91 protein-coding genes, 1 other RNA gene and 1 pseudogene (2 of these 93 cut by a window edge) are annotated in these 115,343 nt (G+C 75.0%); 49 read left to right on the forward strand and 44 right to left on the reverse strand.

From position 1 onward, the window contains the following. A protein-coding gene (locus AC067J_RS02045; protein WP_478296014.1) for an alpha/beta hydrolase crosses the window boundary here: on the reverse strand, positions 1-1,079 show its 5' portion. Its footprint begins 43 nt before the window's first position; the window shows 1,079 of its 1,122 coding nt (coding positions 1-1,079); it begins with the start codon at positions 1,077-1,079; its stop codon lies beyond the left edge, outside the window. Positions 1,080-1,529: 450 nt separating this feature from the next. Between AC067J_RS02045 and AC067J_RS02050 the strand changes: the two genes are divergently transcribed. Further along, positions 1,530-2,378, forward strand: coding sequence for an SDR family oxidoreductase (locus AC067J_RS02050; protein WP_478296015.1), 849 nt, complete (start codon positions 1,530-1,532; stop codon positions 2,376-2,378). Between the two features lie 173 nt (positions 2,379-2,551). Here AC067J_RS02050 and AC067J_RS02055 read toward each other — a convergent pair whose 3' ends face one another. Then, entirely contained in the window at positions 2,552-4,291 is a 1,740-nt protein-coding gene (locus AC067J_RS02055) for a carbohydrate-binding module family 20 domain-containing protein (RefSeq protein WP_478296016.1), read from the reverse strand. A gap of 330 nt (positions 4,292-4,621) precedes the next feature. Here AC067J_RS02055 and AC067J_RS02060 point away from each other — a divergent pair, with 330 nt between their 5' ends. Further along, complete coding sequence (locus AC067J_RS02060) at positions 4,622-5,143, forward strand: SigE family RNA polymerase sigma factor (RefSeq protein WP_478296017.1); 522 nt, start codon at positions 4,622-4,624, stop codon at positions 5,141-5,143. A 95-nt stretch (positions 5,144-5,238) separates the two neighbouring features. Then, a complete protein-coding gene (locus tag AC067J_RS02065) occupies positions 5,239-6,048 on the forward strand; it encodes a hypothetical protein (protein WP_478296018.1) in 810 nt (269 codons plus the stop codon). Positions 6,049-6,189: 141 nt separating this feature from the next. On the opposite strand, the gene AC067J_RS02070 is transcribed toward AC067J_RS02065, so the two are convergent. From AC067J_RS02070 to pulA, 4 genes are all read right to left on the reverse strand, one after another. Continuing rightward, positions 6,190-6,528: a P-II family nitrogen regulator gene (locus AC067J_RS02070; protein ID WP_327676485.1), complete on the reverse strand. Its 339-nt coding sequence runs from the start codon at positions 6,526-6,528 to the stop codon at positions 6,190-6,192. Next, on the reverse strand, positions 6,525-7,973 hold the full coding sequence (locus AC067J_RS02075) for an ammonium transporter (protein ID WP_478296019.1): 1,449 nt from the start codon (positions 7,971-7,973) through the stop codon (positions 6,525-6,527). The genes AC067J_RS02070 and AC067J_RS02075 overlap by 4 nt, the downstream gene beginning before the upstream one ends. A gap of 264 nt (positions 7,974-8,237) precedes the next feature. Further along, entirely contained in the window at positions 8,238-10,574 is a 2,337-nt protein-coding gene (locus AC067J_RS02080; protein WP_478296020.1) for a M4 family metallopeptidase, read from the reverse strand. A 544-nt stretch (positions 10,575-11,118) separates the two neighbouring features. Then, complete coding sequence (gene pulA / locus AC067J_RS02085; RefSeq protein ID WP_478296021.1) at positions 11,119-16,623, reverse strand: pullulanase-type alpha-1,6-glucosidase; 5,505 nt, start codon at positions 16,621-16,623, stop codon at positions 11,119-11,121. Between the two features lie 319 nt (positions 16,624-16,942). Between pulA and AC067J_RS02090 the strand changes: the two genes are divergently transcribed. Further along, complete coding sequence (locus AC067J_RS02090) at positions 16,943-17,854, forward strand: phosphatase PAP2 family protein (protein WP_478296022.1); 912 nt, start codon at positions 16,943-16,945, stop codon at positions 17,852-17,854. 107 nt (positions 17,855-17,961) lie between these two features. Here the strand turns inward: AC067J_RS02090 and AC067J_RS02095 are convergent, their stop codons facing one another. Further along, positions 17,962-20,991 (reverse strand): bifunctional [glutamine synthetase] adenylyltransferase/[glutamine synthetase]-adenylyl-L-tyrosine phosphorylase, encoded by a 3,030-nt coding sequence (locus AC067J_RS02095; protein WP_478296023.1) that lies wholly within the window; start codon positions 20,989-20,991, stop codon positions 17,962-17,964. A gap of 451 nt (positions 20,992-21,442) precedes the next feature. Between AC067J_RS02095 and AC067J_RS02100 the strand changes: the two genes are divergently transcribed. Beyond that, positions 21,443-22,612 carry an acyltransferase family protein gene (locus tag AC067J_RS02100; protein WP_478296024.1) on the forward strand — a complete coding sequence of 390 codons (1,170 nt, stop codon included), beginning with the start codon at positions 21,443-21,445 and terminating at the stop codon, positions 22,610-22,612. On the opposite strand, the gene AC067J_RS02105 is transcribed toward AC067J_RS02100, so the two are convergent. Then, a complete protein-coding gene (locus tag AC067J_RS02105; RefSeq protein WP_478296025.1) occupies positions 22,579-23,790 on the reverse strand; it encodes a hypothetical protein in 1,212 nt (403 codons plus the stop codon). The genes AC067J_RS02100 and AC067J_RS02105 overlap by 34 nt on opposite strands. Positions 23,791-23,958: 168 nt before the next feature. After that, positions 23,959-25,320, reverse strand: a complete 1,362-nt coding sequence (locus AC067J_RS02110; protein ID WP_478296026.1) for a glutamine synthetase family protein — start codon at positions 25,318-25,320, stop codon at positions 23,959-23,961. Between the two features lie 150 nt (positions 25,321-25,470). Between AC067J_RS02110 and AC067J_RS02115 the strand changes: the two genes are divergently transcribed. Further along, positions 25,471-27,228, forward strand: a complete 1,758-nt coding sequence (locus tag AC067J_RS02115; protein WP_478296027.1) for an NAD+ synthase — start codon at positions 25,471-25,473, stop codon at positions 27,226-27,228. 51 nt (positions 27,229-27,279) lie between these two features. Here the strand turns inward: AC067J_RS02115 and AC067J_RS02120 are convergent, their stop codons facing one another. From AC067J_RS02120 to AC067J_RS02130, 3 genes are all read right to left on the reverse strand, one after another. Beyond that, positions 27,280-28,329 (reverse strand): endonuclease/exonuclease/phosphatase family protein, encoded by a 1,050-nt coding sequence (locus tag AC067J_RS02120; protein WP_478296028.1) that lies wholly within the window; start codon positions 28,327-28,329, stop codon positions 27,280-27,282. A 344-nt stretch (positions 28,330-28,673) separates the two neighbouring features. Beyond that, a complete protein-coding gene (locus AC067J_RS02125; RefSeq protein WP_478296029.1) occupies positions 28,674-29,315 on the reverse strand; it encodes a TetR/AcrR family transcriptional regulator in 642 nt (213 codons plus the stop codon). Positions 29,316-29,500: 185 nt separating this feature from the next. Next, on the reverse strand, positions 29,501-31,165 hold the full coding sequence (locus AC067J_RS02130) for an MFS transporter (protein WP_478296030.1): 1,665 nt from the start codon (positions 31,163-31,165) through the stop codon (positions 29,501-29,503). Positions 31,166-31,452: 287 nt separating this feature from the next. Here AC067J_RS02130 and panB point away from each other — a divergent pair, with 287 nt between their 5' ends. From panB to AC067J_RS02145, 3 genes are all read left to right on the forward strand, one after another. After that, positions 31,453-32,322: a 3-methyl-2-oxobutanoate hydroxymethyltransferase gene (panB, locus tag AC067J_RS02135; RefSeq protein ID WP_478296031.1), complete on the forward strand. Its 870-nt coding sequence runs from the start codon at positions 31,453-31,455 to the stop codon at positions 32,320-32,322. A gap of 186 nt (positions 32,323-32,508) precedes the next feature. Next, positions 32,509-33,543: an ATP-binding cassette domain-containing protein gene (locus tag AC067J_RS02140; protein WP_478296032.1), complete on the forward strand. Its 1,035-nt coding sequence runs from the start codon at positions 32,509-32,511 to the stop codon at positions 33,541-33,543. Further along, on the forward strand, positions 33,540-34,370 hold the full coding sequence (locus AC067J_RS02145) for an ABC transporter permease (protein WP_478296033.1): 831 nt from the start codon (positions 33,540-33,542) through the stop codon (positions 34,368-34,370). The genes AC067J_RS02140 and AC067J_RS02145 overlap by 4 nt, the downstream gene beginning before the upstream one ends. Positions 34,371-34,532: 162 nt before the next feature. Here AC067J_RS02145 and AC067J_RS02150 read toward each other — a convergent pair whose 3' ends face one another. Next, positions 34,533-37,928, reverse strand: a complete 3,396-nt coding sequence (locus AC067J_RS02150) for an AfsR/SARP family transcriptional regulator (RefSeq protein ID WP_478296034.1) — start codon at positions 37,926-37,928, stop codon at positions 34,533-34,535. Positions 37,929-38,145: 217 nt separating this feature from the next. On the opposite strand from AC067J_RS02150, the gene AC067J_RS02155 reads away from it, so the two are divergent. After that, positions 38,146-38,961, forward strand: a complete 816-nt coding sequence (locus AC067J_RS02155; protein WP_478296035.1) for a site-2 protease family protein — start codon at positions 38,146-38,148, stop codon at positions 38,959-38,961. Positions 38,962-39,083: 122 nt separating this feature from the next. Here the strand turns inward: AC067J_RS02155 and AC067J_RS02160 are convergent, their stop codons facing one another. Both AC067J_RS02160 and npdG read right to left on the reverse strand, forming a co-directional pair. Beyond that, positions 39,084-39,287 carry a hypothetical protein gene (locus AC067J_RS02160; protein WP_478296036.1) on the reverse strand — a complete coding sequence of 68 codons (204 nt, stop codon included), beginning with the start codon at positions 39,285-39,287 and terminating at the stop codon, positions 39,084-39,086. Between the two features lie 157 nt (positions 39,288-39,444). Next, positions 39,445-40,137: an NADPH-dependent F420 reductase gene (npdG, locus tag AC067J_RS02165; RefSeq protein WP_478296037.1), complete on the reverse strand. Its 693-nt coding sequence runs from the start codon at positions 40,135-40,137 to the stop codon at positions 39,445-39,447. 46 nt (positions 40,138-40,183) lie between these two features. Here npdG and AC067J_RS02170 point away from each other — a divergent pair, with 46 nt between their 5' ends. Continuing rightward, complete coding sequence (locus AC067J_RS02170; protein WP_478296038.1) at positions 40,184-40,897, forward strand: hypothetical protein; 714 nt, start codon at positions 40,184-40,186, stop codon at positions 40,895-40,897. 155 nt (positions 40,898-41,052) lie between these two features. Beyond that, positions 41,053-42,435 carry an MFS transporter gene (locus AC067J_RS02175; RefSeq protein ID WP_478296039.1) on the forward strand — a complete coding sequence of 461 codons (1,383 nt, stop codon included), beginning with the start codon at positions 41,053-41,055 and terminating at the stop codon, positions 42,433-42,435. Positions 42,436-42,452: 17 nt separating this feature from the next. Here the strand turns inward: AC067J_RS02175 and AC067J_RS02180 are convergent, their stop codons facing one another. Further along, positions 42,453-42,686 (reverse strand): hypothetical protein, encoded by a 234-nt coding sequence (locus AC067J_RS02180; RefSeq protein ID WP_478296040.1) that lies wholly within the window; start codon positions 42,684-42,686, stop codon positions 42,453-42,455. Between the two features lie 99 nt (positions 42,687-42,785). Between AC067J_RS02180 and map the strand changes: the two genes are divergently transcribed. After that, positions 42,786-43,631, forward strand: a complete 846-nt coding sequence (map, locus tag AC067J_RS02185) for a type I methionyl aminopeptidase (protein ID WP_327676507.1) — start codon at positions 42,786-42,788, stop codon at positions 43,629-43,631. 67 nt (positions 43,632-43,698) lie between these two features. Here the strand turns inward: map and AC067J_RS02190 are convergent, their stop codons facing one another. Beyond that, a complete protein-coding gene (locus tag AC067J_RS02190) occupies positions 43,699-44,400 on the reverse strand; it encodes a bifunctional DNA primase/polymerase (RefSeq protein ID WP_478296041.1) in 702 nt (233 codons plus the stop codon). Between the two features lie 425 nt (positions 44,401-44,825). On the opposite strand from AC067J_RS02190, the gene AC067J_RS02195 reads away from it, so the two are divergent. Both AC067J_RS02195 and AC067J_RS02200 read left to right on the forward strand, forming a co-directional pair. Next, the gene (locus AC067J_RS02195) at positions 44,826-45,056 is read left to right on the forward strand and encodes a hypothetical protein (protein WP_478296042.1); all 231 of its coding nucleotides are present in this window, start codon (positions 44,826-44,828) and stop codon (positions 45,054-45,056) included. A gap of 28 nt (positions 45,057-45,084) precedes the next feature. After that, positions 45,085-45,282, forward strand: coding sequence for a hypothetical protein (locus AC067J_RS02200; protein ID WP_478296043.1), 198 nt, complete (start codon positions 45,085-45,087; stop codon positions 45,280-45,282). 158 nt (positions 45,283-45,440) lie between these two features. Here AC067J_RS02200 and AC067J_RS02205 read toward each other — a convergent pair whose 3' ends face one another. Next, a complete protein-coding gene (locus AC067J_RS02205) occupies positions 45,441-46,097 on the reverse strand; it encodes a PadR family transcriptional regulator (protein WP_478296044.1) in 657 nt (218 codons plus the stop codon). Between the two features lie 224 nt (positions 46,098-46,321). Here AC067J_RS02205 and AC067J_RS02210 point away from each other — a divergent pair, with 224 nt between their 5' ends. Both AC067J_RS02210 and AC067J_RS02215 read left to right on the forward strand, forming a co-directional pair. Continuing rightward, the gene (locus AC067J_RS02210) at positions 46,322-46,720 is read left to right on the forward strand and encodes an ACT domain-containing protein (RefSeq protein WP_478296045.1); all 399 of its coding nucleotides are present in this window, start codon (positions 46,322-46,324) and stop codon (positions 46,718-46,720) included. A gap of 155 nt (positions 46,721-46,875) precedes the next feature. Further along, on the forward strand, positions 46,876-47,136 hold the full coding sequence (locus tag AC067J_RS02215) for a Prokaryotic metallothionein (RefSeq protein ID WP_327676513.1): 261 nt from the start codon (positions 46,876-46,878) through the stop codon (positions 47,134-47,136). Between the two features lie 21 nt (positions 47,137-47,157). On the opposite strand, the gene AC067J_RS02220 is transcribed toward AC067J_RS02215, so the two are convergent. Continuing rightward, positions 47,158-48,114 (reverse strand): MBL fold metallo-hydrolase, encoded by a 957-nt coding sequence (locus AC067J_RS02220; protein WP_478296046.1) that lies wholly within the window; start codon positions 48,112-48,114, stop codon positions 47,158-47,160. Between the two features lie 196 nt (positions 48,115-48,310). Here AC067J_RS02220 and AC067J_RS02225 point away from each other — a divergent pair, with 196 nt between their 5' ends. Further along, the gene (locus tag AC067J_RS02225; protein WP_478296047.1) at positions 48,311-48,862 is read left to right on the forward strand and encodes a nuclear transport factor 2 family protein; all 552 of its coding nucleotides are present in this window, start codon (positions 48,311-48,313) and stop codon (positions 48,860-48,862) included. Between the two features lie 93 nt (positions 48,863-48,955). Here AC067J_RS02225 and AC067J_RS02230 read toward each other — a convergent pair whose 3' ends face one another. Continuing rightward, positions 48,956-50,689, reverse strand: a complete 1,734-nt coding sequence (locus tag AC067J_RS02230) for a dipeptide ABC transporter ATP-binding protein (RefSeq protein WP_478296048.1) — start codon at positions 50,687-50,689, stop codon at positions 48,956-48,958. A 357-nt stretch (positions 50,690-51,046) separates the two neighbouring features. On the opposite strand from AC067J_RS02230, the gene AC067J_RS02235 reads away from it, so the two are divergent. Continuing rightward, the gene (locus AC067J_RS02235; protein ID WP_478296049.1) at positions 51,047-51,832 is read left to right on the forward strand and encodes an SDR family NAD(P)-dependent oxidoreductase; all 786 of its coding nucleotides are present in this window, start codon (positions 51,047-51,049) and stop codon (positions 51,830-51,832) included. 161 nt (positions 51,833-51,993) lie between these two features. On the opposite strand, the gene AC067J_RS02240 is transcribed toward AC067J_RS02235, so the two are convergent. The 6 genes from AC067J_RS02240 to AC067J_RS02265 all read right to left on the reverse strand — a co-directional run bounded on the left by AC067J_RS02240 (position 51,994) and on the right by AC067J_RS02265 (position 59,807). Then, positions 51,994-53,187: a Glu/Leu/Phe/Val family dehydrogenase gene (locus tag AC067J_RS02240; protein ID WP_478296050.1), complete on the reverse strand. Its 1,194-nt coding sequence runs from the start codon at positions 53,185-53,187 to the stop codon at positions 51,994-51,996. Then, on the reverse strand, positions 53,184-54,245 hold the full coding sequence (locus AC067J_RS02245) for an LLM class flavin-dependent oxidoreductase (protein WP_478296051.1): 1,062 nt from the start codon (positions 54,243-54,245) through the stop codon (positions 53,184-53,186). Before AC067J_RS02245 ends, AC067J_RS02240 begins: the two co-directional genes overlap by 4 nt. A gap of 172 nt (positions 54,246-54,417) precedes the next feature. Then, positions 54,418-55,629, reverse strand: coding sequence for a ketosynthase chain-length factor (locus tag AC067J_RS02250; protein ID WP_478296052.1), 1,212 nt, complete (start codon positions 55,627-55,629; stop codon positions 54,418-54,420). Beyond that, positions 55,626-56,900 carry a beta-ketoacyl-[acyl-carrier-protein] synthase family protein gene (locus AC067J_RS02255; RefSeq protein ID WP_478296053.1) on the reverse strand — a complete coding sequence of 425 codons (1,275 nt, stop codon included), beginning with the start codon at positions 56,898-56,900 and terminating at the stop codon, positions 55,626-55,628. Before AC067J_RS02255 ends, AC067J_RS02250 begins: the two co-directional genes overlap by 4 nt. Before the next feature lie 95 nt (positions 56,901-56,995). Further along, positions 56,996-58,648 (reverse strand): FAD-binding oxidoreductase, encoded by a 1,653-nt coding sequence (locus tag AC067J_RS02260; RefSeq protein WP_478296054.1) that lies wholly within the window; start codon positions 58,646-58,648, stop codon positions 56,996-56,998. Positions 58,649-58,769: 121 nt separating this feature from the next. Beyond that, entirely contained in the window at positions 58,770-59,807 is a 1,038-nt protein-coding gene (locus tag AC067J_RS02265) for a ketoacyl-ACP synthase III family protein (RefSeq protein WP_478296055.1), read from the reverse strand. A gap of 163 nt (positions 59,808-59,970) precedes the next feature. Here AC067J_RS02265 and AC067J_RS02270 point away from each other — a divergent pair, with 163 nt between their 5' ends. The 7 genes from AC067J_RS02270 (at position 59,971) to AC067J_RS02300 (ending at position 66,372) form a co-directional block, all read left to right on the forward strand. Continuing rightward, entirely contained in the window at positions 59,971-61,035 is a 1,065-nt protein-coding gene (locus AC067J_RS02270) for an acyltransferase domain-containing protein (RefSeq protein ID WP_478296056.1), read from the forward strand. Positions 61,036-61,202: 167 nt separating this feature from the next. After that, the gene (locus tag AC067J_RS02275; RefSeq protein WP_478296057.1) at positions 61,203-61,457 is read left to right on the forward strand and encodes an acyl carrier protein; all 255 of its coding nucleotides are present in this window, start codon (positions 61,203-61,205) and stop codon (positions 61,455-61,457) included. 74 nt (positions 61,458-61,531) lie between these two features. Next, positions 61,532-62,047 (forward strand): MarR family transcriptional regulator, encoded by a 516-nt coding sequence (locus AC067J_RS02280; protein WP_478296058.1) that lies wholly within the window; start codon positions 61,532-61,534, stop codon positions 62,045-62,047. Beyond that, positions 62,044-63,687: an MFS transporter gene (locus AC067J_RS02285; protein WP_478296059.1), complete on the forward strand. Its 1,644-nt coding sequence runs from the start codon at positions 62,044-62,046 to the stop codon at positions 63,685-63,687. Before AC067J_RS02280 ends, AC067J_RS02285 begins: the two co-directional genes overlap by 4 nt. Positions 63,688-63,839: 152 nt before the next feature. Further along, complete coding sequence (locus AC067J_RS02290) at positions 63,840-64,925, forward strand: SRPBCC family protein (RefSeq protein WP_478296060.1); 1,086 nt, start codon at positions 63,840-63,842, stop codon at positions 64,923-64,925. Continuing rightward, a complete protein-coding gene (locus AC067J_RS02295) occupies positions 64,922-66,154 on the forward strand; it encodes a cytochrome P450 (protein WP_478296061.1) in 1,233 nt (410 codons plus the stop codon). Before AC067J_RS02290 ends, AC067J_RS02295 begins: the two co-directional genes overlap by 4 nt. Beyond that, complete coding sequence (locus AC067J_RS02300; RefSeq protein ID WP_478296062.1) at positions 66,151-66,372, forward strand: ferredoxin; 222 nt, start codon at positions 66,151-66,153, stop codon at positions 66,370-66,372. Before AC067J_RS02295 ends, AC067J_RS02300 begins: the two co-directional genes overlap by 4 nt. 152 nt (positions 66,373-66,524) lie before the next feature. Here AC067J_RS02300 and AC067J_RS02305 read toward each other — a convergent pair whose 3' ends face one another. After that, on the reverse strand, positions 66,525-67,808 hold the full coding sequence (locus AC067J_RS02305; RefSeq protein WP_478296063.1) for a transposase domain-containing protein: 1,284 nt from the start codon (positions 67,806-67,808) through the stop codon (positions 66,525-66,527). Between the two features lie 397 nt (positions 67,809-68,205). Here AC067J_RS02305 and AC067J_RS02310 point away from each other — a divergent pair, with 397 nt between their 5' ends. From AC067J_RS02310 to AC067J_RS02325, 4 genes are all read left to right on the forward strand, one after another. Continuing rightward, positions 68,206-69,858 carry an ABC transporter substrate-binding protein gene (locus AC067J_RS02310; RefSeq protein WP_478296064.1) on the forward strand — a complete coding sequence of 551 codons (1,653 nt, stop codon included), beginning with the start codon at positions 68,206-68,208 and terminating at the stop codon, positions 69,856-69,858. Positions 69,859-69,872: 14 nt separating this feature from the next. Next, on the forward strand, positions 69,873-70,853 hold the full coding sequence (locus tag AC067J_RS02315) for an ABC transporter permease (protein WP_478296065.1): 981 nt from the start codon (positions 69,873-69,875) through the stop codon (positions 70,851-70,853). Beyond that, the gene (locus AC067J_RS02320) at positions 70,829-71,869 is read left to right on the forward strand and encodes an ABC transporter permease (RefSeq protein ID WP_478296066.1); all 1,041 of its coding nucleotides are present in this window, start codon (positions 70,829-70,831) and stop codon (positions 71,867-71,869) included. Before AC067J_RS02315 ends, AC067J_RS02320 begins: the two co-directional genes overlap by 25 nt. Positions 71,870-71,999: 130 nt before the next feature. Further along, on the forward strand, positions 72,000-73,001 hold the full coding sequence (locus AC067J_RS02325) for a glutathione S-transferase C-terminal domain-containing protein (protein ID WP_478296067.1): 1,002 nt from the start codon (positions 72,000-72,002) through the stop codon (positions 72,999-73,001). A gap of 94 nt (positions 73,002-73,095) precedes the next feature. On the opposite strand, the gene AC067J_RS02330 is transcribed toward AC067J_RS02325, so the two are convergent. Together AC067J_RS02330 and AC067J_RS02335 are read right to left on the reverse strand one after the other, a co-directional pair. Continuing rightward, positions 73,096-73,935, reverse strand: coding sequence for an SDR family oxidoreductase (locus AC067J_RS02330; protein WP_478296068.1), 840 nt, complete (start codon positions 73,933-73,935; stop codon positions 73,096-73,098). 187 nt (positions 73,936-74,122) lie between these two features. Then, on the reverse strand, positions 74,123-74,965 hold the full coding sequence (locus AC067J_RS02335; protein WP_478296069.1) for an AfsR/SARP family transcriptional regulator: 843 nt from the start codon (positions 74,963-74,965) through the stop codon (positions 74,123-74,125). A 393-nt stretch (positions 74,966-75,358) separates the two neighbouring features. Here AC067J_RS02335 and AC067J_RS02340 point away from each other — a divergent pair, with 393 nt between their 5' ends. Both AC067J_RS02340 and AC067J_RS02345 read left to right on the forward strand, forming a co-directional pair. Then, positions 75,359-76,087 carry an SDR family NAD(P)-dependent oxidoreductase gene (locus AC067J_RS02340; RefSeq protein WP_478296070.1) on the forward strand — a complete coding sequence of 243 codons (729 nt, stop codon included), beginning with the start codon at positions 75,359-75,361 and terminating at the stop codon, positions 76,085-76,087. Positions 76,088-76,243: 156 nt separating this feature from the next. Further along, positions 76,244-77,206, forward strand: a complete 963-nt coding sequence (locus AC067J_RS02345) for an aromatase/cyclase (RefSeq protein WP_478296071.1) — start codon at positions 76,244-76,246, stop codon at positions 77,204-77,206. A gap of 216 nt (positions 77,207-77,422) precedes the next feature. Here AC067J_RS02345 and rnpB read toward each other — a convergent pair. The 3 genes from rnpB to AC067J_RS02360 all read right to left on the reverse strand — a co-directional run bounded on the left by rnpB (position 77,423) and on the right by AC067J_RS02360 (position 80,852). Then, positions 77,423-77,821: RNase P RNA component class A (gene rnpB / locus AC067J_RS02350), an RNA gene on the reverse strand. A 13-nt stretch (positions 77,822-77,834) separates the two neighbouring features. Continuing rightward, complete coding sequence (locus AC067J_RS02355) at positions 77,835-79,358, reverse strand: MFS transporter (RefSeq protein ID WP_478296072.1); 1,524 nt, start codon at positions 79,356-79,358, stop codon at positions 77,835-77,837. Positions 79,359-79,385: 27 nt separating this feature from the next. Continuing rightward, entirely contained in the window at positions 79,386-80,852 is a 1,467-nt protein-coding gene (locus tag AC067J_RS02360) for an RNB domain-containing ribonuclease (RefSeq protein WP_478296073.1), read from the reverse strand. Between the two features lie 190 nt (positions 80,853-81,042). Between AC067J_RS02360 and AC067J_RS02365 the strand changes: the two genes are divergently transcribed. Together AC067J_RS02365 and yaaA are read left to right on the forward strand one after the other, a co-directional pair. Continuing rightward, positions 81,043-81,507 carry a DUF3995 domain-containing protein gene (locus AC067J_RS02365; RefSeq protein WP_478296074.1) on the forward strand — a complete coding sequence of 155 codons (465 nt, stop codon included), beginning with the start codon at positions 81,043-81,045 and terminating at the stop codon, positions 81,505-81,507. A 41-nt stretch (positions 81,508-81,548) separates the two neighbouring features. Continuing rightward, a complete protein-coding gene (yaaA, locus tag AC067J_RS02370; RefSeq protein WP_478296075.1) occupies positions 81,549-82,334 on the forward strand; it encodes a peroxide stress protein YaaA in 786 nt (261 codons plus the stop codon). Between the two features lie 214 nt (positions 82,335-82,548). Here yaaA and AC067J_RS02375 read toward each other — a convergent pair whose 3' ends face one another. The 3 genes from AC067J_RS02375 to AC067J_RS02385 are packed head-to-tail and all read right to left on the reverse strand — an operon-like array spanning position 82,549 to position 85,308. Continuing rightward, positions 82,549-83,700, reverse strand: coding sequence for a bifunctional RNase H/acid phosphatase (locus tag AC067J_RS02375; protein WP_478296076.1), 1,152 nt, complete (start codon positions 83,698-83,700; stop codon positions 82,549-82,551). A 4-nt stretch (positions 83,701-83,704) separates the two neighbouring features. Continuing rightward, positions 83,705-84,448, reverse strand: coding sequence for a zinc ribbon domain-containing protein (locus AC067J_RS02380; protein ID WP_478296077.1), 744 nt, complete (start codon positions 84,446-84,448; stop codon positions 83,705-83,707). Positions 84,449-84,471: 23 nt separating this feature from the next. Continuing rightward, entirely contained in the window at positions 84,472-85,308 is an 837-nt protein-coding gene (locus AC067J_RS02385; RefSeq protein ID WP_478296078.1) for a Nif3-like dinuclear metal center hexameric protein, read from the reverse strand. Positions 85,309-85,820: 512 nt separating this feature from the next. Here AC067J_RS02385 and AC067J_RS02390 point away from each other — a divergent pair. From AC067J_RS02390 to AC067J_RS02405, 4 genes are all read left to right on the forward strand, one after another. After that, positions 85,821-89,129 (forward strand): class III lanthionine synthetase LanKC N-terminal domain-containing protein, encoded by a 3,309-nt coding sequence (locus tag AC067J_RS02390; protein WP_478296079.1) that lies wholly within the window; start codon positions 85,821-85,823, stop codon positions 89,127-89,129. After that, positions 89,126-91,132, forward strand: coding sequence for an alpha/beta hydrolase family protein (locus tag AC067J_RS02395; protein WP_478296080.1), 2,007 nt, complete (start codon positions 89,126-89,128; stop codon positions 91,130-91,132). The genes AC067J_RS02390 and AC067J_RS02395 overlap by 4 nt, the downstream gene beginning before the upstream one ends. 170 nt (positions 91,133-91,302) lie before the next feature. Further along, complete coding sequence (locus AC067J_RS02400) at positions 91,303-91,446, forward strand: VenA family class IV lanthipeptide (protein ID WP_218197992.1); 144 nt, start codon at positions 91,303-91,305, stop codon at positions 91,444-91,446. An 897-nt stretch (positions 91,447-92,343) separates the two neighbouring features. Next, positions 92,344-92,517 (forward strand): hypothetical protein, encoded by a 174-nt coding sequence (locus AC067J_RS02405; RefSeq protein ID WP_478296081.1) that lies wholly within the window; start codon positions 92,344-92,346, stop codon positions 92,515-92,517. A 209-nt stretch (positions 92,518-92,726) separates the two neighbouring features. Here the strand turns inward: AC067J_RS02405 and AC067J_RS02410 are convergent, their stop codons facing one another. Continuing rightward, positions 92,727-93,824, reverse strand: coding sequence for an alcohol dehydrogenase catalytic domain-containing protein (locus AC067J_RS02410; RefSeq protein ID WP_478296082.1), 1,098 nt, complete (start codon positions 93,822-93,824; stop codon positions 92,727-92,729). A 520-nt stretch (positions 93,825-94,344) separates the two neighbouring features. Here AC067J_RS02410 and AC067J_RS02415 point away from each other — a divergent pair. Then, positions 94,345-94,569: pseudogene (locus tag AC067J_RS02415) on the forward strand (IS5/IS1182 family transposase); the annotation flags it as partial. A gap of 32 nt (positions 94,570-94,601) precedes the next feature. Here the strand turns inward: AC067J_RS02415 and AC067J_RS02420 are convergent. Together AC067J_RS02420 and AC067J_RS02425 are read right to left on the reverse strand one after the other, a co-directional pair. Then, positions 94,602-94,682, reverse strand: coding sequence for a DUF6210 family protein (locus AC067J_RS02420; RefSeq protein ID WP_478296360.1), 81 nt, complete (start codon positions 94,680-94,682; stop codon positions 94,602-94,604). Between the two features lie 7 nt (positions 94,683-94,689). Further along, entirely contained in the window at positions 94,690-95,205 is a 516-nt protein-coding gene (locus AC067J_RS02425; RefSeq protein WP_478296083.1) for a hypothetical protein, read from the reverse strand. Between AC067J_RS02425 and AC067J_RS02430 the strand changes: the two genes are divergently transcribed. The 4 genes from AC067J_RS02430 to AC067J_RS02445 all read left to right on the forward strand — a co-directional run bounded on the left by AC067J_RS02430 (position 95,204) and on the right by AC067J_RS02445 (position 100,069). Continuing rightward, complete coding sequence (locus tag AC067J_RS02430) at positions 95,204-95,857, forward strand: class I SAM-dependent methyltransferase (protein WP_478296084.1); 654 nt, start codon at positions 95,204-95,206, stop codon at positions 95,855-95,857. The two genes, AC067J_RS02425 and AC067J_RS02430, sit on opposite strands and share 2 nt — an antisense overlap. Positions 95,858-96,183: 326 nt before the next feature. Further along, entirely contained in the window at positions 96,184-97,491 is a 1,308-nt protein-coding gene (locus tag AC067J_RS02435; protein ID WP_478296085.1) for a hypothetical protein, read from the forward strand. Positions 97,492-97,530: 39 nt separating this feature from the next. Continuing rightward, positions 97,531-98,718 carry an N-acetylmuramoyl-L-alanine amidase gene (locus tag AC067J_RS02440; RefSeq protein WP_478296086.1) on the forward strand — a complete coding sequence of 396 codons (1,188 nt, stop codon included), beginning with the start codon at positions 97,531-97,533 and terminating at the stop codon, positions 98,716-98,718. A gap of 391 nt (positions 98,719-99,109) precedes the next feature. Continuing rightward, positions 99,110-100,069 (forward strand): hypothetical protein, encoded by a 960-nt coding sequence (locus tag AC067J_RS02445; RefSeq protein WP_478296087.1) that lies wholly within the window; start codon positions 99,110-99,112, stop codon positions 100,067-100,069. Positions 100,070-100,393: 324 nt separating this feature from the next. Here AC067J_RS02445 and AC067J_RS02450 read toward each other — a convergent pair whose 3' ends face one another. From AC067J_RS02450 to AC067J_RS02460, 3 genes are all read right to left on the reverse strand, one after another. Further along, complete coding sequence (locus AC067J_RS02450) at positions 100,394-101,563, reverse strand: glucosidase family protein (RefSeq protein ID WP_478296088.1); 1,170 nt, start codon at positions 101,561-101,563, stop codon at positions 100,394-100,396. Further along, on the reverse strand, positions 101,560-102,396 hold the full coding sequence (locus AC067J_RS02455) for a class I SAM-dependent methyltransferase (RefSeq protein WP_478296089.1): 837 nt from the start codon (positions 102,394-102,396) through the stop codon (positions 101,560-101,562). Before AC067J_RS02455 ends, AC067J_RS02450 begins: the two co-directional genes overlap by 4 nt. 161 nt (positions 102,397-102,557) lie before the next feature. Then, positions 102,558-103,868, reverse strand: a complete 1,311-nt coding sequence (locus AC067J_RS02460) for a glycosyltransferase family 4 protein (protein ID WP_478296090.1) — start codon at positions 103,866-103,868, stop codon at positions 102,558-102,560. A 304-nt stretch (positions 103,869-104,172) separates the two neighbouring features. On the opposite strand from AC067J_RS02460, the gene AC067J_RS02465 reads away from it, so the two are divergent. The 6 genes from AC067J_RS02465 (at position 104,173) to AC067J_RS02490 (ending at position 111,609) form a co-directional block, all read left to right on the forward strand. After that, the gene (locus AC067J_RS02465) at positions 104,173-104,958 is read left to right on the forward strand and encodes a TetR family transcriptional regulator (protein WP_478296091.1); all 786 of its coding nucleotides are present in this window, start codon (positions 104,173-104,175) and stop codon (positions 104,956-104,958) included. Between the two features lie 404 nt (positions 104,959-105,362). After that, complete coding sequence (locus AC067J_RS02470; protein ID WP_478296092.1) at positions 105,363-106,637, forward strand: prenyltransferase/squalene oxidase repeat-containing protein; 1,275 nt, start codon at positions 105,363-105,365, stop codon at positions 106,635-106,637. Next, positions 106,634-107,560: an SCO2322 family protein gene (locus tag AC067J_RS02475; RefSeq protein WP_478296093.1), complete on the forward strand. Its 927-nt coding sequence runs from the start codon at positions 106,634-106,636 to the stop codon at positions 107,558-107,560. The genes AC067J_RS02470 and AC067J_RS02475 overlap by 4 nt, the downstream gene beginning before the upstream one ends. A gap of 298 nt (positions 107,561-107,858) precedes the next feature. Then, complete coding sequence (locus tag AC067J_RS02480; protein WP_478296094.1) at positions 107,859-109,082, forward strand: CbiQ family ECF transporter T component; 1,224 nt, start codon at positions 107,859-107,861, stop codon at positions 109,080-109,082. Next, the gene (locus AC067J_RS02485; RefSeq protein WP_478296095.1) at positions 109,079-110,734 is read left to right on the forward strand and encodes an ABC transporter ATP-binding protein; all 1,656 of its coding nucleotides are present in this window, start codon (positions 109,079-109,081) and stop codon (positions 110,732-110,734) included. The genes AC067J_RS02480 and AC067J_RS02485 overlap by 4 nt, the downstream gene beginning before the upstream one ends. Continuing rightward, positions 110,731-111,609, forward strand: a complete 879-nt coding sequence (locus AC067J_RS02490; protein WP_478296096.1) for an ECF transporter S component — start codon at positions 110,731-110,733, stop codon at positions 111,607-111,609. Before AC067J_RS02485 ends, AC067J_RS02490 begins: the two co-directional genes overlap by 4 nt. A gap of 80 nt (positions 111,610-111,689) precedes the next feature. Here the strand turns inward: AC067J_RS02490 and AC067J_RS02495 are convergent, their stop codons facing one another. From AC067J_RS02495 to AC067J_RS02505, 3 genes are all read right to left on the reverse strand, one after another. Then, a complete protein-coding gene (locus AC067J_RS02495) occupies positions 111,690-112,598 on the reverse strand; it encodes a helix-turn-helix domain-containing protein (RefSeq protein ID WP_478296097.1) in 909 nt (302 codons plus the stop codon). Positions 112,599-112,845: 247 nt separating this feature from the next. Continuing rightward, positions 112,846-113,940 (reverse strand): methyltransferase domain-containing protein, encoded by a 1,095-nt coding sequence (locus AC067J_RS02500; protein ID WP_478296098.1) that lies wholly within the window; start codon positions 113,938-113,940, stop codon positions 112,846-112,848. A gap of 711 nt (positions 113,941-114,651) precedes the next feature. Continuing rightward, on the reverse strand, positions 114,652-115,343 hold the 3' portion of the coding sequence (locus AC067J_RS02505) for a helix-turn-helix domain-containing protein (RefSeq protein WP_478296099.1). It continues 532 nt past the right edge of the window; only the last 692 of its 1,224 coding nucleotides appear in the window; the start codon falls outside the window, past its right edge — the gene reads right to left on this strand; its stop codon occupies positions 114,652-114,654.

Genomic DNA, 115,343 nt, shown 5'->3' on the forward strand with positions numbered 1-115,343 from the left:
AGGGTGTCCGGGATCATCTTCTTGAAGTCGCTGGTCAGGTGCTTGCCGCCGGGCTGCTCGTAGTACTCGACGGTGAGCGGCGCCGCGGCCTTGGCGACCCACGCCTTGACCAGCTTCATCTCGTACGCGTTGGCGCCGCCCGCGGTGGCGAGCATCCTCACGTCGGCCTTGCCCTGGCTGACCAGCAGCTCGGGGCTGTTGGCCTGCCGCTCCGCGTCGTGGCCCTTCCAGAGCGGCGAGTCCGGGACGAAGTAGCCGTCGATCGGAACGGCGGCCTTGAACTTGTCCGGGTGCTGGAGGGCCAGCTTGGCGCTGCAGAACGCGCCGGTGGAGGCTCCCATCAGGCCCCAGCCGTCGCGGCCCTTCACGGTGCGGAAGTTGGCGCGGACGAAGTCGGGGATGTCCTCGGCCATCCAGGTGCCCATCTTCGGCTGGCCCGGGATGTCGGCGCACTCCAGGGCCTTGGCCTCGTTGGAGTCGAGGTTCTGGACCGGCATCACCATGATGAAGGGGTGCGCCTTGCCCTGCCTGGACAGCTCGGCGTCGTACTCCTGGATCGGCAGCTGGTTGTCGGTCCAGGTGTTGTAGCCGGCGCTCTGGCCGCCCGCGTAGAGGGTGAGCACCGGGAAGCCCGTCCTGGCGTACTTCGGGTCGTTGTACTCCGGCGGCAGCCAGACCCAGACCTTGCCGGAGACGCCGGACTTGGGGCCGTTCAGCGTGGTCATCACGATCTGGCCCGCGGCGGTGTCCCGGGCCTTGGTGAAGACGGCGTTCGGGCCGGTGGGCATCAGCACCTTGCCGGCGGCGGCCTGGGTGGGCGTGGCCGGCGCGGCGGAGGTCGGGTCGGAGGTCGAGCCCGAGCCGGCCGTCGGGGATCCGGGGGCGGAGGAGGACGGGGCGCCCGAGGCCGCGGGGGCCGAGGACGAGGAGCCGCCCGCGCCCGTCGCGGAAGCGCCGCCCTTCACCGAGTCACCCTTGGCGCTGCCGTCCGTGCTGCCGCAGGCCGCCAGTGCGGCGGCCAGGGTGAAGGCGGTGGCGCCGGTCAGCACGGCGCGGAAACGGATGGACTGCGGCTGCACGGTGAGGACTCTCCGACCGGTGTCGCGCCCGCTCCTGGGGAGCACGGGCGGTGGCCCCGCGGTGGGGCCGGACAGGCCCGGGGCGCGGCTACCTGCGGGACCCCCGGGAGGCGGCGCGCCGCCCTGCGCGGTGGCGTGCCGTCCTGCGATCTTATGACGTGGGCCGGGGTGGACCGGTTGCGTGCGGACCACCGCCCGTCCAATGTTTGTCCCCGATCGGGTAAAGGCCGCCAAGCCTCCCGCCGACCGGCGGGGTCCGCTCCCCGCCGGTCGGCGGGGGCGCCGGCCGGGCACACGGACGGCCGAGCGCGCGGACGGACGGCGGGCGGGCGCACAGCCGTCCGGCCGTCGGGCGGGCCGGGTCTTGGACCCTCGTACCGGTGACGCCGGGCGCGGGATCGGGAACGATCGAGCCACCCGCCGCGACCGCCGTCACCCGAGGAGCCCGCCGTGTCCCAGCCGACCCCCGACCTCAGCACCGGCCCCACGGCCGGGCAGGGCACCGAGCAGGCCACCGGGCAGGGCACCGACCACTCCCCCGGCCGCCCCGCCGGCCGTACCGCCGTCGTGACCGGTGCCGGCAGTGGTGTGGGCCGCGCCGTCGCGGTGGAGCTGGCGGCCGGCGGCTGGCGGCTGGTGCTCGCCGGACGCCGGGGCGGCGCGTTGCAGGAGACGGCCCGGCTGTGCGGCGCCGGGGCGGACGACACGGCCGCGGTGCCGACCGACGTGACGGACCCGGCCGCCGTGGACGCGCTCTTCGCGGCCGCCGTCGCCCGGTTCGGCCGGGTCGACCTGCTGTTCAACAACGCGGGCACCTTCGGCACCGCGGCGCCGGTGGACGAGCTGGACGTCGCCGAGTGGCGGGCCGTGGTCGACCTCAACCTGACCGGCGCGTTCCTCTGCGCCCGCGCAGCCTTCCGGCAGATGCGGGCGCAGGACCCGCAGGGCGGCCGGATCATCAACAACGGCTCGATCTCCGCACACGTGCCGCGCCCGAATTCGGTCGCGTACACCGCGACCAAGCACGCGGTGACCGGGCTGACCAAGTCGCTGTCGCTGGACGGCCGTCCGTACCGGATCGCCTGCGGGCAGATCGACATCGGCAACGCCGCCACCGACATGACGGCGGCGATGAGCCTGGGCGTGCGGCAGGCGGACGGACGGATCGCGGTGGAGCCGACCATGGACGTCACCGACGTCGCCCGCACCGTGCGGCACATGGCGGAGCTGCCGCTGGAGGCCAACGTGCAGTTCGCGACCGTGCTGGCGACCGCCATGCCGTACATCGGCCGGGGCTAGGGCCACGGGCGGGCGGGCCTCCGGGCGGGCGGGCCGCCGGGGGTGGTACTCATTCACCGATGCTGCCGGTGTTCACCCGCTCCGCAGGTTTGAACGCCGAGAAGCCACCCGCCGAGGACCGGGCCCGACCGCCGAGAGCGGGCCGACCACCGAGTGGCGGCCCGCTCGGCGGCTCAGCCGCGCCAGGTGTCGTTCAGGCTCACCCGGCCCGAGGCCGGCACGGTGGCGGTCCGGTTGGCGCCGGACTCCCAGGTGACGTTCCCGGCGGCGTCCTTGCGGATGTACTTGTACGCGAAGGCCGTCCCGGCGGCCATCGCGACGTCGGCCTTCCACACCGGGTAGGCGGCCGAGGAGAGCGGCAGCGCCCGGCCGGTGTCCCAGCCGCCGAGCGCGGCGTTGTCGCCGACCACGTAGACGTTCTGCCCCCACGCGGTGGTGGCGTCGACCGCGAAGGACGCCCCGCCGGTCACCGCCGTGCCGGTCCCGGGCGCGCCGACGTACAGCGCGATCGCGTCGCCCGCTCCGACGGTGGCGGTGAACCGGCCGTCCGTGCCGACCGTGTAGGACGGGCCGGTGCAGCCCCCGGCCGCCGGGTCGCCGTGCTGGACGTCGCAGTAGCTGCCGGCCGGCAGCGAGGTCCGGAAGGTCTGGGTGACCGCTCCGCTCTCCCGGTTGACCGCGACGAAGCCCTTGCCGCCACGCCCGAAGGCGATCGCGTTGTTGCCGTTCGACCACCAGTCGGTCAGACCGGTGCCGGCCACCGCGTTGCGGAAGCCGACCATGTTGGCCACCTGCCGCCAGGCGTGGGTGCAGTTCCAGCCGTCCTGGTAGCAGGCGTTGACGGTGCCGCCGTTCGGCGGGCCGTCGTCGTGCCCGGTGAACGCGTAGCCGGAGTGGACGTTGGGCGCGCCGTACGGGTGGGCCAGCATGAAGACGTTGGCCAGGGTGTACGCGGAGCCGTTCTTGTAGGTGAGTGTGGAGCCGTTGCGCTCGGTGTCCCAGTTGTCGACGAAGGTGCGGGCCCTGTCGGTGGGGAGCAGGCCGGAGCCCCAGCCGGACAGGTCGGCGAGCCGGCCGCCCTGGAAGGCGCTCTTCAGCCAGGTTCCGGAGCGGAACTCGTCGACGTCGCCGGTGCCGGTGTACTCGGTGGGCAGGACCGGTTCGCCCGCACCGTAGATGACCTCCTGCACCCAGTACGCCTGGGGGTTGGCCGTCCTGGCCTTGATCGCGGCGAGGTCGGCGGCGGCGATGTGCTTGGCCGCGTCGATCCGGTAGCCGTCGACACCGAGCGAGGCGAGGTCGTCGAGGTAGCGGGCGATCGTCTGCTGGACGTAGGCGCTGCCGGTGTTCAGGTCGGAGAGGTTGACGAGCTCACAGTTCTGGACGTCGGAGCGGTCGTTGTAGTTGCCGATCGCGGTGCGGCAGGAGTGGAAGTCCTGGTCCTGGTAGAAGCCGGGGTAGGTGTACTTGCCGTACGCGGTGCCGCCGGTGCCGGTACCGGTGCCGGCCGACATGTGGTTGATCACCGAGTCGGCGATCACCTTGACGCCGGCCGCGTGGCAGGTGTCGATCATCTTCTTGAAGGCGGTCCGGTCGCCGAGGCGCCCGGCTATCCGGTAGCTGACCGGCTGGTAGGAGGTCCACCACTGGCTGCCCTGGATGTGTTCCTGGGGCGGCGAGACCTCGACGAAGCCGTAGCCCTTGGGGCCGAGGGTGTCGGTGCAGGCCTTGGCGACCGAGTCGAAGCGCCACTCGAAGAGCGTCGCCGTGACGTCCTTGCCGCCGCCGGGCGGGGTGGCCTGCGCGGCGGGGGCGGCGGCGAAGGCCGCGGTGAGCGAGAGCGCGAGGGCCGCCGAGGCGGCGAGTGCGCCGGCCGTCCGGACGGGCCGGCGGGCGGGGGCGGTGGTGACCACGTTGTCTCCTGGGGTGGCTGGGGTGGGGGCAGCCCGGGTACCGCATGTGAAAGCTTGCTGAAACTTTCTGGAAACTTGCAGCGCTGAACCTAGGGTCGCCGCCGTGGCCCGTCAAGAGCTTGGGAGGAACGTTTCGGCAGCTCCGAAAACTCGTGTGCGACTTTCCCGGCTCCCGCAGCGTGGATAGGAACGGCGGCCGAGCAGGAGCCCCGGAAGCACCGGGACCGGCACGGACGCCGGGCTCAGGCAGGCGCGGGCTCAGGCAGGCGCGGGCACAGGCGCCCAGGCGCGGGCACCACGGACACAGGCACCAGAGGCACGGGGGACGGCATGGACAGGGCGGGCGACTTCGAGGAGTTCGCGGCCAATCGGGCCGGTCGGCTCTTCCAGGTCGCCTACCTGATGTGCGGCGACTGGCACCAGGCCCAGGACCTCGTCCAGACCACCCTCGCCAAGCTCTACTCGGTCTGGGGCCGGCTCCGCCGCGGCGACGACGAGCCCTCGATCGACGCCTACGCCCGCAAGGTGCTGCTCCGCTGCTACCTCTCCCACCGGCGGCTGCGCCGCTCCGGCGAGATCGCCGTCGCCGAGCTGCCCGACGCCCCGGCCCGCCTCGACGACCGCCCCGCCGACGGCGCCGAGCTGCGGCTCACCCTGGTCGCCGCGCTGCGTACGCTGCCGCCGCGCAACCGTGCCGTGGTGGTCCTGCGCTACCTGGAGGACCATCCGATCGAGGCCGTGGCCGAGATGCTCGGCACCACCCCCGCCGCCGTCAAGGGGCTCTCCACCCGCTCGCTCGCCCGGCTGCGCGAGATCCTGGCGGACGACCGCGAACTGCTGTTCCGGCCCTGACGGCCACCCCGGCCGCTGCCACCCAAGCCACCCCCGGCCGACCGAGCGACATCAGGCCGACCCCGACCCGACCCACCGCCACCAGGAGCCCCGCCATGGCCCCCGACCCGGACCTAGAGCACGACCTGGGCAGGCTGCTCGCCGACAGCGTCCAGGACCTGCGCCCGCCGGTCGCCGTGATGCTCGCCGAGGCCACCCGGCGTGGCCGTGTGCTGCGCCGGCGCCGCCGGCTGGGCACGGCCGCCTCCGCGGCCACCGTGCTCGCGCTGGCCGTCACCTTCACGCTGACCGGCCTCCCCGGACGGACGGGGTCCGGCACCGGCCCGGCCGGACCCACCTCCGCCACGACCGCCACGACCGCCGCCGGCCCGGAGCTGCTGCGGGCGCGTCAGCGCACCGCGCTGCAGTCCGCGCTGGCCCGGCTGCTCGGCCCCGGCGCCCGGCTGGACCCCGAACCCGGCGCCGACCAGCTGACCCTCGACCCGGCGGCCGACGCCGTGCTCTGGACCAGGTACGACGACGGCCGGGGGGCGGCCACCGTCTCGGTCGAGGTGCACGGCCCGGCCTCGCAGGCCGCCGCACCCACCTGCGGGCTCCGCACCGATGCCGACCGGGACGCCGGCTACCGCTGCGGCACCGCCCCCGGGCCAGGACCGGACCCGCAGGTCGTCGAGGTGCTGGAGACCGCCGCCACCGGCTGGGTCACGTACCGGATCTGGACGCCCCTCCCGGACGGCACCCGGGTCGCGGTCGCCGTCCACAACGGCACCCTGCACGACACCGACGACCCGATCCTCCACCCGCGCCGCACCCGGGACACGCCGCCGCACGACCTGACGTGGTGGCAGCAGGCCGCCGCCGACGACGCCTGGCGGCGGATCCCGGGGCTCGGCGGACCGTCCTGACGACGGGCCCGGCCCGCCTCACGACAGGCCCGACCCGCCCGGGGACGGACCGGACCGACCCGGCGGCAGGCCGGATCGCCCCGGCGGCTGGCCGGACCGGGCCCCGCCGCCGGTCCGCCGTGCTGCTGTTCGGCGCCGGAACTACACCGCGTCCGGTCCGCGCTCCCCCGTGCGGACCCGGACGATCGTCTCCACCGGCACCGCCCAGACCTTGCCGTCGCCGATCTTGCCGGTCCGGGCGGCCCGGACGATCTCCTCGATCACCAGGTCGGCGTCCTCGTCCTCGACGACGACCTCGATCCGGACCTTCGGCACCAGGTCGATCCGGTACTCGGCGCCCCGGTAGACCTCGGTGTGACCGTGCTGACGGCCGTACCCGCTGGCCTCGCTGACGGTCAGTCCGTGCACGCCGACGGCCTGCAGCGCGCTCTTGACGTCGTCCAGTTTGAACGGCTTGACGATCGCGGTGATCAGCTTCATGCGGAGGGCGCCTTGTCGGACGGGTGCGCGAGCACGGTGGCGGCGGTGCGGTCGGGGCCGTGGGCGGCCGAGAACACGGCGGCCCCCTGCCCCAGCACGCCGTGGCCCAGGACGCCGTGATCGTACGCGGTCTCGGCGTGCACGGCGAGGTCCAGGCCGGTGAGTTCGTGCTCCTCGCTGGCGCGGAAGCCCATCACCCGCTCGATCGCCCGGCCGATCCCGTACGTGACCGCGAAGGAGTAGGCGGCGACGGCCAGGATCGCCACCAGCTGCTTGCCGAGCTGCCCGAAGCCGCCGCCGTGCAGGAGCCCGGCCGGGCCGCCGGTCATCGTGGCGGTGGCGAACAGGCCGATCAGGGCGGTGCCGATGACGCCGGCCACGAAGTGCACGCCCACCACGTCCAGCGAGTCGTCGAAGCCGAACCGGAACTTCCAGCTCACCGCGTACGAGCAGACCACGCCGGCCGCCAGCCCGATGAGGAGGGCGCCGGGCAGGTCGACGCTGCCGCAGGACGGCGTGACGGCGACCAGGCCGGCCACCGCGCCGGAGGCCGCGCCCAGCGTGGTGGCGTGGCCGTCCCGCCGCTTCTCCACCACCAGCCAGCCGAGCAGTCCGGTGCAGCCGGCCGCCTGGGTGTTGAGCAGCGCGGAGGCGGCCAGGCCGTTGGCGCCGAGCGCCGAACCGGCGTTGAAGCCGAACCAGCCGAACCAGAGCAGGCCCGCGCCGAGCAGCACCAACGGCAGGTTGTGCGGGCGCATGGCCTCCTTCCGGAAGCCGAGCCGCGGCCCGAGCAGCAGGGCCAGGGCCAGGCCGCTCGCCCCGCAGTTGACCTCGACGACGGTGCCGCCGGCGAAGTCCAGCGCGCCGAGCTTCGACAGGATCCAGCCACCGGGCGCGAACACCCAGTGCGCGACGGGGACGTAGACCAGCAGGGTCCAGACGGCGGTGAAGACCACCCAGGAGCCGAACCTGGCCCGGTCCGCGATGGCACCGCTGATCAGGGCGGCGGTGATGATCGCGAAGGTCAGCTGGAAGGTGGCGAACAGCACGGTGGGGACGCGGCCGGTGACCGAGGACGGCGTGATCCCGGCCATCCCCAGGTGGTCCGGGCCGCCGATCAGGCCCAGGCCGCCGGCGTCCGGGCCGAAGGCGAGCGAGTAGCCGGCCAGCAGCCAGACCACGGTGACGACGGCGATCGAGACGAAGCTCATCATGATCATGTTGAGCACGCTCTTGGTGCGGACCATGCCGCCGTAGAACAGTGCCAGGCCGGGCGTCATCAGCAGGACGAGGGCGGTGCTGGCGAGCAGCCAGGCGGTGTCGCCGGTGTCGATGCCGGGCGGCGCGGACGGGCCGTCGGCGGCCGGCAGGTCGGCCAGCCGGACGACCTGGTGGGCGGCCTGCTGAGCGGCCTGGTGGGCGGCCTGGTGGGCGGCCAGGAGCATGGGGTACCTCCGGGGGTCCTGCGGCGGGTCTCGCGGCGGCGTCCTGCGCCGGAGCGCGTGCCGGAAGTGTGGCGAGGCCGGATTTCCGGTCGCGGACGGCCGCGTTTCGCCCGTGTTTCGTGTTGCCCGCCGGTTGCCCCGGGGTGACCGGCGGGTTTCCGGGAACTCACGGCCCCGCCGGGGTACGCCACAGGGCCCGGCGGCTCGAAGCCGCCGGGCCCTGCCCCTGTCTCACCTGGCTTTGCCGGGGCTACCGGCGCCGGGTCAGCTCGTGGCGATCGCGGTGTCGTCGATCACGAAGCTGGTCTGCAGCGAGGAGTCCTCGGTGCCGGTGAACTTGAGGGTCACCGACTGGCCCGCGTAGGCCGAGAGGTCGAAGGTGCGCAGCTGGTAGCCGGCGGCCGCGTCCACGTTGGAGTAGGTCTTCAGCGCGGTGCCGTTGACGGTCACGGCCAGCTTGTCGTACTGGGTCGTGCCGGACTCGCCGGTGTCGATGTGCAGGTAGAAGCTGAGCGTGGCCTTGCAGCCCGCCGGGATGGTCACCGTCTGGGAGAGGGTGTCCGTGTGGGTGGAGCCGTAGCCGTTCAGCCACGCCTTCCAGGTGCCGCCGTGCGGGGCCTGCGAGGCGGACTTGTCGACGACGCCGCTGGAGGCGGTCCACGGCGCGGCGGTGCCCGTCTCGAAGCCCGCGTTGCCGAGCAGCTGCGCCGGGGTGCAGCTGGTGCTGGTGTCGGTGACCGTCCAGGTGAAGCTGGCGGTGCCGGTCTTGTTCGCCGAGTCCTTCGCGGTCACGGTGACGTTGGAGGTGCCGACGGCGGTCGGGGTGCCGGTGACCACGCCGGTGGAGGCGTTGATCGACAGGCCGGCCGGGAGGCCGGTGGCGGAGTAGGTGAGCGGGGCGGTGCCGCCGGTGGCCTTGATGGCCAGGTTGACGGCGGTGCCGACCTTGGTGCTCTGGTTGCCCGGGCTGGTGACGGTGACACCGCCCGGGTTCGGGGGCACGGTGCCGACGTTGACGCCGGCCCAGGCGGTGCCGACCGCGATCAGCTCGGCGCTGCCCGCGCCGTAGAGGTCGGTGGCCGCCTTCTCCGTCGCGGTGCGCGCCTGGGCGTAGTTGGTGGTGGAGGTCATGTACGAGGTCAGCGCCTTGTACCAGACCTGCAGCGCCTTGTCCCGGCCTATGCCGGTGACGGTCACGTTGTTGGCGGTCGGGCTGTTGTAGCTGACGCCGTTGATCACCTTGGCGCCGCTGCCCTCGGCCAGCAGGTAGAAGAAGTGGTTGGCGACACCGGACGAGTAGTGCACGTCCAGGTTGCCGACGCCCGAGTACCAGGAGTCGGCCGAGCGGCCGTCCTTGGAGGGCTTGTCCATGTAGCGCAGCGGCGTGCCGTTGCCGTTGATGTCGATGAGCTCGCCGACCAGGTAGTCCGGGTTGTCGGCGGCCAGGTTGGCGTAGAACTCGACGGCGTTGCCGAAGATGTCCGAGGTGGCCTCGTTGAGGCCGCCGGACTCGCCGGAGTAGTTGAGGTTGGCGGTGGCGGAGGTGACGCCGTGGCTCATCTCGTGGCCGGCCACGTCGAGCTCGGTCAGCGGGTGGGTGTCGCCCTCGCCGTCGCCGTAGGTCATGCAGAAGCAGTCGTCGTCCCAGAACGCGTTGACGTAGCCGCGGTCGTAGTGGACCCGGCTGAAGGCGCCGACGCCGTCGTTGCGGATGCCGCTGCGGCCGAAGGTGTTCTTGTAGAAGTCCCAGGTGGCGGCGGCGCCGTACTGGGCGTCGACGGCGGCGGACTCCTTGTTGGTGGCCTGCCCGTTGCCCCAGGTGTCGCTCGACTTGCTGAACAGCGTGCCGTTGCCGGTCGTGCCGTTGTTCATGTTGGTCGTGTACTGGCCGCCGCGGCTGCCGTCCTTGAGCTGGTACGTGGACCCGCTCTGGGTGGTGGTCAGCGGCACGTTGCCGACGAAGACGCCCTGGCCGGTGCCGGTCTTGATGGCCTCGTTCTTGCCGAGCACGGCGCCGGTGGTCGCGTCGGTGACCACGCGCAGGCGGCTCGGGGTGCCGTCCGACTCCTTGCCGGTGACGACGGTCTCCCAGGCGAGCTTCGCGGTGCCGTCGGCGGCCCAGACGACCAGGCGCGGGGCGGCGTCGAGGGAGGAGCCGGCCTCGGCGGCGAGCGCGGCCTCCTGGGCCTTCGGGGCGGCGAGCTTCGGGCTGGTGTTCACGCCGGAGAGCACGGCGTCGCTGGCCTTGGTCACGCCCTGGGTGGCGCCGGTGGCGTCCTGGTGGACGATCAGGTCGCCGCCGAGCACCGGGAGACCGGCGTAGGTGCGCTCGTAGCGCAGGTGGCGGGCGCCGTTGGCGTCCTGGACGACGTCCTTGGTGACCAGCTTCTCCTCGCCGGTCAGGCCGAGGGTCTGGGCGAGGCCGGCGGTCTGCTGGTTCGCGGAGGCGATCAGCTGGGCCCGGGTCGCCTGCTGCGCGGCGACGACCGCCGGCGCGTCAGGGGTGACCGCCTGCGCGATGACCGGGATGCCGGTCACCAGCAGCGCGGTGGTGGCGGCCATGACAACCGCTGCCTTCCGGGCGTGGGCGTAACGGGACATGCGGACTCCTTTTCCGACCGCCGCGGGGTTCGCGGACGGTGGAGAGAACCTGGCCGCGGGGTCGCGACTCAGTGGGGGCCCCCGCCGCCGGTGCGCGGCGCGGGTGCGGTAGCGGAGCTGATGTGCTGGCAGGGGGGATGCGCTGTACCTGAACCGGGACAGCTGCACCGGGGGGTGGGGCCCCCTCGTCTGCAGCCGGAGGAATCGTGGCAGCAAACGAGCCGTGAATGACAGATGCATGCCATGGATTGGCCGATTAGCTACCGGCCCGTACATCCGTCAGACCCCCGCCCGTGTTACGGCCGTGGGAACTACCGGAGATCGTTTTCATTGCCATCGGAAAGGTTCGATCACCGCCCGCGGGCACTGACCAGCGAATCCGGCCCGGAGCCGGGTCCGGATGCCGGACGGCGGCGCCCGACCGGCACGGCACCTCATCTTTCCGGCCGTGCCGGAGTCGGTTTTCGGCCAACTCCATTCCCTGAATGGAACCGGGCCCCGCACCGCCGTTCGGCGGTGCGGGGCCCGGTCGACGGCGGGCCCGTCAGCTCTGCACGAACACCGCCACCGTCCGGCCCGGCACGGTGAACGTGCCCGTGGCGGAGGCGAATCCGGCCTGCTTCACCACCGGGTCGGCGCCGCCGGCCTGGACCGGGTGGAGCGCCTGGACCGTCCCCGCCAGCCCGGCGACCGACTGGCTCTGCGCGGTGGGCGTGGCGTTGAACACCACCGTGACGCCCTTCTCCGCACCCGCGAGCCCGGCGCCGTCCAGGTGCAGGGTGATCACCCCGGGAGTCTCACCGGGCGTCCCGGACAGCGGGTACGACAGCCGCTGCTGGACGGCGGCCAGGGTGGGCAGCGAGAACAGCGGCGAGGACCGCTTGATCCGCAGGAACTCCTGGTACTGCGCGCTCGCCGACCGGATGTCGGCGGCGCCCACGGTCAGCCGCGGGTCGCCCAGCAGGGCGGCGGCGGCCGGCCACATCTCCCGGTTGTCCGCGGCCGGCGGCAGGCCCCGGCCCCAGCCGTTGCCCTGGGCGGCGTCCCAGTGGATGGCGTTGAACCAGTCACCGGAGTCGTAGGAGTTGGCGTCCAGCGACTTGGAGCGCAGCAGGTCGCTGCCGGCCTGGGCGAAACCGGAGCCCTGGGTGAGCGCGGTCAGCGAGAGCGCCAGCGCCTGCATCCGGGCCCGGTCGGCGGGCGCGGTGGCGGGCGGCAGCTTGTACGCCAGCGCGTCGAACAGGTCGGCGTTGTCGTGCGCGTCCACGTACCCGACCGCCTCGCCGGGCCGGGCCGCGTACCCGGTCGGGGCGCCGTTGTAGTCGACGTCCCGGCCGGTGACGGCCCGTCCGGAGCTGTCGGTGAAGGCGTAGCCGGCCAGGTTGCCGGTCAGCCCGACCTTCAGCTGGTCCATCTGCTTGAGCAGCCGGGCCTTCTGCTGCTCCGGCGTGCCGTTGGCGGGCGAGCCGTTCGGGTCGGTGAACAGGCCCGAGGCGAAGCCCTGTTGCGGGGCCGAGGAGAGCTGGAAGTTGCCGCCCCGGGCCGCGTCGCGGAACCGGTCGTCGAAGGTGGCGATACCGGTTCCGGCCATCGCGAGCTGGGTGGCCTGCTCGAACCGGGCGTTGTTCGCGACGACGCCGAAGTTCCAGCCCTCGCCGTAGAGGAGGACGTTCCTCCCGTCGACGCCGTCCGACTCCGGGGTCATCCGGCGCAGCGCGGCCTGCACGTCCAGCATGGTGGACTTCGGGTCCAGGCCCATCAGGTCGAAGCGGAAGCCGTCCACCTTGTACTCGCGGGCCCAGGTCGTCACCGAGTCGACCACCAGGCGGTTCATCATGGCGTGCTCGGGCGCGGTGTCGGCGCAGCAGCTGTCGGTGGTCACCTTCCCGTCGGCGTCCAGCCGCTGGTAGTAGCCGGGGACGACCTTGTCCAGCACCGAGTGCTCGGCCTGGCCGGCGGCCGCGGTGTGGTTGTAGACGACGTCGAGGACGACCCGGAGCCCGGCCGCGTGGATCGCCTGCACCATCCGCCGGAACTGCACGGTGCGCGCGGTCCCCCCGGGGTCGGTGGCGTACGAGCCCTCCGGCACGGTGTAGTGCAGCGGGTCGTAGCCCCAGTTGTAGGCGTCCTCGGCGGCGACGGCGGCCACGCACTCCTGCTGCTTCCCGCTGTCGGCGGCCAGGGCCGCGAGGTCGCAGGCGGGCAGCTTCTGCTCGGCCCGGTTCTCCCGGATGGTGGCGATGTCGAAGGTCGGCAGCAGGTGGACGGTGGTGACGCCGGCCCGGGCCAGCTCGCGCAGGTGCTTCATGCCGGCCGAGTCGGACTCGGTGAAGGCCAGGTAGGTGCCGCGCTCGGCGGCCGGGACGGTGGTGTCCGCCACCGAGAAGTCCCGGACGTGCAGCTCCTGGATCTGCTCCCGGGCGAGCGGGACGGCCGCCGGGACGGCGTGGTCCTCCCAGCCCGGCGGCTTGAGCCCCGCGGCGGCGAGGTCGGCGACCAGGCTGCGCTTCGAGTCGGTGGAGAGCGCGACCGAGTACGGGTCGGTGACGGTGTTGACCACCACCCGCTGGACCGACGGCGCCCAGACCTTGACCTGGTACAGGTAGTACTTGCCGTCCAGCTCGGCCTTGTCGCGGACGAGCTCCCAGACGCCGGTCTCGTCGTCGAGCTTCAGCGGCAGGGTCCTCGGGGTGCCGCCGGCCGGCGTGTCGAAGACCTGGACGGAGACCTCCTGCGCGGTCGGCGCCCAGAGGGACAGCGCGACCTTGCCGTTGTAGTACGCCGGGCCGAAGTCGACCCGGCCGGTGCGGCGGGCGTACAGGTCGTCGAGCACGCCGGGGGTCTGCACGCCGGTGGCGGCCAGGACGGCGCCGCTGGGCAGGTGCTCGGTGAAGAGCAGCTGGCCGCGCAGGGCGGCGGGAACCCGGGCGGCGTCGCGCGGGTCGACGGTGAAGGCCCGGTAGCCGGCGAGGTGCGGGTACGCGGCCTTCTGCGCGGCGGTGAGGCCGCCGGGGGCCGGCTCCAGCCGGATCCACCGCCCCGGCCCGGTCAGCGCGCCCTTGTCGGCGCGGATGCCGCCGGCCGGGTCGTACACCAGCTGGGCGCTGGTACCGGCGGCGAGCGCGGCGTCACCGGCCCCGTAGTTCGCCGGGACCACGACCGTCCTCGCGTCGATCCACTGCGCCTTGGCCGAGCCGAGGTCCAGCTGGGAGGAGGCGGCGGCGGTCTGCGGCAGCAGGTAGCCCTCGCGGCCGCCGAGGATCCAGACCTCGCGGCCGGTGCCGGCGAGGTCGAGGGACTGGTCGTTCGGCAGGTCCTTGTCGTTGCCCCGGTGCAGGATGTAGCCGAGGCTGGTCGCGCCGGGGGCGAGCGGCACCTCGAAGACGGCGCCGAAGGCGTCGCGGCGGACCGGCATCAGCGGGTTGCCCCAGTCGGTGGGGGTGGCGGCCCCGGTCCAGTCGTGCAGGCCCCAGCCGTCGTAGTCGCCGTCGGCCCGGTTGTAGTGGATCACCGCCGTGCCGGGCGGCTGGGTGTTCGCCGGCCCGGGGTTCGCGGTCAGGACGGCCGGGTCGCCCTCCTTGAGCCAGATCTCACCGGACGCGCCGACGTCGAGGTGGCGGTCGGCGTCGACGTCCTTGACCCCGTCCTTCTCCACGATGAAGCCGACGTCGGAGGCGCCGGGCTTCAGCTTCACGTAGGCGAAGGCGCCGTAGGCGTCCCGGCCGGTGAAGCCGTGCCCGGCCGGCCACGGGGTCGCCTCGCCGTCGGCGAGGTCGCCCCAGGCGTAGAGGTTCCAGCCGTCGTAGTCGCCGTTCTTGCGCTGGTAGTGGACGACGGCGTACGGGCGGGTGGTGGCGCTGGGCACCGGCGTGGGCGCGGGCGTGCCGGTGGTGAAGCCGCCGGTGGCGGCGCTCAGCCGGCCGGCCGCGTCCTGGACGACGGCCTTGTAGCGGACGGGCGTGCCGGGGGCGACGCCGGCGAGGTCCTGGGTGACGGCGTACCGGCCGGTGTCCGAGGTGCCGAGCACCTGCCAGGGCCGGTCGCCGACCTGGGCGGCGAAGGTGACCCGGCCGAAGCCGCCGCCGGGGACGTCCGCGCCGACGGTGACGGTGCCGGTGGAGCCGTCGGCGGGCGCGCGCAGGGTGATCGCGGGCGCGGCGGCGGCCGGGGCGGCCTTCTCGGCGGCCTTGAGGACGACCGAGGAGAGCGCCGGCACGGTGACGGTGACCTTGCGGTCGGCGCCGCTGGTGGTCCGCTCCCCCGCGGCCGGGTAGATCCGGTCGAAGCCCTGGCCGGCCGAGAAGGTGTCCAGGGTGACGGTCTTCGGTTCGGCGGCGTTGTTGACCGCGACCAGGTACTCGACCTGCTGCCCGGCGTCGATCCGGGAGAAGGCGTAGACGCCGGGCCCGTCGGCGGCGTACCGCTCGATCTGGGCGCCGTCGGCGAGCGCGGGGTGGTCGCGGCGCAGCTTCGCCAGTCCGGCGACGCCCCGGTACAGCTCGCCGTCCTGCCCGTAACGGTCGGCGGAGCCGGTGGCGCCGCCGAGCACCCGGTCGGTGTTGTAGGAGGCGGTCTGCGAGGCGAAGACGTCCTGCCGGGCGTCCTTGTCGCCGCCGGCGCCGGTGAAGCCCTGCTCGTCGCCGTAGTAGACGACGGGCTGGCCGCGGGTGAGGAACATCAGCTCGTTGCCGAGCCGGTCCTTGCGCAGCAGGGTGGCCTCGTCGGCGCCCGGGTTGTCGGCGAGCAGGAAGGACCCGAACCGGCCCATGTCGTGGTTGCCGAGGAAGGTCGGCAGCTCGTAGGCGTCGGTGTCGGCGGTGGTGTAGCGGTGGTCCTGGCCGTAGACCTCGGCGAGGCCGCGTGCCGAGCCGCCCTGGGAGACGTAGGAGCGGGCGGCGTTCTGGAACGGGAAGTCGAGGGTGGCCTGGAGCCGGCCCTTGGTGACGTACGGCGCGGTGACCGCCGGGTCGCCGGAGTAGACCTCGCCGAACATGAAGAACTTCTTGTTCCCCTGCTTGGCGGCGAACGCCTTGAGCGAGGGCGCCCACTGCTGCCAGAAGGCCATGTTGACGTGCTTCACGGTGTCGATCCGGAAGCCGTCGACGCCGGCCTCCTCGACCCACTGCTGGTAGACCTTCTCGAAGCCCTTGACCACCTTGGGGTTCTGGGTGTCGAGGTCGTCGAGGCCGGAGAAGTCGCCCTCGGTGGCGGACTCGCCGGCGAAGGTGGAGTCGCCCCGGTTGTGGTAGAGCGCGGGGTCGTTGAGCCAGGCCGGGGTCTTGGCGGTGGCGTCGGCCGGCTTGCGGAAGACCGGGCTGTAGGGGAAGGAGTCCCGGTTCAGTTTCGGCCAGGCGGCTCCCGCGTCGGCGAGCGCGGTCTCGTCGACCGGCCGGCCGTCGGCGTCCAGCACCGGGTGGGCGCCGGTGGTGCGGTAGCCGTACTGCTTCTGCTGGTAGTCGATGACGTCGGCGGTGTGGTTGGTGATGACGTCGAAGAAGACCTTGAGGCCCCGCTGGTGCGCCTTGGCTATCAGTTCCTTGAGCTGCTCGTTGGTGCCGAAGTGCGGGTCGACCTGGGTGAAGTCGGTGATCCAGTAGCCGTGGTAGCCGGCGCTCGCGCTGTCGCCCGCCCCCTGGACGGGCTTGTTCCGGAAGATCGGCGCCATCCAGATCGCGGTGGTGCCGAGGTCCTGGATGTAGTCGAGCCGCTGGATCAGGCCGGCCAGGTCGCCGCCGTGGTAGAAGCCCTTGTCGGCCGGGTCGAGGCCGTGGTCCAGCCGGGTGCCGGTGATGCCCCCGGTGTCGTTGCCGCGGTCGCCGTTGGCGAACCGGTCCGGCAGGACGAAGTAGAACTGCTCGCGGGTGAGGTCGTGGCGCCCGGCGGTGGCGGCGAGCGCGGCGTCCGAGGGCGGTCCGGGCGGGGCGGCGGCGAGCGCGGCCGGGCCGGCGGTGCCGAGGGTGGCGGCGGTCAGCGAGGCGGCGAGCAGCACCGCCGTCCGGCCGGGTCTGCGGGTGGTGCTCCGCCGGCGGCGGGGCGGGACATCGGCCACTGAGGGCTCCCTTGCGGGGGAAGGGGTGAGCGAGTTGCCAGGACGCTAGCGGCCTGCAATATGTTTCAGCAAGATGCAGAAAGGGTTTCGGGCGGGGAAAATACGCCCGCCGCACCGGTGCCCGACCCCCGAATGCGCCACCCGCTCCACCCGGCGTGACAATGGGACGTATGCCCGTCCCACCGGTTCGTACCAGACTCGCCCTCACCCCCTACCCCGGTGGGAGAAACCCCCTAGCCCTGAAGGGGGACATCCGGTGAAGAATCCACTTCCGGAGGATGAGCAGACGGCTACGGGACGTCTGGCAGACTTCTCGTCCATGGGGGAACCGACCGAGATCCAGCAGAACGGTGGCCGCATGCCCGACGGAGCCACCCGCGCGGCCCAGACCCGTACCGCCGCGCTGCGCAGCCGCGTCCGCGAGCAGCGCCGCTCCCCGGCCCGGCCGCGGATCTGGTTCGAGCTGGCACTGATCGGCCTCAGCTACTGGATCTACTCGCTGGTCCGCAACGCCGTCCCCGAGCAGGAGGCGATAGCGCAGAAGCACGCCACCTGGATCTGGGACTTCGAGCAGAGCCTCGGCGTCGCGATCGAGCGCTCGGTGAACCACGCGGTGGACGGCGTCGGCTGGCTCATCACGGGGATGAACTACTACTACGCGACCCTGCACTTCATCGTCACCATCGGCGTCCTGGTCTGGCTCTACCGCCGGCAGCCGGGCCGCTACGTCGCGGCGCGCACGGTGCTGTTCGTCACCACCGGCATCGCGCTGGTCGGCTTCTACTTCTTCCCGCTGGCCCCGCCCCGGCTGATGACCGACGGCGGCTTCATCGACACCGTGAAGACGCACGGCACCTGGGGCTCGATGGCCTCCGGACCGGCCACGCACGTCTCCAACCAGTTCGCGGCGATGCCCTCGATGCACATCGGCTGGTCGCTCTGGTGCGGACTGACCATCTTCTTCCTCGCCCGCGCCACCTGGGTCCGGGTGCTCGGCCTGCTCTATCCGGTGGCCACCCTGGTGGTGATCGTCTCCACCGCCAACCACTTCTGGATGGACGCGGTCGGCGGCATCGCCTGCCTGGCGGTCGGCTTCGCCGCGGCCCGGCTGATCTACCACGCCTGGCCCTACCGGCTGCCCAGGGTGCCCGCCCGGGAGACCGACCCGGAGAAGCCGGTCACGGTGCCCGAGCAGTGGAGCGAGCCCTCGGTGACCGCCGGGCGACGCTGACCCCCGTACGCGCCGAAGGGCCCCGCGATCGTTCGCGGGGCCCTTCGCCGTCCGCCCGAACGCCTCCCCGGGCGGCGAAGGGCCCGGGTCGCGCCGGGCCGCGCGGCTCAGCCGTAGAACAGCCGCTCCACCACCGCCCTGGCCCGCCGGGTGGTCCGCCGGTAGTCGTCCACCAGCTCCCCGCTGTGCCCGGCGCCGTACCCCAGGTAGCGGGCCACCCCGGCCAGCTCCCGGGCGTCCGCGGGGAACGAGTCCCCCGGCCGCCCGCGGACCAGCATCACCGCCGACCGCACCCGGGAGGCCAGCACCCAGGCCGTGTCCAGCACCTCCGCGTCCCCCTCCTCGACCAGCCCCGCCGCCACCGCCGCCGCCAGCGCCGCCCTGGTCCGGGTGGTCCGCAGCGCCGGCAGCTCGTGGCCGTGCCGGAGCTGGAGCAGCTGGACGGTCCACTCGACGTCGGCCAGCCCGCCCCGGCCGATCTTGGTGTGGGTGGTCGGGTCGGCACCGCGCGGCAGCCGCTCGGCCTCGATCCGGGCCTTGATCCGGCGGATCTCCACCAGGTCCCGCTCCGGCACCCCGGCGCCCGGGTAGCGCAGCGGGTCGACCAGCCGGCGGAACCGCTCCCCCAGCGACTCGTCCCCCGCCACCGGCTCGGCCCGCAGCAGCGCCTGGCTCTCCCAGACGTGCGACCAGCGCCGGTAGTACGCCTCGTACGAGGCGAGGGTGCGCACCAGCGGGCCGTTGCGCCCCTCCGGCCGCAGGTCGGCGTCGACCTCCAGCGGCGGCTCGGTGGACGGCGCGGCCAGCAGCGAGCGCAGCTCGTGGCAGACGGCCTGGGCGGCCCGGGCCGCGTCCTGCTCCAGCGACCCGAGCAGCGGCTCGTGGACGAAGAGCACGTCCGCGTCGGAGCCGTAGCCGAGTTCGCGCCCGCCGAACCGGCCCATCGCGATCACCGCGATCCTGGTCGGCAGGGCCCCGTTCCGGGCCTCCCAGCCGGCCACGCAGGCGCGCAGCGCACCCTGCAGGGTGGCGGCGTTCAGCGCGGTGAGCGCCTCCCCGGCCGTGTCCAGCGCCTCGGCCGGGTCCTCGCCGAGCCGCCCGAGCACGTCGGCGGCGGCGGTGCGGAACAGCTCCCGGCGGCGCACCGAGCGGACGGCGGCCACCGCAGCTGCGGTGGAGTCGGCCCGGCCCACGGCGGCCAGCACCTCCTGCTCCAGGGCGGCCCGCCCGCGCGGCACCAGCCCCTGCGGGTCGCCGAGCATGGCGACCGCCTCGGGGGCGCGCAGCAGCAGGTCGGGGGCGAGCCGGCCGGCCGACAGGACCCGGGCCAGCTGCTCGGCGGCGGCGCTCTCGTCGCGCAGCAGCCGCAGGTACCACGGGGTGCGGCCGAGCGCGTCGGAGACCTGCCGGAAGTTGAGCAGTCCGGCGTCCGGGTCGGCGGAGTCGGCGAACCAGCCGAGCAGCACCGGCAGCAGGGTCCGCTGGATGGCGGCCTTGCGGCTGACCCCGGAGGCGAGCGCCGAGAGGTGCCGCAGGGCGGCGGCCGGGTCCGCGTAGCCGAGCGCCTCCAGCCGGGCCCGGGCCGCGTCCGGGGTGAGGCCGGCCGCGCCGACCGGCAGCTCGGCGACGGCGTCCAGCAGCGGCCGGTAGAACAGCTTCTCGTGCAGCCGCCGCACCTCGACGGCGTGCCGCCTCCAGTCCCGCTGGAGGGCCGCGACCGGATCGGTCCGGGTGTCGCCGTTGATCAGCGCGGCCAGCGAGCGGGCCAGCCGGCGCAGGTCCTCCTCGCCGGTGGGCATCAGGTGGGTGCGGCGCAGCCGGTGCAGCTGGATCCGGTGCTCCAGTGAGCGCAGGAACCGGTACGCGGCGTCCAGCGAGGCGGCGTCGGCCCGGCCCACGTACCCGCCCCGGGAGAGCGCGGCCAGCGCCTCCAGGGTGTTGCCGCTGCGCAGGGCCGGGTCGGTGCGGCCGTGCACCAGCTGGAGCAGCTGGACGGAGAACTCGACGTCGCGCAGCCCACCCGGGCCGAGCTTCAGCTGGCGGTCCAGTTCGGGCGCGGGGATCGACTCGATCACCCGGCGGCGCATCTGCTGCACGTCGGTGACGAAGTTCTCCCGGGCGGCGGCCTGCCAGACCATCGGGGCCAGCGCCGCCACGTACGCCTCGCCGAGTTCGGCGTCCCCGGCCACCGGGCGGGCCTTGAGCAGCGCCTGGAACTCCCAGGTCTTGGCCCAGCGCTGGTAGTACGCGACGTGGCTGGCCAGGGTGCGGACCAGCGGGCCGTTGCGGCCCTCGGGGCGCAGGTTGGCGTCGACCGGCCAGATGGTGCCCTCGCCGGTGGTGTCCGCGCAGAGCCGGGTGAGCGCGGCGGCGAGCCGGGTGGCGGCCTTGACCGCCTCGTGCTCGTCGGCGCCCTCGCGCGGCTCGGCGACGTAGATGACGTCGACGTCGGAGACGTAGTTGAGTTCGCGCCCGCCGCACTTGCCCATGCCGATGACGGCGAGCCGGCAGGCCGCGGCGGCGTCCGGGTCCTGTTCGGCGGCGATGTCGAGGGCGGTCTGCAGGGTCGCGCCGGCCAGGTCGGCGAGTTCGGCGGCGGTCTGGGCGAGGTCGGTGGTGCCGGTGAGGTCGCGGGCGGCGATGGCCAGCAGGCAGCGGCGGTAGGCGATCCGCAGCGCGTCGGCCCGGCTGCGGCCGCCCGCGCCCTGCTCCCAGACGCCCTGGTGGAGCGCGCGGAGGAAGTCCTCCGGCCCGGGGTGCATGTCGCGCAGCTCGAAGGTGACCAGGACGTGCCAGTCGTGCGGGTGCCGGGCCAGGTGGTCGGCGAGGGCGGTGGACGCGCCGAGCACGCCGAGCAGCCGGTCGCGGAGCGGCTTGCTGGTGGTCAGGGTGTCGCGCAGGGTGTGCCGGTCGGGCTCGTCGGCGGCCTCCAGCAGCCGGGCCAGGCCCAGCAGGGCGAGGTCCGGGTCGGCGGTGGCGCCGAGCGCGTCCAGCAGCAGCGGGTCCGCGGCCAGGCCCTCCAGGGCGGGGTCGGCGAGCAGCCGCACCGCCCGTGCGGGGTCGGTGAACCCGCGCCGCACCAGTCTGATCTCCGGCCGGCTGACCCGGCTCCCGGCCCGCTGTTCCTCCACCGCCATCGCCCCTCCGGCTTCCGGCCCGTTTCCGGCCCGCCCGGCCACAGGGCGGGCCCGCCCCAGCAGCGTACGCGGCCGGGCCCGCCGGCGCGCCCGCCCGGCCGGGCCCGGCCGGGCGGCGCGCCGGCCGCCCGCCCGGCTGCCGGACGCCGACCGGCAGCCGCTCGCCCTCGGGCGCGTCCTGTGCCGACCCAGAGCTGCGCCCGCTCTTCCCGGACCGGCTCGGCGATCCCGCCCGGCAGTCGTACATCGGGGAGACGCTCGACCTCGTCGCCGTCCGCTTCGCCCTGGGCGAGGCCGACTTCAACCGCGGCGCCGGCCTGCTGTTCCGACGCCCGCCCCGAGGCTCCGCGGACCGGGGGACGCCGTCCCGGCGGCCGCCCCCGGGCGTGTCCCGGAGCGGCCCCGGCTCGTTGGACCGGGGCCGACCCCGTCCGCGACCTCCGGAGCCCCGATGCCCGCCCGCCTGCCCTCGCTCACCGGGCTCCGGTTCTGGGCCGCGCTGCTGGTCGTCGTCTACCACCTGGCCCGCAAGGTCGGCGAGCTGCCGGTGCTGGGCCCGCTCGGCTGGTACGGCCGGAGCGGGGTGACCTTCTTCTTCGTCCTCTCCGGCTTCGTCCTCGCCTGGACGTACGACGGCACGCCGACCGCCCTCCGGAGCTTCGCCCGCCGCCGGTTCGCCCGGATCTGGCCGCTGCACGCGCTCACCACCGCGCTCTCGCTCGGCGCCGGCGCCGCCCTCGGTGCGGCCCTCCCCCTCGCGGCGGCGCTCTGGTCGCTGCCGCTGCTGCACACCTGGGCCCCGGGAACGGTCTTCGGCGGCAACCCGGCCGCCTGGTCGCTGGGCGCCGAGGCCTGGTTCTACCTGCTCTTCCCCTTCCTGCTGCGGGCGCTGGCCGGTCGCCGCCGGCTCTGGGCACCGCTCGCCGCGCTCTGCGCGGCGGCCGGCCCGGCGCTCTGGCTGGCCGGTCCGCTGCTGCCGGCCGACCCTGCGGTCCGCGGCTGGCTGCTCGACTACCTGCCGCTCACCCGCACCCCGCAGTTCGTCCTCGGCGTGGTCGCCGGGCTGGCCGTCCGGCACGGGCTGCTCCCCCGCGTCCGGCTCGCCCCGGCCGCGGCGGCGGTGGCCGGCTGGCACCTGCTGCTGGTGCCGTGGCACGCCGCCGCGCCGGACTCCGCGTGGTGGGGCCCGTACAGCGCCGCGCAGCTCTTCCCGGCCCCGCTGTTCGCCGCCCTGCTGGCGGCCGCCGCTCAACGGGACCTCGGACCGTCCGGCGGGCCGCGGCTGCTGGCCGGGCGGGTGGCGGTCCGGCTCGGCGAGTGGTCGTACGCCTGGTACCTGGTCCACGAGATCGGCATCCGCTGCTGGCTGCACGCGGCCGGCCGGCCCGCGCCGGGGGCGACGGCCGCCACGGCCGCCGTCTGGCTGCTGCTGGCCGGCGCCTCGCTGCTCGCCGCGGGCGCGCTGTACCACGGGGTGGAGCGCCCCTGCGAGCGCCTGCTGCGGGGCGCGCCCCGCCGCGGCGGAACGCCGCTGCCGCACCACCCGGTGCGGGTGGTGCGGCAGCGGACCTCGCCGGTGACGCGGGATCAGCCCTCCAGCGAGCCGTCCAGGTTCACGTAGGCGTAGAAGACACCCAGGTCGTAGCCGTCCTTGTCGGTGTCGAACTTGATGGAGATGTCGGTGTCCCCGTTGCGCAGGTAGGGCGAGATGTCCCACCGGTTGGAGTCGTAGCCGAAGTTGTTGCGGTTGTACGGGTTCCGGGCGAACTGGTCGGCCGGGGCCAGCTCCTCGATGGTGGAGTTGAACGAGTCGTCGACCGGGTGGTTCACGTCCTGGAAGGGCGTCAGCGGACCGTTGGTGGACTTCATGGCGAGGGTGTCGCCGGTCCACTTCAGGTCGCCGTCGTAGACCACGAAGCCGAGCTTGCCCGCGACCGGCCCGGTGGCCGGGGTCTGCAGCCCGGTGAGGTCGAACTCGCGCGGCGGGCTGTCCGGCAGCTCCACCTGGAAGCCGTCCCACAGGTGGACGTGGCGCAGCGGCTTGCACGGGTTCTCGTACGCCACCACGATCGTCCAGCCGCCCCAGCTGTGCGGCTTGACCACGGAGTCCATGTTGGCCGCGGTGTAGGTGCCGTTGCCGTGCTGCTTGACCAGGTCGGTGATGTCGGCGGAGGCCTGGTAGCTGCTCTCCTCGCTGGTGGTGATGTAGCCGATGGAGGGCTGGTCGTTGGCGATGTTGGTGTACTGGCTGTCGCCCGGGAGCTTCAGGTAGATCTCGTCGATCTGGCTCTCCGGCAGCACCGTGTCACCGATGCCCCGGGTGCCGCCCCAGTACAGCCGGGCGTACTTGATCACGGAGCCCTCCAGCAGGCCGAGGTCGGCGGAGCTGGCGGAGTAGATCGGGTCGCCCAGCGGACCGATCGAACCGGGATCGATGTTGATGTACTTCATCTGGTAGTTGTTGTTGATCGGGCGGCTGCCCGCCCCGGTGCGGGCGTCCACGCAGGCGGGCTGCGCCGGGTCGACCGGGGGCTGGGACTCGTCACAGGTCATCAGCGAGTTGCTGATCCGGGTGACCGACCCGTGGAAGTTTCCCTCGAACCGGGTGGTGAAGGGCAGCGGGTTCGAGGCGATGGTGTCGGCGCGCAGCTGCGGCCCCTTCGGGCCCGAACCGCGGGCGTCGGCGACCGGGCCGGAGAGCAGCTGTCCCGCGACGGCGGCGACGGCCACCCCCGCGATCCCGATCCGACGGGCGAGCAGGCGGGAGGCAGCGGCGCGGCTGACGGTGGAGGAGGGCATGAGGTCCTCTTCAGGTGGGGAGGGGGGTGATCACGCTTATCGGATCACAACCCAACGTCACAATCCCCTCACATTCCGCCATCAGGGTTCACCGCAACCCGAACGGCGGGCCCGCCGTCATCCGTTCGAACGACAGCGGGCCCGGAGGTCCTTGACTCGGCGCCGGACTCACAGCACCTGGAGGTTCTTCCGCAGCTCGAAGGGGGTGACCTCGGAGCGGTACTCCTCCCACTCCTGGCGCTTGTTGCGCAGGAAGAAGTCGAACACGTGCTCGCCCAGGGTCTCGGCGACGAGCTCGCTGCGCTGCATCAGGTCGATGGCCTCGCCGAGGTTCTGCGGCATCGGCTGGATGCCGAGGGCGCGGCGCTCGGCGTCGGTGAGCGCCCAGACGTCGTCGTCGGCGCCGGGCGGGAGCTCGTAGCCCTCCTCGATGCCCTTGAGGCCGGCGGCCAGGGTGACCGCGTAGGCGAGGTACGGGTTGCAGCCGGTGTCCAGCGAGCGGACCTCGACCCGGGTGGAGCCCTGCTTGCCCGGCTTGTACATCGGGACGCGGATCAGCGCGGAGCGGTTGTTGTGGCCCCAGCAGATGTAGGACGGGGCCTCGCCGCCGGCGCCGGCGGTGCGCTGCGAGCCGCCCCAGATCCGCTTGTAGGAGTTCACCCACTGGTTGGTGACGGCGGCCGTCTCGGCGGCGTGCCGCAGCAGGCCGGCGATGAAGGAGCGGCCGACCTTGGAGAGCTGGTACTCCGCACCTGACTCGTGGAAGGCGTTGCGGTCGCCCTCGAACAGCGAGAGGTGGGTGTGCATGCCCGAGCCCGGGTGGTCGGAGAAGGGCTTCGGCATGAAGCTGGCGTGCACGCCCTGCTCCAGCGCGACCTCCTTCATCACCAGGCGGAAGGTCATGATGTTGTCGGCGGTGGAGAGCGCGTCGGCGTACCGCAGGTCGATCTCCTGCTGGCCGGGTGCGCCCTCGTGGTGCGAGAACTCCACCGAGATGCCCATCGACTCCAGCATGGTGATCGCCTGGCGGCGGAAGTCGTGGCCCACCCCGCGCGGGGTGTGGTCGAAGTAGCCGGACTGGTCGGCGGGGATCGGCGGGGTGCCGTCGCCGGGCAGGTTCTTCAGCAGGAAGAACTCGATCTCGGGGTGGGTGTAGAAGGTGAAGCCCTGGGCGGAGGCCTTCTCCAGGGTCCGCTTCAGCACGAACCGCGGGTCGGCGTAGGACGGCGAGCCGTCGGGCATCAGGATGTCGCAGAACATCCGGGCCGTGCCGGGCGTCTCCGAGCGCCACGGCAGGATCTGGAAGGTGGTCGGGTCCGGCTTGGCGATCATGTCCGACTCGTAGACCCGGGCGAAGCCCTCGATCGCCGAGCCGTCGAAGCCGATGCCCTCCTCGAACGCCTGCTCCAGTTCGGCCGGGGCCACCGCCACCGACTTCAGGAACCCCAGCACGTCGGTGAACCACAGCCGGACGAACCGGATGTCACGCTCTTCGAGCGTCCGAAGCACGAACTCCTGCTGCTTGCCCATGGGGACAGTCTCACCTCTGCTCTTTACGTTCGTGTTACGCCCGGAAACCACCCGACAGCGACTGCCCCCATCATGGCGGATCACCGTCTCCGAGGGCAGCGGCAACCCCGGCCGAGACATTGCGTCAGATCGACGATTACACTCGGGGGCATGCCCAATCTCCGTCTCGCCCTCTGCCAGACCGACCCGTGGGTCGGTGACATCGCACGCAACAGCGATGAGGTGGTGCACTGGACCAAGCAGGCCGTCGAGGCCGGTGCCCAACTGGTCGCGTTCCCCGAGATGGCCCTCACCGGGTACCCGGTCGAGGACCTCGCCCTGCGCCGTTCCTTCGTGGAGGCGTCCCGGTCCGGGCTGGTGGAGCTGGCCGGGCGGCTCGCCGGGGAGGGGCTCGGCGAGGTGCCGGTGGTGGTGGGGTACCTCGGGCGGTCCGACCAGGCCTCGCCCCGCTTCGGGCGGCCGGCCGGGTCGCCGCAGAACTGCGCGGCGGTGCTGCACCGGGGTGAGGTGGTCACCCGGTTCGCCAAGCACCACCTGCCGAACTACGGCGTGTTCGACGAGTACCGCTGGTTCGTCCCCGGTGACCAGCTGCCGGTGCTGCGGCTGCACGGGGTGGACGTCGCGCTGGCGATCTGCGAGGACATCTGGCAGGACGGCGGCCGGGTGACCGCCGCCCGCGAGGCCGAGGCCGGCCTGCTGCTGGTGGTCAACGGCTCGCCGTACGAGCGGAACAAGGACGACGTCCGGCTGGAGCTGGTGCGGCGCCGGGCCGCCGAGGCGGGGTGCGCGCTCGCGTACGTGAACATGGTCGGCGGCCAGGACGAGCTGGTCTTCGACGGCGACTCGATCGTGGTCGGCCCGGACGGCGGCGTACTGGCCCGCTCGCCGCAGTTCGAGGAGCACCTCCTGGTGCTGGACCTCGACCTGCCGGCCGCCAGCAGCGACCACACCGACGGGCTGCTGCTCGCCGACGGCCTGCACCTGGTCCGCACCGAGCTGGGCGGGGAGCCCGCGGCGGCGCCCGCGGCGGCGGCGCCCCCGGCGGAGGTCGCGCCCCGGCTGAGCGACGAGGCCGAGATCTGGTCGGCGCTGGTCTCCGGCACCCAGGCGTACGTGCGCAAGAACGGCTTCCGCTCGGTGCTGATCGGCCTGTCCGGCGGCATCGACTCGGCGCTGGTGGCGGCCATCGCGGTGGACGCGATCGGCGCGGAGAACGTGTACTGCGTCTCGATGCCGAGCCGCTACTCCTCGCAGCACTCCCGCGACGACGCGGCCGAACTGGCCCGCCGCACCGGGCTGAACTTCCGGACGGTCTCGATCGCCCCGATGTTCGACGCCTACCTGGCGGCCACCGAACTGACCGGGCTGGCCGAGGAGAACCTGCAGTCCCGGCTGCGCGGCACGCTGCTGATGGCGATCTCCAACCAGGAGGGGCACATCGTGCTCGCGCCCGGCAACAAGAGCGAGCTCGCGGTCGGCTACTCCACGCTCTACGGCGACTCGGTGGGCGCGTACGGCCCGATCAAGGACGTCTACAAGTCGCTGATCTTCCGGCTGGCCGGCTGGCGCAACGAGGAGGCCGCGCGGCGCGGGGAGGTGCCTCCGATCCCGGAGAACACCATCACCAAGCCGCCGTCCGCCGAGCTCCGGCCGGACCAGAAGGACACCGACTCGCTGCCCGACTACGACCTGCTGGACACCGTGCTCGACCTCTACGTGGAGGGCGACCAGGGGCGGGACGCGATCGTGGCGGCCGGCTTCGACCCGGCGGTGGTGGACCGGGTGGTCCGGCTGGTCGACACGGCCGAGTACAAGCGCCGGCAGTACCCGCCGGGCCCGAAGATCTCGGTCAAGGGCTTCGGCCGGGACCGCCGCCTGCCGATCACCAACCGGTGGCGGCGCGGCTGACCCGGGACCGGCCGGGGGCGGGCCGCCGAGCCGGCCCCCGGCCGCGGCCGGTCACTGGTACCGGTAGGTGGCGGCCACCGCCAGGTGGTCGCTGCCGTCCCGGTCCAGGGTCCGGGAGTCGGTGGGCTTCAGGCCGCCCTTGCTCATGATCTGGTCGATCCGGGCCATCGGGAAGGACGCCGGCCAGCTGAAGCCGAAGCCGTCGCCGGCCGCGCCCTGGGCCGAGCGCATCTGCGAGGTGATCGGGGCCAGGCTGCGGTCGTTCATGGTGCCGTTGAGGTCGCCGAGCAGCAGGACCTTCTTCAGCGGGTCCGCCTGGATGGCGTCGCCGAGGGCCTGGGCGCTGGCGTCCCGCTGGTTGACGGTGAAGCCGCCCTCGGCCCTGAGCCGGACCGACGGCAGGTGCGCGACGTACACCCCGACCGGGCCCTGCGGGGTGGTGACCTTCGCACGGAACGCCCTGGTCCAGCCCATCTTGATGTCGACCACCTCGACCTCGCTGATCGGGTACTTCGACCAGAGGCCGACGGTGCCCTCCACCGCGTGGTACGGGTAGGTGTCGGCGAGTCCGCTCTCGCTCGCGCGCCGGGCCCTGGCGTCCAGTTCCTGCAGGGCGACGATCTGCGCGCCGGACTCCTTCAGCAGCCGTACGGTGCCCGGCAGGTCGGTGTTGGCGGCGGCCACGTTGTGGCTGACCACCGTCCAGTCGCCGGCGCCGCCGCTCTTGTCGGTGAGCAGGCCGCCGAAGAGGTCGGCCCAGATCGCCACCGGCAGCAGCAGGGCGATCAGCGCGGTGGCGGAGCGGCGCAGCAGGGCGGGGACGAGCAGCACCGGCACGGCCAGGCCGAGCCAGGGCAGGAAGGTCTCCAGCAGGCTGCCGAGGTTGCCGACGCTGTTCGGCACCTCGGCGTGGAACGCCAGCAGGGCCGCGGTCAGCAGGGCCAGCACGGCGATCACCAGTCCGCGCCGCCAGGTGTTGCTGCCGCGGGCGTCCCGGCCCCAGCCGCGCAGGGCGAGGAAGCCGGGCGCCGGGCGCCGGGCGGACCCTTGGTCACCGGCCTCCGCCGCCGCCATGAGATCCGTCCTGTCCGCCTGCGCCATACCGTGGCTCCCGTCGTTCGCGCCGTCTGTCCGGTCCGATGCCGGCCGTCACCGGATGGCGGACGGCGTGCCGGACTGGTGCCGGTTTGGTCGGATTCCCGGCTCAGCCTATGCCGGGACAGACGTCCGGCCGGTGGACCGGGGTTCCGGCGTGGCCGGGTTTGGTGAGGCAGGCCACGTCGACCGGCGCGCACGGGTGCCGGGGCCCGCGCGGACCGCCCCCGGGCCCGCGCGGACCGCCCCCGGGCGCGGGCGGGCGGCGTCCGAGGGGCGGCACCGGCCGGGCGGTGCCGGCCAGGCCGGACGGGCGGGACGGGCTGGACGCACCGGACGGGCGGGACGGCTCAGGAGCCGCCGGCCCGGTATGCCGGTCCGCCGAGCCCCTCCAGCACGGCGTCGACCATCCGGGCGGCCAGCTCCGGGTCCTCCAGGTCGGAGTCGTCCCAGAGGATGCTGCGGGCGAGGATCGGGCCGAGCAGCATGTCGCCGAGCAGTTCCTCGTCGAGGTCGGCGCGGAGCATGCCCTCGGCGATGCCCCTCCGGACCACCTGCCGGGCCATCTCCCGGCGCGGGCCGATCACCCGTTCGCGGTACGCGGCGTGCAGTTCGGGCCAGCTCTGCATCTGGCCGAGCGCGACCTTCAGCACCCAGCGCGACCGCTTGGCCAGGCCGCGCATCCGCATGTAGTCGACCATCGCGACCAGGTCGTCGCGGGCGGAGCCGCCGGTCGGCCCGGGGACGGGCGCCTCCATCCGGTGGAGCATGTCGACCAGCAGGGCCTCCTTGTTGGGCCAGCGCCGGTAGATGGTGGCCTTGCCGACGCCGGCGGCGGTGGCGATGCCCTCGATGGTCAGCTCGGACAGGCTGGTGCCGGCCGCCATCAGCTCCTCGACCGCGGCGAAGATGGCCTGTTCGGCGGCCTCGCTGCGGGGCCGGCCGCGCCGCGGGCCGGCGAAGGTCGGCGCGGCCGTCGGGTCCGTCTTCATCCCGGTCTTCTCCCTGGCTCCTCGCGGACGCACGACGTCGTTCCACTCCCGATTCTCCCGCCCGCGGCCGGAACGGGGGCAGGCCCCGGCACGGACGGCGGCCCCGCCGCTCCGGACGGGCCGGAGCGGGCAGGGCCCCCATTGTCGCTCAGCGGTGTCGCAGGTCAGGCGTCCGCGTCGGCCGGTCAGGCGTCCGCGGCCGCGGCCTTCCGGTCCGGACCGCCCTGGCCGGGGAGCCGCTCGGCGTCGGCGGCCGCCGCGCCCGGACCGCCCCGGACGGCCGGACCGCCGGGCGCGCCGGGGCCGCCGGCCGGCACCCGGCCGGGCAGCAGGAGCCAGGCCAGCAGGGCTCCGACCGCGATGATCCCGGCGGAGAGCCCGGCCACCACGTGCATGGCGTGGATGAAGGCGTCGTCGGCCGGGCCGACCAGCGCCCGCCCCTGCTCGCCGAGCCGACCGGCGACGGCCAGGGTGGCCTCCAGCGACTCGCCCGCCTTCGCCCGCAGTTCCTCGGTGGGCAGCTGCGCCAGCTCGTCGGACATGCCGTCGCGGTAGACGGTGGAGAGCACCGCGCCGAGCACCGCGACCCCGAGCGAGCCGCCGACCTGGCGGAAGGTGTTGTTGACCGCCGAGCCGGCGCCGGCCTTCTCCCGCGGCAGCGAGCCCATGATCGCGACGGTGACCGGCGGCATGACGTGCGCCATGCCGGTGCCCATCAGCAGGCCGAGCACGATCAGCACCCAGATCGGGGTGGTGGCGTCCAGCAGCAGGTAGCCGAGGAAGCCGACCGCCATCAGGGCCATGCCGCCGGCGCAGGTGGCGCGGATGCCGAACCGGTCGACGACGAGCCGGGCCCGCGGGGCGAACAGCAGCTGGGCGACGGCCAGCGGCAGCATCAGCAGGCCGGCCTGCAGGGCGCTGTAGTCGCGCACGCTCTGGATGTAGAAGACGCCGAAGAACGAGACGCCCATCAGTGCGAAGAAGACCACGCCGACGACGACCACCGAGGCGCTGAAGACCTTGTCGCGGAACCAGGTGATGTCCAGTGCGGGGTGCGCGGTGCGGCTCTCGAAGACCACGAAGGCGGCCAGTGCCGCCACACCGACCAGGACCGGCCCCCAGGCCTCGACGGCGGTGAAGTCGGCCAGCTCGCCGCCCTTGATGATGCCGTAGATCAGCGCCACCAGACCGATGATCGAGAGCAGCACGCCGACCGGGTCGAGCCGGCCCGGGTTCGGGTCCTTGGACTCGGGGACCAGCACCACCATCGCGACGAGCGCGACGATCACGATCGGCACGTTGATCAGGAAGACCGAGCCCCACCAGAAGTGCTCGATCAGCAGGCCGCCGGTGATCGGGCCGATGGCTATGGCCAGGCCGACGGCGCCGGCCCAGATGCCGATCGCCTTGGGCTGCTCGGAGCGCTCGAAGACGTTCATGATGATGGCGAGCGTGGCGGGCATGGCCAGTGCGCCGCCGATGCCCATCACCGCGCGGTAGCCGATGAGTTCGCCCGGCGTACTGGCCAGCGCGGAGAGCAGCGAGGAGACCCCGAAGATCGCCATGCCGGCCAGCAGGGCCCGCTTCCGGCCGAAGCGGTCACCGAGCAGGCCGGAGGTGAACAGCAGCCCGGCGAAGACCAGGGTGTACGAGTTGATCGACCATTCGAGGTCGCTCTGGCTCGCGCCGATCCCGGTGGGCGCCGGCGACGCGATGGTCTTCATCGCGACGTTGAGGATCGAGTTGTCGAGCACGACGACGAGCAGGGCGAGCACCAGAGTGCCCAGGATCGCCCAGCGCCGGCGGTGGATGGCTTCCGGCACGCGGGGTGGCGCGGCTGCGGTGGTCATTGGTTTTCCCGTCCGTGGTACGGCGTGGCACTGGCGGGCATTTCCGAGCCGTAAGCGTCTCGTATCCCCCCTCGGTCAGCGTAGCGTCCTTTTCGATACGAGACGAATCCGTTTCGTAAAGACCGGGCAAAGCTCCGCCCGCGACCGCCCCGGCGGTCCGGTGTGTCCTGGATCGCACCGTGCGCGACGCGCGCCTCTTTGCGCCCGCGCCGGGGCGTGCAAGCATGGAGGGGATCCGGGGACGCCGCACGGCGCCACGAGACGACAACCCTTCAGGAGCCTGTTCGATGAACGCTTCTTCGCCTTCGCCTGCCCAGAACCAGGCGTCGACCGCCACCCTCTACGGTGGGGTCACCAACCGCCGCGTCACCGTCCGCGACCTCGCCACCGCCAAGCAGCGCGGCGAGAAGTGGTCGATGCTGACCGCCTACGACGCCCTCACCGCAGGTGTCTTCGACGAGGCCGGCACCCCCGTCCTGCTGGTCGGCGACTCCGCCGGCAACTGCCACCTCGGCTACGAGACCACCGTCCCGGTGACCATGGACCAGATCGTCATGCTGGCGGCCGCGGTCGTCCGCGGCACCAAGCGGGCCATGATCGTCGCCGACCTGCCGTTCGGCTCGTACCAGGAGTCCCCCGCGCAGGCCATGCACAACGCGGTCCGGCTGATGAAGGAGGCCGGGGTCGGCGCGGTCAAGCTGGAGGGCGGCGAGCGCAGCGCCCGCGCGATCGAGCTGCTGGTCGAGGCCGGCATCCCGGTGATGGCGCACATCGGCCTCACCCCGCAGTCCGTGCACGCGCTCGGCGGCTACCCGGTCCAGGGGCGCGGCGACGAGGCGGCCCACCAGCTGCTGCGCGACGCCAAGGCGGTGCAGCAGGCCGGCGCCTTCTCGGTGGTCCTGGAGGCGGTGCCCGCCGAGGTGGCCGCGCAGGTCACCGAACAGCTCGCCGTCCCGACCGTCGGCATCGGCGCGGGCCCGGACACCGACGCGCAGGTACTGGTCTGGACCGACATGGCCGGCATGACGGCGGGCCGGGTCCCCAAGTTCGTCAAGCAGTACGCCGACCTGCGGGCCGTCCTCGGCGAGGCCGCCCGCGAGTTCGCGACGGACGTGCGGGGCGGCACCTTCCCCGCCCCGGAGCACACCTTCCACTGACGCGCACCGCCGCCGTGGTCCGGCCGGCCGGACCACGGCGTGGGCGCCCCGGGCCGGCGACTCCGCGCGGGCCCGCCGGCCCGGCGACAGCGGCGTGACAGCGGGCCGACAGCGGGCCGCCGGCGCGACGGGGGGACGACCGGGTGCTGACAGCGGGCTGACAGCCGGGCCGGACAACCTGGTGGCATGACACGAATCGCCACCGCCCCGAACGACCGGGGGCCCGCCGCGGGGAATGCCGTCGAGGTCCGCGGCATCGTCAAGCACTTCGGCGCCACCAAGGCGCTCGACGGTGTCGACCTCACCGTCCGCGAGGGAACCGTGCTCGGCGTGCTCGGCCCCAACGGCGCCGGCAAGACCACGCTGGTCCGCGTCCTCTCGACCCTGATCAAGCCCGACGCCGGCACCGCCTTCGTCGGCGGCTACGACGTCCTGCGCCAGCCCAAGCAGCTGCGCCGCACCATCGGCCTCACCGGCCAGTACGCCTCGGTCGACGAGCTGCTCTCCGGCTACGAGAACCTCTACCTGATCGGCCGGCTGCTCGACCTCTCCCGCAAGGACGCCAAGTCCCGCGCCACCGAGCTGCTGGAGCGGTTCTCGCTCACCGAGGCCGCCAAGCGCGTCGCCAAGACCTACTCCGGCGGCATGCGCCGCCGCCTCGACCTGGCCGCCTCCATGATCGGCCGTCCCCGGGTGCTCTACCTGGACGAGCCCACCACCGGCCTGGACCCGCGCACCCGCAACGAGGTCTGGGACGAGGTGCAGCGGATGGTCACCGAGGGCGCCACCGTGCTGCTCACCACCCAGTACATGGAGGAGGCCGAGCAGCTCGCCCAGGAGCTGACCGTCATCGACCGCGGCCGGGTGATCGCCAGCGGCGGCGTGGCCGAGCTCAAGGCCAAGGTCGGCGGCCAGACCCTCCAGGTCCGCCCGACGCACCCGGCCGAACTCCCCGAGATGGCCCGCTGCCTGCACGAGAGCGGCATCGCCACGGCCACCTTCTCCGCCGACACCGGCCTGCTCTCGGTGCCCATCACCGCGGACGACCAGCTGACCGCCGTGGTCGGGGTGCTCGGCACCCGCAGCTTCGGCATAGCCGGCATCGACACCAAGGTGCCCAGCCTCGACGAGGTCTTCCTCACCATCACCGGCAAGCCCGCGGACACCGCGGGCCTCGCGGACACCGCCGCCCCCAGCCTCGTCAAGGAGCCCGTCGCATGACCACCGCCACGCTCACCCCGACGCCGGGCACCCGGAGGACGGCGGCCGAGGACGGCCGGATCGGCCCGCGTGCCAACCTCCGCCACGTCGGCGCGCTGACCCGCCGCAACCTGATGCGGATCAAGGCCGACCCGGAGTCGATGTTCGACGCGGTGCTGATGCCGATCATCTTCACCGTGCTGTTCGTCTACGTCTTCGGCGGCGCCGTCTCCGGCAACCAGGACGCCTACAAGCAGTACATGATCCCCGGTCTGATGGGCCAGACCGGCCTGACCCTGGCGATGGCCGTCGGCACCGGGCTGAACAGCGACTTCCAGACCGGTGTGATGGACCGGTTCCGCACCCTGCCGATCGGCCGGGCCTCCGTACTGCTCTCCAAGATCGGCGCGGAGACCTGCCGGGCGCTGCTCTCCTTCACGATCATGATCGTCTTCTCGCTCTGCATCGGCTTCGACCTGAACGGCGGTCTGCTGCCCACCCTGGCCGCGGTCGGACTCTCGCTGGTCTTCGGCATGTCGATCGTGTGGATCTCGATGCTGCTGGGCATGTCGCTGCGCAGCGCCCAGGCCGTCCAGGGGGTCTCCATGCTGGTGCTGATGCCGATGCAGTTCGGCAGCTCGATCTTCGCCCCGGTCGAGACCATGCCGGGCTGGCTCCAGTCCTTCACCAAGGTGAACCCGCTCTCGGCACTGGCCGACGCCTGCCGGGGCCTGATGAACGGCGAGGGCGCGGTGGCGCACCCGGTGCTCATCGTGCTGGCCTGGTCGGTCGGCATCACGGCGGTCTTCGCACCGCTCGCGGTGGCCCGGTTCCGCAAGCGGACCTGAGCGGCCACCGCCCGCCGCCGGCCCGGACATCCGAGGGGAGTGCCCGGGCCGGCACCACAGGACGGGCCGGCCGGCCCGGGGGTAGGGGACGGATCCCCCGGGCCGGCCGGTCGGATCAGCCGGTCGGCCCGGTCGGTCGGATCAGCCGACCGGGTCGGCCGGTCATGCGCCGCTCGCCAGGTCGAGCAGCGCGCCGACCTCCTTCACCGACAGCGCGCCGCCGTCGGCGAAGGCCGCCTCGAACGCCTCGTCACCGAGCAGCCCGCGCAGGCTCCGCTCGGTCCGCTCCCGCTCCACCCGGTCCAGGTGGCCGCCCTTCGGTCCGATCAGACCGGCGTGCGCACCGAGCAGCACCGCGGCCCGGCGGGCCCGTTCGCGGTCCCCGTCGCGCCGGGCGAACGAGTCCAGCACCCCGATCACCGGCGGCACCAGCATCACCGACATCTGCTCGACGAAGCCCTGCGCACGGTCCTGCACCGCCCTGAGCAGCCCGCGCCCCTCCCGGACCAGTTCCAGCCCGCGCTCCGGGTCCCCGGAGCGGGCGATGATCCAGCCCCGGCTGACCGTCAGCATCCCGCCCATCACGTCCGGGGCGAACATGCCGAGCCTGGTCCAGTTCAGCCGGTCCAGCTCGGCCAGCGCCTCCGGGTACTCGCCGCGGTGGGCGGCGAGGCCGCAGAGCATCAGCCGCCCGAAGAGCAGCGCACCGTTGGTCGCCTGGTTCTGCCCCGGCACGATCCCGTCCAGCGTCGACCGGATCATGTGCTCCCCCTCGACGAGGTCGCTGCCCAGCAGGGCGGAGCCCAGGTGCACCCGGAGCATCGGCACCTCCTGCGGCGCACCCAGCTCCTCGGCCAGCTCGATCGCCCGCCGGTACGCCTCGGCCGCCTCCTCCGAGCGGCCCTGGTTGGCCAGCGACTCGCCCCGCGCGGCCAGCGCCTGGGACATCCCCCACCGGTCGCCGGACTGGCGGAACAGCTCCAGCGACTCCTCGCCGTCCCGGACGCTCTGGTCGGCGCCGCCCGGCCAGTCGTTCATCATCTTGGCCCGGATCTGCAGGATGAACGCCAGGTCGCCGGCCGCGCCGTGCACCCGGCAGCCCTCGACGGCGTCGTCCAGCATCTCCTTCATCCGGCCGAGCTCGCCGACCAGGAAGGCCCCGAAGACCCGCATCAGCCCCGGGAAGCGGTAGGACTGCGGCAGGTCCGGGGTGTAGACCTCGATGATCCTCTGGGCGGTGGAGATCGCCTCCGGATCGGCCAGCACGTCCAGGTTCCCCTCGAACAGGCTGACCAACCGGTAGATGACGAGCGCCCGGCGGGCCTCCGCGAGGACCGCCTCGGGCATCGGCCGCGGGTACTCCAGCACCCGCAGCTCCAGCGCCACCGGCGCCGGGGTCTCCGGCGCGAACGGGTCGGGCCCGAGCGCCAGCACCGCGTCGTACCAGCCCCGGGCCTCCAGGCTGAAGCCGCGCAGCGACCAGTACCAGCTCATGCCCAGGGCGAGGACCAGTGCCTCGCCCTCGTCCCGCCGGTCGACGGCCCGGCGCAGCGCGGCCCGGATGTTGTCGTGCTCCCGCTCCAGCACGGTCAGCCAGTACGGCTGCTCCGGGCCGTGGATGCTCAGGTCGGCGTTCCGGACCAGCTCCCGGAAGTGGGCGACGTGGCGGCGCTCGGTCGCCTCCGCCTCCCCCGCCTCGGCGAGCCGCTCGACCGCGTACTCGTGGATGGTCTCCAGCATCCGGTAGCGCGGCGGGCCGTCCCCGCCGAGGTCGGCGACCAGCAGCGACTTGTCGACCAGCGACAGCAGCAGGTCGGCGAACTCCTCGTGCGGCACCTCGGTGTCGTCCGAGCAGACCGCCTCGGCGTCCTCCAGGGTCCAGCCGCCGGCGAACACCGCGAGCCGGCGCAGCACCGCGCGCTCGCGCTTGCCGAGCAGGTCCCAGCTCCAGTCGACCACCGCGCGCAGCGTCTGCTGGCGCGGCAGCAGGGTGCGGCTCCCCGCGGTGAGCAGCGCGAACCGGCCGTCCAGCCGGTCGGCGATCTGCCGGGCCGTCATCACCCGCAGCCGGGCGGCGGCCAGTTCGATGGCGAGCGGCAGACCGTCCAGGCGCCGGCAGATCTCGGCGCAGGCCTCCGGCTCGCTCTGCGGGTCGAAGCCGGGGCGGGCGGCGGCCGCCCGCTCGACCAGCAGCCGCAGCGCCACCGGGTCGGGCAGCGGCTCGACCGGCAGGACGGTCTCGCCGGGCACGCCGAGCGGCTCGCGGCTGGTGGCCAGCACGGTCAGGCCGGGGCACTCGGTGAGCAGGGTGTCGGCGAGGTCGGCGGCGGCCTGGATCAGGTGCTCGCAGTTGTCCAGGACGAGCAGCATCCGGCGGCGTCCGCAGTACTCGACGAGCCGGCGCACCGGGTCGTCGCCGCGGGGCTCGATCACGTCGGCGACCATGCTGCCGGTGGTGTGGAGGACGGTCTCGCGCAGGCCGAGCGCCGAGACCACCGCGCCCGGCACCGAGTCCGGGCGCTCCACCGGGGCGAGCTCGGCCAGCCAGACGCCGTCCGGCCAGTGCCCGGTGCTCTGCTCGCCCCGGCCGGCCTCGACCGAGAGGCGGGTCTTGCCGGAGCCGCCGGGCCCGGTCAGGGTGACCAGCCGGCTGGCCGCCAGCGCCGCGCGCAGGGCGGCGAGGTCGCTCTCCCGGCCGACGAAGCTGGTGAGGCGGCCGCGCAGGTTGCCGGCGCCGCGGGCGGGCGGTGCGGGTTCGGGCGCGGGGCCGGTCGGCGGGGTGGCGCCGGAGGCGGCCGCGGCCGCGGCTGCGGCGGACCCGCGGTCGGCCGGCCGACCGGGCTCCACGGGAGCCAGCAACTCGGCGTAGAGGGACTGCAGTTGGCGGCCCGGGTCGACACCGAGCTCGTCCGCCAGCAGGCGCCGGGTGCGTTCGTAGTGGCGAAGCGCCTCGGCGGTCCGGCCGCTCTCGTGCAGCGCCCGGACCATCAGGCACTGCACCGGCTCGTCCAGCGGCTGCTGCTCGGCGAGTTCGGCGAGCTCGGCGACCAGCTCGGCGGCCCGGCCGAGGCCGAGGTCGGCGGTGATCCGGTGCCGGCGGGCCTCGTCGCGCTGCGCCTCCAGCCTGGTGGCCGGGCCGCTGCGGTCGGGCAGGTCGGCGAGGGCCGGGCCGCGCCAGAGCGCCAGGGCGGCCCGCAGCCGTTCGGCGGCCGAGACGTGGTCGCCCTGCTCCAGGGCGCCACGGCCCTCGCCGGCCAGCCGCTGGAACTCGGCGAGGTCGGTGTCCGGGTCGGTCAGCCAGTACCCGGCCGGGCCGGAGCCGACCTGGTCACGGCCGATGGTCCGGCGCAGCCGGCCGACCAGGGTCTGCAACGCGGCCGAGGAGTCCTGCGGCGGCTCGGCGTCCCACACCTCGTCCACCAGCAGGTCGGCCGGGACCGGCCGGCCGTGCCGCAGCGCCAGCGCGGCGAGCAGCGCGCGCAGCCGTGCACCGCCGAGTGGAACCGGGGTGCCGTCGTCGTGGTGGGCGGTGGTGGTGCCGAGGATGCCGTAGTGCACCGCCCCATTCTGGTCGATCGGGGCCGTGCCCACGCACAATTGTCCGGGCCCGTTCCTCCCCCGCTCCTCTCCCGCTCCTCCGACCGGAACCCGGCGCGGGGCTCCGTACGTTCACCCGGAACGGCTTGTCCGGTGGCGGGCCCGCCCGGCATGATCGACCCTTGCCCGCAATCCGGACCCGCGCACCCCGTCCCCAGACTCCCGGAGCTCCCACGCCATGACCTTCGCCGCCACGCAGCGCTCACGCAGCGAGGACCGCCGGATCAGCCCGGTGTTCTGGGTGCTGCTCGCGATCCTCGTCACCTCCGGCTGGGCGGTCTCCCAGGGGTACGGCAACGCCCGGTTCGGCGTCTTCCTGTTCGTGGTGGCCGGCTGGATGGTCTCGCTCTGCCTCCACGAGTACGCGCACGCGCGGACCGCGCTGCACGGCGGCGACCTCACCGTCGGCGCCAAGGGCTACCTGACCCTCAACCCACTCAAGTACGCGAACGTGCTGCTCAGCTTCGTGCTGCCGATCGTCTTCGTGCTGCTCGGCGGCATCGGCCTGCCCGGCGGCGCGGTCTGGATCGAGCGGCACCGGATCAAGGGGCGGCTCAAGCACAGCCTGATCTCGGCGGCCGGGCCGCTGGTCAACCTGCTGGCGGCCGTGCTGCTCCTGGTCCCGGTGGGTGCCGGCTGGCTCGACGACCCCAAGGTGCACGCGGTCTGGAACGGCTACGAGCTGAACGTCTCGCCGCTGGCGCTGGCGCTGGGCTTCCTCGGCATGCTGCAGCTGAGCGCGACCCTGCTCAACCTGCTGCCGGTGCCGGGCCTGGACGGCTACGGGATCATCGAGCCCTGGTTGTCGCACAAGACGCGGCGGGCCATCGAGCCGTTCGCGCCGTACGGCATGCTGGCGGTCTTCGCGCTGCTCTGGCAGCCCGAGGTGAACCACTGGTTCTTCGAGGCCGTCTACGGCGTGATGGACCTGCTCGGCGTCGACCGGATCTACCCGCAGCTGGGCCACGAGCTGTTCATGTTCTGGAAGGACTGAGCCCCTGAGGCCCTGAGGCCTCGCGGTCCGGAGGCCCCACGGTGCGGGGGCCGGCGGTTCGGGGGCCCTGTGGTGCGGCCCTGTCGTGCGGGGGCCGGGGCTCCGGGAGCGGCCTGGCGCGGCTACGCGCCGGTGCTCTGCGCGGCCCGCTCGGCGGCGGCCCGGGCGATCCTCTCGCGGCGCAGGTTCATCCAGAGCACGTTGCTGGCCACACCCGCCATCGGGATCCAGATCACGCCGGGCCACCAGCCCTGCACCAGCGAGACCACGGCCGCGGCCAGCGACAGGACGACGACGATCGAGGCGAAGAGGGACGTGCGGGGCATGGCGGGAGGCTCCTAGCGCCGGTGGACGGACGGCCCCCATTGTCGCCGACCTCACCCCCGGACCGGGTCCAGGGGTGAGATCGCGTCCTCCGGGCCGACGGCCGGGGCTCCTCCCGGGCGGAATCCGGGGCGGAATCCGGCGGCCGGCCACCGCCGGTCAGACGTCGGTGATCCGCAGACCCGCGTGCGCCTTGTACCGGCGGTTCACCGAGATCAGGTTGGCGACCAGCGCCTCCACCTGGTGCGCGTTGCGCAGCCGGCCCGCGAAGATGCCGCGCATGCCGGGGATCCGCCCGGCCAGCGCCTGCACGATGTCGGTGGCGGCCCGCTCCTCGCCGAGCACCATCACGTCGGTGTCGATCCGCTCGACGGACTCGTCCTGCAGCAGCACCGCCGAGAGGTGGTGGAAGGCGGCGGTGACGCGGGAGTCCGGCAGCAGGGCGGCGGCCTGCTGGGCGGCGCTGCCCTCCTCCGGGACGAGCGCGTAGGCGCCCTGCTTGTCGAAGCCGAGCGGGTTGACGCAGTCCACCACGATCTTGCCGGCCAGGTCCGCGCGGAGCGCGGTGAGCGTGGCGGCGTGCCCGTCCCAGGGCACCGCGACGATCACGATGTCGCTCTCCCGGGCGGTGGTGGCGTTGTCGGCGCCGCGCACCCCGAGGCCGATGTCGGCCGCCGAGGCCTCCGCGCGGGCCGCGTCGCGCGAACCGATGATCACCTGCTGGCCGGCCTTGGCCAGCCGGAGGGCCAGCCCCCGCCCCTGGTCGCCGGTGCCGCCGAGGACACCGACCACCAGCTGCGAGACGTCCGGCAACTCGTGGGCCGGGTTTGTCGCTGAATCGAGGGAAGTCATGGGCCGATCCTGCCAAACCGGCGGCCCACCGGACATCCTGTCCGCCATGGACGCGGTGAGAGTTTCGGCACTCCGGGAACGGCTGGCCGGTACGGGCTGGCTGGAGGCGGTCGGCGGCTTCGCCGGCGAGTTGCGGCACGCGGTCTCCCGGCGCGGCGCGGACGGGCTGCTGCTGGTCGGGACCGAGGGCTACGAGCCCTGGCACCTGGCCGCCCACCTGGAGGACGAGGCCGCCTGGTCGGACGTCCCCCGGCTGGCCCCGACCCTGCTCCGGCACCGGGTGCCGGCCCAGGCGCCGGCGCACCTGGCGCACGGCCTGCGCCGGCTGACCGAGGCCGGGCGCGGGGCCACCGTCCTGGTGGTCGCCCCGACGGCGGCCGGCGCTCCGCTGCTGGAGCGGGTGCACGACGCCCGCCGGAACGGTGCGACGGTGCTGGCGCTGGACGGCGCCGCGCCCGTCCGGGCGGGCGGGCCGGGGGCGTCGCGCGGGCCCGGAGCCGCGGGCGAACCGGGTGGGCCGGGCGGGTTCGGCGGGCCGGGCGGGCCGGGCGGGCCGGGCGGCGGCGACGGCCTGGCCGACCTCGCCGGACTGGCGCACGGGCGGCTGGCCGTCGGGACCGCCGAGGAGGAGCCGTTCGACCTCGCCCAGCACCTGGTCAGCGCCGCCGCCGGACAGGCACCGGCCCGGCGCTCGACGCTCGACCGGCTCGCCGCCCTCGCCGGCCGGCTCACCGAGGGGCCCGCGATCAGCCGCTGGTGAGCGTCGCGGCCGCGGCGGGCGATCCGGATCGCCGCCGTCACGCCCGCGCGGAAGCCCCGGGGTGCGGCCCCCCGGGGTGCGGCCCCGGGGTGCGGCCCCGGCCGGGCCGAAAACCTGTTGCGGCCGGGCGCGGCACCCGCCGAGGATGGTCGCTCGTGAACGACTCCGACCATCCCCCGACCGGTCGGGTGCGCTCCCTGCTGCGCTCGGTCGCCCCCGACCTCACTCCCTGGCGTTCGTCCCGGGAGTTCCGCCTGCTCTGGTTCTCCGGCTGCGTGACCAGCCTGGGCAGCTTCCTGACGTACGTCGCCCTGCCGGTGCAGATCAAGGAGCTGACCGGCTCCTACGTCGCGGTCGGCCTGATCGGCGCCTTCGAGCTGGTCCCGCTGATCGTCTTCGGGCTCTGGGGCGGTGCCCTGGCCGACGCCCTGGACCGCCGCCGGCTGGTGCTCTTCGCCGAGGCCGGACTCGGCCTGCTCAGCGCCCTGCTGCTGCTCAACGCACTGCTGCCGACGCCGGTGCTGTGGCCGATCTACCTGGTGGCCGCGCTGGTCGCCGCCGCCGACGGCCTGCAGCGCCCGGCCCTCGACTCGCTCACCCCGAGGATCGTCCCGCACGACCAGCTGACCGCCGCCTTCGCGCTCAACTCCCTCTACCGAAACGTCGGTTCGGTGGCCGGACCGGCGCTGGCCGGGGTCATCGTGGCGTTCGCCGGCGTGCAGACCGCGTACGCGCTGGACGTGCTCACCTTCGGCGCCTCGCTGCTGCTGCTCGCCCGGATCCGGGCCGTGCCGCCGCCCACCGGCGCCGAGAAGCCGTCCGTCCGGGCGGTGCTCACCGGCGTGAAGTACGCCTGGAGCCGCAAGGACCTGCTGGGCACCTACGCCGTCGACCTGGTCGCCATGCTGTTCGCGTTCCCGGTGGCGATCTTCCCGTTCCTCGCCTCCGAGCTGTCCGCGGACTGGGCGCTCGGCCTGATGTACGGCGCCACGGCGGTCGGCGCCCTCGTCGTCTCGGTCACCAGCGGCTGGACGTCCCGGATCCACCGGCACGGCCGGATGCTGGTGCTGGCCGCCCTCGGCTGGGGCACGGCGATCACGCTGGCCGGGTTCTCCGGCTCGATCTGGCTGGTGCTGCTCTGCCTCGCCCTGGCCGGCGGCGCCGACCAGATCAGCGGCATCGCGCGCTCCACCATGTGGAACCAGTCCATCCCGGACGAGGTGCGCGGCCGGATGGCCGGGGTGGAGCTGCTCAGCTACTCGGTCGGTCCGCAGCTCGGCCAGGTCCGGGCCGGCGGCATGGCCGGCCTGGTCGGCGTCCGTGCCTCGGTCTGGGCCGGCGGCGTCGCCTGCGTGGTGGGCGTGGTCGCCCTCGCCACGGCCCTGCCCAGCCTGCTCGGTTACGACGACCGCACCGACCCGAACGCGGCCGCCGTCCGCGCCGAGCACGAGAAGGCCGCGGCCCTGCGCGAGGAGGCCGCGCGGGCCGAGGTCCTCCGCGAGGAGGCCGGGCGGGAGCGCGAGGACGCCGGGCGGTAGCGGGCGGGGGCCGGCGGCTACTCCTTGCCCTCGCCCTCCGGCCGGTCGGACCAGCGCGGGTCGTCCTTCCACTCCCGGTTGCGCAGCTCGGCGGTCTCCAGCGCGTGCGCCGCCTCCTCGCGGGTGGCGTACGGGCCGAGGCGGTCCTTGGCCGGGCACTCCGGCCCCTCCTCGACCTTGCCGTGCTTGATGCAGTAGAACCACTCACCGGGCTTGCCGGTCGGCCGGTTGCGGTGGAATCCCAAGGGCATGGCGGTCACTTCCCGTTCGACGGCTGCGTCGTCCCGATCATTCCCCGGCCGGACTCCATCCGCACACCCGGCGACAGGCGCTGCCATAGACTCGCGGCCATGGCTCTCGTACCCGGCATCCAGTCCCCCACCCGCAAGGTCCCGGCGAACATCGCGCGCCCCGAGTACGTCGGGAAGCCCGCCCCGACGCCGTACACCGGGCCCGAGGTGCAGACCGCCGAGACGATCGAGAAGATGCGGATCGCCGGCCGGATCGCCGCGCAGGCGATGGCCGAGGCCGCCAAGCTGATCGCGCCCGGCGTCACCACCGACGCGCTGGACGCCGTCGCCCACACGTACATGTGCGACCACGGGGCCTACCCGTCCGACCTCGGCTACCGGGGCTTCCCCAAGTCGATCTGCACCTCGATCAACGAGGTGATCTGCCACGGCATCCCGGACTCGACGGTCCTCCAGGACGGGGACATCGTCAACATCGACGCCACCGCGTACATCCACGGTGTGCACGGCGACCTCAACGCCACCTACCTCTGCGGCGACGTGGACGAGGAGTCGCGGCTGCTGGTCGAGCGGACCAGGGAGTCGCTCGACCGCGCGATCAAGGCGGTCAAGCCCGGCCGCCGGATCAACGTGATCGGCCGGGTCATCGAGTCCTACGCCAAGCGCTTCGACTACGGCGTGGTGCGGGACTTCACCGGCCACGGGATCAACACGTCGTTCCACTCCGGCCTGATCGTCCCGCACTACGACAGCGAGCGGGCCACCGAGCTGATCAAGCCGGGGATGACCTTCACCATCGAGCCGATGCTCACCCTGGGCACCTACGACTACGAGATCTGGCCGGACGGCTGGACCGTCGTCACCAAGGACCGCAAGCGGACCGCCCAGTTCGAGCACACCCTGGTCGTCACGGCGGACGGCGCGGAGGTCCTCACCCTGCCGTAGCGCGGACCCGTTCCGGCCCGGGCCGCGCCGACGGGGCGCGGCCGGGCAGGCGGGCGGCCCGGCGCGGCTAACCGATCAGCCACTGCTCCTCGGCGACCGCGCCCACCTCGGTGCAGGCGTCGGTCAGCACGTCCAGGACGCGCAGCGGGTCCGGCAGCGGCTGCTCGGGACCGCTCAGCCACCGCACCTCGGAGCCGTCCGGCAGCGCGGCCGGCGGCAGCAGGGTGTACGAGCCGCGGCAGTGCCAGCGCAGGCCGGGGTGCTCGGACATGGTGTCCGGCGTGGAGTCCAGGGCGCTCGGCCACCACTCGTCCTCGTCCACCGGGGTGCCCCGGGTGGCGGTGAAGAAGAGGTAGCGGTCCTCGCCGACGGCGGCCACCGGACCCTCGACGCCGAGCGCGGTGAGCCGCTCCAGGGCGAGCCGTCCGGCCTCGGCGGGCACGTCCAGGACGTCGTGCGCGCGGCCGGTGGCGGTGATGAAGTTGGCCTGCGGGTCCCGGGAGAGCCAGCGGGCGAGCTGCTCCGGGTCGGTGGTGGCCTGCGTCTGCCAGGCGAACGAGACGGGGTGCTGGGCCGGCGCCGGACAGGCGACCCGGTCACAGGAACATCGGTAGCCGGCCGGATGCGCGGCGGGGGCGAGCGGGAAGCCGGCGCGGACGGCGCCGAGCAGCTGGTCCAGTCTGGCGGCGGGACTGTCCGTGTCCGCCGCCCGGGCCCGCTCACGGTCACGCTTCTGCCACCAGGTCGTCCACCTGCTGCCGGATTCCATCGGGCCCCTTCCGCGCGTCGCCGTGCCTGGTGTGACACAGCGTTCGACGTACCACTCCGACGCAACGCACGGCGCCCCCCGCTGCTTCCCGGGTGGTGCTCGGCCCTGCAGTCCCGCGCCCTGCCGGCCGGAGCCGGGGTTGCCGGACGGCCGACGCCGGGGTCACGGTACGGAGTCAGGGCAGCACTACGGCTGCGGCTCGGCGGCCCGGCGGGCACGGTCAAGTGCGCCTCGCCCGGCCCGTACGGGCCCGCTGACCCGGGTGGACCCCGAGGGCGTAACAGGAAGGATAAGGGTGCGCGGGGCCTCCGGTTGACCGGGGGCGGTGCCTCTCCGGTCACACTCCCGGCACCCGGCCGTCACAGCACCTCCGCCCGACCCCCGTGCGCCGTCCGCCACCTGCGGCGGGATGAGACCCTGGTGGGGTGAAGAGTGCGGACACCGAATTCGTCGGCGGCCCCCTGGACGGCCGGATCCTCCCCATCCCGCTGGGGCCGATGTACGGCGTGCCCAAGAAGTACACCGTGCCGGTCCCCTCGCACGGGGACGGTCCGGCGCGCACACTGGTGTACGTCCGGGCCAAGCAGCAGCGGGGCACCCGCTGGTACTGGCGCTACGAGTACGACGAGGCGGCCACCGCCCGCGCTTCCGGGTGACGGCCGCCCCCCTGGCGGGAGGACGGCGATGGCGAGGACCGCACGGCACCCCAGGACCCGCGCCCAGTCGGTGGCGCTCCACAACCGGCAGGTGGCCGGCGTCACCGCCGGACTGCTGGTGCTGATCAGCGCCTACAGCGCGGTGCTCGGTTCCAACGGCTGGCTCTGGTTGGGCTGGACGGTGCTGCTGCTCGCCAGCGTGGCACTGTTCGCCATTCGGGCCTGAGCCCTCCTGCCGCCTCGTGCCCTCGCCGCCCCGCCACCCGTCCCGCCCTTCCGGCGTTCCGGCGTTCCGGCGTTCCGGGCCGCGAGCGGCCGCACCGTCCACCGTCCCCCGGCCGGGGCCGGTCGTCCGCGGTCGTCTCCCGCGGACGCCGGTCGCGGTCAGTCCTCCTCGGCCAGGATCAGGTACAGCTTCTTCCGGGCCTCGGTCAGCACCGCCAGACCCTTGGCCCGCTGCGCCTCCGTGCCGGTCGCCATGACCTGCCGGACGGCCTGCTCCACCGCGCCGAGCGCCTGGCCGACCTCCTGGACCGCGGCCCAGTCGACGTCCTGGCCGGCCTCGGCCCACGGCTCGTCCGGCCCGGCGTCGGCCTCGGCGCGGCCCGCCTCGGTGAGCGAGACCAGCCGCTTGCCGCCGACCTCCTCCGCCGTGATCAGGCCCTCCTCCTCCAGCAGCTGGAGGGTCGGGTAGACCGAACCCGGGCTGGGCCGCCAGGCCCCGCCCGACCGCTCGGCGATCTCGGCGATCATCTCGTAGCCGTGCATCGGCCGCTCCTTGAGCAACGCCAGCAGCGAGGCACGCACGTCCCCGCGCCGCGCCCGGCCGCGCCGGCCGCGCGGCCCGAAGCCGCCGGGCCCGCCGAAGCCGCGGGCCCACGGGGGCCCGGGCGGCCGGCCCGGTCCGCCGACGAACGGCGGCGGCCCGAACGGGCCGAACGCCTCGCGGCCCTCGAAACACTCGCCGGGCAGGCCGGCGAAGTCCGGACCCCGGCGGCGTCCGCCCCAGGGGCCCTCTTCACGGAATCGTCCTGGACGCATGGCACCCACCTCCCGTTTCCGGCCGCTGGAACGCGACCGTACAGACGATCGTTCGGGACAGTCGAGTTACTGTCTCGATAACTCGACGATATATCGCTGACTGTCGGCCGTCAACGCTTCCGATACGGTCGCCGACGGCCGACGGCATGCCGGGACGACGCACCGGGGCGACATGCCCCGGCGGTACGGCCGCGGCCTGCGGCGGAGCCACTACGGTGACGGGCATGGCCGGAGAACGAGACCTCGCGACACTGCTGCGCGGGATGCGCCCGCAGCTCAACCCGGGGCGGTACGTGTACTGCACGCTGCCCGCCAAGGTGCCCGCCGGCATGCGGCCGGTGGTCACGGTCGCCGAACCCGAAGGGGTGACGGTGGTGGTGGCCCAGGAGGAGGCCGACGCGCTGGGCCTGCGCTACGAGTACGTGGCCGCGTGGATCACCCTGCAGATCCACTCGGCGCTGGAGGCCGTCGGCCTCACCGCCGCGGTGGCCGGCCGGCTGGCCGAGGACGGGATCAGCTGCAACGTGGTGGCCGGCTTCCACCACGACCACCTCTTCGTCGCCGCCGACGACGCCGACCGCGCCGTCCGCGCCCTGGAGGAGCTCGCCGCCCGGCCCGCCTGACCGGGCCGGGCGCGCCTCGCGCGACGCGACCACCCGACCGCCGCGACCGCCTGACCGGGTGCGCCGGGTGGCCGCGCCCCGAGGGGGCTCCGAGACTGGGAGGGCCGGGCACCCGCCCGGCCGGTCAGCCCCGCTCCGGAAGGGAGTGCGCCACCATGGCCACCTGCGTCACCTGCGGCAACGACTACTGGCTCGCCTTCGAGATCAAGACCGTCACCGGCGACGTCTACACCTTCGACAGCTTCGAGTGCGCGATGGAGAAGCTGGCCCCGCGCTGCGAGCAGTGCCAGGTCCGGATCGTCGGCCACGGCGTCGAGGTGGCCGGCATGTTCTTCTGCTGCGCCAACTGCGCCCGCGTCAACGGCGGCCTCGGCACCCAGATCCGCGACGCCGTCGGGGCCCACCCCACGTCCTAGGGCGCCCGGAGGCCGGCCGGGTCAGGCGTGGCAGGCGGGCAGGCCGCCGAGGTGCTCGACCATCTCCCGGAACGACGCCAGCACGTCGATCGGGGCGCCCGGGGCCGCGCCCTCGCGCTCGGCGGCGGCCCGGTGCAGGTTGGAGACCAGCCGTTCGGCGTCCAGCAGGTCGGCGAACGGGCCGGACGCGGCGTCCCGGGCCGCCGCCAGTGCGGTCAGCCCCGCATCGGCCGCCTCCGCCGCCAGGCCCTGCACCCAGCGCAGGTAGGCGATGTTCCGCTCGATCAACTCCGGCCCGCCGACCGGCCCGTGGCCCGGCACCACCACCTCGGGCCGGAGCGCCGCCAGCCGCTCCAGCGCGGCCAGCGAGCCGGACACCGAGCCCATCAGCACGTACGGCGTGACCCCCGACATCACCAGGTCCCCGGCGAACAGCACCCGGCGCTCGGGGAGCCAGACCACCGTGTCGTTGGTGGTGTGCGCCGGCCCCGGGTGGAACAGCTCCACCCGGAGCCCGCCGACGTGCAGGGTGAGTGCGTCCCGGTAGGTGAGGGCGGGCAGCCGGACGCCCACCGCACCCCACTCGACCTGCGGGAAGAGGCCCTGGAGGCCGAGGCCGGCGAGCTCCGCCTGCACCCGGGTCTCCCGGTGCGCGACGACCACCGTGCGCGGGTCGAACAGCACGTTGCCGAAGGTGTGGTCGCTGTGGTGGTGGGTGTTGACCAGGAGGCCGGGCTCGCCGGGCGCGACCTCGGCGATCGAGGCGCGCAGCAGCCTGGTCCGGCGCTCGGTGGCGGCGGTGTCGACCACCAGGGTCTCGCCCTCGGAGACCACGATGCCCGCGTTGTTGAGGCACCAGCCGCCGTCCGGCTGGACGTGCGCGTAGACACCCGGGGCCAGCTCCGCCAGGACCGGGGCCGGGGTCGGCGGCTCGCGGCGGTCGGTACCGGTCGGGCGGGTGGACGGCGCGGCGGTCATGGTCGCTCCCGGTGCGGCGGCGGAGGGGCGGGCGGGGCAGCCCCGGTGGGGCCCGGTCAGCCTCGCAGGGCGTGGTGCAGCCGCCCTGGAGGTCCGGTCCAGGACGGTTGGACCGGGCCTCCAGAACGCTCTGCGACGGTCGGTGGCGACGGCGGACCGCGCCCGGCGGTACGCGGCACGGGACGGAGGAACCACCGTGGCACCCACCACGCACCCGCAGACCGAGGTCCGGACCGGATCCGGGGGCCGGACGGACACGGCCCTGCGGTACACCGAGATCCTGGAGCTCTACGCCCGCCAGGCCTGGCAGTTGGACGGCTTCGACGCGGACGGGTTCGCGGCGACGTTCACCGCGGACGCCTCGTTCACCCACGTGTCCAGCGGCGAGGTGCTGGTCGGACCGGCGGCGATCGCGGCGGCCGTCCGCCGGGTCGCCGAGCGGCGGGCCGGCGCCGTCCACCGGCACTGGTTCTCGCAGTTGCTGGTCGAACCGGCGGAGGACGGCGCCGCACCGGACGCCGAAGGGGGCGTGGCGGACGGCGAGGAGGGCGCGGCGGACGGCGAGGAGGGCGCGGCGGACGGCGGCGCGGTGCGGGCCCGGTACTACGCGATCGTCAGCGTCACCGGGAAGGACGGCGCGGTGGCCTGGGACCCGAGCTGCGTCGTCGAGGACGTGCTGGTGCGGCGGGGCGGGCGGTGGCTGACCGCCGAGCGGGTGGTCCGCCGGGACGACCTGCTGCTGCGCTGAGCGGGCCCACCCCTGCCCCGGCCCCGGCCCCGGCCCCGGCTCCGGGGTGGGCCCGGGGCCGGGGCCGCGCCCGGATCGGCGTCGGCGCCCGGCTCAGTGCCCGCGACCGCCCGGCACGGCGGCGAGCAGCTCGCGGGTGTACGGGTGCGCGGGCTCCTCGAAGACCCGCTCGGTCGGGCCGGTCTCCAGCAGGCGCCCGGACCGCATCACCGCGACCCGGTCGCACAACTGCCGGGCGACGGCCAGGTCGTGGGTGATGAACAGGTAGGCGATCCCCAGCTCGGCCCGCAGGCCGTCCAGCAGGTCGAGGATCTGCGCCTGCACCGAGACGTCGAGGGCCGACACCGGCTCGTCGCAGACCAGCAGTTCGGGCTGGAGGGCGAGGGCCCGGGCGATGGCGACCCGCTGCCGCTGGCCGCCGGACAGCTCGGCCGGGCGGCGCTCCAGGAAGTCCCGGGGCAGCGCCACGAGGTCGAGCAACTCGGCGGCCCGGGCGAGCCGTTCGGCCCGGCCGCCGACCCGGAAGGCCCGCAGCGGCTCCTCGACGATCCGGCGGACGGTGAACCGCGGGTCCAGCGAGGCGAAGGGGTTCTGCTGGACGGTCTGCAACCGGCGGCGCAGACGGCGCAGTTCGGCCCCGGGCAGCTCCGCGAGGTCGGCGCCGTCGAAGCGGACCCGGCCCGCGGTGGGCTTCTCCAGGCGCAGCACCAGCCGGGCCGTGGTGGACTTCCCCGAGCCGGACTCGCCGACCAGGGCGAGCGCCTCGCCGCGGTCCAGAGTGAACTCCACGCCGTCCACCGCGCGCAGGGTGCGGGCCGGGCCGGCACCCCTGGGCAGCTCGAAGTCCTTGACCAGGCCCGTGACTTCGAGGAGCGGCGGCGCACCCTCGGGCGACCGGGCGGCCCGGGCCGCAGCGGGGCGCCGGAGGACCTTCGCACGGCCGGGGACGGCCGCCGTCAGCTGCCGGGTGTAGGGGTGCTCGGGCTGCTCCAGGACCTGCCGGGCGGGGCCGGACTCGACGACCCGGCCGCCGGTCATCACGACCACCCGGTGGGCCCGGTCCGCGGCCACCCCGAGGTCGTGCGTGATCAGCAGCAGCGAGATGCCCAGCGTGCCGGTCAACTCCTCCAGGTGGTCGAGGACCTGGCGCTGCACGGTGACGTCGAGCGCGCTGGTCGGCTCGTCGGCGACGATCAGTTCGGGGCCGGCCACGAAGGCCATCGCGATCAGCACCCGCTGCCGCATGCCGCCGGACAGCTGGTGCGGGTACTGCCGTGCCCGCAGCCCGGCGTCCGGGAGGCCGGCCAGGGTGAGGGCCTCGACCGCCCGGTCCCAGGCCTCCTGCCCCTTGGCCAGGCCGTGGATCCGCAGCACCTCGGCGACCTGGTCGCCCACCCGTCGCAGCGGGTTGAGCGCGACCGCCGGGTCCTGCGGGACGAAGCCGATCGCCCGGCCGCGCAGGGTGCGCAGTTCGGACTCCCGGAGCGCCGCCAGGTCGCGTCCGGCGAAGCGGATCGCGCCGCCCTCGACGCGGGCGGCGGGGGGCAGCAGGCGGGTCACCGCGAGCGCGGTGGTGCTCTTGCCGGAGCCCGACTCCCCCACCACGGCGACGGTCTCGCCGCGCCGCACGTCGAGGTCGACGCCGTCCACGGCCGTGACCGGCCCGCGCCGGCCGCCCCGGTAGACCACCCGCAGGCCGCGGACGGAGAGCAGCTCGCCCGACTCCGCCCCGGGGGCGGCGGGCGACGCGCCGGCCGGGCCGGACGGGCGGCGCGGGCCGGGGGCGGGCGGGCCGCCGCGGTGCTGGTGGTCCGGGTAACTGTCCATGTTTCTCCTGCCCTTGGGCGTGCGGCCGGCCGGCTCCGGCGCGACCCTAGCAGCCGCCGGAGCGGCGACCGGCCGGCGTTCGTACAGCTGTCACACGGCCGTCACACTGCGACCGGCCGCAGTGCCTCCGGCGCCGGGCCGCGGGCCGCGGGCGGGGTTCGCGAGCGGGCACCGGACCGCGCGCAGGACGTGTGTCGGGCCGCGCGCGCCAGACAGACGCCGGACGGGTGTCGGGCCGCGCGCCGGAGCCGTTCTGGAGCGCCCCTCCAGTCGCGACTGCGAGCCTGCTCGACGCGGCGGCTCCCCCGATCCGGGGGCACCCGGCCGCCGGGACAACGAGCGGAAGGGACATCGGGGATGACGGTTCATCAGTCACGCAACGCCCTGGTCACCGGGGCCACCAGCGGCATCGGACTGGCCACGGCGACCACGCTGGCCGGCCTGGGGCACCGGGTCTTCCTGACCGCGCGGACGGCCGAGGCGGTGGAGCAGACGGTGGAGAAACTGCGCGCCGAGGGCCACCAGGCGGACGGTCTCGCCGCCGACGTCCGCGAGGCCGAGGACGTCCGCCGGCTGGTCGCCGCCGCGACCGAGCGGTTCGGGCCGGTCGACATCCTGGTCAACAACGCCGGCCGCAGCGGCGGCGGCCCGACCGCCGGACTGAGCGACGAGACCTGGTTCGACATCATCGACACCAACCTGCACAGCGTCTTCCGCGTCACCCGGGAGGTGCTGGCCGCCGGCGGACTGGCCGAGCGCCCCTGGGGGCGGGTGATCAACATCGCCTCCACCGCCGGGAAGCAGGGCGTCGTGCTGGCCGCCCCGTACTCGGCGTCGAAGCACGGCGTGGTGGGCTTCACCAAGGCGCTCGGCCTGGAGCTGGCCCGCACCGGGGTGACGGTCAACGCGGTCTGCCCCGGCTTCGTGGAGACGCCGATGGCCGTCCGGGTGCGGGCCGGCTACGCCGACCTCTGGGGCACCGACGAGCAGGACGTGCTGGGCCGGTTCGAGGAGCGCATCCCGCTGGGCCGCTACACGACGGCCGAGGAGGTGGCCGGGCTGGTCGGGTACCTGACCACCGACGCCGCGGCGTCGATCACCGCGCAGGCGATCAACGTCTGCGGCGGGCTGGGCAACTACTGACCGGCGCCGCCGAGGAGCGGCGGACGCGACCGCGGCGGTGCCCCGGCCCGAGGAGGGCCGGGGCACCGCCGTGTCCGTGTCCGGGGCACCGCCTGTCCGTGGCCGGGGCACCGGCACGCCCGGGCGCCGGGGCCTGGACGGGCCCCGGCGTCCGGGCGGGTTCAGAGCCGGATCCGCCGTACCGCGCCGACCTCGGCGATCCGCCGCTCGGCCAGCCGGTCGGCCGCCGCGGCCGGGGTGACGCCCTGCTCCCTGGCCTCCCGGAACACCGCGCGGGCGGTGTCCCGGATGCCGAGCGCCCGGGCCCGGGCCCGCGCCTCGTCGTAGCCGCCGTACTCGTCCGCGACCTGGATCACCCCGCCGGCGTTGACCAGGTAGTCCGGCGCGTACAGGACGCGGCGGTCGGCGAGGATCCGGTCCACCTTCGGCGAGGCGAGCTGGTTGTTGGCCCCGCCGCAGACGATCCCGGCCTCCAGGGTGTGCGCCAGTTCCTCGGTGAGGGTGCCGCCGAGCGCGCAGGGCGCGTAGACGTCGAGGCCGGCGGCGAGGAAGGCGGCGCGGTCCGCCACCACCTCCACGGACCGTTCGGGCAGCCGGTGGCGGGCCCGTTCGGCCGCCGCCGGGTCGGTGTCGTGCACCACCACGGTCGCGCCGTGCTCGACCAGGTGGGCGACCAGCCGGCGGCCGACCTTTCCGGCGCCCTCGACGCCGATCCGCCGGCCGGTCAGGTCGTCACCGCCCCAGGCCTCCTCGGCGGCGGCCAGGATGCCCTGGAGCACGCCGAGCGCGGTCAGCACCCCGGAGTCCCCTGAGCCGCCGTGCTCGGCCGTCCGGCCGGTCACGTAGCGGCTCTCCCGGGCCACCACGTCCATGTCGGCGCTGGTGGTGCCGACGTCGCAGGCGGTGATGTAGCGGCCCGCCAGCGACTCGACGAACCGGCCGTAGGCGCGCAGCAGCGCCTCCGAGCGGAGTGCCGCCGGGTCGCCGACGATCACCGCCTTGCCGCCCCCGAGGTCCAGGCCGGCCAGCGCGTTCTTGTACGACATGCCGCGGGACAGCCGCAGCACGTCGTGCAGCGCGCTCCGCTCGTCCGGGTAGACGCGGAACCGGGTGCCGCCGAGGGCCGGGCCGAGCGCGGTGGAGTGCACCGCGATGATCGCCCGCAGTCCGCTGGCCCGGTCCTGGCAGTACACCACCTGCTCGTGCCCCTGGTCGTCCCCCGCGCCCGGCTCCCCGGCGGACGGCCGGTCGGTGCCGAACACCGACCGGTCCGCGCCGAACACCGGCCAGGCCTCCCCGCCACCGCCCGGGCCGCCGGGGCCGCCGGGGCCGCGCCGGTCTCCCCCGGGGCTCATCGCGCGAACGCGGGCGCGACCCGCTCCGCGAACAGCCGCAGGGCCCGCTCCGCCACCTCCGCCGGCAGGTTGCCCGAGTGCACGGTGAGGCTGACGGTGATGTCGTCGCCGAACCACTCGACGACCTCGCGCAGTTGGGCGGTCACCTCGTCCGGGTCCCCGGCCAGGATCAGGTTCTCCTTCAGCCGGCGGTCGAAGTGGAGCAGCTTGCCGGCCTCCTCCAGCTTCTCGTAGCCGGGGTAGTCGGCACTGCGCGCCGTGCCCCAGGCCCGGGTGGCCTCGGCGATCCGCTCGCTGTACTGCTCCTCGTCGTAGCGGCCGAGCCGGCGGGCCTCCTCGCCGTCCTCGTCCAGGAAGAGGCCGAAGCTGACCTGCACCTGCTCCCGGCCGGCCTCCCGGCCGCCCTCGACCCAGCCCTCCCGGTAGGCGGCCAGGATCTCCTGGAAGCCCTGCCGGCCGGCGATCGCCGGGACGCCCTGGAGGCCGCGCCCGGCCAGCCCGGCGGCGCGGGCGGAGGCGGGGCTGGTCGCGGAGGCGACGAAGATCGGCGGGTGCGGTCGCTGGTAGGGCCGGGGCAGCAGGGTGACCGGGCCGAAGCGGTGGAACCGCCCCTCCCAGACCACGTCCTCCTCCGCCCAGAGCCGCTCGACGGCGCGCGAGCCCTCCTCGAACCGGGCCCGGCTCTCGTCCAGCGGCACCTCGAAGGCGGCGAACTCGTCGGGCAGGAAGGCCCGTCCGAAGCCGACGTCGAGCCGGCCCCGGCTGAGGTTGTCCAGGACGGCGAGCCGCCCGGCCAGCTGGACCGGGTGGCTGAACGCGGGGATCACCGCGCCGGTGGCCACCCGGATGCGGGAGGTGGCTCGCGCGATGGCGGTCAGCAGCGGGACCGGGTCCGGGCTGTAGCCGCCGTACGCGAAGAAGTAGTGCTCGACGGTCTTGACGTGGTGGTAGCCGAGCCCGTCGGCGAGCACGGCGATCCGGATCGCCTCGTCGTAGTAGTCGGCGGCGGCCCGCTGCTGCGGACCGACGGTCGGGAAGAAGGTGATGCCGAAGCGCATCGGGACTCCTGTCGAGTGGTTCTGCGGGCGGGGGGATCGGACGGCGGGACGGTGGAGCGGGGGCAGTGGAGCGGGGACGTCGGGACAGGGACAGGGGCAAGGGCAGGGGTTGGGGACGGTGGAGCGGCGGACGGCAGGACGGCGCGGTGCGGAGGCGGCGCCGCGCCGCCGCTCAACGCCGCACGACGAGAGCGGAGTTGAAGCCGCCGAAGCCGCGCGCGAGGATCAGCGCGGTGCGCAGCACGGCCTCCCGCGGGGCGCCGGTGACCAGGTCGATCGGCAGGTCGTCGGGCGCCGTGGTGCCGACCGTCGGCGGCACCACCTGGTCGCGCAGGGCGAGCAGGGCGGCGACCACGTCGACCGGCGGGCCGCCGGCCAGCAGCCGGCCGGTCATCGTCTTGGGCGCCGTGACCGGGACGCCGCGCGGACCGAAGACCTCGGCCAGCACCTCGGCCTCGGCCCGGTCGGCCTCCGGGACGCCGGCCGCGTCGGCGAACACCACGTCCACCTCGTCCGGCCTCACCCCGGCGTCCGCCAGGGCCAGTTCGACCACCCGGCGGAGCGCCGGCGGGCGGCCCGAGCCGGGGCGCGGGTCGAAGCCGGAGGCGTAGCCGACGATCTCGCCGTAGCGCTGCCGCGCGCCGCGCCCCTCGGCGGAGTCCGCCGACTCGACGACGAGCAGCGCGCCGCCCTCGCCGGGCACGTAGCCGTCGGCCTCCGGGTCGAAGGGCCGGTAGGCCGTCTCCGCGCTGCGGGCCCGGCTCAGCAGGCCGTGCGAGATCTGCGAGACCAGCGCGTACGGGTTGAGCGGCGCCTCGACTCCCCCGGCCACCACCAGCCGGACGCCCTTGCGGAGCAGCCGGCGGGCGTGGCCGAGCGCGTCCAGGCCGGCCGCCTGCTCGGCGACCAGGGCGCTGCTCGCCCCGCGCAGGTTGTTCCGGATGGAGATCTGGCCGGTGTTGACGGCGTAGAACCAGGCGAAGCACTGGTAGGCGCTGACGTGCTGCGGGCCGAGCGTCCACAGCTTCTGCACCTCGTGCTGGGTGAACTCGAAGCCGCCGGAGGCGTTGGCGGTGGCCACCCCGACGTCCAGCGGGTCGAAGGCGGCGAGGTCCACGCCCGCGTCCTCGACCGCCCAGTCGGCGGCGGCCAGCGCGAACCTGGTGACCTGGTCGGTCTGCGGGATGAGCCGCCCGGGCAGGTGCTCCACCGGGTCGAAGCCGCGGACCTGGCCGGCGAACCGGGACGGGTAGCGGGAGGCGTCGTACCGCTCGATCTCGCCGATGCCGCTGCGCCCGGCCAGGGTCGCCGCCCAGTACTCCTCGGCGCCCAGGCCGTTGGGGGCGACCACGGACAGGCCGGTCACCACCGCCGTCGCGCTCACCGGGCGCTCCCGGCGGCCTGCGGGCGGCGCAGGACCATCGCGCTCTGGAAGCCGCCGAAGCCGCTGCCGACCGTCAGTGCGACGTCCACCCGGTGCTCGCGTGCGGTCAACGGTACGTAGTCCAGGTCGAGTTCCGGGTCCGGCTGGTGGAGGTTGGCGGTCGGCGGGACGACCGAGTGCTCGATCGCCAGTGCGCAGGCGGCGATCTCGATGGCGCCGATCGCCCCCAGCGAGTGCCCGATCATGGACTTGATGGAGCTGACCGGGGTGCGGTAGGCGTGCTCGCCGAGGCTGGTCTTGAACGCCGCCGTCTCGTGCCGGTCGTTCTGCTTGGTGCCCGAGCCGTGCGCGTTGACGTAGTCGACCTCGGTCGGGTCGGTGCGGCCCTCGTCCAGGGCGGCGGTGATGGCCTGCACCATCTCGGCGCCGTCGGGGCGCAGTCCGGTCATGTGGTACGCGTTGCAGCGCGAGGCGTGGCCGGTGATCTCCGCGTAGACGCGGGCGCCGCGCCGCCGGGCGTGCTCCAGGCTCTCCAGGACGAGGACGGCGGTGCCCTCGGCGACCACGAAGCCGTTGCGGGTGCGGTCGAACGGCCGGGAGGCGTGGCCGGGGTCGTCGTTGCGCGGACTGGTCGCCTTGATGGCGTCGAAGCAGGCCACCGCGAGCGGCGAGATCGGGGCGTCGGTGCCACCGGTGACCACCACGTCGGCGAGGCCGTCGCGGATCAGGTCGCGGGCGTGCCCGACCGCGTCGAGCCCGGAGGTGCAGCCGGTGGAGATCAGCACGGACGGCCCCTCCGCGCCGACCGCCCAGGCGACCTCGGCCGCGATCGAGCTGGGGACCAGGTAGTTGTACAGGTGCGGGGTGGCGTGGTCGCTGTCCAGCACCCACTTGCCGCCGGTGTCGCTGAGCACCACGTACTCGTCCTCCAGCGCCATGGTCGCGCCGACGGCGCTGCCGACGCTGACGCCGAGCCGGCCCGGGTCGGTGCCGGAGAGGTCGAGGCCGCTGTCGGCGACGGCCTCGCGGGCCGCGACCACGGCGAGTTGGGCGGCCCGGTCGGTGCGCCGGATCTCGCGGGCGGTGAGCCCGTGCTCGGCGGGGTCGAAGTCGCACTCGCCGGCCATCTGCGAGCGGAACGGCGCCGGGTCGAAGAAGCTGATCCGGCGGGTGGCGGTCCGCCCGGAGGTCAGCAGGTCCCAGAAGTTCTTCACCCCCGTCGCGCCCGGCACCACGGTGCCGATCCCGGTGATGACCACTCGTCCGTCCATGCGTTGTCCTCGGTGTTCGTCGTCGGTCCGGCCGGTGGCCGGTCTGGTCGGTGCGCCCGTGCGGGCGGGTGCCCGGTCACCGGCCGCGGCCCCGGTCACGGGGCGGGCAGCCGGATCGAGCGGGGGTGGTGGAAGAAGTCGGTCGGGTCCCAGCGGGCCTTGACCCGGCGCAGCCGGGGCAGGTTGACGCCGTGGTAGAGCTCGGCCCAGGGGACGCCGGAGGTGTTGGCGGCCGGGTCGTCGGCGGGGGCGGTGTCGGGGTAGTTGATGTAGCAGCCGTCGGTGCGGTCGTCCGGCACCGGGACGCCGCCGGTGCGGGCGTACACCTCGCGGTAGAGCCGGGTGGCCCAGCCGGTGTTGGCGGCGTCGTCGGCCGGGTCGGTCCACAGGCTCTGGAACAGTGCCTTGGCGATCGCGCCGCGCTGGGCGACCGCGGTGTCCCGGGGTGCGACGGCGCCGATCCGCCCGCCCACCAGGTTGACCACCACCATGGCGTTGGGGTTGTCGATGCCGTCGTCGGTCAGGTAGCGGTGGATCACGGCGATCTGTTCGTCGGTGAAACCCTTGAGCAGGTAGGCGGAGTGGTGGTCGCCGCGCACCGCCGGATGGTTGCCGATCGCCGAGGCGGTGCCGAGGTAGCGGGTGGCGCGCAGCCAGGGCAGCCCCTTGGGCGGGGGCAGTGCGGCCGGGTCGGTGCCGGTGCCGGCCAGCAGGTCGCGCAGGTAGGCGTCGAGCAGCGCGCGGGCGCCGGGGGCGCCGGCGTCGAGCTGGGCGAGCAGGGTGACGTGGCCGCTCGACCGGTGGGTGAAGGAGAAGGAGCCGCTGAGCGCGGTGTACGGGGAGTCCGGTCCGCTGTGGGTCTCCAGCCAGGCGCCGGCGTTGCGCAGCAGGGCGGTGAAGCGCGCCTCGGTGAGGGTGCTCCAGGGGATCGGGACGGCGCTGATCAGCACCTCGCGGGGCGGGGCGACCAGCAGCCGGCCGGGGTCGTCCCCGGTCCGGCCGGGGGTGCGGAACCAGTAGCGGGTGATCACTCCGAAGCTGCCGCCGCCCCCGCCGCTGTAAGCCCAGTGCAGGTCGCGGGCCGGGTCGCCGGGCTCGCGGGTGGCGATCACCGCGCGGACGGTGCGGTCGGCGTCCACCACGACGACCTCGATCGCCTCCAGGTGGTCGACGGTCAGGCCGTGGGCTCGGGAGAGCAGGCCGAACCCGCCGCCGCTGACGTGCCCGCCGACGCCGACCGAGTAGCAGAGGCCGCCGGGGACGGTGACGCCCCAGTTCTTGTAGAGCGTGTCGTAGACGTTGAGCAGGGTCGCGCCGGCCCCGACCTCGAAGGCCCGGCGGGCGGGGTCGTAGCCGACCCGGTCGAGGGCGGAGAGGTCGATCACGGTCTCCACCTCGGGCCGGTAGACCAGGTCGGCGAGGCTGTGGCCGCCGCCGCGCACGGAGATCCGCTGCCCGGCCCGGACGGCCTCGCGGACGGCGGTCACCACCTCGGCGGTGCTCCGCGGCAGGCGGATCCGGCCGGGGGTGCCGACCCAGCGCTGGTTGACGCCGGTGACGAGCTCCGGGTAGCGCGGGTCGTCGGGGGTGACGGTGGTGACGGTGGTGGGGCCGTCGGGGCGCGGGCCCGGCCGCTGCGGGGGTTCCGGGGCGGCGGCCGCGGTTCCCGCGACGGGGCCGAGGACGGCGGCGGAGCCCAGGGCGGCGCCTGCGCCCAGCAGCGCGCGCCGGCCGATGGCGGGTGGCATGGCGGTTCTCCCTCGGTGGTGTGGTCGCTGTGGTGTCGCCCGGGGCGGTGGCGCGGGGCGGACGGAGCGGACGGGGCGGTCCGCGGCCCGGGCCGGCCGGACCGGACCGGGTGGCCGGGAGTCAGGCGGCGGCGTCGCGGACCGGGGCCTCGGCCAGCACGTCGACCACCGCGAACGACCAGGTGAAGCCCGCCCCGACGCCGGCCAGCAGGCAGCGCTGCCCCGGCCGCACCCGCCCGGACGCGGCCAGCTCGGCCAGCCCCGCGTACTGGTCGCCCGCGCCCAGGTGCCCGACCGTCCGCGCCCAGGACCAGGTGGTGACCGCGGCGTCCACCCCCCAGGGCCGCAGGTACGCGGCGGTCAGCCGGCGCAGTCCGAGGTGCGGCAGGACGAACCAGTCGATCTCGGCGAGCTCGGTGTCCGCGTCGGCGAGCGCCCGCTTGAGCGCCTCCTCCTGCCCGGCGGAGACCCGGTTCACGCAGTACGAGATCCCGTGCACGGCGACGAAGTCGTCCTTGTGCGCGGCGAGGTCGACGGCCGGCCGGTGGCTGAACGGGGCCGGGCCGAACGGGTCGTCGCCCCGGTGCAGGCCCTCCAGGTCCGGGTCGGAGACGGTGGCCAGGCTGCGCAGCGCCGCGAAGCCCGGCCTGCGGGTCAGCACCAGCGCGGTGCCGCCGTCCGCGTAGACCGTGCCGGGGTCGCTGCGCCAGCGGTCGAAGCCGGGCGGGCCGAACCAGTCGCCGGTGGTGAGCAGCGCCGCCGTCCCGCCCGTCCCGCGCAGGTAGCCGGCCGCGAGTTCGAGCGCGGCCATGCCGCCGTTGGACATCTGCCGGACCTCGACGGCCGGGCACCGATTGCCGACGGCGGCCCGCTGCACGTACGAGGCGGGCGGCCAGAGGTCGTGGCCCTGGTAGTAGACGTCGGCGTGCAGCACCAGGTCGATGTCGTGCGGCCCGTGTCCGGAGGCCCGCAGGGCGGCGCGGGCCGCGGCGGCGGCCATCTCGGCGGGCGGCTCGCCGTCGGCGACGGAGATCTCCCGCAGGCCGGTGCGCCGGGCCACCGTGGCGTCGCAGAGCCCGTCGGCCACCGCGTCGGCGACCGCGACCCGGCCGGGCAGCCGGTGCGCCGCGGCGGCGATGTACAGGTCGTCGTACCGCATGCCTGCTCCTCGGTCGCGGGGTTCCGCCGGCGGGTGCCGGCGGCCCTGTCATGGTGGGCGGGCTGCCTGGACGCGTCGTCCAGAGCCGGTCCAGCGGGGCTTGGCACGGTGGCCCGGTGACGGTCCGCCGCAGGGGCGGGCCGGGTCGCCGAGGAGGTCCGTGATGACCGTGGAACACCGGGAGGCCGCTGCACAGCGGCAGGAGGCCGGGGCCGGGAGCCCGCAGGCGGCGCCGGGACGGCGGCGGGTGGCGCTGCTGTTCCCCGGCCAGGGCGCGCAGCAGCCGGGGATGGCGCTCGGCCTGTACCGGGCCGATCCGCGGTTCGCGGCCCGGGTGGACGAGGTCCTGGCGCTCTGGGGCGCCGAGGGCCGGGCGGTCCGCCGCGACTGGCTGGCGCCGGACGCGCCGGACGTCCCGCTGGACGACCTGCGCCGCGCCCAGCCGCTGCTGTTCGCGGTGGACTGGGCACTCGGCCGGACGGTGCTGGACTGGGGGGTGCGGCCGGACGCGCTGCTCGGCCACAGCGTCGGCGAGGTGGCCGCGGCCGCGCTGGCCGGGGTGCTGACGCTCGCCGAGGCCGCCGCCGTGATGGCCGACCGGGTGCACCACCTGGCCTCGGCCCCGCCGGGCGGGATGCTGGCGGTGGCCGGCGCGCCCGAGCAGGTGGCCGGGCTGCTCGGGGAGGGCGTGGTGGTCGGCGCGGTCAACGGCCCCCGGCAGGTGGTGGTGGCCGGTGCGGAGGCACCGTTGGCGGCCGCCGAGGCCCGGCTGCGGGCGGCCGGGCTGAACACCCGCCGGGCGCGGACGCTCAGCGCCTTCCACAGTCCGGTGGTGGCACCGGCGGCGGCCCTCGGGCTGCCGGTGCTGCGCTCGGTGGCGCTGCGCCCGCCCCGGCTGCCGCTGCACTCCGGCTACACCGGCGGCCCGCTGGACGCCGCGACGGCGGTGGACCCGGAGTTCTGGGCCGGCCAGCCGGCCGCGCCGGTGCTGTTCGGCCCGGCGCTGGACGGGCTGCTCGCGGAGGGCCGCTGGCTGCTCGTGGAGGCGGGCCCGGCCCAGGGGCTGACCATGCTGGCGAAGCGTCACCGGGCGGTGGCGGCGGGGGACTCGGCGGCGGTGGCACTGCTGCCGGCCCGGCCGGGGGACGACGGGCGGGAGGCCGCCGCGGTGGCCGCCGTCCGGGCCCGGCTGGCGGCGGAGACGCTGCTCCCGGCCCGACCGGCCTGACCGGGCAGGCCCTGCGCGGCTCCGGGCAAGCCCCGCGCGGCTCCGGGCAGGCCGCGGGCGGGCCCGGGCGGACGCCGGGCGGCTTCAGGGGGACTCCAGCGCCGTTCCAGGCCCCGCTGCGAGCTTGGGGCAGCGACCGTACCGAAACCGACAGCGAGGACAGCGACATGAGCGCACTGACCATCGACGACCTGCGGACGATCCTGCGCGACGCGGCGGGCGAGGACGAGGAGGTCGACCTCTCCGGGGACATCGCCGACACCCTGTTCACCGATCTCGGCTACGACTCGCTGGCGCTGCTGGAGACCGCGTCGGTGATCAGCCGCCGCTACGGGATCACCCTGCCGGACGACCTGTTCGACGGCGTGGAGACCCCGCAGGCGCTGCTGGACGAGATCAACTCGGCGCTCGCGCCCGCCTGATCGTACGTCAGTTCGGCTTCGGCGCAGGCTTTTCTCAGTTGGTTTTACCCAACCAACCGGTCTAGCATGACGGCATGACAACTGAAGCGCCTGCCGTCCCGCCCCCCGGCGCCACGCGCCGGGAGCTGTCCGACCGGGCCATCGCGGAGGCCGCCGTGGCCCTCAACACCATCGGCTGCTGGCTGCTCTCGCCCGCGACCAAGCGGCGGATCGCCGCCGAGGCCGAACTGACGCTCCCACCCGGCGACTACACGCTGCTCACCCAGATCGAGCACTGGCAGCCGGTCCGGCTCTCCACCGTCGCCGAGCGGCTGGAGGTCGACCGCTCCTCGCTCACCCCGCAGACCCGGCGGCTGGAGGACGCCGGCCTGATCGTCCGGCTGCCCGACCCGGTCGACCACCGCGCCCAGCTGGTGCAGGTCACCGACCGGGGCCAGGCCGTCCTGGAGCGGCTCTGGCAGGCCCGCTCGCAGGCCCTGGCCGGGCTCCTGGAAGGCTGGGCCGACGCCGACGTTGCGCTGCTGACGGAGAGTCTGAGCGCGCTGGCCGGCAGCGTCGGCGCCCGCGCCTACCGGGAGGGCCGGTCATGAGCGGGCGGTCCACCGACGCCGCGGTCACCCCCGGGCAGCCGGGCCCGGCCGGACCCGACGACGCCGCCGACCCCACCGGTCCCGGGGCCGGCACGGCGCCCTCCGGCGCGGCTCCGGCCGCCGCCGTACCGACCGCCACCGCCGCCACCACCACCACCAAGGCGTCCCCGGAGCAGGACACCCCGGCCGGGGAGGCCGCCGGCACGTCCTCACCGAGTCGGCGGCGCGAGAGCCTGATCGTCGGACTCGCCTGCCTCGGCCAGTTCATGGTCGTCCTGGACGTCTCCATCGTGAACGTGGCCCTGCCCGCGATGCGCGACTCGCTGCACTTCGCCACCGCCGACCTGCCGTGGGTGGTGAACGCCTACACCCTCGCCCTGGCCGGGTTCATGCTGCTCGGCGGCCGCGCCGCCGACCTGTACGGCCGGCGCCGGATGTTCCTGGTCGGCGTGGTCGCCTTCACCGCGGCCAGCGTGGTCGGCGGCCTGGCGCCGTCCGCCGGGGTGCTGGTCGCGGCGCGCGCCGTGCAGGGCCTCGGGGCCGCCGTCCTCGCCCCCTGCACGCTGACCATCATCACCACCACCTTCACCGAGGGCCCCCGGCGGACCAGGGCCATCGCCACCTGGTCGATGGTCGGTGCGGTCGGCGGCGCGGTCGGCGCGATCGCCGGCGGCCTGCTCACCGACTACCTGTCCTGGCGCTGGGTGCTGCTGGTCAACCTGCCGATCGGCCTGGCCGTGGTGGTCGGCACCCGGCTCTGGCTGCCCGCCGACCGGGGCAACTCCGGGCGGAAGCTGGACGTGCCCGGCGCGGTCACCGTCTCGGCCGGCCTGACCGCCCTGGTCTACGGCATCGTGCAGGCCGACAAGGACGGCTGGGGCTCCACGGGCACCCTGCTGCCGATCGTCGCCGGCCTCGTGCTGCTCGGCCTGTTCGTGCTGATCCAGGCCCGGCTCGCCTCCGAACCGCTGCTCCCGCTGCGGCTGTTGGGCGTCTGGCAGCGTTCCGGCGCCAACCTGGTGATGTTCCTGCTCGGGGCGGGCTTCTTCTCCCTGCTCTACTTCGTCTCGATCTACCTGCAGAACGTCCGCGACTTCTCACCGATCGAGACCGGCCTGGTGTTCGTCCCGCACACGGTGGCGACCGTGGTCGGCGCCAAGTCCGCCGCCCGGCTGCTCGGCCGCGGCATCCCCGCGCCCTGGCTGATCATCGCCGGACTGGTCGCCTCCGCCGCCGGCTTCCTCTGGCAGGCGCAGCTCGACGCGACCGGCTCGGTGCTGCTCTGGGTGGTCGCCCCCGGCAGCCTGGTGTTCCTCGGGATCGGCCTGGCCCTCACCCCGGTCGCCATGACGGCCACCTCCGGGGTGCCGGGCGCGGACGCCGGCATCGCCTCGGGACTGGCCAACGCGGCCCGCCAGATCGGCGGTTCGTTCGGCCTGGTGGTGCTCACCGGCATCGCCTCGGCGCACACCCGGAGCCTGCTGGACGGCGGTGAACCGGCCGCCGGTTCGCCCGAGCTCGCCTCGGCGCTCACCTCCGGCTTCTCCTGGGCGTTCGTCTCCGCCGCCGCGATCCTGGCGCTCTGCATCCTGGTCACGCTCACCCTGCCGCGTCCACCGCGGCGCACCGCCGGGGGCTGACCGCCCGGCGGCTGGCGGGCCCGTCCCGCGAGGGCCGCTCCAACCGCGTTCCAGCGCCCCTCTACGGACGGCTGCGAGGTTCGAGGCGACCCGGCCGCCGCCGCACCCGCGGCGGCGGCCCGCCCCAGCCCCGGCGAACAGAGGACCCCGCGATGCCCAGCACGCCCGCCCCCGGCGCACCGGCCGTCACCGTCCGGGCCCCGGCCCAGCAGTTGAGCGACCTGCTCGGCGCCGTCGAACGCTGGCCCGTCCTGCTCGACCACGTGGTCTACGCCCTGCGCACCCCGGACGGGGAGAACGAGCGGATCGAGGTGTGGACCCGCGACGGCGAGCAGATCACCCACTGGTGGGGCGAGCACCGCGCCGCGCCGGACGGCCTGCGGACGGACTTCCGGCACTCGCCCGCCCCGGGGAGCCCGGCCACCGTCACCGGCCACTGGGTGCTCACCCCGGCCGAGGAGGGGGCTGCGACCGGGCTCGTCCTGCGGCTCGACCGGGACTCCGCGGGCGCGCCGCTGGCGGGCGCCGGTGCCGCCGGGGCGGGCGCGGGTACTCCCGGGGCGGGCGCCGGTGCCGAGCCCTCTGCCGAGGCCGCGGGCACCGGCGCCGAGGCCGCGGGCACCGCTGCCGCCGAGGTCGCCGAGGTGTTCCGGCGGCACGCCGAGGCCGACCCCGGGCTGGTGTTCACCTTCCAGGACACCCTCCGCACCACGGCCCCCGCCGAGCCCGTGCTGGACTTCCTGCGGCGCGTCCGGGACTGGCCCGGCGCCGTGTCGCACATCGCCACCGTCTCCGTCACCGAGACCGCCCCGGGCGTCCAGTCCGTGGTCTCCGGCGTCCGGGCCCCCGACGGCTCGGTCCAGGACGTCCCGTCCGTCCGCCTGGTGCTCGCCGACCGGGTCGTCTACACCCCGCTGACCGTCCCGCCGTTCGCCTCCGCGCACCTCGGCGAGTGGATCGTCGGCACCGCGCCGGACGGCACCACCACGGTGACCGGCCGGCACACCGTGGCGCTGCGCGCGGACCGGCTCGCCGCCGCCTTCGGCCCGGGCACCACGCCGGCCGACGCCCAGCGGCGGGTGCGGGCCGCGCTCGGCGCGCACAGCCTGGCCACCCTGGACGCCGCCCGGGCGGACGCGGAGTCCCGCACCGCCCCGGCGCCCGTGTCCACGCCCGCCCCCGTCTCCGCGTCCGTCCCCGTTCCCGTCCCCGCTCCCGCCTCCGGAGGTCACCGATGACCCGACCGCCCCTGACCGAGCCCGCCCGGCCCGCCATCGCCTTCCCGCCCGACCGGAGCGACCCGCTGGCCCCGCCGGTCGAGTACCGGGTGCTGCGCGAGTCCGCCCCGGCCTCCCGGATCACCCTCTACGACGGCAGTGAGGCCTGGCTGCTCACCCGGTACGACGACGTCCGCGCCGTCCTCGGCGACCTGCGGTTCAGCGCGGACGCCCGGCGCGACGGCTTCCCCTTCGTCTCGGCCGCCGTCCGGGCCAGCGTCGGCGGACGCACCCCGTTCTTCCGGATGGACCCGCCCGACCACGACCGGATCCGGCGGATGCTCACCCGGGACTTCATGGTCAAGAGCATCGACGCGCTCCGGCCGCGGATCTCCGCGATCGTCGAGCGGTTCCTCGACCAGCTGCTCGCCCAGCCGCAACCCGCCGACCTGGTCCAGGAGTTCGCCCTGCCGATCCCCTCCGCGGTGATCGCCGAGCTGCTCGGGGTGCCGTACGAGGACCACGAGTACTTCCAGACCCGCGGCAAGCGGATGCTCAGCCGCTCCAGCACCCTCCAGGAGAGCGCGCAGTCGGTGGTCGACCTGCGCGAGTACATCGGCAAGCTCGCCGAGCGGCGCCGCACCGACCCCGGCGACGACGTCCTGAGCCGGCTGGTGGTCGAACGCGAACTGACCGGTGAGCTGGACCACGAGGACGTCAAGAGCACCGGTCTGCTGCTGCTCGTCGCCGGGCACGAGACCACCGCCAACATGATCGCGCTCAGCGTGCTCACCCTGCTCCGCCACCCGGAACAGCTGGCCGTCCTGCGGGCCGACCTCGCCCGGGTCCGGGACGTGGTGGAGGAGCTGCTCCGCTTCCTGTCGGTGGTGCACAGCGGGGTGCCGCGGGTGGCGCTGGAGGACGTCGAGATCGCCGGGGTGGTGATCCGCGAGGGCGAGGGCGTGATCGCCTCCGTCCCGGCCGCCAACTGGGACCCGGCGCACTTCGCCGCCCCCGAGGTCTTCGACATCGACCGGGACGCCCGGCGGCACGTCGCCTTCGGCTTCGGCATCCACCAGTGCCTGGGGCAGCCGCTGGCCCGGGCCGAACTGGAGATCGCGCTGACCACCCTGCTGGACCGGCTGCCCGGGCTGCGGCTCGCCGAGGAGGACCGGGACGGCCGGGGCGGACCGGAGTTCGCGCCGGAGAAGGCCGTCTACGGCCTGCACCGACTGCCGGTGACGTGGTGAGCGCGGCTCCGCCGGAACGGCTGGCGGTGGACACCGGCCTGTGCTTCGGCTCCGGGCAGTGCGTCCGCTACGCGCCCGGCGTCTTCGAGCAGCGGGACGAGGACGGGTTGGGCCGTCCGCTGGTCGAGCACCCGGCCGGGGAGGCCCTGCGGGAGGCGCGGTCGGCCGTCGAGCTGTGCCCGTCCGGGGCCATCAGCCTCCGGCCCGACCGGACCTGACTGCCCGCCGGGACCTGACGGTCCGCACGGGACCGGCCGCGGACGGACGGGCCCGACCGGCCGCACAGGAACCGGCCGCACCGGAACCGACCGGCGCCGGCTCCACGCCCCCTGACGTGGCCCGGCCCGACGAGGCCCGGCCGGGCCGCCGGTCAGCCGGCCCGGCGTCGGGCCCGTTCGTCCGCCGCCGGGCGCCGGGCGGGCGTGCCCAGCGACCGCGTCCCCAGCCCGCGCGGCACGCCGCCGGCCGCGGGCGCCCCGGCCACGGCCACCGCCGCTGCCGCTGCCGCCGCCATCCGCGCCGCGGCCGTCCTCGCCGCAGCCGTCGCCACCGCCCCGTCCAGGGCCGGCTCACCCCGGTCCCGTACGGGGCGCAGCAGTTCCGCCAGCGCCTGGTGGACCAGCAGGTACCCCCACACCTCCTGCTCCACCCCGCGCCGCGACCTGGCCCGCAGCGCCGGGACGGCGCCTTCCGGCCGTCCGGCCGCCAGCTCGGCCAGCGCCTCGCGGAACCGCCAGCGGTGCAGGAAGAGCGCGGCCAGCGCGTCCGCCGGGGCGGCGACCGGGTCGAGCAGGCTGGTGACCAGCCGCAGCCGCCGGCCGTCCACGGTCTGCTCCACCACCCGGACCGGCACCGCCAGCGCCGAGCCGTCCTCGTCGCAGTCGCCGGCGCCGTCCAGCACCGAGCGGTACGAGCCGTCCGGGAGCGTCGCGTGCCGGACGAACTCCGCCTCCACCGGTACGCCCCAGAGCAGTTCGGCGCCGTTGGCGCGGGCCGTGCACCAGGAGCGGGCCCCGACCATGCCGAGGGCGGCGAGCAGCAGGTCGCCCCGTCCGGCCTCGCGCAGCAGCGGCCGGGCCGCGACCACCGCGGGCTCGCCGCCGATGCCGATCCGGGCGTCCACCACCACGCGGTTGGCGTCGCAGGCCAGCGCGACCACCCGGACCCGGGGCGGGCCGCCGGGAGTGCCGGGCCGGGTGAAGCCGGCCGCGTTCTCCTCGGAGTCCGGCACCTCGAACCGCGCGGTGTCCAGGCTGAGCACCCGCAGGCCCAGCAGGCCGGGCGCGGGCGGCACCAGGGCGGCCCGGGCGGCGAACAGCGCGCGCAGCGGCTCCGGGCCGAGCCGGGCCCGGGCCCGGGAGAGCGCCGCGGCCGTCGGCACCGGGCAGCTGCCGGGCAGGCCGAAACCCCATCTCATTCCCTGAGACAGAAGCTCGGCCACCCGCTCGTACTTAAGACCGGGGAACAGGCAGAGCGCGAGCACGAAATAGACCACCACGCGGGCCGGGAGCAGCCGGGTCCGCTGTTCGGTCCGCCCGGTGAGGGTCAGCACCTCGTCCACCAGGGCGGGCGGGAACGACCACGTGAGCAGCCCGATCGCGATCCGCTCGGCCAGTTCGGCGTGCGGGGCCGCCGCCGACTCGTACCGTCCCATCCGCTCCCCCCTCGGATCGCGCCCGGCGGCACCGCTGCTTAAGTCAACAGGCCTCGGTTCCGGTCCCTCCACTCACCATAGCCGCAGGCAGAACGGCCGCGTAGGCTCAGTTCCGTGATCCCCGGAAGCCCGTTGCTGATGCGCCGCCTGGACGTCGACCTCGTCCGCCAGGCCAGCGCGCTCTGTCGCTGACCGGTACGCACCTCACCGCACCGCCGCGGTGACCGCCCCCGGGCCGGTCGCCCGGACCGCTCCCCGCCGCCCCGGCACTTCCTCCCCCGGCGTCCCTCCGCCGTGTCCGGGACGGCCCGGTCCGGCCCGTCCGCGCCCTGCCGCGGCGGGCCGCCCGACCGGCCGATCGACCCAGAACCGCCGCCCAGCACACAGGAGTTCGACCATGCCCCGCTCACCGCGACCCGCCCGCGTCCGCCCCGGCCCGGCACGCCCGGCCGCGCTGTCCGGCACCGCCCTCGCGCTCGCCCTCGCCCTCGCGGGCTGCGCGTCCGGCGGCACCGACCCGGCGGCCTCGGGAGCGGACGCGGGGCCGCCGAGGTCCGGCGGGACGCTCACCCTCGACATCGCGAGCAAGCCGCTCTGCCTCGACCCGCAGAACAACAACTCCAACGGCAACACCGCCGTCAGCCGGCAACTGGTCGACTCGCTCACCGACCAGGACCCGGCCACCGGAGAGGCCCGCCCGTGGCTCGCCTCCGCCTTCGAAGCCTCCTCCGACGCCACCGAGTTCACCTTCCACCTGCGCTCCGGCGCGACCTTCAGCGACGGCAAGCCGGTCGACGCGGAGGCGGTCCGGGCGAACTTCGACACCATCGTGAAGCTGGGCGCGGTGGCCGCCGTCGGCTCCAGCTACCTCGCCGACTACAAGGAGACCGTGGTCGTCGACCCGGGCACCGCCAAGGTCGTCTTCAACCGGCCCAACGCGCAGTTCCTGCAGGCCACGTCGACCGCCGCGCTGGGCCTGCTGTCGCCCGCCTCGCTGGCCGGCAGCCCGCAGGACCGCTGCCAGGGCAAGGGGTTGGCGGGTTCCGGGCCGTTCACCCTCAAGTCCGCCCAGGGCGAGCAGATCCAGCTGACCCGCCGGGCCGACTACGCCTGGGGCTCCTCGCTCTGGAAGCAGCCCGGCCCGGCCCTGCTGGACGGCGTCGACTACAAGGTCGTCCCGGAGCCCGGCGTGCAGACCGGGAGCCTGCTCTCCGGACAGGTGCACGGCATCATCGGCCTCCAGCCGCAGGACGAGAAGACCCTGACCGACCGTCACATACCGGTGGTGACCAGGTCGGTACCGGGCGTCGTCTACAACCTCACCGCCAACACCCGCAATCCGGTACTGGCCGACACCGCGGTGCGCACCGCGCTCACCCGGGGCATCGACCGGGCCGAGCTGGTCACCACCCTGCTCTCCCCCAGCTACCGGCCCGCCACCAGCGTGCTGAGCTCCACCACGCCGTCCTACACCGACCTCGGCTCCGACCTCTCCTACGACCCCGACCAGGCCCGCCGCCTGCTCGACGCGGCCGGCTGGACCCCGGGCTCCGACGGCGTCCGCACGAAGAACGGCACCCGCCTCCAGGTCAAGCTGCTCTACCCCGGCGTGGACGCGGCCAGCCGCACCGTCCTCCAGCTCGTCCAGCAGCAGTTGGCGAAGATCGGCGTCGCCGCCGAGCTCAACGGCCTCCCGCTGAACGAGCTCGCACCCGCCCAGGCGAACGGCTCCTACGACCTGCTCTGGTACGGGCTCACCCGCTCGGACCCGGACGTACTGCGCACCGCCTTCGCCTCCGGCGCCAAGAACCGCGCCCAGCTGCCGGCCGGCAACGAGCTGGACACCCTGCTGAGCCGCCAGTCCGCCACCGTCGACGCCGCCGGTCGGCGTGAACTCGTCACCACCGCACAGCAGCTGATCGTCCGCCAGGCGTACGCGATCCCGGTCTACGAGCAGATCCAGGCGGTCGGCCTGGCGGCCGGCGTCAAGGGCGTGGAGCTGGACGGCTCGGCGCAGCCCCGGCTGCACGACGCCTGGCTCGCCGGCTGAGGGGGGCGGCCCGGATGAGGCACCGGATCACCACCCGGCTGCTGCACGCGGCCGTCTCGGTCTGGGCGGCGTTCACGCTGTCCTTCGTCCTGCTCTACCTGCTGCCCGGCGACCCGGTCGCGATCATGCTCGGCGGGCAGAGCGGCACCGGGACGGCCTCCCCCGAGCAGGTCGCGCAGCTGCGGGCCGAGTACGGCTTCGACCGGTCGCTGCCCGCCCAGTACGCCGACCGGCTGCTGGCCGCCCTGCACGGGGACTTCGGCACCTCGCTCCAGACCGGGGACACCGTCGCCCACACCTTCGCCACCGCGCTGCCGCAGACCCTCGCCCTGTCCGGCTCGGCGCTCGCCCTGGCCTGCCTGCTGGGCCCGGGGCTGGCGGTCGCGGCGGCGCTCACCCGCTCCGGCCGGCTCTCCCGGCTGCTGCTCGCCCTGCCCGCCGCGGGCATCTCGCTGCCGCAGTTCGCGGTCGGCCTGATCCTGCTCCAGGTGGTCTCCTTCCAGTGGCGGCTGCTGCCCGCGGTCGGCGGCTCCGGCGCCGCCCCGCTCGTCCTGCCCGCCGTCACACTGGCCCTGCCGACCGCCGCCGTGCTCGCCCAGGTCTTCGCCCGGAGCCTGTTCGGCACGCTCGACGAGCCGTACGTGACCACCGCGCGGGCCAAGGGCGCCGGCCGGGTGCGGGTCCTGCTCGGGCACGCCGCCCGGAACGCGGCGCTGCCGCTGCTCTCCCTGCTCGCCCTGGTGGTCGGCAACCTGCTGGCCGGCTCGGTGATCGTGGAGACGGTCTTCTCCCGCGACGGCTTCGGCCGGATCACCGCCGCCGCCGTCACCGCCAAGGACATCCCGGTGGTCCAGGGCGCGGTGGTGTTCAGCGCCGCGGTCTTCACCCTGGTCAACCTGGCGGTGGACCTCGTCAACCCGCTGATCGACCCGCGCCTCGCCCAGGGCGGGCCGGAAAGGAGCAGTCGCCGGTGGCTGAGACCGCGCTCGACCTGACCACTCCGGCCGGGCCGCAGACAGGGCCGACCGCCGGGCCGACCGCCGTCACCGCGGCGGCCGGCCCGACCGCCGCCCCGGGCACCGGGCCGTCGACCGGACCGAGCACCGAGCCGTCGACCGGCACGGGCAGCGAGCCGGGCACCGGCCCGGCGACCGGACCGACCGGATCCCGGACCGCGGGCAGAACCGCCCTCGCCGTCGCCGCGCTCGCCGCGCCGCTGCGCCGACCCGGCACCCTGCTCGCCCTGCTCGTCCTGGCCACCGCCCTCGCCTGGGCCTTCGCCCCCGACCTGCTCGCCGGACACGACCCGCTCACCGCCTCCCCCGCGCACCGGCTGCGCCCGCCGAGTGCCGACGCCTGGTTCGGCACCGACTACCTCGGCCGGGACGTCTACGCCCGGGTCGTGCACGGCGCCGCGCTCTCGCTGCGCGCGCCGGTCATCGCGGTCGGCCTGGCCCTGGTCACCGGGACGGCGCTCGGCCTGCTCGCCGGCGTGCTCGGCGGCTGGGTCGACGCCCTGCTGATGCGGCTGGTCGACGTGGTGCTGGCGGTGCCCGGCATCCTGCTCTCGCTGGCCGTGGTGACCGCGCTCGGCTTCGGCACGGTGAACGTGGCCGTGGCGGTGGGCGTCGCCGGGATCGCCGGCTTCGCCCGGATCTCGCGCGCGCAGGTGCTGAAGGTCCGGCAGGAGCCGTTCGTCCAGGCCGCCCACGCGGTCGGGGTCGGCGGGCTGCGGTCGGTCGTCACCCACGTGCTGCCGCACGCCGCCCCGCCCGTCCTCGCGCTGGCCGCCCTGGAGCTGGGCACCGCGGTCCTGGCCGTCTCGGCGCTCAGTTTCCTCGGGCTCGGCGCGCAGCCGCCCACCCCCGAGTGGGGCGCGATGGTCGCCGAGGGCCGCACCTACCTGGGCACCGCCTGGTGGCTGACCGCCCTGCCGGGGCTGGTCATCGCCGCCGTCACGCTCTCCGTCAACCGGTTCGCCAGAGCCGCCACCCATCGCTGGACGACCTGACCCGCCGTCCGGCTCCGCCCTCCTGACCGGCCCCGGCCCGCCCGGTCTCCGGTCTCCGGTCCCCGCCCCGCACCGCCCCGCCCCGTCCCGCCTCCACCGCAACCCCGTGCACGCCCCGAGGAGTTCCGCCATGTCGATCGACCGACTGCCCACCGCCGACGCGCTCCGGATACCCGGCTGCGACGCCGCCGAGGAGTCCTGCGGGCCGTCCCGCCCGGCCCCGGTCGGCCCGTACCGCGAGGTCGAGTCGCTGCACGGCCGCCTCACCGCCGACGGCTCCAGCGGCTACCGCGCCGAGCCCGGCCGCTACCACCTGTACGTGGCCTGGGGCTGCTCGTGGTCCAACCGGGCCGCCGTGGTCCGCAAGCTCAAGGGCCTGGAGGAGGTGGTCTCGCTGTCGTACGTCGACGACTCGCGCGACGGCCGCGGCTGGATCTTCGGCGGCCGGTCCGGGCCGGACCCGGTCAACGGCTTCGCCCGGCTGCGCGACGCCTACGAGGCGACCGTCCCGCGGTGGCCCGGCCGTGCCTCGGTGCCCGCGCTCTGGGACCGCGCGGGCGGGCGGCTCGTCAGCAACGACTCCGGCGCGATCAGCCTGGACCTCTCCACCGAGTTCGACGCCTGGGCCGACCCGGCGGTGGACCTCTACCCCGTCCCGCTGCGCCCGCGGATCGACTCGTTCAACCAGTGGCTGCACCACGACATCAACAACGGCCTGCACCGGGTCGGGCACGAGGCCGACCCGGTGAAGCACGCCGAGTTCTTCACCATCCTCTTCGACCGCTTCGACACCCTCGACCAACGACTGGCCGGGCAGCGGTACCTGTTCGGCGACGCCGTCACCGAACCCGACGTCCGGCTCTGGCTCTCCCTGGTCCGGCTCGACACCGCCTACCCCGGCCTGCTCGCCGACCCGCTCGGCCGCCCCGGCGGCTTCCCCCACCTGTGGGCCTACGCCCGGGACCTCTACGCGCGGCCGGCCTTCCGCGAGACCACCGACTTCGGTGTGATCCGGCAGAACTTCGCCGACAACTTCGACCAGATCCACCCCGAGCGGGTGGTCCCGGCCGGCCCGGCCGCCGAGCGTGCGGAGGACCGCTGGTCGGCCCCCTCCGGGCGCGGTTCGGCCTGACCCGGGAATATCGGCGGGAATTCACCCGGCAAACACCGAAAAGACCGGTCGGCAGGTTTGTTGATAAACCTGCCGACCGGTCCTTCCGGCATGCTCAGCGAAATGCTGCGGCGTTCGCCCGGGCCCATTCCCGGAACGTCCGTCCGGGTCTCCCGGTGAGTTCCCGGAATGTCGGCAGCACCTCCGGCCGGGTGGTCAGGTACCGCTTCTGCACCGGAATGTAGATGTCGATGAAGCCCGGCGGGAGGCTCGGCCCGAGGACCGCCGGCGCCTCCTCCTCGCTCAGCTCCTCGAACCGGATCTCCCGCCCGGACTCCTCCGCCAGCACCGCCACCTGCTCCCGGACGGTGATCACCTCCGGACCGGTCAGCGTGTACACCCGCCCCTCGTGACCGGGCTCGCGCAGGGCCGCCACCGCCACCTCGGCGAGGTCCCTCGGGTCCAGCAGCGGGGCCGCCAGTCCGGGGAACAGCGCCCGCACCACCCCGTCCCGGCGGACCGCCCCGGCCCAGCGCAGCGCGTTCGACGCCAGCCCGCCCGGCCGCAGGAACGTCCAGCTCACGCCGAGCCCGGCGACCAGCTCCTCGCCGCGCAGGTGCTTGGCGTACAGCGGGTTCTCGAAGCCGACGAACTCCTGGTCGGAGACCGCCTTGGAGGAGAGCAGCACCACCCGCTCCAGGCCGGCGCGGCGGGCCGCCTCGGCGAAACCCGCGCCGCCGTCCTCCGCCAGCAGCAGGAAGGCCCGGCCGACCCCCGCCAGCGCCGGGGCGACCGCCGCCGGATCCCGCAGGTCCCCGGCCACCACCTCCACCCCTTCGGGCCACCGGACGGCGCCGGGGTCCCTGACCAGCACCCGGACCGGCTCACCGGCCGCCCGCAGCGCCGCCACCACCTCGCGCCCGGCCTTGCCGGCCGCGCCCGTCACCAGGATCACCTCGGACCACCTCTCGGAATGGGGAGAAGAAGGACAACAGGGCGGCGGAGCGCACCCGCCCCGACCGGGACCGGCGGCACCGGAGCACCGGCCCGCACGACGCCGGCACGCGCCACACCGGCCCACGTCACGCCGGCACGCGCCACACCGGCACGCGCCACACCGGCCGCCGTCACGCCGGCCGCCGTCACGCCGACCTCGCCGCTTCGACCGCCAGGTCGAGCGAGAGCAGGTCGCTGCCGCCCCGGTGCACGTCCAGCAGCGGATCGGCGCGCAGCACCGCCTCGTACAGCCGCTGCAGCCGGACGGACGGGTCCAGCCCCAGCTCCCGCCGGAGCACCGAGCGCAGCCGCTGGAAGACGGCCAGCGCGTCGGTGGAGCGCCCCGAGCGGTACAGCGCCACCATCAGCTGGGCGTGCACGTTCTCGTGCGCCGGGTAGCGGGCTGCGGTGCTGGCCAGCTCGCTGAGCAGCCGGTGGTGCCGGCCCAGCCGCAGCTCGGCCTCGACCCGGCGCTCCCAGACGCCGAGCCGCGCCTCCTCCAGGCCGCGTGCGTGCACCTCCAGCGACGGGCCGAGCTGGACGTCGACCAGGACGTCCCCGCGCCAGACCTCCAGTGCCTGTCCGAACAGTTCGGCCGCCCGGTGGTCCTGGCCGCGGTCCTGCGCCCGCTGGCCCTCGCGGACCAGCAGGCCGAACCGGACCACGTCCACGTCGTCCGGGCAGACCTCCAGCTCGTAGCCGTAGTCGTGGGTCTTGAGGATCTGCCGGGCGGCGGCCAGCGAGCCGACGCCGGGCAGGGCGCTGAGCGCCTTGCGGATGTGCAGGACATAGGTCTGCAGGGTCGACCCGGCCGTCGCCGGCGGGTCGCTGTGCCAGAGCTCCTCGATGCAGGCCGCGGCGGAGGTCACCCGGTTCGCGTTCAGGATCAGCAGCGCCAGCAGCTGTTTCGGCTTGGGGGCGGAGGGCAGATAACTCCGCCCCGCCGCGTCCAGGGACAGCGGCCCCAGGACCCCGAACTCCATGCTCATCGATACCCGACTCCCTTCCGATTCGACTGAATGCGTTGATTCGACAGTTGGCGGAGCCTGAAATCTGATGTTATCCGGGGCAACTGTAGCCTCGATCAAAGCTTCAGGTCCAGTACGAATTTCCCGCAGCCGGCACCGGAATTGGCCGATCCCGGCCGGTGGGGGGAAGCGGCTTTGCACGGGTTCGCGCGGCGAAACAAATCCGCAAGAATTCTCAGGGAAAACCACCAGGATTCCAGCGGTCCTCCACCGGCGGCGGACACCGTGGAAGCCGGCGCGGACCGTACGGCCCCGCCGCGCAGCACCCCGCCCCGTCCTGCCCAGCCCCACCCCGCCCCACCCCGCCCCACCCCGCCCTGTCCCGCACGCACGCACGACGAACGGAGGACCCCCGTGAGCGAACAGCCCGTGGCCCTGGTGACCGGCTCCTCGACGGGCATCGGCGCGGCCGTCGCCCGCCGGCTGGCCGAGGCCGGACACCGCGTGGTGGTCAACTCGGCCCGCTCGGTCGAGGCCGGCGAGGAACTGGCCAAGAGCCTGCCGGACGGCCACTACGTCCGCGCCGACATCGCCGACGAACAGCAGGCCCGCGCCCTGGTCGAGGAGACCGTCGCCCACTACGGCCGGCTCGACGTACTGGTCAACAACGCCGGGACCACCCGGATCATCCCGCACGACGACCTCGCCGCCGCCACCCCCGAGGTGTGGCGCGAGATCCTCGACGTCAACCTGATCGGCACCTGGCAGGTGACCGTGGCCGCCGTCCCGCACCTGCGCGCCACCGGCGCCGGGTCCGTCGTCAACATCACCTCGATCGCCGGCTCCCGCCCGGCCGGCAGCTCCATCCCCTACGCGGTGAGCAAGGCCGGCCTGGAACACCTCACCCGGCTGCTCGCCGCCACCCTCGGCCCGGAGGTCCGGGTGAACGCCGTGGCCCCCGGCCTGATCGACACCGAGTGGACGGCGGCCCTCACCGTGCCGCGCGAACAGGTCCCGCTGATCGCCCCGCTGCGCCGGCTCGGCACCGCCGAGGACGTCGCCGCGACGGTACTCGGCCTGGTCGGCGCCCCGTACACCACCGGCACCGTGCTGCTCGCCGACGGCGGCGTGCACCTGCGCTGACGCCCGCCGGTCCCGCGTCGGCGCCCTCCCCCGCCGGCGCCCCGCACCCCTCGCGACACCACGCCCCGCGAGCCCCGCCCCGCGAGCCCCGCGACACCCCGCCGAGCCCCGGAGGGCGCCCGGCCCCGCCCCCGACCCGAGCAGGGAGAAGACCCCGTGACCGACCCCGTCGTCCGCACCGCCCGGCACAGCGTCGACATCGCCGCCGATCCCCGGCTGGTCCACCGGCTGCTCGCCGAGGCCGCCGACTGGCCAGAGCTGTTCCCGCCCACCGTGCACGTCGAGCGCACCGCCCTCGACCCGCACCGCGAGCTGCTGGCGATCTGGGCGCTGGCCGGCCAGGAGGTCAAGAGCTGGACCTCCGAACGGACCATCGACCCGGACCGGCTCACGATCGACTTCGTCCGGCGGCGGAGCACACCCCCGGTCGCCGCGATGAGCGGGCGGTGGGAGATCACCGGGCGGCCGGACGGCGGCGCCCGCGTGGTGCTCGACCACCGGTTCAGCGCGGTCGACGACGACCCCGAGCAGCTCGACTGGATCGAGGAGGCCACCGACCGCAACAGCGCCTCCGAACTCGCCGCGCTGCGCGGGATCGCCGAGGGCCACGCGCACCACGCGGAGCTGCGGCGGGAGTTCACGGACTCGGTCCTCATCCGGGCCACCCCGGACGAGGTCTACGCCTACCTCGACCGTGCCGACCTCTGGCCGGCCCGGCTGCCGCACGTCGCCCGGGTCGAGCTGACCGAGGACCGGCCCGGCGAGCAGGTGCTGGAGATGGACAGCCGCTCCCCCGACGGCTCGGTCCACACCACCCGCTCGGTCCGGATCGGGCGCCCGCCCGCGCTGCTCGTCTACAAGCAGACCGTGCTGCCCGCCGCCTTCACCGTGCACACCGGCAGTTGGACGCTGGCCGCCGAGCCCGGCCCCGGCCCGGTCGTCACCCGCGCCACCGCCCGGCACACCGTGGTGCTCCACCCCGCCGAGGCGCTCGCACTGCCCGGCGTCTCCTCGCTGGACGAGGCCCACGCGACGGTCCGCCGGGCACTCGGCGGCAACAGCCTGACCACGCTGAACGCCGCCAAGGACCACCTGGAGCGGGCCACCGCCGCGCGCTGAACCGCGCGGCCCCAGGACTTCCCACGCCCCCGGCCGTCATCCACGCCGCCCCGGCCGGGGGCGTGGGAACACCCCTCCCGGCGCACGCACGCGCCTCCGGGCCCGTCCACGCCCCGTCCGGCACCGACCCGGCACCGACCCGGCATCAGCCCGGAACCGAGAAGGCCCCCCGAGCCGCGGATGCGCAGCTCAGGGGGCCTTCCGAACGGCCGGGGGCGGAAGAGTCGGCCTGTACGCCGGGTTCTGTCTCCCGGGCCGCTTGCGCGAGCCGGGGAGGCGGCCATCCATCTAGGACTGCCGTTGCCGACAGCCTCGTGCGGTCTACCCGCGGACTCGGGCGAGCAGCCCTCGGTCATCCGCGCACGGCGCCCGAGGGCACCGATCTTGACCTTGCTCCAGGTGGGGTTTACCGAGCCGACCGGGTCACCCCGGTCGCTGGTGGTCTCTTACACCACCGTTTCACCCTTACCCGTCGCCGAAGCGGCGGGCGGTCTGTTTTCTGTGGCACTGTCCCGCGGGTCACCCCGGGTGGGCGTTACCCACCACCCTGCTCTGTGGAGCCCGGACGTTCCTCGGCGGGTCCTGAGGACCCGTCGCGGCCGCCCGGCCGGCTCTTCCGCCGTACTGGTCATCGTAGCCGCTCGGGCGGGGCCTCCCGTACCGCGGCCCGGGCCACGGGCGGCTCGCCGCCGAGCCGGGCTGCCACCCCGGCGGCGGTCGCGGTGGCCCAGGCGGTGGTGGTGACCAGGCCGATCACCAGGATGGCGACGCCGAGGCCGGTCACGATCCACCAGCCGACGTGACTGGCCGGGGCGAAGCCGGTGACGACCGGCCCGACCACCGCCGCGGTGACCGCGGTGCCGATCACGGCGACGCCGAGCGACTGGCCGACCTGCCGGCTGGTCGAGGCGACGGCCGCCGCCACCCCGGCCTGGGCGCGCGGCATGCCGGAGACGGCCGCGTTGGTGATCGGCGCGTTCACCATGCCGAACCCGAAGCCGAACAGCGCGTACGCGACCAGCAGCAGCGCGGGCGGGGAGTCGGCGGCCAGCCGGGTGAGCAGGACGCCGCTGCCGGCCAGCCCCAGCCCGGCCAGCACCAGCGGGCCGCGCGGGCCCCGGCTGCCGACGATCCGGCCCGACACCGGCGCGCAGACCAGCATCATCCCGGCCATCGGCAGCGTCCACAGGCCCGCCTCGACCGGGCTGTAGTGGCGGACGTCCTGCAGGTAGAGGGTGTTGAGGAAGAGGAAGCCGCCGAGCGCGGCGAAGGCGCAGACCGCGGTCAGGGTGGCGCCGGTGAACGGCGCGCTGCGGAAGAACCGCGGGTCGACCAGCGGCTCGGCGACCCGCCGCTCCCAGAGCGGGAAGGCCACCAGCGCGGCCAGCGCCGTCACCGCCAGGCCCAGGATCAGCGGGGACGTCCAGCCGTGGTCCGGGCCCTCGATGATCGCGGCGGTGCCGCAGCCGAGCAGCGCCACCATGAGCAGCTGCCCGACCGGGTCCAGCTTCCGGGCGCGGGGGGCGCGCGACTCGGGGACGTAGCGGGCGGTCAGCAGGCAGGCGACCAGGCCGACCGGGACGTTGATCAGGAAGATCGCCGGCCAGCCCGCGGCGTGCACCAGGAAGCCGCCGAGCAGCGGCCCGAGCGCCATCGAGATGCCGACCACACCGCCCCAGACGCCGATCGCCCGGGCCCGTTCGCGCGGCTCGGTGAAGGTGTTGGTGATGATCGACATCGCCACCGGGTTCAGCATCGAGCCGCCGACCGCCTGCACCGCGCGGAACAGCACCAGCCACTCCAGGCTCGTCGCCAGGCTGCAGAGCAGCGAGCCGAGCACGAAGAGCAGCAGGCCGGTCTGGAACACCCGGCGGCGGCCGAACCGGTCCGCCACCGAGCCGAACAGCATCAGCAGCGAGGCCAGCACCAGGGTGTAGGCGTCGATGATCCACTGCAGACCGGAGGCGGGGGCGTCCAGGTCCTTCTGGATCTCCGGGAGGGCGATGTTCACCACGGTGTTGTCGAGCCCGACGATGAACAGGCTCAGGCAGCAGATCGCCAGGATCAGCAGTCGGCGGCGCCGGTCGGGATCGCCGAGCGGCGCCGGGTTCGGGGCGGCGGGCGGTGGGCTGGGGAAGGTCGCTTCGGCCACGGGTCGATCCTCCCACCCGAGGGGTGATCAGACGGTGGCGAAGCGGACCGTCCGGGTGGCGGGGTCGGCGGTGGTCAGCCGGACCCGGACCAGTTCGCCGAGTGGCAGGGCGGCTCCGCCTGACGCGCCGTCGGGGCTCTCGCAGCGGGCCCGGACGGCGGGATCGCGCAGCTGGACGGTGCCGCGGCCGGGCCGCTTCCCGTCCACCTCGACGACCAGCGCGGAGAAGTCCTCGCCCTCCCGGCCGGCCAGCAGCTCGGCCTCCACCAGGTCGATGCAGGCCCGCTCGACCTCACTCGAACGGCGGTCCCCGGCCGCCATCAGCGCCGGCGCCTCGGACAGCGCCTCGCGCGCCCAGGCCGGCACCTCCTCCCCCGCCGTCACCGCCGCGCAGACCTCCTGGGCGAACCGGTCCCCCAGCCGGCGCAGCGGCGCGGTGCAGTGCGCGTACGGCGCGGCCAGCGCGGCGTGCGCCGGGTCGGCCGGCGCGGGAACGCCGCCGCTCTCGTCGAAGGCGGCGTAGCCGGCGCCGCGCAGCAGGCCGGTGCACTCGTCGAGGAACGCCGCGTGCAGCGGCCGGTCCGGGTCGAGGGAGCGGATCAGGTCCGGGTACGGGAGGCCGTCCGGCCAGTCCACGTCGAGCGCGCGGGCGGTGCGGCGCAGCCGCTCGTACGCGGCGGGCGGGGCTGCGGGCAGGGTGCGGAGCAGGCCGATGCCCGCGTCCAGCATCAGCTCGGCCGCGGCCATGCCGGTGAGCAGCGAGATCTGGGCGTTCCAGCCGTCGGCGGGGGTGGGCGCGCGGTAGCCGAGCCGGTAGCCGCGCGGGGTCTCCTCGACCTCCTGCTCGGGGACGGGGAGGCTGATCCCGCCGCGGTCGCGCTCCCGCTCCTCGCGGAGCCGGCCGACGGTGGCGAGCAGGCCGAGCTGTTCGTCGGCGCCGCCGGCGTCCACGGCGCGCTGGACGGCCTCGTAGTCGAGCCGCCGCTGCGAGCGGACCACCGCGCGCCGCAGGTCGGCCAGGACGACGGCGCCGTCCGCGTCCAGGTCGAGCTGCCAGAGCAGGGCGGGGCGGATCTCACCGGGCAGCAGGCTCGCCGCGTCCTCGGAGAGGCGGGCCGGGTGCAGCGGGACGCGCCGGTCGGGGAAGTAGAGGGTCTGCACCCGGCGGCGGGCCTCCTCGTCGATCGCCCCGCCGGGGCGGACGAAGGCGGCGACGTCGGCGATGGCGTAGTGCACCCGGTAGCCGCCGCCGGGGCGGTGGGCGAGGTGCATCGCCTGGTCGAGGTCGCGGGAGCCGGGCGGGTCGACGGTGAACAGCGGCAGGGCGGTCGCGTCGTACTCGGGCAGGCGCGGGCGTTCGGCGGCCTGTTCGGCCTCCGCCAGCACGGCCTCGGGCCACTCGGTGCGGATCTCCAGGTGGGCCCGCAGCTCGGCCAGTTCGGCGTTGATCCGGGCGGAGTCGGCGGCCTTGACGCGCAGTTTTCGGCGGGGCATGGGGGCAGCGTAGGGCCGGCCGGGTGGTTCCGGCCGGACGTCGGCGGCGGGCGGCGCGCCGACGTCCGGCCGCCCGCGACCGGCGGCTTCCCGGGCGGGCCGCCGGGCCGGAGCGGGGCCGCCGGGCCGCCTGCGTAAGGAGTCGTAGCGTGGGAGGCGCTGATGATCGACGGTGAAGGGGGATCGGACGATGCGAGCTGTGCGGGCCGTGGGGACGGCGGTGGCCGGGGTGCTGGCGGGAACGGGGGCGCTGCACGCGCTGTGGACGGTGACGCCGTGGCCTTTGCGGACGCCGGAGGAGTTCGCGGACACCGTGGTCGGCACCGGCGAGGGGGTGCCCCCGGCGGTGGCGTGCGCGGCGGTGGCGGGGCTGCTGGGTTCGGCCGCGTACCTGGTGGCCGCGGAGGCCGGGGCGGTCCCGGCGGTGGGGCCGGCGCGGCTGCGCCGGGCGGGGGTGCGGACGGTGTCGGCGGTGATGCTGGCGCGCGGCGCGGGCGGACTGGTGCTGTTCGGGGGCGGGCTGGTCGGGCGCTCGGAGCGGTTCCGGCGCCTCGACACCCGGTACTACTCGCCGCTCTGCCTGGCGCTCGGGGCCGGGGCGGCCGCGGTCGCGGCGGCCGGCACGGGTTACCGGGAGCGGGGGCCGGTTGCGTAGGGTGGCGGGGTCCGTCGCCACAAAGTGTTGAGGAGTCCGCCGTGCTGGTCCTGTTGCCGCCCTCGGAGGGGAAGGCCGCGTCCGGGGACGGCGTGCCGGTGGCGCTCGACGGACTGTCGCTGCCCGGGCTGACGGCGGCCCGGGCCCGGGTGCTGGAGACGCTGGTCGGGCTCTGCCGGGGCGACGAGGACGCCGCCGCCGGGGTGCTCGGGCTCAGCGCCGGGCTGCGCGGCGAGGTGGCGCGGAACGCCGGTCTGCCGACGGCGGGCGCGCTCCCGGCCGGGCAGGTGTACACCGGGGTGCTCTTCGACAACCTCGGGCTGGCGACGCTCGACGAGGCCGCGTACGACCGGGCCGCGCGGACGCTGCTGGTCTTCTCCGGGCTCTGGGGCGCCGTGCGGATCGACGACAGGATCCCGCCGTACCGCTGCTCGATGGGCGTGAAACTCCCCGACCTGGGGGCGCTCGGCGCGTACTGGCGGAGCGCGATGGCGCCCGTGCTGCCGGAGGTCGCCGACGGCCTGGTGCTGGACCTGCGCTCCTCCGCGTACGCGGCCGCCTGGAAGCCCGCCGGCGAGGTGGTGTCCCGGACGGCGACCGTGCGGGTGCTCCAGGAGCGGAACGGCAAGCGCACGGTGGTGAGCCACTTCAACAAGGCCACCAAGGGCCGCCTGGTCCGCGACCTGCTGGTCGCGGGGGCCGAGCCCAAGACGCCCGGCGAGCTGGTGGACGCGCTGCTGGGGCTCGGCTACCGGGTGGAGGTCGCCGCCGAGGGCACCGCGCGCAAGCCGTGGCAGCTGGACGTGGTGGTCACCGAGGTGCACTGAAGCACACCCGGTGCGCGCGGTACCTGGGACGCGCGGGGCGCACGGGGGACGTGGGATGCGCGGGGCGCGCCTCGCGCACCGCGAGCCCGTGCAGGACGGCGAAGGGCCGGTCGTTCCCGACCGGCCCTTCGGCGTGTGCGTGCGGCGGCGCGCCCCGGCACGCGTCCGCGCGCTTCAGCGCAGGTGCACGCGGTTCAACGCAGGTCCGCGCGCTTCAGCGCAGGTGCGCGGTGTCGTTGAGCAGCCGCAGCGAGGCGTTGCCGTCCGCGTAGTACTGGACGGCGCAGAGCGAGGCTGCGGACAGCTCCATCCGGTACAGCGAGTCCGGCGGGGCGCCGAGCGCGAGCCGGACCAGCGTCTTGATCGGGCTGACGTGCGAGACGACCAGCACGGTCTTCCCCGGGTAGCGGGCGAGGACCTTGTCCCGGGCCACCCCGACCCGGTGGGTGAGGGTCGTGAAGCTCTCCCCGCCGCCGGTCGGCTTGGCCTTGGCGGAGCCGAGCCAGGCGGAGAGGTCCTCCGGGTACCGCTCCTGGACCTCGCCGAAGGTCAGCCCCTCCCAGGCCCCGAAGTCGACCTCGCGCAGCCCCTCCTCGTACCGGACGTCGAGGCCCAGCCGGGCGGCGACCGTCTCGGCGGTCTGCCGGGTGCGGAGCATCGGCGACGCGACCACGGCCTGCACCGAGCCGCGCGCGGCCAGCGCCTCGGCGGCCCGCTCGGCCTGCCAGCGGCCCTTCTCCGAGAGCTCCGGGTCGGTGCCGCCGCTGCCGGAGAACCGCTTCTCCGGGGTGAGGTGGGTCTCGCCGTGCCGGAGCAGCACGAACGTGGTCGGGGTGCCGAGGTCGGCGTCGCCCGCCCAGCCGGCCTTGGGGGCGGCGGTCTCCAGCGGCGGTTCCTGCGGTTCGTCGACGACGGTGGCGGCCTTGGGCGCCTTGGGCTCCCACTGGCGGCCGGCCTTGCCCGCGTCCATCGCCTCGTTGGCGAGCCGGTCGGCGTCCTTGTTCCGCTCGCGCGGGATCCAGGTGTACTTGACCTGCCCGCGCGGCAGGACGGTCCGCGCCTCGGCGGCGAGCGGCTGCATGTCCGGGTGCTTGATCTTCCAGCGCCCGGACATCTGCTCGACGACCAGCTTGGAGTCCATCCGGACGTCCACCGAGGCGTCCGGGTCGATCTCCCGGGCCGCCTTCAGCCCGGCGATCAGCCCCTTGTACTCGGCCACGTTGTTGGTGGCGTGGCCGATGAACTCGGCCGCCTCGGCGATGATCCGGCCGGTGTCGGCGTCACGGACGACGGCGCCGTAGCCGGCCGGCCCCGGGTTGCCCCGGGACCCCCCGTCCGCCTCGACGACGAACCTGCGCCCCGCCATCGGCTCAGGCGCCCGAGTCGGCGGTGCGGACCAGGATCCGCCCGCAGTTCTCGCAGCGGACCACCTTGTCGGCCGGCTCGGCCTTGATGGCGTTCAGCTCGGTGATGGAGAACTCGGTGCGGCAGCCCTCGCAGCGGCGCTGGTAGAGACGGGCCGCGCCGACGCCGCCCTGCTGCTCGCGCAGGCGGGTGTACACCTTCAGCAGGTCGGCCGGGACGACGGCGGCGACGGCCTCGCGGTCGCGCTTGATCTTGTCCGCCTCGGTGTCGATCTCGGCGAACGCGGCGTCCCGGCGGCCCTCGGCCTCGGTCAGCACGACGGTGGAGTGCTCCAGCCGCGCGGTCAGCTCGGTGACCCGGGTCTGGGCGGACTCCAGCCGCTCCATGATCTCCAGCACGACGTCTTCGAGGTCGCCCTGGCGCTTGGCCAGCGAACCGATCTCGTGCTGGAGGTTCTCCAGGTCCTTCGGCGAGGTGATCGCGCCGGAGTCCAGGCGCTGCTGGTTACGGGCGGACCGGGCGCGGACCTGCTCCACGTCCTGCTCGGCCTTGGTCAGCTCACGGGTGGTGTCGCCGAGCTGGGCCTGGGCGGCGACCACGAGGTCCTTGAGCGCGGTGTGGTCGGCGTTGACCTTCTCGATCTCGGCGTGCTCGGGCAGGCTGCGCCGCCGGTGGGCCAGCTGGTCGAGCTTGGAGTCGATGGCCTGGAGGTCGAGCAGGCGGATCTGGTCGGCGGGCGCGGCGTTCAAGCGGAGAGCTCCTGTGAATCGGGTCAGGCGGGGAAGGACATGGGGGCGTGCGCGGTCCACGGGTCGGTGACCGTGTGGGAGACCTTCGTCTCCACGGCCCAGCCGCGCTTCTCGCCGGCGCCGTGCAGCGCCCGCTCGGCCAGGGTGAGCCAGGGCCACTCGGTGGCCCAGTGCGCGGCGTCGACCAGGGCGATCGGCGCCGACTCGGCGGCCTCCGAGGCCGGGTGGTGGCGCAGGTCGGCGGTCAGGTAGGCGTCGACGCCGGCCGCGCGCACCTCGGCGAAGAGGCTGTCGCCGGAGCCGCCGCACACGGCGACCCGGCTGACCAGGCGGTTCGGGTCGCCGGCGACCCGGACCCCGGTGGCGGTGGCCGGCAGGCCCGCGGCGACCTTCGCGGCGAACGCGGCGAGCGGCAGCGGGGGCTCCAGCAGGCCGACCCGTCCGGTGCCGCGCCGGCCCAGCGGGTCGGTCGGGTCCGGGACCAGCGGGCCGGTCACGGTGACGCCGACCGCCTCGGCGAGCGCGTCCGAGACGCCCGGGTCGGCGTGGTCGGCGTTGGTGTGGGCCACGTGCAGGGCGATCCCGTTGCGGATCAGGGTGTGCACGACGCGGCCCTTGAAGCCCGTGGCGGCGACGGTCGTGGTGCCGCGCAGGTAGAGCGGGTGGTGGGTGACGACCAGGTCGGCCCCCCACTCGACGGCCTCGTCGACGACCGCCTGCACGGGGTCGACGGCGAACAGCACGCGGCGGACCTCGGCCTGAGGGTCTCCGCAGACCAGGCCGACGGCGTCCCAGGACTCCGCCCACTGCGGCGGGTACAGCTCTTCGAGGGCGGCGATGACGTCGGACAGTTTCGGCACCTGTCGAGACTACCGTGCGCGCGGGGCGGCCGGGCCGCCCGGTTCGCACGTCCGCCGGTGCGGGGCGGGGCGTACAGGTGCGCGTCAACCTGCGGTTCGGGGTACGGGGGCGGGCGGTGGGCGCTGTTCGGAGGGCGCTCGGGCGCGGTTCGCGCCGGGCCGCAGGGCGCACGCCGCGCACAGGGGGCGGCTCGCACGAATTCGAAACGGCGCCCAGATCACCCTTACGAGTGAAGTGACTGGTTTCGCATTGAGCATCCCCGGCTACCGAAAGTAACTTCACTTCTGCGAACGGGAGTTGCCCCGACCCGAGGATCGGGAGGCGCTCCGCCGGTCCGCGGGCACGGACCCGCCGGACCGCGGGCCGAGGCTGGACCGGGCCCGGGCGGACGCGGCCGGGCAGGACTCCCGCTCCTTTCCGAGAAACCGACGCAGGCCGTGGCCGTGTGCCCCGGTGCCGGAGCAGTGGGCACCCGCGGGGCACCGGCCCAGACGAAGGGATGTGGTGGCGAATGCGAGCGGGCACATCGCTGCGTACGGCCGGGGGAACGGACTCGGCGGGCCACGGGACGGATGCGGCCGGCCCGTGGCCCGAGCTGGCGCGGGCGGCACTGGCCGGCGCCGGGAGCCGGGGAGGCGGCGGCGACTGGCAGGTCACCGCCGAGGGCTTCTGGTGCACGGCCAGGCCGTCCGCGGGCGAACTCGCGGGCGAGGGCTGGAAACTCCACGTCAGCGCCGCCTCCGCGGTCGGCGGCGCGGTGCTCGCCGCCGTCACCGAAGTCCTGGCCGAGGACCCGTGCGCGTTCAAGTTCGCCGCCGGGGCGGCCCAGCTGCACGAACTCAACTCACGCAACAGCGACCGGGGTTCGGCGGGCAAGTTCATCACCGTCTACCCGGGCGGCGAACCGCAGTTCCGGCGGCTCGCCGCCGCGCTGCACCGCGCCACAGACGGCCTGCCCGGCCCGGTGGTGCTCTCCGACCGCCCGTACCGGCCGGGCAGCCTCGTCCACTACCGGTACGGCGCCATCGCCGCCCGCGCCGAGCTCGGCAACGACGGCGGCTACCGGTCCATGCTGCACGGGCCCGGCGGCGAACGGGTCGAGGACGTGCGCGGCGCCACGTACCGCTGCCCGCCGTGGGCCCGCGACCCGCTGCGCGACCCCGCCCCGGACGGGCGCCCCGGCGCCGGCAGACCGCCCGCACGGCGGCGCGGCAGCGGCGGAGTCCTGCTGGCCGGGCGGTACGTCGTCACCGGGGCCATCCGGCACGGCGCCAAGGGCGGCGTCTTCCTCGGACGCGACACCGACGGCGGCGAGGAGGTCGTGGTCAAGCAGGCGCGCGCCCACATCGAGGTGGACCGGGCCGGCACCGACGCCCGCACCGCGCTGCGGCACGAGGCCGCCCTGCTGGCCCGGCTCGACGGGCAGGGGCTGGCACCGCGACCGGTCGAACTGGTCGAACAGGACGACTCGCTGTTCCTCGTGCAGGAACGAATCGCCGGACAACCGCTCGGCAGCTGGGTCGCGGCCCGGCTGCGCCGCGACGGCAGCCCCGACGTCGACTGGGCCGAGGCCGAGCCGGTGGCCCACGCCCTGCTCGACCTGGTCGAGCGGGTGCACGAGCAGGGGCTCGTCCTGCGCGACCTCTCCCCCGGCAACGTGCTCGTCCTGCCCGACGGCTCGCTGCGCCTGGTCGACCTGGAGCTGGCCGCCGAGGCCGGCAGCCGGTCCGGCTCGGCCGGCACCCCCGGGTACCGCGCCCCCGAACAGGGGCCCGGGCGGCTCACCCTGGTCACCGACGGCACCTGCACCGCCGAACCGGAGGCCGACCTCTACGCCCTCGGCGGGCTCCTCTTCCTGCTCGCCACCGGCCACGACCCGCTGCTGCCCGAGGACCTCCCGCGCGCCCGCCCGGTCGCCGACCGCCTGGGCCGCTGGCTCGCCCTCGCCGCACGCTCCGGCACCACCGCCCGCCGGCTCGCCCCGGCCGTCCTGGGCCTCCGCGCGGAGGAGCCCCGGCGGCGGTGGGGCGTGGCCCGCGCCAGGGAGGCACTGACCGGGGAGGCGCAGGCAGAGGCATGGACGGCCACGCCCGGGCGCCGACCGCACGAAGCGGCGGGATCCCGCGACAGCGGCGCGTCCGCACCGGGTAGCCGCTCACTCCCCTGGCTCGGCACGCAGCGGCCCGTCGGCGGCGCCGACTCGGGGTCGGGCAGCGGCATCACCTCCGGCTTCGGCACCGACAGCGGCTCGGACTCGGGCAGCGGCTCCGACACCGGCACCGGCACTGGCACTGGCACCGGCACCGGCGCCACCCCGCGTGCCACCTCCCGTCACACCTCCGGCCCGGGCGTCGACGGAGCAGACGGAGCCGACGGCAGCAGCGACAGCGGTGTCGTCGACCGGGTGCTGCACGACGGCCTGCGCCACCTCGCCGCCACCGCGACGCCGTTGCGGCGGGACCGGCTCTGGCCGGTGGTCCCGGCCGGCGAGCGGTCGGACCCGTGCAACGTGCAGCACGGTGCGGCCGGGGTGCTGGCCGTCCTCGCCCGGGCGGCCGGGACCGGTGAGCTCCCGGCCGAGGTCCGGTCGGTGGCCCGGACGACGACCCGGACCGCCGCCGAGTGGATCGAGCGGCGCTGCGCCGCCGAGCCGGTGGTGCTGCCCGGCCTGCACTTCGGTCGGTCCGGCGCCGCCTGGGCGCTGCTGGACGCCGCCGGCGCGCTGGACGACCGCGCGCTGGCCGGACGGGCGGCGGAGCTCGCCCTGCGGATAGCCGTCGAGTGGCCCAACCCCGATGTCTGCCACGGCGCGGCGGGCGCCGGCCTCCTCCAGCTCCGCTTCGCCGCGGAGGCGTCCTGCGCCGCGCCGGCAGGTGTCCCGTCGGCCGACGGAACACCGACTCCCGGAACACCTGCCGCCGAGTCCTCCGTCGGCCGGACGCCGGCCGACGCCGCACAGGACGCCCCCGGACAGGACGGCCCCACGCAGGCCGCCGCCTTCCTCGACCGGGCCGCCCGCTGCGGCTACGGGCTGCTGGCCGCCGCGCGGCAGGCGCCGTACGGCACGGTGTGGCCGGTGCCGGAGGACTTCGACTCCGCCCTCGCCGGGATCACCCACCTCGGCTTCGCCCACGGTGTCGCGGGCGTCGGCGCCTTCCTGCTGGCCGTGGCCGAGGCCACCGGCGACCCCGCGCTGCTCGAAGGCGCCGCTGCCGCCGGGCGCACGCTCGCCGCCACCGTCCGCCTCGACGGGAGCGGATCCGACGAGACCGCCTGGTGGCCGCAGAGCGCCGCCGACCCCGCGCACGTCCGGCTCGCGCACTGGTGCAGCGGCTCCTCCGGCGCGGGCACCTTCCTGCTCCGGCTCTGGCTGACCACCGGTGACCCGGACGCCCACCGGCTGGCCCTGGCCGCCGGCCGGGCGGTGGCCGCCGGGCGCTGGCACAGCGGCATCACCGCCTGCCACGGGCTCGCCGGCAACGGCGAGTACCTGCTCGACCTGGCCGGGGCCACCGGCGACCCGGAGTTCCGTTCCGCCGCCGAGGAGTCGGGACGTCTGATCACCGCCCGTTCGGCGCTGCGCGACGGCCTGCTGGTCCTGCCGGACGAGACCGGCACCGGGTGCGCCGCCGCGTACGGCACCGGAACCGCGGGTGCGCTGGCCTTCCTGCTGCGGCTGCGGCACGGCGGCCCCAGGCTCTGGACGGACCCGGTCCCGTTCGCCGCCCCGGTCCCGGTCCCGGTCCCGGTCCCGTTCGCCGTCACCGACCGGCCGACGGTCGGCCCGGCCGTCGGCCCGACGGAGGCGAGTACGACATGAACGTGGCCACCCGGGCCGCGACGCAGGCACTGCGCCGGCTCAGCTTCACCTTCGCGGCCGACGGCAGCCACGCCGCCTGTCTCGCCTCCGCCGCCGACGGCGGCTGGTACGTGGAGAGTTGGCGTCTGCCGCCGGACGCCCCCGCCGTACCCACCGGGCTGCACCTGCCCGGCAGCCGCTCCGAGAGCATCCGGTCGCAGCTGGTCGCGCTGCCGGACGGTTCGGTCCTGGTGTGTCGGCACGACGGCGACCGGCACGACCTGGTGACCTTGTCCGACGCCACCGACCAGGACGGCCGACTCGTCACCGCCGAGCGGCCGTTGGCCACCCTGCGGGAACCGGGGCTGCGTCTCCTGCCGCTGCCGGCGGGCGCGCCGTCCGGCCCCCGGGCGCCGGTCGCACTGGCCCTTGGCACCGACACCCGCCCGGCCACGACGGTCTGGCTGGTCCGGGCCGACGGCTCGGTGCCGCACCGGGTCGCCGAGATCCCGGGACTGCACGGCGGCGGCGTCTGGCTGGACCACACCGGCGCGCTGCTGGCGCTCGACCGGGTGGGCGGCGGCCTGGTCCGCACCGTGGTGCTGGACCTGCGCACCGGAACGGTCACGCCGCTGCTGGAGATCGGCGAGCACAGCAACGACCGGCTGGTGCTCTTCGACCCGGACAGCCGGTTCGCGATGGTGCGCAGCGACGCGCCCGGCACCGACCGGATCGGCTGGGGAGCGCTGGGCGGCGGCGAGCCGCTGCGGTTCCCGGAGTGCCTGCACGTGACGGGGATGTTCCTGCGCCCGGTGGCGCTGCGCCCGGCCGCCGACGGGGGCCGGGTGGTGATCCAGGTCGACCACGGCGCCGGCTCCTCGCTGGCCCTCTGGCGGCCCGCCGTCGGGAGGCTGGACCCGCTGCCGGTACCGCCGGGGCGGCTCGGCGCGGTCGGGCACTGGTCGGCGGCCGGGCTGCGGATGCCGTACTCGGCGCCCGACCACCCGGCGGCGCTCGCCACCCTGGACGTGGACGCGCTGCTGGCGCACGGCCCGGCGGCCGCCACGTCCGGGCCGGCGCCGCTGCCCCTCCAGCTGGCGCCGCTCGGCACCGGCCCGCACGGGCCGTGGCGGGACACCGCCCTGCCCTGGCAGCCGGGCGCGCCGCGCACCGACACCCGGACACCACCGCCCGGCTGGCGGCTGGACGGCTCCACCCCGCCCGGCGACGGCGGCCGCTGGCACCCCGCACAGAGCCTCGAACTCGCGGGCCCGGCAGGCCCGTTGGAGGCCGTGGTGTACGGCGGGGACGCCTGGCTGAGCAGCCCGCACCTGGTGCTCGCACTGCACGGCGGCCCGGCGGACGCGTGGCGGCTGGAGTTCGACCCGGCGCTGCAACGGATGGCCAGCGAGGGACTGGCCGTGCTCGCACCGAACCAACGCGGCTCCACCGGTTACGGGTTGGCGCACGCGATGGCCATCAGGGGCGCCTGGGGCGGCCCGGACCTCGACGACATCCTGTACCTGCTGGAGGGCATCGCGGGCCAGCGCTCCGCGCTCGGCCTGGAACCGCCGGCCCTGTTCGGGGTCAGCTACGGCGCCTTCCTCTCCCTGCTGGCGGCGGCGCACGCACCGGCCGAGCACGTGTCCCGCTGCGCGGTGGTCGCCCCGTTCCTGTCCGGCGCCCGCCTGCTGGCCGAAGCCGCGACCCCGGTAAGGGCGTTGACCACCCGGCTGGGCGGCGGGGACCCGATCGCGGACGCCCGCGGCCCGCGCGACGTGCTCCAGCTCGCGCACCGGATCGGCGCTCCGCTGCTGGTGGTGCACGGCGACCGGGACGAGGTGGTCCCGGTGAGCCAATCGCGTTCGCTGCGGCACGAGTTGCTGCGGATCGGCCGCACCGAGGGGGCCGACTTCCGCTACGTGGAGGCGGCCGGTGCCGGGCACGAGGTGCTCGCCGAGGAGGGCGGCGCGGTCCTGCACGAACTGCTCGCCGCGTTCCTGCGCACCGGCCGGCCGGGGTAGGACCGGCCGGTCCCGTCAGAAGACTCCCGGGCCCTGTGCGGCCCGGGTCCCGGCCCCGCGCGGCCGGGAACGACCCCGGAGCGGCGGACCGAGCCGCCCGGGGGGGGCGGTACCCGACGCCCGCACCGCAGATCGCGGCGGGCGCGAACACCCAGGGGAGGAATCCGATCATGGAGAACATGGTGGACTTCGAGACCGACCTCGCGGCCCTGCAGGAGCTGCCGGAGACCGAGTCCGTCGAGCTGACCGGCCACGGGGGCGGCTGCCAGTACACCTGTCTGATCCTGACCTGTCTGATCTTCACCGTCAGCTAGTGGTGGCAATCGGCCGGTCCGACGGGTCCGACCGGTCCGGTCGGTCCGGCCGATAGCGCGCCGGTCACCCCGGTGCCCGTGGTGCCGTCTCCGCCTGTCCGGACAGGCGGAGACGGCACCGACCGTATTTCCCCTCGCGCCCGCTCCGCCTCCACCTGCTGTGCGGCGCGTCTCCTGACGTCCGAACTCGCCGGACCCGTAGGCCCGCTGAGCCCGGACGGACCGACAGGCCGACCGGACGGAGCGGCGGCCACCCGGCGCCCCGGCACCGATGCGCCCGGCTGGGGAACGTCAACTGCCCGCCCTGGCAAGAACCCTCACCTCCCCACCTCTCCCGCCCAGGCCGTCGCCCTCGACGGGGCCGAGCGGGAAGCGGGGCGAGCAGACCCTCGCGGCCGCCACAGGATGCCCGTCATCGGTGCGCACGCCGACAGTTCGGCGCGGCGGGAGGGGCACGTCCCGCTCCTGTCCCCCGCCCGGACGCCGTCCGCGGCGCGCTCCACCACCGCGCCGCCCCGGATCCGTCGCCGCCCCGGATCCGTCGCCGTCCCGGATCCGTCGCCGCCCCACCGCGAACCGGTCGGCCACCGGCCGGAGTCGGACGCGGCACCGGCACCGTGTCCGGCGTCACCGGGCGGTCCGGGGTCGCACAACCCGTCCGGGACCGGGTTGCCCGGGACCGTGCCGCGCGCGGGGCGCGTGTCATGATCTCGATAGGATCTCGCCTGCTCCGGCGGCTAAGGTGGCCGGGGCACGGGCCGCGATCACCGGCCGCGCGTGCCCGGAGACGCCCTGGCGCCGCCGCCCGGGTCGAGGGCCCGACCGGGCCCCGGCCACACCGACGGTGACGGCCGGGCGTCGAAGCACCCGCACCCTCGCACGGAAAAGACGATTCTGATGTCCGACACCCTCACCGACACCACCGGACCCACGACCCACGGGACCGGCGCCGACGAGACCACGGCGGAGGACACCGCGTCGCACGGTCGCCACCGTGGCCGGTCCGCCTCCGACGACGCCCCCGAGGTCGACCCGCACGGCCGGCACCGCGCCGCCGCCGACCGGAACTGACCCGGCGGCAGCACCCCGCAGCACCACCCTGCGACAGGGCCCGCCGGACACTCCGGCGGGCCCTTCGCCGTCCCCGGGCCCCGTGCCGCCCCGAGCCGCCCCGAGCCCCGCGCCGCCCCGAGCCCGCCTGCGAACGGGCCCGCCCGGGTCGCGTCCCCCGTCGGTCAGTTCACCGTCGGTCAGTTCACCGTCGGTCAGTTCACCGTCGGTCAGTCCAGCGTCACGATCGTCCGCAGCGCCTCGCCGCTCCGCATCTGCGCGAGCGCCTCGTCGACCTCCGCCAGCCCGACCCGGTGCGTGACCATCCCCTCCAGGTCGATCCGCCCGGCCCGCCACAGCTCCACCACCAGCGCGACGGTGCGCGGCACCGGCGCCCCGCCGTACAGCGAGGGCAGCAGCCGCTTCTCGTTGAAGAACAGCTCCCCCATGCTGAACTTCGCCAGGTCGTCCTGCGCACCGGCACCGATCACCACCACCGCGCCGCCGCGCCGGGCCGCGTCGTACCCCGCCCGAACGGTGGCCGAGCGGCCGACGGCCTCGAAGACGTAGTCGAACCCGCCGCCCGGCAGCCCCTTCGCCGCCGCCTTCAGGTCCTCGGGGGCGAGCGCCTCGGTGGCGCCGAAGGCCAGCGCCCGCTCCCGGCGCGACGCCACCGGGTCGACCACGGTGATCCGGCCCGCGCCGCAGACCCGCGCGCCCTGCACGGCCGCGACGCCGACCCCGCCCGCGCCGATCACCGCGACCGACGCGCCGGGCTCGACCCGGGCGGTGTGGACGGCGGCGCCGATCCCGGTGGTCACGCCGCAGCCGATCAGCGCGGCCGACTCGTACGGCAGGTCGGACGGGACGGGGATGACCGCGTCCCGCTCGACCACCACCTCCTCCGCGAAGGTGCCGGTGCCGTAGAAGCCTGACGCCTCGACGGCCCCGTCGCCCCCGGCTCCCCCGCCGAAGCGGAACCCGGGCGTGCCGAGGCGCCGCAGGCTCGCCACGCAGAGGTGGCCCCGGCCGCGCTCGCAGTGGGCGCAGCGGCCGCAGGGCGCCATCCAGCAGAGCACCACGCGGTCCCCGACGGCGAGGTCCGTCACGCCCTCGCCGACCTCGACCACGTCCCCCGCGCCCTCGTGGCCGGGGACGAACGGCGCCGGCTGCGGCAGCACGCCGCTCATCGCCGACAGGTCCGAGTGGCAGAGGCTGGCCGCACGGAGCCGGACCCTCACCTTGCCCGGGCCGAAGCCGACCGCCACCACGTCGTCGCGGACGTCCAGCGTTTCCTGGCCGGTCTTGTGCAGGATGGCTGCGCGCATGCGGCTGCTCCCGGTTCTGCTCGGATCGAGGGTCGGGCCGATTCTGGCACGACCCGCCGGAGCGGAGTAGAACACGTTCCACTCACCGGCCCGGCGCGGACGCCTCTCCCCGCCCCGCCACCGCGCCTCACAACCACACGTCCGCGCCCCACACCCGCCCTCCGACTCGCCCGCCCACGCCCGGCATGGTCGCCGCCGCATCGGCAGCGCCTTCCGCGACGCGCTCGCCCGGCTCGCCCTGCTCGCCACACAGGCCGGCGGGCCCGCAGGCCGAGTACCGCACCGCCGAACGCGGCGTCGCGACGCATCCGCCGAGGAAGCCAGCCGGATGCCGAACAGCAATGCCGCCGGACCGGCCACGGCGACCGTCACCACCCGCCTGCGCGCCCGCAGCCGTCCTCAGGCCCCGGAACTCCCCGCTCCACCCGCCCGGCACGCCCCTCCGGCGCCGACCGCCGACGACTCCGGACCTCCGGGAGAAGCTGCGCAACCGCCTCTCCGCCACCCCGCCCCGGAGCACGAGCGCCGGGACCAGATCGCCGACCGAGCCCGCCGCCCGGGCGGGGGCGGCCGACCACCGGCCTTCGACAAGGCCGCCCGCCGAGGGCGGAACGTCGTCGAGCGTCGCTTCGCCCGGTTGAAGCAGTTCCGCGCCGTGGCAACCCGGTTCGACAAGCCGGCGGCCCGCTACCAGGCCGGGGTGGTCTTCGCGGCACTGATCCTCCGGCGCGGCGCACCGGCGCGGCGGGGCTCAGGGCCGACGGCTGATCACGGTGGTCAGTCCGAGTTGAACCACACCAGCACGCCGGAACCGTCTGGTGTGATCACCGGAACCCACGCCTCATCGGCTTCACGGATCCGGCACTCATGCCGCGGCGTTCCCGACGAGCCGTTCGAGGAAGCGCGTCGGCCCGGCCTCGGGGTCGAGGTGCAGGCCCCAGAAGTCGATCGGGGCGCCGGGCAGCGGCGCCCCGTGCCGCATGCCCCAGAACGCCGTGGCGGCCACCAGGGCGACGAGGCCGGCCCCGGCGAGGACGTAGGGCCGGACCGGGGTCCCCACGCCGCGCCTGCGGGAGCCGCGGATGTGGTAGAGGGCGGTCGCCGCGTGGACGAGGACGAACCCGACCGTCCAGTAGAGCGACGACCCGTGCTTGGAGATGGTGCAACTCGTGAGGGCGGCGCCCTCCGTACCGGGGGCGGGCGGGCAGGTGGTGACGGTCTCGACCCTGAAGGTCAGACGGTCGACGAGGATCCCGCCGAGGGTGAGCACGCCGAACAGGAGGAGGGGGAACCAGGGGGAGTCCGAGCCGGTCCGTACCGTCGAGTAAGGTCCGACGGCGAGCAAGAACCGAACCGCCACCCCGCCGAGGAGCAGCACCATGTCCGACCTCCTGGAGACCGTGCACCCCGCGCCCGAGGTGCTGGCCGCGTTCGAGGGCGCGACGGGGTTCATGCCCGCGGACGAGGGCCTCGCGCTGTACGCCGCCGCCGTGACCGCCGCCCGCCGCACCGGCCTCCCGGTGCTGGAGATCGGCACCTACTGCGGCCGCTCGGCGATCCTGCTGGCCGCCGCCGCCCGCGAGACCGGCACGGTCGCCCTGACCGTCGACCACCACCGGGGCTCCGAGGAGCAGCAGCCCGGCTGGGAGTACCACGACCCGACCCTGGTCGACCCGGAGGTCGGCCGGATGGACACCCTCCCCCGCTTCCGCCGCACCCTGCACGCGGCGGGCCTGGAGGACCACGTGGTCGCCCTGGTCGGCCGCTCCCCGCAGATCGCGGCACTCTGGGGCGGCCGGCTCGCCCTGGTCTTCATCGACGGCGGCCACACCGACGAGCACGCCACCGGTGACTACGAGGGCTGGGTCCCCCACCTGGCGCCCGAGGGCCTGCTGGTGGTGCACGACGTCTTCCCCGACCCGGCCGACGGCGGCCAGGCCCCCTACCGGGTGTACCTGCGGGCGCTCGCCGAGGGGTTCGAGGAGGTCTCGGTGACGGGGTCCCTGCGGGTGCTGCGCCGCGCCACCGCCTGAGCCGCCCGGCCGACCTGCCCGGCCGATCCGCCCGGTTCAGCCACACACCCGAGCCGCACACCTGAGCCGCTCGCCCATGCCGCTCGCCCGGGCCGCCCACTCGTCTCACCTGCCCGGACCGCCGCCCGTGCCGCCCGCCCCACCGGGCGGAGGCCGGGAATCGACCGACCCGCCCCCCGCGCGATCACGGATGCTCTAACGTCGTGCCGGGGCTGTCGGGCGGGGGCGCGGACGGTACGGTGTCCGCGCGGTCGCGGGCGCCCGCGACCGCGGCACGGCCGCACGACACCAGCAGAGCATCCGGGCAGACCGTGGGGGCTAGCGCAATGACGGACCAGCAGAACACCGCTCCGGCGGTCTGGGACCCGACCGCCCGCGGTGGCGCCGGCGGCTGGGTGCGCGGCCCCCAGCAGCCCGCCGCGCCGGCCGGCCCCCCGCAGGCCCCCGCCGCCCCGCAGCAGCCCCCCGCGGGCGCCGTCGGCGACCAGGGCCCGCCGCTGACCGCCCGCCCGTACCTGGCCGCCGCCCCGGACCCCACCCCGGCCGCGGCGCCCGCTCCCGGCTTCGACGCCCCGACCGCCCGCATCCCGCTGCCGGTTCCGCCCCAGCCGGCCCCGCCCCAGTCCGTGCCGCCGCAGCCCCCGTACGGCGCGCCGTACGACCAGCCGCCGCAGCCCCACCAGCCGCCGTACGGCCAGGGCCCCGCCGGTGCCGCCCCGTACCCGCCCCAGCCGGGCGGACACCCGGGCCCGCACCCCGGCGCCTACCCCGGCCACCCCCAGCAGGGCCACTCCCCGGCGGACTACCCGCAGGCGGACTACCGGCCCGGCTACCCCCCGCCCTACCAGCAGCCGGACTACCCGACCGGCTACGAGGAGGTCGACGACGAGGACGGCCCGGGCAGCAAGCGCGCGCCCCTGCTGATCGCCTTCGCCCTGCTCTTCGTGCTGGCGCTGGGCGGCGGCATCCTCTGGGCGGTCAGGGACACCGGTTCCTCGACCGACCAGGCCGCGCCGTCCCCGGCGTCCGCCACCGCCGACGCCTCCGCGCCGTCCGGGAACCCGCAGCCGGCCCCGGCGCCCACCGAAGCCACCGGCGCGCCGACGCCGGGCGCCACCGACACCGCGTCGGCGAGCCCGAGCGCGACACCCAGCCCCACCGCCGCGGGCGGCCCGAACGCGCAGTCCCAGGCCAAGGCGCTGGACGAGCTGCTGACCCAGGGCGAGAGCGCGAAGGCGCCGATCGGCAGCGCGGTCGCGAAGGTGAACAGCTGCCCGGCCAAGCCCGACATCGACTCGGCCGCGCAGGTCTTCGACAACGGCGCCAAGCAGCGCGACCAGCTCCTGACGAAGCTCGCCTCGCTGGCCGTCACGGACCTGCCGGGTGGCGCGGACGCGGTGCAGTCGCTGAAGTCCGCCTGGCAGCTGTCCGCCGACGTCGACCGGGCGTACGCGAGCTGGGCCCGGGCGGTCGCCGCCCAGGGCTGCTCGGGCATGGCGCCGAACACCGCCGACAAGAAGCGCGCGGACGAGCTCAACCCGCAGGCCACCCAGGCGAAGAAGGACTTCGTGGCGAAGTGGAAGACGATCGCCGACCAGTTCGGTCTGACCGTCCGGACCCAGGACCGGATCTGAACCACCCCGTACGGCACAGGAACAGGACCAGAACCACCCGTGACCCGCACCACCCCCGGCCCGTCCGGCCCCACCGACCCGGCCGAGCCGACCCACCAGGCCGACCAGGCCCACCAGCCTGACCAGGCCGACCACCCTGACCAGGCCCACCAGGCCGACCAGGCGCAGCGGACCGGGGCGGCCGCGCCGACCGGACGGCCCGAACCGGCCGCTCCCCGCCGGCGCTCCGCCCTGCGGCGCACCGTCACGGTGATCGGCGTCCTGGCCCCGCTCGGCCTGGCCGGCTGGCTCGGCTGGCAGGCGGTCGGTTCCCCCGACCGCGGCGCGCCCGCCGCATCACCGGCGAACGCCGCACCGCCGAACGCCGCACCATTCGCCACCGCACCGCCCGCCGGCACCGCGTCCTCCGCCGCGACCGACACCGCACCGTCCGCCCCGGCCGTTCCCGGCACCCCGGGAACGGTCCCGGCCTCCCCCGTCTCCCCCGTCTCCCCGACCGCCCCCGGCACCACCACCCCCGGTGCGACCGCCGCGGGCCCCGCCCCTTCCTCCACCGCCCTCGCCGGCCGCACCGTCCTCCTCGACCCCGGACACAACTCCGGCAACTTCTCCCACACCACCGAGATCAACCGTCAGGTCGACATCGGCAACGCCCGCAAGGAGTGCGACACCACCGGCACCTCCACCAACGCCGGCTACACCGAGGCCGAGTACTCCCTCGACGTGGTGCGCCGGGCCCGCGCGATCCTCGCCGCCCGGGGTGCGACCGTGGTGCTGGTCCACGACGGCGACCGCCCGTGGGGGCCGTGCATCGACGAGCGCGCCAGGGCCGGCACCACCGCCCACGCGGACGCGGCGGTCTCGGTGCACGGCGACGGCGGTCCGGCCGGCGGCACCGGCTTCCACGTGATCATGCCCGCCAAGGTGGTCGCCGGCCGGGCGGACACCTCGGCGATCGTCGCGCCCTCGCACCGGCTCGGCCTGTTGCTGCGCGACAGCTTCCGCGCCGCCACCGGCGAGCCCTACGCCGACTACACGGCGAGCCAGGGGCTGGACACCCGTTCGGACCTCGGCGGGCTCAATCTGTCGACCGTGCCCAAGGTCTTCATCGAGTGCGGTAACATGCGCAACCCGACGGACGCCCGCCGGATGACGGACCCTCAGTGGCGCCAACAGGCCGCCCAGGGGATCGCCGACGCGCTGACGACGTTTCTGACCACCCGGTAGGCGACGCGGCAGGCAGCGCGCCAGGCCCCCGGCAGGCAGCCCGGCCCCGCGCCACCGGTGCGACAATGGCAGGCCGCGCGGCGTGCCGCGAGGCACGTCGTCAGGCGCGTCGCGAGCCGTATCCGCAGGGCGCGCCGTGGCGCACACTGTGAGGTACGCCGCACGGCAGGTGTCCTGAGGAGTCGACAACCGGTGGGCGGGCCGGTGGACGGCAGGGGTCGGAACCGCGCAGTTTGCAACGACTTCGCCCCATTGACGAGCCCGCCGTGCACCCGCCAGGCGGTTGGCCCTAGGCTTCTGGTCCGTTCGGGGTTTTCCGACCGGTCAGCCGACCGCGTCGGGCACCGACACGAGAACCGCCCACCACGACACACCAACGAGGGGAACGTTAGTGAATCTGCGCGCTCTCACCAAGGGAGACGCCGCCGTCGCAGGTGCGGCCGTCCTGCTCTTCATCGCCTCCTTCCTGCCCTACTGGACCGTCGACTGCAAGACGAAGTACTGCGGTGACACCTCGACGAACGCGTGGGACAGCGTCCTGTTCCCCATCCTTCCGTCGGTCTTCCTGATGGGCATCGTGGCCGCCGCCCTGATCCTGGTGCAGCGCTTCCAGGGCCAGGCCGCCGCCAACCGCCAGATCCTCGGCCTGCGGCTGGACCAGTGGGGCATCGCCTTCTCGGTGGCCGCGCTCTGGGCGGCGATCTGGTCGCTCGGCGGTGGCCTGGAGGGCCTCGACCACGGCTTCGGCGCCTGGCTCGCCGTCATCGCCCTGATCGTGCTGGCCGGTGCCGCCGCGGGCGGCCCGCTGATCCCGGTGCTCAAGACTCCGCTGGTCAGTGACAAGCCGGCCGTCCAGCCCTACCCGGGCGGCGGCTACCCGGCTCCGCAGGCGGGCCAGCCCGGCCAGCCGGGCGGCCACTACGGCTACCCGGGCCCGGGCCAGGACCCGAACCAGGCGCAGGCTCCGGCGTTCGGCGGCCAGCCCGGCGGCTACGGCTACCCGGCCGCGCAGGCCGGCCAGCCCGGCCAGCCGCTCGCGGGCCAGCCGCAGGCCGGTCAGCCGCAGGACGTCGCCGCCCAGCACGCGGCGCAGACCGAGCAGGCCCGGCCGGCGCCGGCCGCCGCCCAGCCGCAGCCGGCCCCGGCCGGCGACTTCTCGCCGTTCTGGTTCGCCGTCCCGGCACCGCGTCAGCTGGCGCCGAAGGACAACCCGGTCGGCGCTCCGGTCGGCGAACTGGTCCCGGGCACCTGGTACCTGGCGGTCGAGCAGCGCGGCACCGCGCTGGTCGCCCAGCTCCAGGACGGCACCCAGGGCCTGCTGGCGGACACCGCCGGCATCCAGCGCGGCTGACACTGCCGCACGCCACCAGCACCACCCGCACCACCCGCACCACGGGAACACGGTGCACGACACCGAAAGGGGCGGGACCGGATCTCTCCGGTCCCGCCCCTTCGGCATGTCATCGGCCGCCGCCGGCCCCCGCCCTGCGCGGCACCACCGGCGGGCACGTACCGGCCCCCGGCCGGTCACCGACCCCACCGCGGCCCGTCACGGCCCTGCGCCGCCCGGCAGGGGCGCCCAGCAGGGGCGCCCAGCAGGAGCGACCGGCAGGGGCGCCCAGCAGGAGCGACCGGCAGGGGCGCCCAGCAGGAGCGACCGGCAGGACCGGCAGGCTCAGCAGCAGTCCTGGACCACCAGCCCGGCCGGCAGCTGCTCGCCGCCGAACACCGCCACCGTCGCCGGGTCGCCGCCGAGCGCCGCGACCGTCAGCAGCAGCGCCCCGGCCGTCCAGGTGGTGCGCTCCTCCGGCCAGATCGCGTCGTCCTCGAAGACGTACCCGGTCCAGTACGAGCCGTCGGTGTGCCGCAGGTGCTTCTGGATCCAGCGCAGGATGTCGACCGCGCGGTCGGACTCGCCGATCGCCCAGAGCGCCATGGCCAGTTCGGCGCTCTCGCCGCCGGTCACCCAGGGGCGGTCGCTGACGCAGCGCACGCCGAGGCCGGGGACGACGAACCGGTCCCAGTCCTTCTCGATCCGCTCCACCGCGGGCGCGCCGCGCAGCGCGGTGCCGAGCACGGGGTAGTACCAGTCCATCGAGTAGCGGTCCTTGTCGAGGAACCGCTCGGGGTGGTGGGTGATGGCGTGGCGGAGCCGGCCGGCCGCGAGCTCCCAGTCGGGCTGCGGCTCCTCCAGGTAGTCCGCGACGGCCAGGCCGCAGCGGAGCGCGTGCAGGATGCTGGACGAGCCGGTGAGCAGCGCCTCGTCGGCGGCCTCGCCGTGCTCGTCGAGCCGCCAGGCGATCGGGCCGCCGGGCAGCCGCCGGGCGACGATGAAGTCGAGGGCCCGCCGGACGGTGGGCCAGATCCACTCCAGGAAGGCGTCGTCGCCGGTGGAGAGGTGGTGGTGCCAGACACCGACGGCGATGTAGGCGCAGAAGTTGGTCTCCTTGGCGGCGTTGCACACCTCGCCGTCCGCGAAGCCGCCGCCGGCGCCCTCCACACCGTCGGCGGCACTGTCGGCGGCGGCTTCGGGGCCGTCGACGCCACCCGCACCGGTGCCCGTTCCGCCGCCCTGGCCGTAGGCGTACGCGGCGTACCAGGAGCCGTCCGGGTTCTGGCGCGCGGCCAGCCAGCGGTAGGCGGCCTCGGCGGCGGCGTGCTCGCCGGCGGTGTCCAGGGCCATCGCCGCCTCGGTGTGGTCCCAGGGGTCGAGGTGGTGGCCGGTGTACCACGGTATGGCGCCGTCGGGCTGCTGCTCGGCGAGGATGCTGCGGACGGTGCCGGCGGCCTGCTCGGCGTCGAGCACGCCGTCCAGCAACAGGACCTCGGGGACGGCGGCGGTCACTCCGCGCCGCCCGCCACGTCCGTACCCGCGCCCGCGTTCGCGCCCGCGGCCGTACCCGTACCCGTACCCGCGCCCGCGTCGCCCGCCGTGCCCCGGCCGGCCGCCCCGGCCCGGTTCGGCTTGGAGGCGTAGGCGACGAAGCTCTTGCCTATGACCGGGTTGAGCGCCCGCTCGGCGGCCTTGGTGAGGGTGCTGATCACCGGGGTGCCGACGATGTCCCAGACCAGCAGCTGGTGGTAGGCCTTGACCGGCAGCGCCTTGTCGTTGTCCACGCCGACCGCGCACTTGATCCACCAGTACGGCGAGTGCAGCGCGTGCGCGTGGTGGGTGCCGTACGGCTCCAGGCCGGCGTCCTTGAGCTTGCCGAGCAGTTCGTCGCCCCGGTAGATCCGGATGTGGCCGCCCTCGACCTCGTGGTACTCGTCGGAGAGCGCCCAGCAGATCTTCTCGGGGAGCCAGCGCGGCACGGTGACGGCGAGCAGCCCGCCGGGCTTGAGCACCCGGAACATCTCGTTGAGCACGCCCTTGTCGTCCGGGATGTGCTCCATCACCTCGGAGATGATGATCTTGTCGAAGTACTCGTCCTCGAAGGGCAGGGCCAGCGCGTTGCCCTCCATCGCGACCGCCGACGCGCCCTCGGGAGCCTCGCCGGCCTGCTCCATGGCGGCGAACCACTTCCTGACCTCGGCGATCTCCTCGGCGTTCTGGTCGAGGGCGATCACGTCGGCCCCGCGCCGGTAGCACTCGAACGCGTGCCGCCCCCCGCCGCAGCCCAGGTCGAGCACCCGGTCGCCGGGGGCGAGCGGGAAGCGCGAGAAATCAACGGTCAGCACTGCGGGCTCCCATTCCTTAGGTACCAAATGCTTCTGACACCGAGTCAGAGGAATCGCGTTGCACGAACCGGTCGGCCGGTGGACCGACCGGCGGAGCGGCCGACCGCCGGGCCGACCCGCCGGCGGACCGGCTGATCGGCGGCCCGACCGGCGGCCGCTCGTCAGGCCACGTAGCGCCAGCCCGGACCGGAGCGGGCCCGCCGGCCGGCCCCGGTGGCGATGGCCGCCCGGTAGCCCTCGACGGTCAGTTCGGCGGCGCGCTCCCAGGTGTACCGGGCGAGCACCCGCTCGCGGCCGGCCGCACCGAGCGAGGCGCGCAGCGCCGGATCGTCCAGGAGCCGGCCGAGCGCCGACGCCAGCGCGCCCGCGTCGCCCGGCGGCACCGCGAGACAGGTCTCGCCGTCCGGACCGGCCACCTCGGGGATCGCCCCGCCCGTGGTCGCGACCAGCGGGGTGCCGGTGGCCATCGCCTCGGCGGCGGGCAGCGAGAACCCCTCGTACAGCGACGGCACGCAGGCCACCTCGGCCGAGCGGTAGAGGTCGACCAGCTCCCGGTCGGTCAGGCCGTGCCGGAACTCGATGTGCTGCTCCAGCCCGAGACGGCGCACCGCCTCGGTGACCGGCCCGTGCTCCTTCTGCGGCTTGCCGACCACGACCAGGTGCGCGTCCCGTTCGGTGCGGACCTTGCCCAGTGCCTCGACCAGGTGGACCAGGCCCTTCAGCGGCACGTCGGCGCTGGAGGTGGTGACGATCCGGCCGGGCACCCGCTCCACCGCCGCGGACGGGGACCAGAGGCGGGTGTCGGCGCCGATCGGCACCACCGAGACGGCGTCCGGCGCGGCGCCCAGGTACTCGGCGATCTCGCGCTTCGACGTGCCGGAGACGGTGATGATGTGGTCCAGCCGGGCGGCGACCCGGCGCTGCATCCGGGTGAAGGCGTACCAGCGGCGCAGCGACAGCCGTCGGAGCCGGGTGGGGGCCGCGTCCAGCTCCAGCTGCCGGTCGACGGTGATCGGGTGGTGGATCGTGGTGACCAGCGGGAAGCCGTGCCGGTCCAGCCCGAGCAGGCCGTAGCCGAGCGTCTGGTTGTCGTGCACGACGTCGTAGCGGCCGCGGTGCCGGGCCAGGTACCGGCGGGCGCGCAGCGAGAAGGTCAGCGGCTCGGGGAAGCCGCCGGTGCGCATGGTGGCGTACTCCAGGACGTCCACCGGCCCCCGGTACTCCCCGCGCGACGGGGTGCGGAACGGGTCGTCGGCCCGGTAGAGGTCCAGGCTGGGCAGTTCGACCAGGCGGACCGAGCCGGGGCCCTCGACCTCGTCCAGGACGGGGTACGGCTGGGCGCCGATCACGTCCACGTGGTGACCGAGGCGGGCCAGCTCGCGGGAGAGGTGCCGCACGTACACGCCCTGGCCGCCGCAGAACGGGTCGCCGCGGTACGAGAGCAGGGCAATCCGCAGCGGTTGCGCGGTCATCGTCGGCCCTCGTCTCTGCTGCTGTCGGTGCTGCCGGTCGGTAAAGTAGATCAGGTTTCAGTGTGGTGTGGAGTTCACCGGGAACCAGGTGAACAATGAGAGACCTCGAAGATACCGGCCCGTAGCTTCCACTCAGGAGCCAGGGCTGGTGATTCACGCCACGCCCGAGCACCATGCCCGGGCGGCCCGCCCGAACCGCCGCCCGAGCGGCCGTGGGAGCGGCCGTCCGAGCACTGCCCGGACACCGCCCGGACCGCCGGGCACCGCCGGAGCAGCCCGCCACTCTCGCGCCCCGGGAGCCCCCTTGCCGTCGTCCGCCCTGCCCCCGCCCACGTCCACCGCGCCCACCGCACCGCCCACCGCACCGCCCTCCGCACTGCCGGTCCCGCCGCCCGGTGCTCCGCCCGCCGCGCCCACCTCGGCCGGGCCCGCCGCCGGGTCCGCCACCGGGTCCGCCACCGGTGCGGCGGCCACCGCGGCGGCCGCCGACGCGGGGGCCGGCGCCACCGCCGGCCTGACACCGCCGCTCACCGCACGGCAGGCCGAACGGCGGCGCCGGATCCTGCGCACCGCCACCTCGCTGGCGGCCCGCGGCGGGTACGAGGCGGTGCAGATGCGGGAGGTCGCGGAGGGTGCGCAGGTGGCGCTCGGCACGCTGTACCGCTACTTCCCGTCCAAGGTGCACCTGCTGGTGGCGGTCATGCTGGAGCAGCTGCGCGGTCTCCAGGAGCAGGTCCGGCGGCACCCGCCGGCCGAACGCGAACCGGCCCCGCGGGTCGCCGAGGCGCTCACCCGGGCGTTCCACGCGCTCCAGCGCGAACCGCTGCTCGCCGAGGCGATGGTCCGCGCGCTCTCCTTCGCCGACCGCTCGGTGAGCGCCGAGGTCGACCAGGTGTCGGTCGCCACCGGACAGCTGATCCTGGACGCCATCGGCCAGTCCGAGCCACCGACCGAGGCCCAGCGCGCCGCCGTCCGGGTGATCGAGCACACCTGGCACGCCGCCCTCGTCGCCTGGCTCTCCGGCCGCGCCTCGATCGCCGAGGTCCGCGCCGACCTGCACACCGCGGCCAGGCTGCTCACCCTGCCCTGAATCCGCCCCTCCCCCGTCCCCCTCCCGTTCCACCACCCACTCCTCCCACCCTCTCCCCGCCTTCCCCACGCTCCCCTCGGATCCCCCTCCTGCTCTCCGTTTCCCCTCCGTTTCCCCTCCCGGACTGGAACCTGTTCTCGCCCCGCCGGGGCCGCCCCGCCCGGCGCGACGGCTAAAGTCGGCACGCAGGACAATTCCATCCCGCTTCTCCTCCGGGGAAAGCCGGCGCGAATCCGGCACTGACCCCGCAACCGTGAGCCCGGCGCCACACCTGCCGGGCGAGTCGGACCGCCCGGGGAGAGAGGCGAGCGGCCCAGCCGGGCGGACCACCGCCGGGCACCGTCGAGGGCTACGGAACGGCCTGTCCGGGCCGACACCGCTCACCGAAAGGCACACCTCCCACCATGCTCACCGCCGCCCGCCTGGGCGCTGCCGCCCTGACCGCCGCGCTGCTCACCGGAACCGCCGCCGCCCCGGCCCTCGCCGACACCCCCGGCGCCGGCGCCACCGCCCTCCCCGACGGCCTGTACGGCAAGGGCGACCCGAAGTACGACGCGGTGTGGCGGCAGTCGCTCGCGCTGACCGCGCTGTCCGCGGCCAAGGTGACCCCCGCCGACTCCGCCGTCGGCTGGCTCACCGGCCAGCAGTGCGCGGACGGCGGCTGGCCGTCCTACCGGGCCGACGTCTCGGCCGCCTGCGACACCACGCTGGAGGACAGCAACGCGACCGCCGCCGCGATCCAGGCGCTGGTCGCCCTCGGCGGGCACCAGGACGCCGTGGACAAGGGCGTCCAGTGGCTCAAGGCCAACCAGAACGCGGACGGCAGCTGGGCCTACAACCCCGGCAACCCGGGCGACGCCAACTCCACCGGCCTCGCCGTCAACGCCCTGTTCGCCGCCAAGGCGGACCCGGCGGGCGTCGCCAAGTCGGGCAAGAACGCCTTCGACGGGCTGGCGGCCTTCCAGCTCGGCTGCGCCGCCCCCGCCGACCAGCGCGGCGCCTTCGCCTACCAGCCCGCGGCGGACGGCGCCCTGGAGCCGAACGCCCTGGCCACCGGCCAGGCCTCGCTCGCCGCGACCGGCGGGAAGCTTCCGGTCGCCAACACCAACCGGACCGACGCCGCCCCCAAGCCCCTCCCCTGCGCCGACGGCGCCACGGCCGCCCCCGTCGCCCGCGCCGACTCGGGCGAGGCGGTGGGCTCGTACCTGAGCGCCCAGCTCGCGGCCGGCGGCCAGCACCTGATGCTGACCCTGCCCGGCGCGACGCCGACCCCCGACTACACCGCGACCGCCTGGGCCGCGCTCGGCCTGGTCCAGGGCGGGCACCCGCAGCAGGCCTCCGGTGCGGTCGACTGGCTGGCCAAGGAGGGCGGCACCTGGACCAAGGGCGGCACCGACGCCGCCGCCACCGCCACGTTGCTGCTGGTCGCCCAGGCCGCGCAGCGCGACCCGGCCTCCTTCGGCGGGGCCGACCTGGTCGCCCAGCTGACCGCCCTCGGCCCGGCGCCCAAGGCCACGGCCGCCGCGGCGGGTTCGCCGAGCGCGTCCGCGTCCGAGTCCGCGAAGAAGGACGACGGCGGCGGCCTCGGCACGTACTGGGTGCTCGGCATCGGCCTGCTCATCGGCATCGGCGGAGGCCTGCTGCTGAGCCTCCAGCGCAAGCGGGGCCCCAAGCTGTGACCGACCCCGCGCCGCCGGCCGGCCACCCCCGGGTGGCCGGCCCCGCCCCGTCGCCCTCCCTCCCGTCCGCCGGCAGCGACGTCGCTGCCGGCGGCACGGCCGACAACGCGACCGGCGGCACGGCCGACAGCATGGCCGACAACCCCGACAGCGGCACCGACGGCAGCGCCGACATCTCCGGCGCCGAGCGGCGCCGGCGGTGTCGGCGGCGGGTGGCGCCCGCGGTGGTCCGGTTCGTGGCCGGGCTGATCACCGGGGTGCTGATCCTGCTGGTGCTCGGGGCGGCGCCGGCGCAGGCGGCCGGATACCGGTACTGGTCGTTCTGGAAGTGGTCCGACGGCGGCTGGGCGTACCAGCAGCAGGGGCCCGCCGTGCACGTCCCGCCGGACGGCGCCGTGGACGGCTGGCGGTTCGCCGTCAGCCCGGACGGCGGCCGGCAGGCCTCGCGGCCCGGCGTCCCCGGGGACTTCGCCGCCATCTGCGCCGCCACCCCGGAACAGAGCGGGCGCAAGCGGATCGCCGTGGTCCTGGACTTCGGCACCGCCGCCGACGCACCCGGGCGCGAGACCCCGCCCGAACCGCGCACCGCCTGCGCCGTCGTCCCCACCCGGGCCAGCTCGGCGGAGGTCCTGGCCGCCGTCGCCCCGCCGCTGCGGTACGACGGCAACGGGCTGCTCTGCGCCATCGCCGGCTACCCGCGGGCGGGCTGCGGCGAGCAGCTCGGCAACGCCGACCAGCCGCCCGCCTCGGCCGCCTCCCCCGGCATCACCCCCGGCAGCGGGATCGGCAGCGGGTCCGGGGCCGACTCCCACGACGACGCCTCGCCCGGAGCCGGCGGACCCGACCTCGGCGTGGTCGCCGGCGTCGCGCTCATCGCCGTCCTCACGGCGGGCGCCGTCTGGCAGACACGCCGCCGCCGATGAGGACGATGCCCACCGCTCCCGCCACGCTGCCCGCCCCCACCTCCGTCGCCGAGGCCGCGCCCGCCCCAGCCGCCAAGGCCGCAATCGCCCCCGCGCTCACCCCAGCACTCGGCCCCGCACTCGCCCTGCCCGGCCGCGCGGGCAGGCTTCGGCCCGGGAAAACTATGACGACCGGTCTACTGATTCCCCGCTATGTAGACCGACCGACATATACCGACCGGTCTACATATACCGACCGGTCTACATAGAACCGGCGCCCCGAACCCACCCGCCCCGCCCCGCTCCCCTGGACCCCACCGTGCCCACACCCCGCGCCGCCCGCCGCCGACCAGCGCCCGGCCCCCGCCAACTGCACCCCGGGGCCTGGTGGCTGTGGGCACTCGGCCTGGGCGCCGCCGCCACCCGGACCACCAACCCCCTCCTCCTGCTCCTCCTCGCCGCCGTCGCCGGCTACGTCGTGGCCGCCCGCCGCACCGACGCCCCGTGGTCGCGCTCCTACGGCACCTTCCTCCGCCTCGGCCTCCTCGTCCTGGGCATCCGCCTGGTCTTCGCCGTCCTCCTCGGCTCGCCGGTCCCCGGCACGCACGTCCTCTTCACCCTCCCCGAGGTGCCGCTGCCCGCCTGGGCACAGGGCGTGCGGATCGGCGGCCGGGTCACCGCCGAGGGCCTGCTCGCCGCGCTGTACGACGGTCTCCGGCTGGCGACCCTGCTGGTCTGCGTCGGCGCCGCCAACGCCCTCGCCAGCCCGGCCCGCCTGCTGCGCACCCTCCCCGGCGCGCTCTACGAGGCGGGTGTGGCCGTCGTCGTGGCGATGACCTTCGCGCCGAACCTCGTCGCCGACGTCCAGCGGCTGCGCGCCGCCCGCCGCCTGCGCGGGCGCACCGACCGAGGTGTCGCCGCCGTACTGAGCGTCGGGATTCCCGTCCTGGAAGGCGCGTTGGAGCGTTCGGTGGCGCTGGCCGCCGCGATGGACACCCGCGGGTTCGGCCGCACCGCCGACGTCCCGCGCCGGCTCGCCCGGGCCACCGCCGCGCTCACCCTGGCCGGTCTGCTCGGCGTCTGCCTCGCCGCGTACGGGCTGCTGACGGCGGGCGGCGCCGGCTGGGCGGTACCGGTGCTCCTGCTCGGTCTGGCCGCCGCCTTCACCGGACTCGTGCTCGGCAACCGGCGCTCCGTCCGGACCCGTTACCGCCCGGACCCGTGGGCGCTGCCCGAGTGGCTGACCGCCGGATCGGGCGTGGCCGTGGCCGCGTCGACGACCTGGCTCGCCGCCGCCGACCCGGCCGCGTTCGCGCCCACCGTCGTTCCGCCGACCGTCCCCGTCCTGCCGCTCACCGCCGTCGTCGCCGTACTCATCGGCCTGGTACCGGCGTTCGCCACCCCTCTCCCGCGCCCCACCACGGCGACCGGCGCGTCCGGCCGTTCGGCCGCACCGCCCGCGGCCCCCGGCAGCACGCCGCACCGCCACACCCCGAGCGACGCACCGACCGACGCACCGACCCCGCCCCGGAGGGCCTCGTGATCACCTTCGAGCAGGTCACCGTCCAGTACTCCGACGCCGAGGCACCCGCGCTCAGCGGCGTCGACCTGACCATCCCCGAGGGCGAACTCTGCCTGCTGGTGGGCCCGTCGGGCTCCGGCAAGTCCACCCTCCTGGGCACGGTCAGCGGCCTCGTCCCGCACTTCACCGGCGGGGTGCTGCACGGCCGCGTCACGGTCGGCGGACGCGACACCCGCGAGCACCGCCCGCGTGAACTCGCCGACCTGGTCGGCACCGTGGGCCAGGATCCGCTGGCGCACTTCGTCACCGACACAGTCGAGGACGAACTCGCCTACGGCATGGAGTCGTTGGGCCTGCCACCGGACGTGATGCGACGCCGCGTCGAGGAGACGCTGGACCTGCTCGGCCTGGCCGGTCTGCGCGACCGGGCACTCACCTCGCTCTCCGGCGGCCAGCAGCAGCGGGTCGCCATCGGCTCGGTGCTGACCGTGCACCCGAGCGTGCTGGTCCTGGACGAGCCCACCTCCGCCCTGGACCCGGGCGCCGCCGAGGAGGTCCTGGCCGTGCTCCAGCGGCTGGTCCACGACCTGGGCACGACCGTGCTGATGGCCGAACACCGGCTGGAGCGCGTGGTCCAGTACGCCGACCAGGTCCTGCTGCTGAACCCCGGAGCGCCGCCCGTCCTCGGCGAGCCCGCCGAGGTGATGGCGCACTCGCCGGTCCACCCGCCGGTGGTCGGGCTCGGCCGCCTGGCAGGCTGGCAGCCGCTGCCGCTCTCCGTCCGCGACGCCCGCCGCCGGGCGGCCGGCCTCCGCACCCGCCTGGACGGCCTCGCCCCTGTCCCCTCCCACAACTCCCACAACTCCCACGACTCCCACGACCCCTCCCAGGTGCCCGCGCAGTTGGGCGCTCCGCTGGTCGAGGCCCGCCGACTGGCCGTCCGGCGCGGCTCCGTCCCGGCGCTGCGGGGCGTCGACCTCACCCTGCGCGCGGGCGAGATCGCCGCGCTGATGGGACGCAACGGCGCGGGCAAGTCGACCCTGCTCGGCGCCCTCGTCGGCCTGCACGCACCCGCCTCCGGCTCGGCGACGGTCGGCGGCCACGCCCCGCACCGCACCCGGCCCGCCGAACTGATCCGCCACGTCGGCCTCGTCCCGCAGGACCCGCGCGACCTGCTGTACGGGGAGAGCGTCGCCGCCGAGTGCGCCGCCGCCGACGGCGACGCGGGCGCCGAACCCGGCACCTGCCGCGTCCTCGTCGAGCGCCTGCTGCCCGGTCTCGCCGACGCCGCCCACCCGCGCGACCTCTCCGAAGGCCAACGCCTCACCCTGGCCCTGGCCGTGGTGCTCACCGCCCGCCCGCCGCTGATCCTCCTGGACGAACCCACCCGGGGCCTGGACTACGCGGCCAAGGGCCGGCTCGTCGAGATCCTGCGCGACCTCGCCACCGAGGGCCACGCCGTCCTCCTCGCCACCCACGACGTCGAGCTGGCCGCCGAACTCGCCCACCGCACGGCCATCCTGGCCGAGGGCGAGATCGTCGCGGACGGTCCGACGGCCGAAGTCGTCCTCGGCTCACCGGCGTTCGCCCCGCAGGTCGCCAAGGTGCTGGCGCCCGGCCACTGGCTCACCGTCCACCAGGTCGCCCGCGCTCTCGACGAGGCCGCGGAATGAACGCCGCCCGCACGAGGGGCACGAGGAACGTTCCCGGCATGAACCGCCCCGTCCCACTCGGCCGCCGCTCGATCGTCGCCCTCGCCCTGACCTCCCTGGTCGGGGTGACCGCGTTCGGCTGGCCGCTGCTCGCGTCCACCAAGTCGGCACTGGTCGGCCATTCCACCGACGCCCCCTGGCTGTTCGCCCTCCTGCTCCCGCTGCTCCTCGCCGTCGTCGTCGCCCAGATCTCCGAGGGGCGTACGGCAGGCGGCGGCGCACCCGGCCTGGACGCCAAGGCGGTCGCACTGCTGGGCGTGCTGGCCGCCGCAGGCGCGGCGCTGCGGCCGCTCGGGGCGGGCACGGCGGGGCTGGAGCCGATGTTCTTCCTGATGGTCCTCGCCGGGCGGGTACTCGGGCCCGGCTTCGGCTTCGTGCTCGGCGCGCTCTCGATGTTCGCCTCCGCCCTGCTGACCGGCGGGGTCGGCCCGTGGCTGCCGTTCCAGATGCTCGCCATGGGCTGGGTGAGCCTCGGCGCCGGTCTCCTCCCGGGCCCGGAGCGGGTGCGCGGGCGCCGCGAACTCGTCATGCTCGCCACCTACGGGGCGGGCGCGTCCCTCCTCTACGGCACGATCATGAACCTCCAGGGCTGGCCCTACATCGCCGGGCTGGCGAGCTCGATCTCGTTCGTCCCGGGGGATCCGCTCCCCGACAACCTGGTGCGGTTCGCCGTCTACTGCCTCACCACCTCCCTCGGCTGGGACCTCCCCCGCGCCGCCCTCACCATCACGCTCTGCCTCACCCTCGGCACCCCGGTCCTGCGCGCCCTCCGCCGGGCCACCCGCCGCGCCGCCTTCGCCGCGCCGGTGGCCTTCCACCCGCCGTCGAAGGACTGAGCCGGGGACGGGTCCGGGCTCGCCCCAACCGGTCACCAGCCCAACGGGCCACCCCGCCGTCCCACGAACCCGCCCCCTGGCTACCGGGAATCACGACACCCGGTGCAGAGCCTCCCGGCCGCCACCACGTGGCGCCCGCACATGCCGTCCCGCCCGGCACACTCGTGGTGCCGCCCCTGACGCGGGACCACGGCCACCGCAGCACCCGTCCCCCCTCCCGACGACGGGACCGGGCGCTCCGACGGGACGGGCGAGACCAGCGGGGCCGACGGAACCGGCGGCACCCCCAGCAGGCGGGCGGCGAGGATCGCCCCCACGCTGCGGGTGACCTTCTCCGGCAGCGGGGCGGACAGGATCCCCGCCAGGACGTCCGGTGCCCAGCCTCCCGCCAGCAGGCCCTCCACCCGGGCGGCCTGGTCCGCCAACGGCTTGCCGGCCAACGCCAACCGCGGCTCCCGACGTCCGAGTTCGATCAGCAGATTCAGGCCCTCGGTCATCCGTGGCGGTGGCGCAACCGGCCTCATCACCCCGGACGGAGGGACGGAAGGTTTCCCGACTTCCTTCTGCCTCATCATCCTTACCTTCAAGGAAGGGCTTCCCGCCCTCCCGGCGCCTGCCGCACCGGCTCCGGGCGGCCCGGCGGCCGGGGGTGCGGGAAGCGGCGGCAGCGTGTGAACCGCCTTGCCCGCCACCGGGACTTCATGCACCGAGACCACCGTCCGGACCTGGCCCGTGAGGGGATCGCGCAGGGTCCGGCGGACGTAGTGCCCGGCCTCCTCCAGCTCGCGCAACGCCCGGGCCACCGTCGCGCGGCCCTCGACGCTCTTCGCGGCCAGCGTCCGGACGTCCTCCCGAGCGCCGTCGGGCAGGCTGAGGAGGTACCCGAGCAGCCCGCGGGCCGCCCAGCTGAGCGAGTGCTTCCGCACGACATGCCCGTTGTCGAGGATCGTGTATCCGGGCGCGTGCTTGGGGATACGATTGATCTGCATCGTGGAGGCTCTATCTCTCCTGGTGTCATTCCCCGGGGTGTTGGCGCACCGCCGGGGCTTTCCTTTGAACGCTTCTGCTGAGCGCAATGATCACGCTAGTCCAGCAGAACACCACGGAAACCCCGTTCGGATCACCCGATCGGGCGGCGCACGCGCACTCACCCCGGCGCACTCCGACACCGGACGACGCGCCCCACTGGCTCACCCCCGACTCCACGGCGGACCGGAGCAGATCCGGGAGACTCTTCTAGCCGACCACCCGGCCCGGATCGTCGAGCCACACCCGGTGCTCTCCCTCGACCGTGACGGTCAGGCCGAACCGGGTGAGCCCCGGCCCTCCCTGCCGTTGCCACCACGCATGGGCCGCGGTCACCTCGTCCCACAGGTTCCGGGGCCCGGCCTGCGACACCGCATGCCGCGCGCCCCAGTCGGCGAAGCGGCAGTGCGCGTACGACAGTCCGTCCGAGATCTCCAGGCGGCCGGTCCCGAGGCGGTCGTAGCCTGCCGACACCTCGCGCCTGCACAGCCGGCCCGACAACCTCACACCGATCGCGAACGCGGCGGCGGCATGGTCGGCCACGACAGCGGGATCCAGCTCGGACGGTCCGTGGCGAACGCCGTCGATCGCGAACTCGCCTCCCTCCGGCCGCTGTTCCCGCGCCCACATGAACGCGGCCTCCTCGACGAACGGCCCGCCGGCGGATCGTCCGTCGTCGGCGACGGTCAGCTTCAACAACCCGCCGTTGCAGAACGGCGTGGCGTACGGGATCACGATGAGTCCGCCGGGCACCGCTTGTTCGATCAGGGCGATCGGCACGCGTTGCACCGCCGCCGCGACGTGGATCCGGTCGTACGGGGCGGCCTGCGGGTGGCCGAGCATGCCGTCGTCGGCAACCACCTTGACCGGGAGCCGATTGACGAGCAGACGGCGGCGCGCTTCGTTCGCCCGGTCACGGTCGAGCTCGACCGTGACCACCCGGTCCGCCCCGAGCCGGTGGGCGAGCATCCCGGCCGTCCAGCCGGCGCCCGTGCCGACGTCCAACACCCGCATGCCGTCCGCGACATCGAGATGCCGAAGCATCCGTGCGACCACCGCGGGCATCGGGCTGGATGACACGGGCGTCGTCCCGTCCTCGCCGTCCGCACGGGAGACGAGCGGGAGGTCGGATCCGACCAACTCGTACCACTGGACCGGATGTTCGATCCGATTGATCCACCTGCCCCGATGCTGGAAGGAGTCGGGCACGAACAGCCGACGCGGCAGGGCGCGAAAGGTGCCCTCCCAATCGGCGGACAGTGCCCCGGACTTCCGAAGGCTGTCGGTCAAGCAGTCCCAGTTCATCTGTGGAATCCCTTGCGATTGTCGCCCGGTCGAGGATGTGAGGTCGGAGCCCTACTACGGTGCGCAGCAGATCGCCAGCAGCATCACCGCGATCACGACGACGCCCGCGACGGAGACCGCGCAGGCGGAGAGGAGCCGACCAGGGTCCCGAAGGGGCTGCGACTGAGGTTCGCCGGAGCGCCGGCGGTGACCCGTCACCGGTGCGCGCTTGCGTGGTGACGACGCAGGAGGACGCGGGCATCGACCACCCCGGAGTAGTCGAACGCCCGCTGTGCGCGGGCCATTCGCCGGTCCAGCCGGGCACACTCGGAGCACCCCTCCACGGGACGGGGCTCGTCCCCGTCGACCACCGCCCGGATCGAACGAGCCCGCTCCCGCTGCGGCGTGGCGCGGGCGTCGGCCCACGGATCGGCGCCCGCGGCCGTCACGAGCCCGCCCGCCGCGCCAGGCACCGCCGGCACGAGCAGTGGGCGAGGATCGCCTCCCGCTGCAACAGTTCGCCGACGGCCCCGTACCCCGGGTTCCGCCGCGCCGCCCGGTAGTCGTCCAGGGGATTCCACCCCGACGACGCCACCAAAGGGGCGTCCGCCGCCCGCTGCCCTCGCCTGGCCATAACCGCTCCCTTACGCCGAAGAACCCGCATCGTCACTGGACGCTACGGGCCCTTCACGGAGCGAGTGGCCCCTAACTGGGGCACCTTGTTGGCGATCTTCAGGCCGCCACACCCACCGCCTCTGCGAGAGCGACCGCATCGCCGCGAAGCGGGCCCTTTGTCGTGCGCGCGAGCTCGATCACCAGGGAGCGTCCTGCGGGCACATACCGCACACCTTCGGGGGAGACGTCGTAGGCCCGCCTCAAGTAGTGAAGCGCACCCGCCGGTTCACGGCGCGCGTACTCCGACCGAGCCGCGTCCACGAACAGGCGGGACCTCCGCTCGACGCTCGGGATGTCCACGGGATCCACCTCAGCGACGCGCCGAAGGGCGGCGCCCGGCGTCTTCAGCTCGACACCGATCGTGACACCGTGGACGGCCACATTTCCCACGCCAAACACCGTCCACGGATGCCAGTAGCCAGGCGCGAGTTGAGCAGTCCTCTCAGCCTCCCCGAACCAGCGCCAGGCATCCCCTTCGCGGCCGTCCTCGGCGCACGTCATCGCGGCCTTCAGAGCGACAGAACCGAACGTGGCCCGGAGGAACTCCGAGCCGTCCTCGATCAGCGGCCGGAGCGAGTCGGCCGCATCAGCCAACAGCCGAAGGCACTCGTCCGAATGACCGCTGCTGGCAAGCCCGTTCGCGGCGATCCATGCCGAGAAGGACAGCATCACCGGATCGTCGGATTCCTCGGCCGCCATCCGGGCACGGTCGACAAGCACCCAGTAGAGCTCCGGCTCGGTCACGTGAG

Source organism: Kitasatospora sp. NPDC042419, assembly GCF_056437345.1.

Bases quoted from the DNA above. Each gene is read 5' to 3' on its own strand.
- AC067J_RS02260 (WP_478296054.1), bottom strand. From the start codon at position 58,648: ATGCCACCCGCCATCGGCCGGCGCGCGCTGCTGGGCGCAGGCGCCGCC.
- AC067J_RS02205 (WP_478296044.1), bottom strand. From the start codon at position 46,097: ATGCGTCCAGGACGATTCCGTGAAGAGGGCCCCTGGGGCGGACGCCGC.
- AC067J_RS02070 (WP_327676485.1), bottom strand. From the start codon at position 6,528: ATGAAGCTGATCACCGCGATCGTCAAGCCGTTCAAACTGGACGACGTC.
- AC067J_RS02400 (WP_218197992.1), top strand. From the start codon at position 91,303: ATGGAGAACATGGTGGACTTCGAGACCGACCTCGCGGCCCTGCAGGAG.
- AC067J_RS02470 (WP_478296092.1), top strand. From the start codon at position 105,363: ATGCTCACCGCCGCCCGCCTGGGCGCTGCCGCCCTGACCGCCGCGCTG.
- AC067J_RS02295 (WP_478296061.1), top strand. From the start codon at position 64,922: ATGACCCGACCGCCCCTGACCGAGCCCGCCCGGCCCGCCATCGCCTTC.
- AC067J_RS02500 (WP_478296098.1), bottom strand. From the start codon at position 113,940: ATGAACTGGGACTGCTTGACCGACAGCCTTCGGAAGTCCGGGGCACTG.
- AC067J_RS02090 (WP_478296022.1), top strand. From the start codon at position 16,943: ATGGGGGAACCGACCGAGATCCAGCAGAACGGTGGCCGCATGCCCGAC.
- AC067J_RS02395 (WP_478296080.1), top strand. From the start codon at position 89,126: ATGAACGTGGCCACCCGGGCCGCGACGCAGGCACTGCGCCGGCTCAGC.
- AC067J_RS02125 (WP_478296029.1), bottom strand. From the start codon at position 29,315: ATGAAGACGGACCCGACGGCCGCGCCGACCTTCGCCGGCCCGCGGCGC.
- AC067J_RS02245 (WP_478296051.1), bottom strand. From the start codon at position 54,245: ATGCGCTTCGGCATCACCTTCTTCCCGACCGTCGGTCCGCAGCAGCGG.
- AC067J_RS02310 (WP_478296064.1), top strand. From the start codon at position 68,206: ATGCCCCGCTCACCGCGACCCGCCCGCGTCCGCCCCGGCCCGGCACGC.
- AC067J_RS02210 (WP_478296045.1), top strand. From the start codon at position 46,322: ATGGCCGGAGAACGAGACCTCGCGACACTGCTGCGCGGGATGCGCCCG.
- AC067J_RS02405 (WP_478296081.1), top strand. From the start codon at position 92,344: ATGTCCGACACCCTCACCGACACCACCGGACCCACGACCCACGGGACC.
- AC067J_RS02425 (WP_478296083.1), bottom strand. From the start codon at position 95,205: ATGGTGCTGCTCCTCGGCGGGGTGGCGGTTCGGTTCTTGCTCGCCGTC.
- AC067J_RS02255 (WP_478296053.1), bottom strand. From the start codon at position 56,900: ATGGACGGACGAGTGGTCATCACCGGGATCGGCACCGTGGTGCCGGGC.
- AC067J_RS02095 (WP_478296023.1), bottom strand. From the start codon at position 20,991: ATGGCGGTGGAGGAACAGCGGGCCGGGAGCCGGGTCAGCCGGCCGGAG.
- AC067J_RS02065 (WP_478296018.1), top strand. From the start codon at position 5,239: ATGGCCCCCGACCCGGACCTAGAGCACGACCTGGGCAGGCTGCTCGCC.
- AC067J_RS02335 (WP_478296069.1), bottom strand. From the start codon at position 74,965: ATGAGCATGGAGTTCGGGGTCCTGGGGCCGCTGTCCCTGGACGCGGCG.
- AC067J_RS02190 (WP_478296041.1), bottom strand. From the start codon at position 44,400: ATGGAATCCGGCAGCAGGTGGACGACCTGGTGGCAGAAGCGTGACCGT.
- AC067J_RS02305 (WP_478296063.1), bottom strand. From the start codon at position 67,808: ATGGGACGGTACGAGTCGGCGGCGGCCCCGCACGCCGAACTGGCCGAG.
- AC067J_RS02180 (WP_478296040.1), bottom strand. From the start codon at position 42,686: ATGCCCTTGGGATTCCACCGCAACCGGCCGACCGGCAAGCCCGGTGAG.
- AC067J_RS02155 (WP_478296035.1), top strand. From the start codon at position 38,146: ATGACCTTCGCCGCCACGCAGCGCTCACGCAGCGAGGACCGCCGGATC.
- AC067J_RS02290 (WP_478296060.1), top strand. From the start codon at position 63,840: ATGCCCAGCACGCCCGCCCCCGGCGCACCGGCCGTCACCGTCCGGGCC.
- AC067J_RS02140 (WP_478296032.1), top strand. From the start codon at position 32,509: ATGACACGAATCGCCACCGCCCCGAACGACCGGGGGCCCGCCGCGGGG.
- AC067J_RS02110 (WP_478296026.1), bottom strand. From the start codon at position 25,320: ATGGGCAAGCAGCAGGAGTTCGTGCTTCGGACGCTCGAAGAGCGTGAC.
- AC067J_RS02490 (WP_478296096.1), top strand. From the start codon at position 110,731: ATGAACGCCGCCCGCACGAGGGGCACGAGGAACGTTCCCGGCATGAAC.
- AC067J_RS02275 (WP_478296057.1), top strand. From the start codon at position 61,203: ATGAGCGCACTGACCATCGACGACCTGCGGACGATCCTGCGCGACGCG.
- AC067J_RS02325 (WP_478296067.1), top strand. From the start codon at position 72,000: ATGTCGATCGACCGACTGCCCACCGCCGACGCGCTCCGGATACCCGGC.
- AC067J_RS02390 (WP_478296079.1), top strand. From the start codon at position 85,821: ATGCGAGCGGGCACATCGCTGCGTACGGCCGGGGGAACGGACTCGGCG.
- AC067J_RS02115 (WP_478296027.1), top strand. From the start codon at position 25,471: ATGCCCAATCTCCGTCTCGCCCTCTGCCAGACCGACCCGTGGGTCGGT.
- AC067J_RS02080 (WP_478296020.1), bottom strand. From the start codon at position 10,574: ATGTCCCGTTACGCCCACGCCCGGAAGGCAGCGGTTGTCATGGCCGCC.
- AC067J_RS02120 (WP_478296028.1), bottom strand. From the start codon at position 28,329: ATGGCGCAGGCGGACAGGACGGATCTCATGGCGGCGGCGGAGGCCGGT.
- AC067J_RS02375 (WP_478296076.1), bottom strand. From the start codon at position 83,700: ATGGCGGGGCGCAGGTTCGTCGTCGAGGCGGACGGGGGGTCCCGGGGC.
- map (WP_327676507.1), top strand. From the start codon at position 42,786: ATGGCTCTCGTACCCGGCATCCAGTCCCCCACCCGCAAGGTCCCGGCG.
- AC067J_RS02285 (WP_478296059.1), top strand. From the start codon at position 62,044: ATGAGCGGGCGGTCCACCGACGCCGCGGTCACCCCCGGGCAGCCGGGC.
- AC067J_RS02435 (WP_478296085.1), top strand. From the start codon at position 96,184: ATGACGGACCAGCAGAACACCGCTCCGGCGGTCTGGGACCCGACCGCC.
- AC067J_RS02105 (WP_478296025.1), bottom strand. From the start codon at position 23,790: ATGCCCTCCTCCACCGTCAGCCGCGCCGCTGCCTCCCGCCTGCTCGCC.
- AC067J_RS02240 (WP_478296050.1), bottom strand. From the start codon at position 53,187: ATGAGCCCCGGGGGAGACCGGCGCGGCCCCGGCGGCCCCGGCGGCCCG.
- AC067J_RS02265 (WP_478296055.1), bottom strand. From the start codon at position 59,807: ATGCGGTACGACGACCTGTACATCGCCGCCGCGGCGCACCGGCTGCCC.
- AC067J_RS02430 (WP_478296084.1), top strand. From the start codon at position 95,204: ATGTCCGACCTCCTGGAGACCGTGCACCCCGCGCCCGAGGTGCTGGCC.
- AC067J_RS02215 (WP_327676513.1), top strand. From the start codon at position 46,876: ATGGCCACCTGCGTCACCTGCGGCAACGACTACTGGCTCGCCTTCGAG.
- AC067J_RS02075 (WP_478296019.1), bottom strand. From the start codon at position 7,973: ATGCTCCTGGCCGCCCACCAGGCCGCCCACCAGGCCGCTCAGCAGGCC.
- AC067J_RS02230 (WP_478296048.1), bottom strand. From the start codon at position 50,689: ATGGACAGTTACCCGGACCACCAGCACCGCGGCGGCCCGCCCGCCCCC.
- AC067J_RS02145 (WP_478296033.1), top strand. From the start codon at position 33,540: ATGACCACCGCCACGCTCACCCCGACGCCGGGCACCCGGAGGACGGCG.
- AC067J_RS02060 (WP_478296017.1), top strand. From the start codon at position 4,622: ATGGACAGGGCGGGCGACTTCGAGGAGTTCGCGGCCAATCGGGCCGGT.
- AC067J_RS02235 (WP_478296049.1), top strand. From the start codon at position 51,047: ATGACGGTTCATCAGTCACGCAACGCCCTGGTCACCGGGGCCACCAGC.
- AC067J_RS02410 (WP_478296082.1), bottom strand. From the start codon at position 93,824: ATGCGCGCAGCCATCCTGCACAAGACCGGCCAGGAAACGCTGGACGTC.
- AC067J_RS02365 (WP_478296074.1), top strand. From the start codon at position 81,043: ATGCGAGCTGTGCGGGCCGTGGGGACGGCGGTGGCCGGGGTGCTGGCG.
- AC067J_RS02160 (WP_478296036.1), bottom strand. From the start codon at position 39,287: ATGCCCCGCACGTCCCTCTTCGCCTCGATCGTCGTCGTCCTGTCGCTG.
- AC067J_RS02200 (WP_478296043.1), top strand. From the start codon at position 45,085: ATGGCGAGGACCGCACGGCACCCCAGGACCCGCGCCCAGTCGGTGGCG.
- AC067J_RS02130 (WP_478296030.1), bottom strand. From the start codon at position 31,165: ATGACCACCGCAGCCGCGCCACCCCGCGTGCCGGAAGCCATCCACCGC.
- AC067J_RS02495 (WP_478296097.1), bottom strand. From the start codon at position 112,598: ATGCAGATCAATCGTATCCCCAAGCACGCGCCCGGATACACGATCCTC.
- AC067J_RS02460 (WP_478296090.1), bottom strand. From the start codon at position 103,868: ATGACCGCGCAACCGCTGCGGATTGCCCTGCTCTCGTACCGCGGCGAC.
- AC067J_RS02100 (WP_478296024.1), top strand. From the start codon at position 21,443: ATGCCCGCCCGCCTGCCCTCGCTCACCGGGCTCCGGTTCTGGGCCGCG.
- AC067J_RS02220 (WP_478296046.1), bottom strand. From the start codon at position 48,114: ATGACCGCCGCGCCGTCCACCCGCCCGACCGGTACCGACCGCCGCGAG.
- AC067J_RS02280 (WP_478296058.1), top strand. From the start codon at position 61,532: ATGACAACTGAAGCGCCTGCCGTCCCGCCCCCCGGCGCCACGCGCCGG.
- AC067J_RS02170 (WP_478296038.1), top strand. From the start codon at position 40,184: ATGGACGCGGTGAGAGTTTCGGCACTCCGGGAACGGCTGGCCGGTACG.
- AC067J_RS02270 (WP_478296056.1), top strand. From the start codon at position 59,971: ATGACCGTGGAACACCGGGAGGCCGCTGCACAGCGGCAGGAGGCCGGG.
- panB (WP_478296031.1), top strand. From the start codon at position 31,453: ATGAACGCTTCTTCGCCTTCGCCTGCCCAGAACCAGGCGTCGACCGCC.
- npdG (WP_478296037.1), bottom strand. From the start codon at position 40,137: ATGACTTCCCTCGATTCAGCGACAAACCCGGCCCACGAGTTGCCGGAC.
- AC067J_RS02360 (WP_478296073.1), bottom strand. From the start codon at position 80,852: ATGCCCCGCCGAAAACTGCGCGTCAAGGCCGCCGACTCCGCCCGGATC.
- AC067J_RS02315 (WP_478296065.1), top strand. From the start codon at position 69,873: ATGAGGCACCGGATCACCACCCGGCTGCTGCACGCGGCCGTCTCGGTC.